Annotated in this window: 116 protein-coding genes, 15 pseudogenes and 1 riboswitch (1 of these 132 running past the window's edge); of the genes and pseudogenes, 26 read left to right on the forward strand and 105 right to left on the reverse strand. The window is 33.2% G+C overall.

Annotation, left to right across the window (positions count from 1 at the left end):
* From AC3WVA_RS24600 to AC3WVA_RS24610, 3 genes are all read right to left on the reverse strand, one after another.
* Positions 1-465, reverse strand: a 465-nt coding sequence (locus tag AC3WVA_RS24600) for an NAD(P)/FAD-dependent oxidoreductase (RefSeq protein ID WP_492322247.1), incomplete at its 3' end; no start/stop codon positions are given.
* A gap of 733 nt (positions 466-1198) precedes the next feature.
* Complete coding sequence (locus tag AC3WVA_RS24605; RefSeq protein WP_492322248.1) at positions 1199-2869, reverse strand: M4 family metallopeptidase; 1671 nt, start codon at positions 2867-2869, stop codon at positions 1199-1201.
* A 539-nt stretch (positions 2870-3408) separates the two neighbouring features.
* Complete coding sequence (locus AC3WVA_RS24610; protein WP_492322256.1) at positions 3409-5391, reverse strand: serine hydrolase domain-containing protein; 1983 nt, start codon at positions 5389-5391, stop codon at positions 3409-3411.
* A 462-nt stretch (positions 5392-5853) separates the two neighbouring features.
* Here AC3WVA_RS24610 and AC3WVA_RS24615 point away from each other — a divergent pair, with 462 nt between their 5' ends.
* Together AC3WVA_RS24615 and AC3WVA_RS24620 are read left to right on the forward strand one after the other, a co-directional pair.
* Complete coding sequence (locus tag AC3WVA_RS24615) at positions 5854-5964, forward strand: hypothetical protein (protein WP_492322249.1); 111 nt, start codon at positions 5854-5856, stop codon at positions 5962-5964.
* Positions 5965-6026: 62 nt separating this feature from the next.
* Positions 6027-6479: an SMI1/KNR4 family protein gene (locus AC3WVA_RS24620; protein ID WP_098345160.1), complete on the forward strand. Its 453-nt coding sequence runs from the start codon at positions 6027-6029 to the stop codon at positions 6477-6479.
* Between the two features lie 228 nt (positions 6480-6707).
* Here the strand turns inward: AC3WVA_RS24620 and AC3WVA_RS24625 are convergent, their stop codons facing one another.
* The 8 genes from AC3WVA_RS24625 to AC3WVA_RS24660 all read right to left on the reverse strand — a co-directional run bounded on the left by AC3WVA_RS24625 (position 6708) and on the right by AC3WVA_RS24660 (position 15214).
* The gene (locus AC3WVA_RS24625) at positions 6708-8138 is read right to left on the reverse strand and encodes an IS4 family transposase (RefSeq protein WP_098345161.1); all 1431 of its coding nucleotides are present in this window, start codon (positions 8136-8138) and stop codon (positions 6708-6710) included.
* Positions 8116-8283, reverse strand: a complete 168-nt coding sequence (locus AC3WVA_RS24630) for a hypothetical protein (RefSeq protein WP_157405722.1) — start codon at positions 8281-8283, stop codon at positions 8116-8118. Before AC3WVA_RS24630 ends, AC3WVA_RS24625 begins: the two co-directional genes overlap by 23 nt.
* Before the next feature lie 364 nt (positions 8284-8647).
* Positions 8648-9841 (reverse strand): alpha/beta hydrolase fold domain-containing protein, encoded by a 1194-nt coding sequence (locus tag AC3WVA_RS24635; protein ID WP_000683331.1) that lies wholly within the window; start codon positions 9839-9841, stop codon positions 8648-8650.
* A gap of 343 nt (positions 9842-10184) precedes the next feature.
* Positions 10185-10400, reverse strand: coding sequence for a DUF2164 family protein (locus AC3WVA_RS24640; RefSeq protein WP_000403244.1), 216 nt, complete (start codon positions 10398-10400; stop codon positions 10185-10187).
* A 297-nt stretch (positions 10401-10697) separates the two neighbouring features.
* Entirely contained in the window at positions 10698-11900 is a 1203-nt protein-coding gene (locus AC3WVA_RS24645) for an MFS transporter (RefSeq protein WP_098347650.1), read from the reverse strand.
* Positions 11901-11974: 74 nt separating this feature from the next.
* On the reverse strand, positions 11975-13024 hold the full coding sequence (locus AC3WVA_RS24650) for a Gfo/Idh/MocA family protein (RefSeq protein ID WP_001020529.1): 1050 nt from the start codon (positions 13022-13024) through the stop codon (positions 11975-11977).
* A 17-nt stretch (positions 13025-13041) separates the two neighbouring features.
* Positions 13042-13902 carry an HAD-IIB family hydrolase gene (locus tag AC3WVA_RS24655; RefSeq protein WP_000028139.1) on the reverse strand — a complete coding sequence of 287 codons (861 nt, stop codon included), beginning with the start codon at positions 13900-13902 and terminating at the stop codon, positions 13042-13044.
* A complete protein-coding gene (locus AC3WVA_RS24660; protein WP_000855151.1) occupies positions 13889-15214 on the reverse strand; it encodes a DegT/DnrJ/EryC1/StrS family aminotransferase in 1326 nt (441 codons plus the stop codon). The genes AC3WVA_RS24655 and AC3WVA_RS24660 overlap by 14 nt, the downstream gene beginning before the upstream one ends.
* A gap of 98 nt (positions 15215-15312) precedes the next feature.
* Between AC3WVA_RS24660 and AC3WVA_RS24665 the strand changes: the two genes are divergently transcribed.
* From AC3WVA_RS24665 to AC3WVA_RS24680, 4 genes are all read left to right on the forward strand, one after another.
* Positions 15313-16302, forward strand: a complete 990-nt coding sequence (locus tag AC3WVA_RS24665) for a LacI family DNA-binding transcriptional regulator (protein ID WP_000256373.1) — start codon at positions 15313-15315, stop codon at positions 16300-16302.
* A 244-nt stretch (positions 16303-16546) separates the two neighbouring features.
* On the forward strand, positions 16547-17662 hold the full coding sequence (locus tag AC3WVA_RS24670; protein ID WP_071759494.1) for a response regulator aspartate phosphatase: 1116 nt from the start codon (positions 16547-16549) through the stop codon (positions 17660-17662).
* Positions 17662-17817 (forward strand): histidine kinase, encoded by a 156-nt coding sequence (locus AC3WVA_RS24675; RefSeq protein WP_048525301.1) that lies wholly within the window; start codon positions 17662-17664, stop codon positions 17815-17817. Before AC3WVA_RS24670 ends, AC3WVA_RS24675 begins: the two co-directional genes overlap by 1 nt.
* 696 nt (positions 17818-18513) lie before the next feature.
* Positions 18514-18888, forward strand: coding sequence for a hypothetical protein (locus AC3WVA_RS24680; RefSeq protein ID WP_000620455.1), 375 nt, complete (start codon positions 18514-18516; stop codon positions 18886-18888).
* A gap of 485 nt (positions 18889-19373) precedes the next feature.
* Here the strand turns inward: AC3WVA_RS24680 and AC3WVA_RS24685 are convergent, their stop codons facing one another.
* From AC3WVA_RS24685 to AC3WVA_RS24695, 3 genes are all read right to left on the reverse strand, one after another.
* Complete coding sequence (locus AC3WVA_RS24685; RefSeq protein WP_000512932.1) at positions 19374-19709, reverse strand: hypothetical protein; 336 nt, start codon at positions 19707-19709, stop codon at positions 19374-19376.
* A 1492-nt stretch (positions 19710-21201) separates the two neighbouring features.
* Positions 21202-21750 carry a fascin domain-containing protein gene (locus tag AC3WVA_RS24690; RefSeq protein WP_000819414.1) on the reverse strand — a complete coding sequence of 183 codons (549 nt, stop codon included), beginning with the start codon at positions 21748-21750 and terminating at the stop codon, positions 21202-21204.
* Positions 21751-22075: 325 nt separating this feature from the next.
* Positions 22076-22303 carry a hypothetical protein gene (locus tag AC3WVA_RS24695; protein ID WP_000438639.1) on the reverse strand — a complete coding sequence of 76 codons (228 nt, stop codon included), beginning with the start codon at positions 22301-22303 and terminating at the stop codon, positions 22076-22078.
* Between the two features lie 339 nt (positions 22304-22642).
* Here AC3WVA_RS24695 and AC3WVA_RS24700 point away from each other — a divergent pair, with 339 nt between their 5' ends.
* The 3 genes from AC3WVA_RS24700 to AC3WVA_RS24710 are packed head-to-tail and all read left to right on the forward strand — an operon-like array spanning position 22643 to position 24664.
* A complete protein-coding gene (locus AC3WVA_RS24700; protein ID WP_492322250.1) occupies positions 22643-23908 on the forward strand; it encodes a Y-family DNA polymerase in 1266 nt (421 codons plus the stop codon).
* Entirely contained in the window at positions 23905-24246 is a 342-nt protein-coding gene (locus AC3WVA_RS24705) for a YolD-like family protein (protein ID WP_341013448.1), read from the forward strand. The genes AC3WVA_RS24700 and AC3WVA_RS24705 overlap by 4 nt, the downstream gene beginning before the upstream one ends.
* Positions 24247-24289: 43 nt before the next feature.
* Positions 24290-24664, forward strand: a complete 375-nt coding sequence (locus AC3WVA_RS24710; RefSeq protein WP_033692766.1) for a hypothetical protein — start codon at positions 24290-24292, stop codon at positions 24662-24664.
* A 95-nt stretch (positions 24665-24759) separates the two neighbouring features.
* Here AC3WVA_RS24710 and AC3WVA_RS24715 read toward each other — a convergent pair whose 3' ends face one another.
* A complete protein-coding gene (locus AC3WVA_RS24715; RefSeq protein WP_492322251.1) occupies positions 24760-26742 on the reverse strand; it encodes a methyl-accepting chemotaxis protein in 1983 nt (660 codons plus the stop codon).
* 877 nt (positions 26743-27619) lie between these two features.
* On the opposite strand from AC3WVA_RS24715, the pseudogene AC3WVA_RS24720 reads away from it, so the two are divergent.
* A pseudogene (locus AC3WVA_RS24720) lies at positions 27620-27977 on the forward strand (hypothetical protein); the annotation flags it as partial.
* 84 nt (positions 27978-28061) lie between these two features.
* Here the strand turns inward: AC3WVA_RS24720 and AC3WVA_RS24725 are convergent.
* From AC3WVA_RS24725 to AC3WVA_RS24765, 9 genes are all read right to left on the reverse strand, one after another.
* Positions 28062-29381, reverse strand: coding sequence for an aromatic amino acid transport family protein (locus tag AC3WVA_RS24725; protein ID WP_097841756.1), 1320 nt, complete (start codon positions 29379-29381; stop codon positions 28062-28064).
* A 292-nt stretch (positions 29382-29673) separates the two neighbouring features.
* On the reverse strand, positions 29674-30564 hold the full coding sequence (gene sdaAA, locus AC3WVA_RS24730) for an L-serine ammonia-lyase, iron-sulfur-dependent, subunit alpha (RefSeq protein ID WP_000281945.1): 891 nt from the start codon (positions 30562-30564) through the stop codon (positions 29674-29676).
* Between the two features lie 22 nt (positions 30565-30586).
* Complete coding sequence (gene sdaAB / locus AC3WVA_RS24735) at positions 30587-31285, reverse strand: L-serine ammonia-lyase, iron-sulfur-dependent subunit beta (RefSeq protein ID WP_087959014.1); 699 nt, start codon at positions 31283-31285, stop codon at positions 30587-30589.
* 835 nt (positions 31286-32120) lie between these two features.
* On the reverse strand, positions 32121-32723 hold the full coding sequence (gene fic / locus AC3WVA_RS24740; protein ID WP_048525267.1) for a protein adenylyltransferase Fic: 603 nt from the start codon (positions 32721-32723) through the stop codon (positions 32121-32123).
* A 107-nt stretch (positions 32724-32830) separates the two neighbouring features.
* Positions 32831-34096, reverse strand: a complete 1266-nt coding sequence (ectB, locus tag AC3WVA_RS24745) for a diaminobutyrate--2-oxoglutarate transaminase (RefSeq protein WP_000261666.1) — start codon at positions 34094-34096, stop codon at positions 32831-32833.
* Positions 34097-34175: 79 nt separating this feature from the next.
* Entirely contained in the window at positions 34176-36506 is a 2331-nt protein-coding gene (hypF, locus tag AC3WVA_RS24750) for a carbamoyltransferase HypF (protein ID WP_098346219.1), read from the reverse strand.
* Between the two features lie 10 nt (positions 36507-36516).
* Entirely contained in the window at positions 36517-37545 is a 1029-nt protein-coding gene (hypE, locus tag AC3WVA_RS24755) for a hydrogenase expression/formation protein HypE (protein WP_087967751.1), read from the reverse strand.
* 82 nt (positions 37546-37627) lie between these two features.
* Positions 37628-38209, reverse strand: a complete 582-nt coding sequence (locus AC3WVA_RS24760) for a cysteine hydrolase family protein (protein ID WP_000872528.1) — start codon at positions 38207-38209, stop codon at positions 37628-37630.
* 203 nt (positions 38210-38412) lie between these two features.
* Complete coding sequence (locus AC3WVA_RS24765) at positions 38413-38853, reverse strand: Lrp/AsnC family transcriptional regulator (RefSeq protein ID WP_000344587.1); 441 nt, start codon at positions 38851-38853, stop codon at positions 38413-38415.
* Between the two features lie 150 nt (positions 38854-39003).
* On the opposite strand from AC3WVA_RS24765, the gene AC3WVA_RS24770 reads away from it, so the two are divergent.
* Complete coding sequence (locus tag AC3WVA_RS24770; RefSeq protein ID WP_000193977.1) at positions 39004-40299, forward strand: APC family permease; 1296 nt, start codon at positions 39004-39006, stop codon at positions 40297-40299.
* 672 nt (positions 40300-40971) lie between these two features.
* Here AC3WVA_RS24770 and AC3WVA_RS24775 read toward each other — a convergent pair.
* From AC3WVA_RS24775 to AC3WVA_RS24815, 9 genes and pseudogenes are all read right to left on the reverse strand, one after another.
* A pseudogene (locus AC3WVA_RS24775) lies at positions 40972-41091 on the reverse strand (enoyl-CoA hydratase); the annotation flags it as partial.
* 72 nt (positions 41092-41163) lie between these two features.
* Entirely contained in the window at positions 41164-41673 is a 510-nt protein-coding gene (locus AC3WVA_RS24780; protein WP_098521291.1) for a DUF4303 domain-containing protein, read from the reverse strand.
* 143 nt (positions 41674-41816) lie between these two features.
* On the reverse strand, positions 41817-43064 hold the full coding sequence (locus AC3WVA_RS24785; protein ID WP_098881227.1) for a DUF1015 domain-containing protein: 1248 nt from the start codon (positions 43062-43064) through the stop codon (positions 41817-41819).
* A gap of 13 nt (positions 43065-43077) precedes the next feature.
* Positions 43078-44250 (reverse strand): 3-phosphoglycerate dehydrogenase family protein, encoded by a 1173-nt coding sequence (locus AC3WVA_RS24790; protein WP_098346222.1) that lies wholly within the window; start codon positions 44248-44250, stop codon positions 43078-43080.
* 12 nt (positions 44251-44262) lie between these two features.
* Positions 44263-45345 (reverse strand): 3-phosphoserine/phosphohydroxythreonine transaminase, encoded by a 1083-nt coding sequence (gene serC, locus AC3WVA_RS24795; protein WP_098521321.1) that lies wholly within the window; start codon positions 45343-45345, stop codon positions 44263-44265.
* 210 nt (positions 45346-45555) lie between these two features.
* Entirely contained in the window at positions 45556-45747 is a 192-nt protein-coding gene (locus AC3WVA_RS24800; RefSeq protein ID WP_000670803.1) for a DUF378 domain-containing protein, read from the reverse strand.
* A gap of 89 nt (positions 45748-45836) precedes the next feature.
* Positions 45837-46904, reverse strand: coding sequence for a glycoside hydrolase family 113 (locus tag AC3WVA_RS24805; RefSeq protein ID WP_341013444.1), 1068 nt, complete (start codon positions 46902-46904; stop codon positions 45837-45839).
* A 201-nt stretch (positions 46905-47105) separates the two neighbouring features.
* The gene (locus tag AC3WVA_RS24810; RefSeq protein WP_000997182.1) at positions 47106-47345 is read right to left on the reverse strand and encodes a cupin domain-containing protein; all 240 of its coding nucleotides are present in this window, start codon (positions 47343-47345) and stop codon (positions 47106-47108) included.
* A gap of 293 nt (positions 47346-47638) precedes the next feature.
* Complete coding sequence (locus tag AC3WVA_RS24815) at positions 47639-48466, reverse strand: helix-turn-helix transcriptional regulator (protein ID WP_098320631.1); 828 nt, start codon at positions 48464-48466, stop codon at positions 47639-47641.
* 313 nt (positions 48467-48779) lie between these two features.
* On the opposite strand from AC3WVA_RS24815, the gene AC3WVA_RS24820 reads away from it, so the two are divergent.
* Entirely contained in the window at positions 48780-49139 is a 360-nt protein-coding gene (locus tag AC3WVA_RS24820; protein WP_098346225.1) for a DUF4878 domain-containing protein, read from the forward strand.
* Between the two features lie 289 nt (positions 49140-49428).
* Here the strand turns inward: AC3WVA_RS24820 and AC3WVA_RS24825 are convergent, their stop codons facing one another.
* The 3 genes from AC3WVA_RS24825 to AC3WVA_RS24835 form a co-directional block, all read right to left on the reverse strand.
* A complete protein-coding gene (locus AC3WVA_RS24825) occupies positions 49429-51819 on the reverse strand; it encodes a penicillin acylase family protein (protein WP_098881224.1) in 2391 nt (796 codons plus the stop codon).
* An 81-nt stretch (positions 51820-51900) separates the two neighbouring features.
* Positions 51901-52653 (reverse strand): DnaD domain-containing protein, encoded by a 753-nt coding sequence (locus tag AC3WVA_RS24830; RefSeq protein WP_429603989.1) that lies wholly within the window; start codon positions 52651-52653, stop codon positions 51901-51903.
* A gap of 332 nt (positions 52654-52985) precedes the next feature.
* Positions 52986-54761 (reverse strand): S-layer homology domain-containing protein, encoded by a 1776-nt coding sequence (locus tag AC3WVA_RS24835; RefSeq protein ID WP_429603990.1) that lies wholly within the window; start codon positions 54759-54761, stop codon positions 52986-52988.
* A 525-nt stretch (positions 54762-55286) separates the two neighbouring features.
* Here AC3WVA_RS24835 and AC3WVA_RS24840 point away from each other — a divergent pair.
* Positions 55287-55730, forward strand: a complete 444-nt coding sequence (locus AC3WVA_RS24840) for a DUF7832 domain-containing protein (RefSeq protein WP_098521295.1) — start codon at positions 55287-55289, stop codon at positions 55728-55730.
* Positions 55731-55806: 76 nt separating this feature from the next.
* Here AC3WVA_RS24840 and AC3WVA_RS24845 read toward each other — a convergent pair whose 3' ends face one another.
* The 3 genes from AC3WVA_RS24845 to AC3WVA_RS24855 all read right to left on the reverse strand — a co-directional run bounded on the left by AC3WVA_RS24845 (position 55807) and on the right by AC3WVA_RS24855 (position 57361).
* Positions 55807-56265 carry a hypothetical protein gene (locus tag AC3WVA_RS24845; protein ID WP_098346229.1) on the reverse strand — a complete coding sequence of 153 codons (459 nt, stop codon included), beginning with the start codon at positions 56263-56265 and terminating at the stop codon, positions 55807-55809.
* A gap of 129 nt (positions 56266-56394) precedes the next feature.
* On the reverse strand, positions 56395-56769 hold the full coding sequence (locus AC3WVA_RS24850; RefSeq protein WP_098521296.1) for an immunity 22 family protein: 375 nt from the start codon (positions 56767-56769) through the stop codon (positions 56395-56397).
* A gap of 103 nt (positions 56770-56872) precedes the next feature.
* Positions 56873-57361 (reverse strand): antitoxin YezG family protein, encoded by a 489-nt coding sequence (locus AC3WVA_RS24855; RefSeq protein ID WP_098521297.1) that lies wholly within the window; start codon positions 57359-57361, stop codon positions 56873-56875.
* Positions 57362-57585: 224 nt separating this feature from the next.
* Here AC3WVA_RS24855 and AC3WVA_RS24860 point away from each other — a divergent pair, with 224 nt between their 5' ends.
* Entirely contained in the window at positions 57586-58293 is a 708-nt protein-coding gene (locus AC3WVA_RS24860) for a DNA alkylation repair protein (RefSeq protein ID WP_098521298.1), read from the forward strand.
* 88 nt (positions 58294-58381) lie between these two features.
* Here AC3WVA_RS24860 and AC3WVA_RS24865 read toward each other — a convergent pair whose 3' ends face one another.
* From AC3WVA_RS24865 to AC3WVA_RS24915, 11 genes and pseudogenes are all read right to left on the reverse strand, one after another.
* Positions 58382-58849 carry a DUF6985 domain-containing protein gene (locus AC3WVA_RS24865; RefSeq protein ID WP_044584641.1) on the reverse strand — a complete coding sequence of 156 codons (468 nt, stop codon included), beginning with the start codon at positions 58847-58849 and terminating at the stop codon, positions 58382-58384.
* Positions 58850-58915: 66 nt separating this feature from the next.
* Entirely contained in the window at positions 58916-59344 is a 429-nt protein-coding gene (locus AC3WVA_RS24870; protein WP_044584642.1) for an SMI1/KNR4 family protein, read from the reverse strand.
* Between the two features lie 65 nt (positions 59345-59409).
* Positions 59410-59799, reverse strand: coding sequence for an immunity 22 family protein (locus AC3WVA_RS24875; RefSeq protein ID WP_098521299.1), 390 nt, complete (start codon positions 59797-59799; stop codon positions 59410-59412).
* A gap of 53 nt (positions 59800-59852) precedes the next feature.
* Positions 59853-60010, reverse strand: a pseudogene (locus AC3WVA_RS24880) (SecY-interacting protein Syd); the annotation flags it as partial.
* 4 nt (positions 60011-60014) lie between these two features.
* Positions 60015-60500: a hypothetical protein gene (locus AC3WVA_RS24885; RefSeq protein WP_086423278.1), complete on the reverse strand. Its 486-nt coding sequence runs from the start codon at positions 60498-60500 to the stop codon at positions 60015-60017.
* Between the two features lie 165 nt (positions 60501-60665).
* On the reverse strand, positions 60666-60926 hold the full coding sequence (locus tag AC3WVA_RS24890) for a hypothetical protein (RefSeq protein ID WP_001016547.1): 261 nt from the start codon (positions 60924-60926) through the stop codon (positions 60666-60668).
* A 70-nt stretch (positions 60927-60996) separates the two neighbouring features.
* On the reverse strand, positions 60997-61548 hold the full coding sequence (locus tag AC3WVA_RS24895; RefSeq protein ID WP_098521300.1) for an SUKH-4 family immunity protein: 552 nt from the start codon (positions 61546-61548) through the stop codon (positions 60997-60999).
* Between the two features lie 160 nt (positions 61549-61708).
* On the reverse strand, positions 61709-62497 hold the full coding sequence (gene imm47 / locus AC3WVA_RS24900; RefSeq protein ID WP_141539667.1) for an Imm47 family immunity protein: 789 nt from the start codon (positions 62495-62497) through the stop codon (positions 61709-61711).
* A gap of 61 nt (positions 62498-62558) precedes the next feature.
* Positions 62559-63050, reverse strand: a complete 492-nt coding sequence (locus AC3WVA_RS24905; protein WP_429603993.1) for an SMI1/KNR4 family protein — start codon at positions 63048-63050, stop codon at positions 62559-62561.
* A 50-nt stretch (positions 63051-63100) separates the two neighbouring features.
* Positions 63101-63340 (reverse strand): annotated as a pseudogene (locus AC3WVA_RS24910) (DUF7021 domain-containing protein); the annotation flags it as partial.
* A 78-nt stretch (positions 63341-63418) separates the two neighbouring features.
* Positions 63419-63722, reverse strand: a pseudogene (locus AC3WVA_RS24915) (hypothetical protein).
* Positions 63723-64385: 663 nt separating this feature from the next.
* Between AC3WVA_RS24915 and AC3WVA_RS24920 the strand changes: the two are divergent.
* A complete protein-coding gene (locus tag AC3WVA_RS24920; RefSeq protein ID WP_429603994.1) occupies positions 64386-65003 on the forward strand; it encodes a DUF4241 domain-containing protein in 618 nt (205 codons plus the stop codon).
* A 223-nt stretch (positions 65004-65226) separates the two neighbouring features.
* Here AC3WVA_RS24920 and AC3WVA_RS24925 read toward each other — a convergent pair.
* The 6 genes and pseudogenes from AC3WVA_RS24925 to AC3WVA_RS24950 all read right to left on the reverse strand — a co-directional run.
* Positions 65227-65460, reverse strand: a pseudogene (locus AC3WVA_RS24925) (hypothetical protein); the annotation flags it as partial.
* A pseudogene (locus AC3WVA_RS24930) lies at positions 65444-65785 on the reverse strand (toxin-antitoxin system YwqK family antitoxin); the annotation flags it as partial. The pseudogenes AC3WVA_RS24925 and AC3WVA_RS24930, both read right to left, overlap by 17 nt.
* A gap of 395 nt (positions 65786-66180) precedes the next feature.
* On the reverse strand, positions 66181-66636 hold the full coding sequence (locus tag AC3WVA_RS24935) for a DUF6630 family protein (RefSeq protein ID WP_001133582.1): 456 nt from the start codon (positions 66634-66636) through the stop codon (positions 66181-66183).
* A gap of 16 nt (positions 66637-66652) precedes the next feature.
* A complete protein-coding gene (locus AC3WVA_RS24940) occupies positions 66653-67624 on the reverse strand; it encodes a hypothetical protein (RefSeq protein WP_070171727.1) in 972 nt (323 codons plus the stop codon).
* A 226-nt stretch (positions 67625-67850) separates the two neighbouring features.
* Positions 67851-68234: a hypothetical protein gene (locus AC3WVA_RS24945; protein ID WP_086408871.1), complete on the reverse strand. Its 384-nt coding sequence runs from the start codon at positions 68232-68234 to the stop codon at positions 67851-67853.
* A gap of 12 nt (positions 68235-68246) precedes the next feature.
* Positions 68247-69428 (reverse strand): cytoplasmic protein, encoded by a 1182-nt coding sequence (locus AC3WVA_RS24950; RefSeq protein WP_429603995.1) that lies wholly within the window; start codon positions 69426-69428, stop codon positions 68247-68249.
* 58 nt (positions 69429-69486) lie between these two features.
* On the opposite strand from AC3WVA_RS24950, the gene AC3WVA_RS24955 reads away from it, so the two are divergent.
* Entirely contained in the window at positions 69487-69867 is a 381-nt protein-coding gene (locus AC3WVA_RS24955) for a DUF1433 domain-containing protein (RefSeq protein ID WP_088070371.1), read from the forward strand.
* An 83-nt stretch (positions 69868-69950) separates the two neighbouring features.
* Entirely contained in the window at positions 69951-70334 is a 384-nt protein-coding gene (locus tag AC3WVA_RS24960; RefSeq protein ID WP_098347186.1) for a DUF1433 domain-containing protein, read from the forward strand.
* 257 nt (positions 70335-70591) lie between these two features.
* Here the strand turns inward: AC3WVA_RS24960 and AC3WVA_RS24965 are convergent, their stop codons facing one another.
* The gene (locus AC3WVA_RS24965) at positions 70592-70948 is read right to left on the reverse strand and encodes an Imm3 family immunity protein (RefSeq protein WP_098347185.1); all 357 of its coding nucleotides are present in this window, start codon (positions 70946-70948) and stop codon (positions 70592-70594) included.
* 96 nt (positions 70949-71044) lie between these two features.
* On the reverse strand, positions 71045-71377 hold the full coding sequence (locus AC3WVA_RS24970) for a DUF3895 domain-containing protein (RefSeq protein ID WP_044584658.1): 333 nt from the start codon (positions 71375-71377) through the stop codon (positions 71045-71047).
* 304 nt (positions 71378-71681) lie between these two features.
* Between AC3WVA_RS24970 and AC3WVA_RS24975 the strand changes: the two genes are divergently transcribed.
* Positions 71682-71936 carry a SunI/YnzG family protein gene (locus AC3WVA_RS24975; RefSeq protein WP_000900619.1) on the forward strand — a complete coding sequence of 85 codons (255 nt, stop codon included), beginning with the start codon at positions 71682-71684 and terminating at the stop codon, positions 71934-71936.
* 184 nt (positions 71937-72120) lie between these two features.
* Here AC3WVA_RS24975 and AC3WVA_RS24980 read toward each other — a convergent pair whose 3' ends face one another.
* From AC3WVA_RS24980 to AC3WVA_RS25125, 30 genes and pseudogenes are all read right to left on the reverse strand, one after another.
* On the reverse strand, positions 72121-72594 hold the full coding sequence (locus AC3WVA_RS24980; RefSeq protein WP_429603997.1) for an Imm30 family immunity protein: 474 nt from the start codon (positions 72592-72594) through the stop codon (positions 72121-72123).
* A 263-nt stretch (positions 72595-72857) separates the two neighbouring features.
* Complete coding sequence (locus tag AC3WVA_RS24985) at positions 72858-73133, reverse strand: hypothetical protein (protein WP_429603998.1); 276 nt, start codon at positions 73131-73133, stop codon at positions 72858-72860.
* Between the two features lie 238 nt (positions 73134-73371).
* A pseudogene (locus tag AC3WVA_RS24990) lies at positions 73372-75048 on the reverse strand (VaFE repeat-containing surface-anchored protein); the annotation flags it as partial.
* 718 nt (positions 75049-75766) lie between these two features.
* Entirely contained in the window at positions 75767-76216 is a 450-nt protein-coding gene (locus AC3WVA_RS24995; protein WP_016118280.1) for a hypothetical protein, read from the reverse strand.
* A 202-nt stretch (positions 76217-76418) separates the two neighbouring features.
* Complete coding sequence (locus tag AC3WVA_RS25000) at positions 76419-76784, reverse strand: immunity 22 family protein (RefSeq protein WP_098347176.1); 366 nt, start codon at positions 76782-76784, stop codon at positions 76419-76421.
* Between the two features lie 157 nt (positions 76785-76941).
* Complete coding sequence (locus AC3WVA_RS25005) at positions 76942-77091, reverse strand: hypothetical protein (protein ID WP_002203548.1); 150 nt, start codon at positions 77089-77091, stop codon at positions 76942-76944.
* 17 nt (positions 77092-77108) lie between these two features.
* Positions 77109-77243, reverse strand: a pseudogene (locus tag AC3WVA_RS25010) (DNA/RNA non-specific endonuclease); the annotation flags it as partial.
* Positions 77244-77317: 74 nt separating this feature from the next.
* Positions 77318-77788, reverse strand: coding sequence for a DUF6985 domain-containing protein (locus AC3WVA_RS25015; protein WP_492322252.1), 471 nt, complete (start codon positions 77786-77788; stop codon positions 77318-77320).
* A 312-nt stretch (positions 77789-78100) separates the two neighbouring features.
* Positions 78101-78646, reverse strand: a complete 546-nt coding sequence (locus AC3WVA_RS25020) for a T6SS immunity protein Tdi1 domain-containing protein (protein WP_070168960.1) — start codon at positions 78644-78646, stop codon at positions 78101-78103.
* Between the two features lie 358 nt (positions 78647-79004).
* Complete coding sequence (locus AC3WVA_RS25025) at positions 79005-79541, reverse strand: SecY-interacting protein Syd (RefSeq protein WP_000665917.1); 537 nt, start codon at positions 79539-79541, stop codon at positions 79005-79007.
* 26 nt (positions 79542-79567) lie between these two features.
* On the reverse strand, positions 79568-79885 hold the full coding sequence (locus AC3WVA_RS25030; protein WP_000268266.1) for a DUF6572 domain-containing protein: 318 nt from the start codon (positions 79883-79885) through the stop codon (positions 79568-79570).
* A 409-nt stretch (positions 79886-80294) separates the two neighbouring features.
* A complete protein-coding gene (locus AC3WVA_RS25035; RefSeq protein WP_429604005.1) occupies positions 80295-80810 on the reverse strand; it encodes a SecY-interacting protein Syd in 516 nt (171 codons plus the stop codon).
* A gap of 45 nt (positions 80811-80855) precedes the next feature.
* Positions 80856-81044 (reverse strand): hypothetical protein, encoded by a 189-nt coding sequence (locus tag AC3WVA_RS25040; RefSeq protein ID WP_225989072.1) that lies wholly within the window; start codon positions 81042-81044, stop codon positions 80856-80858.
* Between the two features lie 43 nt (positions 81045-81087).
* Positions 81088-81789, reverse strand: a complete 702-nt coding sequence (locus AC3WVA_RS25045; RefSeq protein ID WP_000095662.1) for a hypothetical protein — start codon at positions 81787-81789, stop codon at positions 81088-81090.
* Between the two features lie 55 nt (positions 81790-81844).
* Positions 81845-82090: a hypothetical protein gene (locus AC3WVA_RS25050; protein WP_098347193.1), complete on the reverse strand. Its 246-nt coding sequence runs from the start codon at positions 82088-82090 to the stop codon at positions 81845-81847.
* A gap of 410 nt (positions 82091-82500) precedes the next feature.
* On the reverse strand, positions 82501-82968 hold the full coding sequence (locus tag AC3WVA_RS25055) for a DUF6985 domain-containing protein (RefSeq protein ID WP_002096450.1): 468 nt from the start codon (positions 82966-82968) through the stop codon (positions 82501-82503).
* 55 nt (positions 82969-83023) lie between these two features.
* A pseudogene (locus AC3WVA_RS25060) lies at positions 83024-83212 on the reverse strand (HNH endonuclease); the annotation flags it as partial.
* A 187-nt stretch (positions 83213-83399) separates the two neighbouring features.
* Positions 83400-83840, reverse strand: a complete 441-nt coding sequence (locus tag AC3WVA_RS25065; protein ID WP_044584677.1) for a hypothetical protein — start codon at positions 83838-83840, stop codon at positions 83400-83402.
* A 597-nt stretch (positions 83841-84437) separates the two neighbouring features.
* Positions 84438-85136 carry an SMI1/KNR4 family protein gene (locus AC3WVA_RS25070; protein WP_098521519.1) on the reverse strand — a complete coding sequence of 233 codons (699 nt, stop codon included), beginning with the start codon at positions 85134-85136 and terminating at the stop codon, positions 84438-84440.
* Positions 85137-85196: 60 nt separating this feature from the next.
* Positions 85197-85795 (reverse strand): annotated as a pseudogene (locus AC3WVA_RS25075) (hypothetical protein).
* A 363-nt stretch (positions 85796-86158) separates the two neighbouring features.
* Positions 86159-86626, reverse strand: a complete 468-nt coding sequence (locus tag AC3WVA_RS25080) for a DUF6985 domain-containing protein (protein ID WP_000154325.1) — start codon at positions 86624-86626, stop codon at positions 86159-86161.
* Positions 86627-86641: 15 nt separating this feature from the next.
* Positions 86642-87226: pseudogene (locus tag AC3WVA_RS25085) on the reverse strand (HNH endonuclease); the annotation flags it as partial.
* 54 nt (positions 87227-87280) lie between these two features.
* Positions 87281-88516, reverse strand: a complete 1236-nt coding sequence (locus AC3WVA_RS25090; protein WP_417902628.1) for an IS110 family RNA-guided transposase — start codon at positions 88514-88516, stop codon at positions 87281-87283.
* 155 nt (positions 88517-88671) lie between these two features.
* Positions 88672-89457 (reverse strand): recombinase family protein, encoded by a 786-nt coding sequence (locus AC3WVA_RS25095; protein ID WP_000391698.1) that lies wholly within the window; start codon positions 89455-89457, stop codon positions 88672-88674.
* A 571-nt stretch (positions 89458-90028) separates the two neighbouring features.
* Positions 90029-90385 carry an Imm3 family immunity protein gene (locus tag AC3WVA_RS25100; protein WP_000656075.1) on the reverse strand — a complete coding sequence of 119 codons (357 nt, stop codon included), beginning with the start codon at positions 90383-90385 and terminating at the stop codon, positions 90029-90031.
* Positions 90386-90411: 26 nt separating this feature from the next.
* Positions 90412-92127, reverse strand: a complete 1716-nt coding sequence (locus AC3WVA_RS25105; RefSeq protein ID WP_492322253.1) for a deaminase domain-containing protein — start codon at positions 92125-92127, stop codon at positions 90412-90414.
* 33 nt (positions 92128-92160) lie between these two features.
* Entirely contained in the window at positions 92161-92487 is a 327-nt protein-coding gene (locus AC3WVA_RS25110; RefSeq protein WP_001198193.1) for a hypothetical protein, read from the reverse strand.
* Complete coding sequence (locus tag AC3WVA_RS25115) at positions 92487-93206, reverse strand: DUF5081 family protein (RefSeq protein ID WP_341013419.1); 720 nt, start codon at positions 93204-93206, stop codon at positions 92487-92489. The genes AC3WVA_RS25110 and AC3WVA_RS25115 overlap by 1 nt, the downstream gene beginning before the upstream one ends.
* Before the next feature lie 22 nt (positions 93207-93228).
* Entirely contained in the window at positions 93229-93534 is a 306-nt protein-coding gene (locus AC3WVA_RS25120) for a WXG100 family type VII secretion target (protein WP_000014540.1), read from the reverse strand.
* Positions 93535-93560: 26 nt separating this feature from the next.
* Positions 93561-93983, reverse strand: a complete 423-nt coding sequence (locus tag AC3WVA_RS25125; protein ID WP_000883453.1) for a hypothetical protein — start codon at positions 93981-93983, stop codon at positions 93561-93563.
* A gap of 366 nt (positions 93984-94349) precedes the next feature.
* Here AC3WVA_RS25125 and AC3WVA_RS25130 point away from each other — a divergent pair, with 366 nt between their 5' ends.
* Positions 94350-95432 (forward strand): S-layer homology domain-containing protein, encoded by a 1083-nt coding sequence (locus tag AC3WVA_RS25130; protein ID WP_098881590.1) that lies wholly within the window; start codon positions 94350-94352, stop codon positions 95430-95432.
* Between the two features lie 130 nt (positions 95433-95562).
* Here the strand turns inward: AC3WVA_RS25130 and AC3WVA_RS25135 are convergent, their stop codons facing one another.
* Positions 95563-96021, reverse strand: a complete 459-nt coding sequence (locus AC3WVA_RS25135) for a VOC family protein (protein ID WP_098881589.1) — start codon at positions 96019-96021, stop codon at positions 95563-95565.
* A 341-nt stretch (positions 96022-96362) separates the two neighbouring features.
* Here AC3WVA_RS25135 and AC3WVA_RS25140 point away from each other — a divergent pair.
* Positions 96363-96773, forward strand: a pseudogene (locus AC3WVA_RS25140) (DUF4279 domain-containing protein).
* A 101-nt stretch (positions 96774-96874) separates the two neighbouring features.
* Here the strand turns inward: AC3WVA_RS25140 and AC3WVA_RS25145 are convergent.
* From AC3WVA_RS25145 to phaZ, 3 genes are all read right to left on the reverse strand, one after another.
* Complete coding sequence (locus tag AC3WVA_RS25145) at positions 96875-97075, reverse strand: NETI motif-containing protein (protein WP_000166305.1); 201 nt, start codon at positions 97073-97075, stop codon at positions 96875-96877.
* The gene (locus AC3WVA_RS25150; RefSeq protein ID WP_098345578.1) at positions 97059-98255 is read right to left on the reverse strand and encodes an MFS transporter; all 1197 of its coding nucleotides are present in this window, start codon (positions 98253-98255) and stop codon (positions 97059-97061) included. The genes AC3WVA_RS25145 and AC3WVA_RS25150 overlap by 17 nt, the downstream gene beginning before the upstream one ends.
* Before the next feature lie 136 nt (positions 98256-98391).
* Positions 98392-99309, reverse strand: a complete 918-nt coding sequence (gene phaZ, locus AC3WVA_RS25155) for an intracellular short-chain-length polyhydroxyalkanoate depolymerase (RefSeq protein WP_492322254.1) — start codon at positions 99307-99309, stop codon at positions 98392-98394.
* A 174-nt stretch (positions 99310-99483) separates the two neighbouring features.
* Here phaZ and AC3WVA_RS25160 point away from each other — a divergent pair, with 174 nt between their 5' ends.
* The 3 genes from AC3WVA_RS25160 (at position 99484) to AC3WVA_RS25170 (ending at position 102477) form a co-directional block, all read left to right on the forward strand.
* A complete protein-coding gene (locus AC3WVA_RS25160; RefSeq protein ID WP_141539692.1) occupies positions 99484-99900 on the forward strand; it encodes a MarR family winged helix-turn-helix transcriptional regulator in 417 nt (138 codons plus the stop codon).
* A 15-nt stretch (positions 99901-99915) separates the two neighbouring features.
* A complete protein-coding gene (locus AC3WVA_RS25165) occupies positions 99916-101115 on the forward strand; it encodes an MFS transporter (RefSeq protein ID WP_048525207.1) in 1200 nt (399 codons plus the stop codon).
* Positions 101116-101217: 102 nt separating this feature from the next.
* Positions 101218-102477 (forward strand): serine hydrolase domain-containing protein, encoded by a 1260-nt coding sequence (locus tag AC3WVA_RS25170; protein WP_098881588.1) that lies wholly within the window; start codon positions 101218-101220, stop codon positions 102475-102477.
* A gap of 54 nt (positions 102478-102531) precedes the next feature.
* Here AC3WVA_RS25170 and AC3WVA_RS25175 read toward each other — a convergent pair whose 3' ends face one another.
* Genes AC3WVA_RS25175 through AC3WVA_RS25185 form a run of 3 tightly spaced genes read right to left on the reverse strand, consistent with a single transcriptional unit; the run spans position 102532 to position 104458 of the window.
* Positions 102532-103320 carry an ABC transporter permease gene (locus AC3WVA_RS25175; RefSeq protein WP_098345574.1) on the reverse strand — a complete coding sequence of 263 codons (789 nt, stop codon included), beginning with the start codon at positions 103318-103320 and terminating at the stop codon, positions 102532-102534.
* On the reverse strand, positions 103317-104222 hold the full coding sequence (locus AC3WVA_RS25180; RefSeq protein WP_098345573.1) for an ABC transporter ATP-binding protein: 906 nt from the start codon (positions 104220-104222) through the stop codon (positions 103317-103319). Before AC3WVA_RS25180 ends, AC3WVA_RS25175 begins: the two co-directional genes overlap by 4 nt.
* On the reverse strand, positions 104219-104458 hold the full coding sequence (locus AC3WVA_RS25185; RefSeq protein WP_098345572.1) for a PLD nuclease N-terminal domain-containing protein: 240 nt from the start codon (positions 104456-104458) through the stop codon (positions 104219-104221). Before AC3WVA_RS25185 ends, AC3WVA_RS25180 begins: the two co-directional genes overlap by 4 nt.
* Before the next feature lie 125 nt (positions 104459-104583).
* On the opposite strand from AC3WVA_RS25185, the gene AC3WVA_RS25190 reads away from it, so the two are divergent.
* Positions 104584-105129 (forward strand): transcriptional regulator, encoded by a 546-nt coding sequence (locus AC3WVA_RS25190; RefSeq protein ID WP_000066848.1) that lies wholly within the window; start codon positions 104584-104586, stop codon positions 105127-105129.
* Between the two features lie 153 nt (positions 105130-105282).
* Here the strand turns inward: AC3WVA_RS25190 and AC3WVA_RS25195 are convergent.
* The 4 genes and pseudogenes from AC3WVA_RS25195 to alo form a co-directional block, all read right to left on the reverse strand.
* Positions 105283-105495: pseudogene (locus tag AC3WVA_RS25195) on the reverse strand (DUF5360 family protein); the annotation flags it as partial.
* A gap of 57 nt (positions 105496-105552) precedes the next feature.
* Positions 105553-106311 (reverse strand): annotated as a pseudogene (locus AC3WVA_RS25200) (DUF7225 domain-containing protein).
* A 744-nt stretch (positions 106312-107055) separates the two neighbouring features.
* On the reverse strand, positions 107056-108285 hold the full coding sequence (locus AC3WVA_RS25205) for a serine hydrolase domain-containing protein (RefSeq protein WP_098881586.1): 1230 nt from the start codon (positions 108283-108285) through the stop codon (positions 107056-107058).
* 322 nt (positions 108286-108607) lie between these two features.
* Complete coding sequence (alo, locus tag AC3WVA_RS25210; protein ID WP_098881585.1) at positions 108608-110146, reverse strand: anthrolysin O/cereolysin O family cholesterol-dependent cytolysin Alo; 1539 nt, start codon at positions 110144-110146, stop codon at positions 108608-108610.
* A 406-nt stretch (positions 110147-110552) separates the two neighbouring features.
* Here alo and AC3WVA_RS25215 point away from each other — a divergent pair, with 406 nt between their 5' ends.
* Positions 110553-111899, forward strand: coding sequence for a short-chain fatty acid transporter (locus AC3WVA_RS25215; protein ID WP_098521491.1), 1347 nt, complete (start codon positions 110553-110555; stop codon positions 111897-111899).
* A 40-nt stretch (positions 111900-111939) separates the two neighbouring features.
* Here the strand turns inward: AC3WVA_RS25215 and AC3WVA_RS25220 are convergent, their stop codons facing one another.
* From AC3WVA_RS25220 to AC3WVA_RS25235, 4 genes are all read right to left on the reverse strand, one after another.
* Positions 111940-112293: a group-specific protein gene (locus AC3WVA_RS25220; RefSeq protein WP_098345564.1), complete on the reverse strand. Its 354-nt coding sequence runs from the start codon at positions 112291-112293 to the stop codon at positions 111940-111942.
* On the reverse strand, positions 112290-112865 hold the full coding sequence (locus AC3WVA_RS25225; RefSeq protein ID WP_071758736.1) for an NAD(P)H-dependent oxidoreductase: 576 nt from the start codon (positions 112863-112865) through the stop codon (positions 112290-112292). The genes AC3WVA_RS25220 and AC3WVA_RS25225 overlap by 4 nt, the downstream gene beginning before the upstream one ends.
* A 23-nt stretch (positions 112866-112888) precedes the next feature.
* Positions 112889-113278: an SWIM zinc finger family protein gene (locus AC3WVA_RS25230; RefSeq protein WP_098881584.1), complete on the reverse strand. Its 390-nt coding sequence runs from the start codon at positions 113276-113278 to the stop codon at positions 112889-112891.
* A gap of 253 nt (positions 113279-113531) precedes the next feature.
* A complete protein-coding gene (locus AC3WVA_RS25235) occupies positions 113532-113789 on the reverse strand; it encodes a hypothetical protein (RefSeq protein WP_000171477.1) in 258 nt (85 codons plus the stop codon).
* Positions 113790-113890: 101 nt separating this feature from the next.
* Positions 113891-113989: riboswitch (SAM riboswitch) on the reverse strand.
* A gap of 122 nt (positions 113990-114111) precedes the next feature.
* On the opposite strand from AC3WVA_RS25235, the gene AC3WVA_RS25240 reads away from it, so the two are divergent.
* Positions 114112-114303 carry a hypothetical protein gene (locus AC3WVA_RS25240; protein WP_000544998.1) on the forward strand — a complete coding sequence of 64 codons (192 nt, stop codon included), beginning with the start codon at positions 114112-114114 and terminating at the stop codon, positions 114301-114303.
* A 32-nt stretch (positions 114304-114335) separates the two neighbouring features.
* On the opposite strand, the gene AC3WVA_RS25245 is transcribed toward AC3WVA_RS25240, so the two are convergent.
* Positions 114336-115058 carry a YwiC-like family protein gene (locus AC3WVA_RS25245; RefSeq protein WP_098881583.1) on the reverse strand — a complete coding sequence of 241 codons (723 nt, stop codon included), beginning with the start codon at positions 115056-115058 and terminating at the stop codon, positions 114336-114338.
* 184 nt (positions 115059-115242) lie between these two features.
* A protein-coding gene (locus AC3WVA_RS25250) for an ECF transporter S component (protein ID WP_098668464.1) crosses the window boundary here: on the reverse strand, positions 115243-115343 show its 3' end. The gene runs 601 nt beyond the window's last position; the window shows 101 of its 702 coding nt (coding positions 602-702); its start codon lies beyond the right edge, outside the window; the stop codon is at positions 115243-115245.

The following is a 115343-nucleotide window of genomic DNA, read 5'->3' on the forward strand; positions in this document are numbered from 1 at the left end:
CGCATTTCCTCCTTTAAATTTTTCAATTTCTCTCCAAGTAGAATCAACATATTTATAAGAGTAATTGCTACAAACCCCATTAGTCCCAATAGACTCCTTCAAGCCTTTAATACCATCCCAATTTATTTGTATACCGGCTGCTACAATAAGAATTTCATACTCAAGCAGCAGTCCATCATCTAAAAGTAGCTTATTTTCTTCCGGAAACAACTTAACAACCCTTTTAGGAATCCAAGTTGCCCCTTTTGGAATAAGCACTTCTTGATCACGCATCGTACTTTCCTTTGAAACAATTCCTCCCCCCACTAAACTCCATAGTGGTTGAAAATAATGTTTTTTTGATGGATCAATAATTGCTATATTTTCTTTCAATAAGGGTATATTTCGTAACAAATGTGCAGTAGAAGATATTCCTGCAGTCCCAGCACCAATTACAATAATTTTATAACTATCTCTGGTCTTCATTATCCTCTTCCCATCTAAATTTAATTTTTAAAATAACTAATTCATAACCTTATTTTCATTGTAGTAACATTATTATAAGTTAAAAACACCATCATTTTATCTGACTTAAATGAATTTTTTGTTAATTTTACCATCAATTTTACTTTATGCGTAAATCTCCTATGCTACTTCCATCTTTTATATTTTTCAATACTAGTCTTTATCCAATCTTACTTTTATGCCAGTTTCTCTCTACTCTCAAAGCTATCTTTCTCTTCTTTTTCAAAGAAAACTTCCTTACTTGTAATTGGAATTTAAGAGTTCAAATAGTTTTTCTTAAATGTACAAATTTATTTAATTGGATAGAGGAATTATTATTTAAATACGGGAGGTTTTTATAACGCGCTAGGTATTCATGTAAAAAAATTACTAATTACATGGAAATTAGCTCCGACTCATATTCAATTGAGTGAAATTATTGAGGTTACCGAAGATAATATATGCTGATGTTGAAAAAGGAGAAGTAAACCTTATTATTAAAGTAGAATTATCTATTATTTTCAATGAAATAGCCCTTTTAAATATAATAAATGCATAAGTATTACTGTATTGATTAATTTTAAAAATAACCAGATTTGGATTCTAGTTCTTAAACAATACAAAAAACAACGAAAAAGAACACACTTTATTGTTATACAAGTGTGTTCTTTTTTTCGGTTTTAATAGCTATAATTACTAGCCTATAGTAACTAAATTATTTTACACCGACCTGATTCCAAGCATTTTCTATGGCTTTATACGTTACACTATCATAACCATCATAATCGGCCGCAGATTGTAATAAAGCAGTACGAGCTTGTTTAAAATCGCTAGTTGGAGTCAAATATGTTGTTAACGCACGATAATAGATTTTTTCTGCCTTTTCTTTACCAATAGAATTAATTGTCAAATATGCAGCCTTATTCGGAATACCACTATTTATATGCACTCCACCATTATCTCCCTCTTCAGTTTCCGGAAGATATTGGTAGTTTCTCATATGAGCAGGTTGTCCATATTTCTCAGGATTAGATAAGCTTCGCAATGCGTCTCCAGAAACACCAGGTGTAAATACAGCATCCCCTACATCCCAATTGGTAGGATCAACAAAATAGCCAAACACATCAGAGAAAGATTCATTTAATGCACCTGATTGATTTACGTAACGAAGATCAGCAGAATACTCTGTAACAGCATGAGTTAATTCATGTGCCACAACATCAAGAGAACCAGAAAGCGGAATAAATCTGCGACCATCTCCATCTCCATATATCATTTGCTGACCATTCCAAAATGCGTTATTTACGTTAACCCCATAATTCACAGCAGAGCGAATTGTTTTACCTTTCCCATCAATACTGTTACGATTATGGACATTTTTATAATAATCATAGACTTTTCCTGCATAGTAATGGGCATCAACTGCTGGCCTCTGATCTTTATTTATCCAAGCATTATCCTCATCAAACAAACGATAATTTATTGGATAATCTTCATCACTATGATTTACTGTAAATGTTTCAATGTAGCCGCCATTCATAGGTTTTGTTGTGTCTTTTAAGTAGTATTTTCCCTTTACACTACTAAAAGTTGTATTCAATTCTTTTTTATCACCTAATACCCCATATCCGTAGCCTTTATGAGCACTATCTGCATCTGTAACTGCATTATATGAATCTACAATTGTCCCATCTTCCGCATTAACATAGATGTGCCAGTTAGCACCATAGGGTTTAATAAATTGTAGTTTCACTTTAAACGTTAAATAGTATGTTCCATCTTTTTCGTATACAACTAAATCTGCTGTTTCATTAGTAGACTCTAGGTTTTCTTTTATCTGATCTAATGCATTTCCGTCCATTTTTACTAGCGTATCACTTTTTGTAAGTTTAATATGTTTCCAAGCATTTGAAAGTGCTGTTTCCTTTGTAATTTTTGCTTTTGTATTACCCTTTAAACTCTCCTCTGCAGCTGGATGGACATCTCCATTGACTGTAGTTACTTTACCCTCTTTATCTGTATGTACAATAAATTGTGCACCGTCAACAGGTATTTTATTTATAGATCGTGTATAAACATAATGTTTCATACCTAAATCATCTGATTTCACTTCTTTAAGTGTTAAATCTTTTTGTGGATTTATTTTAAATAATTCTTTATTTTCTTCAAGAAACTCTTTTACCGCTTTTTGAGTCTCTACCTTTTTATCAGATAAATCACCTGAAAGAAATGATGGACTTCCCTGTTCCTCATTCCAATTTTTTTGTAGTACCTCCATTTTATCCATTGCTTCTTGTTGATAGGCTTGTTCTTCTGCAAACGCAGTTGAAAAAGGAGCACATAACATTGTTCCTGCAGCAAGCAATGTAATAACCGTTTTTTTCATTCGTTTTCCCCCTTCAATATGAGTAATTTAAAAGAAATAATTGCAAAATTTAATATACAATTATTTTCGAATTTTTTGTATAAATATGAACAATTGCATATTATTTGTTTATATAATTATCGATATATAAATTCCTTATAGGGGTACCAATCCATTGCAATCAAGCTAAGCTCATACAATGCCAAATTGAACTGTTTTGCAAACAACCATATCAATTAACATTATTTTCCTTAATCCAAAAAAGATGAACACAATTTTCTATACATCATATTTGTTGGTAACTAATGTATTACTGTGACCTAGTTTGACCTAACCTTGACTGAATCCCCTTGTTGTAGTTTTTTATTTTATTATTAATAATTACGGTACATGAAATTATTAATAATAAAATAAAAAAAGCTCCCTTGAAAGGAGCTCCTTACATTACAAAACACTTATGAAATCCTTCTAATAACACTTCTACTTAAGATTTGGAGTATGCTTATAACTCAGCAAGCTCTTTAGATCCTCTCTCTTTGTGGAATTTATCTCAAAACAAATTAACTAGATAATAAAACGTAAAATAATAATGCAGCTGCCTCTTGTCGTTTCATACTTTGTTTTGATAGATAATCTGCTGATCCATCTTCATTATATATAACCTCAGGCCCTACTAAACGATGACCTACAATGTTTTTCACGGATTCTATTGCCCAATCATCAGTTTCTCCCTTTAATGTTGCATCTGCAGATGGCGCACCTAACATTTTTAAATACTGCCAGGTAATCCATGCTGCTTCTTGTCTAGCAATTGCACGGTCTGGATGGAATTGTTCCCCTTCTTTTTCATATAAAATACCAATTTCATATAACTTTTGAATATGTGGTGCATATGGATGATTTTTCACATCAGAAAACACTGGTTCTTTTTTTGAAGGTGGCGTAAAGTAAGCAATTTGAGATAACCAATATGCAAATTCTGCTCGTGTAAGAGAAGATTCTGGAGTGAAATTCCCCTCCTTATTTCCTTGTAATACCTCGTATTGATGTAAAGGATTTATAAACTTAGCATATGGATGATTTTCATCTACGTCTTTAAATCTCTCAGGCTCACTTAGCTTCACCGCTGAACTACCAGAGTTCCAATGTATCATTTCTTTCACGGTACCATCTTTGTGAAGTTTAAACGCCATATAATTCCCTTTTTCATCCTCAAATAGTAAAGGGTCTATTTGTTTTAGCTCCTGTTTACCATATGCTTTATCACTTACATATAATTTTCCTTCACTTATGTTTACATGTGACATTAGGTTTTTTAATCTCAAATCACGGTAAACCCCTTCAAATTTCTTTAATTCTTCTTCATTAGGGTTTAAATATTCAGGCTTTGTTTTATCTGGGAAATAATGATTCATAAAATCATCAAATACTTCAACAGGTAGTGCTGAACTATCTTTATTTGTAACAACAAAAACTCCAATTTTATGCTCTGGAATTAACCACATTAAAGATGAAAAACCTGGGATATTTCCACCTTTACCAAACACATATTGCCCATTATGGCTTTGCGGTGAAAAGAATTCAAACCCATATGTCATATTAGGGTATTTGGGATGTAAAGCAAATTTTGTTTTTTGCATATCTTCTACAGTTTCTTTTTGTAGTATTTGGTTATTTTTAAATTTACCATCATTCAATTGAGCAATCATGAAATTGGCTACATCACTCCCTGTAGAAAACATACTCCCTTGTGGCATATCTGTTGGTCTAGTTTGATAAAATGGGATAACATTACCTTTAGCATCATATCCTGTTGCTAACTTTTCTTTAATAAAATTTGTCATAACAAAACTACTATTATGCATTTCTAAAGGGTAAAAAACATTTTTGGCCATATATTTGTAAAAAGGTGTGTTTGTCAGATTTTGAACAATATACCCTTGAAGCATAGAAGCAAAATTATCATATGTATATGTATCTCCTGGCTTTCTCACTACTGTGGGCATATTATCTTCTACATAATCTTTAAGCATTGTATAATGATTATCTTGATAATGGATGTCCTCTGGTCTAGGATCTACGTAATCAAACCCTGTTGTATGGGTAAGTAAATGCTCCATTGTAACTGGTTCACCCATGTTATTTTGGTACTTTAATCCCCCCATATAATTTACTATATCTTTATTTAAATCAATTTTTCCTTGTTCAACTAACTGCATGACAGCACTAGCAGTAAAAACTTTTGATATTGACGCTAATCGAAAAACTGTTTTTTTAGGATCGATGGGGGTATTCTTTTCTTTATCGGAAAATCCTAACCCCTTTTGAAATAGAATTTGATTATCCTTTACAACGATAAGAGCTACACCAGCTGCATTTTCTTTTTTCATTTTCTCTGGAATTACTTTATTGGTGAATGCTTCTACCTCTTTAGGATTTAATGTTATAGGTGCAACAGTTTCGGCTTTTGAATAATTGCTCCCCAGAAAAAATAACAAAAAACAAACACTTACAGCTACTAACCTTTGAAAACAAATTTTCATTCTTTTATTCCTATTCCCCAAATTAATTCCCCCTTTAATACTAGATTTATTGATTAATCAGCTACCGGTCAATCAACCATATTCTACCATTATGTAGTGATTTTTTCTAATTTTTCTTCTATTCCGTCTTTTTAACTGTTCGTCTGAGGAATTAGTCTATAGTTACCAATAGACAGAAATTTACCAACACGAAGATATATTTATCTTGGTTAGATAAGTTTGGTGATTAATATATATGCAGCACATGAAGTGACAGGTACTGTTAAAGTGGCTGGGCAAACTAAAGATATTAGTAGAAGGGTTTACCGTATGAAAAATATAGATTGGGATTACATCGCTCCACCATCCGTTGATAAAAGCGGAAATTCGAATCTTCAACTAGCTTTAGATGTCGGGGTACCTTTTACAAAAGATAACCACAAAATTGAGTTACATCATTGAACGCAAAAAGAACCTGGAGCAATGGTTGAAATACCAGCCAATAAACATGATGAATTTACTAAAGCATTACATGGTTTAGTAGAATCAGGAGAAAGTTTTAGAAACGACAAATATCTATATAAAACAGTATAATAATTTTAGAAATAACTATAGGAAAATGAGAGCGCGAGAACATTTAGAAGGGAAATAAAAAGATGAATCACAAGATTATTTCAATCATTACCACATATGAAAAAGATGGTGATTTTATGGGAGGGGTAAATGAATGTACAATTCGAGAGGCAGCACAAATGCTAAACATTAAATTCCCAAACAGTTATCATTGGTTTTTAAAACAGTATGGTAGCGGCGGACTGGATGGTATGGATATTCATGGTTGTGAGACAACAGCTGCGGATTTTTCCGTTGTTTACCACACCAAGTTATATAGAGAAACATTTAACCTTCCTGAACAATACATTGTTTTAAATGATATCGATGGTACTGTGACATGTTTAGATACCAATCAAATGAAAGATGGCGAGTGCCCTGTTGTCTTTTTGAGTCGTTTTTCAAAGGAACTGTATGCCATTACTTATGAAAACTTCAACGACTATCTATTAGATTGTTTACAAGAATCTGTAGATAATTTGTATGATGAGGATTAATTAATTATAGAATACTAAGAATCATACTTTATGTAATAATATATATTTATAGGTTTCATATGATTTTATTGTTTTGATTACAAAGAAAAAGCCGATTATCTACCTTAGAGGAAACGGCTTTTTTTCTATGAAAATTTGCTTAGCGTACGAAATGAGCCTTGTTTCAAAACTAGCAAGTGATAAAAAAGTAGGCATGCTAAAGAAGCCTATTAAAACGCGATTTTTTCGCTAGGCAGCTTGTCTATGCTTCACCGTCGTTTTATACACAATCCCTAGAATATCAAAGACGGTCATCTTCTTATATCTATGACATTTACGACCGTTCTTTTTGAGCAGTTGATAAAGGCGATGCAGAATTTTTAAAATTTCTTCTGTGCCAACGGATATCGCTTGAAACAGTAACGGAAAATAATCTTTAATCATATAAATCGCTTTGTATTCACTCAGCTCCTGCTTTTTCTTTTCAAGCAGAAACTGTCGCATTTGAAACATCGTAGAAGAACAGAGGAGAATTCCGATGAGTTGTCCATATAAATGGTACTCTAGGCGTTCTCTTTTTATATTTTTACATTCATCAATTTCAAAGAATGACTTCCACGTTTTAAACAAAATTTCAATCTGCCAACGAAGTGAATATAATGAATGCACGTAGTTCGTCGGTACTTCTTCTAGCGACGTGTTCGTGATATATACATTCATGCCCATTAAACGTTTACTTTTATCCTTCATGACAATGCCTTTCTTCTTTTCACGTATCACTTGGTTTTTCAGACGTGTTTGCGTTTGATTCTCGGTTAAACGATGGATAATGACACGTGCTGGAAGCTTCTGATTTTGGCCAATGTATGCCTCGGAAATTTCCATCGTTTCACCAGGGATTAGACCAGACATCATTTGTGTCATATCAAGCTGGATGTATTCTGTTTGCTTTTTTAACGTACCATTGTTGAAGTATTCTGGTTCAGGGTTCTTGATATAAATGCGTGTATTCAACTTCAACCGCGAGATATAGTAAGCCTCTTTATCATGAATGGTTTGTAAGTCTCCTAAATCGAAGTAACCAAGATCACGTAAACACAAATCGCCCGCCTCTACGGTTTCAAGGCAGATGGTACCGTATGTTTTATCATTATTTTTTCCTGGTCCAAGCTGCACGTTAAGAAATTGACCACTAAGTAAATCATATTCGAATTGGATTTTCACGCCTGCCGTATTACTACCCCCACCTGAACCTTGATAGTCAGTGGCGAAATGGTCAGGCAGTTGAAACACTGTTGCATCTAAAATACGGATACGATTGAAAGTAGAGATCACGTGTGCAGAAAGTGAGTGATTTGAACAGAGTTTTTGTGTGAGAAGAGAAGTAAAGACTTCTCGAAGAAATGCGACAGCTGCTGGATTAAAGCGTTGATTCAGTCCTTCTGGACTCATGAGTGTAGCTGTATTTGCAAAAAGCTGACTACATAATCGAGTAAGAGAATCGCTTGCTACGTGTTGACTAATCCAAATACATAAAGCGGCCAAATCTCGTGCGCCATACTTACTTTTACGTTTTACGAAACCCGTCTCCTGTGCGAGCTGTTGAAGGATACTTGGAGATAGATACCGCTGTAGTTCTTCAGCGAATAAATGAAACTCATCTTGAATCGATAGAGTCATACAAAACGCCATCCTTTCTGTATTTTTCTACAAAAAGAATAGCGTTTTTTTGATTATATGGATACAAATTTATCTTAGCTTGATAGCGATGTGGCGAAACCCCTTCCTGTTCCAGATAAAAAGAAAATCGTTCTACTATATTCACATCCTCACTCCTTTCTATAAATTGTGTTGCGTTAGAATCATAGATTCATAGTTATTATAGCGCCCAATACAACACAATTAATATTGTGGTGTATTAGGTACTAGTTGCATTTTAAAGATTTCATTAATATAAGATATGATGTAGATTTTAATCATTTAATGGAGGAGAAGTTATGGAACGAATCGATGTATACAAAAAGACATGAAAATGGGTAGTAATGCTACTTGGTTGTAAATCACTTCATGATAGATATTTAAAAACAAAGATAGATAATATAGTTTCTTTGAAAGTCCCTATTCTAAACAATTAGGCAGACTAAAAATTTTAGTCTGCCTAATTGTTTTTAAATGGATAATTTATATGTTTATTTATTATATCTTTGAAGAAATGCCGTAACCTTCTCTTTTGCAAACTGAGTACTCAAACTACCTGGGTTTATATCGAATCCATGGTCAACGTCTGGAAGAAGGTAGAATTCATGAGCTACATTTTTTACAGTCAGTTCTTTGTCTAACATTTCACCTTGTTCTACTGGAACTATACGGTCACCTGTTCCTAATAATGTAATGGTCGGTGGTGTGTTGTCTTCAATATAATTGATCGGTGAAAGTAATTTATATCGTTCGGGAAATTGTGAAACAGTGCCTCCAATGTACTCTTTCATAACACCGTGTACATAATTAGTGCTCGGATTATCATTATAAAACATTGTCATATCTGCTGGCCCATACATGTTAATGACAGAGTTAACATGTACTTCTGGAACATTAGTTGAGGCTGGTAACTGTTCTTCCCCCATACTATAAGCAGCCAACATAGCGAGATTTCCTCCTGCCGATTCCCCCATTACATTTATTTTATTCGGATCAATCTGATAGGTATCTGCATTCTGTAATACCCATCCTAGTGCTGATTTGATATCTGCTACTTCATCTTTCCATCCTGCTTGTGGGGGCATACGATATTGTACGTCAAAAACGGTGTATCCTAGGTCATTTAGCCATTGTTTCCAGTGTGGCGCTTCCCCTTTATCACCCGATACCCATCCTCCTCCATGCACTAGTACAACAGCAGGCTTTAATTTGTTTTTTGAAGTCTCTTTGGCTGGCCACACATCCATCTTTAATTCAATACCATCCGTAGTTTTTCCATACACTACATTCTCCATGGGTTTTGTTGATATAGTTTGGCTGTTGAAAAAGTGGGAACTAAGAGAAACAGTGGCGTCTTTACTGTTAGCATAGCTCAACATACTAGTAATTGGCTGTACAGTTAGAAAGATTAATAGTAGTGACAATGGTACTAAAATCACCTGTGCAATTTTGGCTTTTTTCCAAAAAGCTAGTATTAAAAGAACTATTATAAACAATGTTACAATTAATAGAGACACTGGAAATAACGCTGTGGCCCAAGCGAGTGAACTCATTAATTTATCCATATCACTTGGATTCATAATATAGTACGATATTATGCCAATGATAGGGAATGCTACTAATGTTAGGATGGTCAAAATCCATTGTATAATGCCTCTAGGTCTCCAAGATGTTGTATGTTTCATTTTTATTTAACCTCCATATTATTTAGATTTTAAGTATAAAGTATTTTCATCACATTTGCTATTTAAGGGGGTCTCGCCGCATCGCTATCAAGCTAAGAAAAGCAAACACCCCAAAACGAGAAAATTGACATCTTCAGGTGAAAATGCGCAATTTTTATTGTTTTTGGGGCATTATAAAATTCTTAAGTTGATGGGCATGTGGTGCTACCCCTATAATGAAAACACCCATCCTTTATCATTAATAAAATTGGATGGGTGTCTTGTGACGCTTTAATTATTCTATTCTTACTAGGTATTAAGATATCTAAAATGATACCTTAGTTTTTCAATTGCCATTTAAAGTCTATTGACTGTATATATCTTTCTCTATATTCTTTAACAACATTTCCAACCTATCCCTAGTAACTTGATTAAAATGTGGATTTAATTCCTTTATTATGAATTCAAGTAACTCATAGCTTATGTATTCACCCAATTCCAGTGAATATTGTTCAGCCAAAAAAGACTTTAATTTTTTAGAGATATCAATCTTATCCTTTTTACTAATCTTTATCTCCATTCGATAACAAACTCCTCTTAGATTAATCTTAAAAGCTAATTAAAATAACTTTTTATTATTTATGAAAATCTGTTATTTACTACCTTATTTTATATACAATAAGGCATTCTTTTCATAACATTTAATTACCTGAGAACTGGTCAATGTTGCATATCATTTTTATTTTTGAAGTATCTCTGTTTTATATATTACACAGCACAATATATAAAACAAAGCCCAAATACTGAATTTTTAACTTTATCAACCTTTTTAGGGATTGCAATTAAAATTAACTTTTGCACATTATAAAAATTTTTTCTATAAATTTTTCATACTTTCTACCTTTTTGGCACTTTCATTACCGTAAGTTGCAATTTTCCTCATTTTTAAAATAATACACCCTAGACTCAATGCAAAAAGTGAAAATATCCCAAAGGTAACAGTTATAGTATTTAATGATAGACTCCAGCTAATTAAGAAAGATACTAGTGCCCCCCCTAAACTGGCCGATGCGATAAATAAACTAGTCACTTGATCAATATTATTTTCCATAATACGGGAAGCTAAGATTAATGTTATTGGGAATACACCCGCGATGACTAAACCAATAATGAAGATGACAAACAAATACATACCTGTACCTCTAACAAAGGGGAATAGAAATAATAGAATCACTAATGAAAAACAGCTAGATGTAATGTATGTCCAATAATTAAATTTATGAGCTAACTTACCTACAAGTATTCTTCCTATAACTATTGCTAGCCAAAAACAAGATATACTTACTGAACTGATTAATTCATTATTGGTAACAATCATGATTGTAGATAAAAAATTTGCAAGATTAGTTTCTATGCCTGCATATAAGAATGCAAAAAGTGAAATAAAGAATATAACTTTAATCTTTTCACTTTTAAATTTAAGAGTGAATGAGGAAAGGGATGCTCCTCCCTTTTCATTTTTTTGAGGAGAAAAATTTAAAAATTTTGTACGTCCAAACATGTACCAAACAAATAGTGTAAAAATAAAGAATAGTAATATTCCATAAAGAATAAAATACCATTCATAAAATTTTATTATATAATTAACTAGTAACGGAAACCCTAGCGCCCCAACCCCAAACCATACTTCGAGAATGCTAAATTTAGCAGCACTATTCCTTTCTGCTGAAATAATAAAGGAACCCACCGTAGTTTCTAACAAACCTGCTCCATAGCCTAATACAAAGCAAATAACGGCTAAATATGACCATTCTTTAATATATATAAAACCTCCTAGGACGATAGACATAACTAAAACACCTAATGTTATTGTTTTAAAATAATCATACTTTCTTACTAGTATAGGTGAGCTTAGAACACCAAATAAAAAACCCGTAAATTGAAAAAATATTAAAACACCTAATTGATCAGGGGTTCTTCCGTAATATTGTATTAATGAAGGAATTAAACTACCGATACAAACATGTATGATCCCTACAATAAAATAAAACAAGCAACCATAATAAAACATTAACCGCATCTTTCCTCAACTCCAATCCAAAATAAAAACAGGGATTTAAGTAAAAGTTCTAAACCCCTGTTTTTACCATAAAACTAAATAGTTGCTACAGATCGCTCTTTATTACTACTGCTTTTATCAAAAAACATATCCAAAATAACTTGTGAACGAAATCCATCTTCAAATGTTGCTACAGACTTTTTAAGACCACCTTCCGCAGCCTTTGCCCATTCTAAAATTTCACTTCTAAAAGAATCAGACCATTCAAAAATCTCATTTTCTGGATCGACTAGTAAAGGTAATGGTAATGCGATTTCATGTTTTTCCAATCCATCAAAGAGTATATATTTATTTGGCTCTTTAGAAGAATACTTATATTCTTTTTTCGTACCTATTACCTCTATACTAAAACCACAATCATCAGGAAATGAACTTTTAGATGTTGTAATATTAACAAAAACCTTATTTTCCAATTGGCCATAAACCTCAGCATAGTCATCAACAAAAACTGGTTTGCTTTCTTTTTCCTTAACATTTGTTTTGATTTTAGTTCGAACGGTATCCTCTCTAAAATCACTCTCAAATAAAAACCATAGTAAATCTATTAGATGAATTCCCAAATCTCCCAAGGCTCCACTAGTTCTATTACTTTGAAAATCATCTCGCCAAGTAAACGAAGTTCTCCTAAAAGCGCTATTCTTTTTAAAATGCAATCTTATCACTACTATTTCCCCTAATTCTTCATTTTGAATGAGTTGCTTTAAAGCCTTAACATAGGATAAGTAGCGATAGTTAAACCCCATTGAAGCGACTAAATTAGTATTTTTCGCTATTGTCATCATGTACTTTGCTTCTTCACAAGAAATTGCCATAGGCTTTTCACATAACACATGTTTGTTTTTTAATAACGCTTGAACTGCTTGAGATTTATGACAAAAATTCGGGGAAGATATTATTACCCCATCAACTACTTCTAGTAACTCTTCATAGCTATTAAAAACCTTCCCACCAAAATCCCCTACCAATTTATCGGCATTCTCAGAATTAACATCATACACTCCAACTAATTTACAATTATCAATAGTTGATAATGCTCTAGAATGAGCTCTTGCAATACTTCCTGCACCTATAATCCCAATATTCATTATATGAACATCCCCTTTTAATTAATAATGTGCTTTAGAGTATTTAAAATTCCAATCGAGTATTCACCTTGAGCTAGCATTGAGTGTGTTTTTTTGGCCTCTTCTGTTGCATTTTCTACTAAATAGCCATGCCTTACAGCTTGTAGCATCCTTAAATCATTCCCACTATCTCCAAAAGCAATTGCATTTGTTTTATCTAGTTCGTACTTGTCTAAAATAAATTTCACTATCTCATCTTTACCTGTTCCAAGTGGAATAAAATCTACATCATAGCAATTTTCTGGATCACCAGCTAATGGATTACATTTGTTAATATTAACTCCAACTTGGAATATCTCTCCGATTTCTTCTATCTTTTCTAAATTCTTTGCATCAATAAATTCATTTTGCTCTTCATAATAAAAATTAAATTTGTACTTAGAACTTCCTAATTGTGTCTGAGGTCTTAAAAAAATTTCATATTTTGATTCTAGCAATTTAATAATTCTTTCAATCTTCGAAGAATCAAAACCACCCTCTATAATTCTCTCTTCCCAAATTTGATCATCTATAGTAGTCCTATTACTACCAAAGTACGTTATTTCTGTACCTAATCCACTCGCCACAAAATGAGGGAAATACTGTATACCACCCTTTTTCATTTTTTCAACAATTGATTCTAAACTACTTCCCGTTACCCAACCAATTACTAAATCCCCTTTACTTCCTTGTTCATACAAATACTTTTCTAACAATTTCATATTGCTTCTTTTAGAATCATCCATGTTATGAGGATAATAAGTTTCATCAAAATCACAGAACACTACATATTTCGGGTTTTTAACCTGTGGTAGTCTTTCAAAATTTAAAGACTGTAAAACTTCATTACTTATTGACATTGAATAATCCCTCCAGAACGAAATTTTGCTCTTCTAACATCATATTTGGATGTAAAGGTAAATGTAATATTTCTTTATGAACTTGCTCTGTATTGAACATATTGTTTTGCAAATCATTTTCCTTTATCCACTTAGTATTTTGTTTATGAGATAATACCGGATAATAAATATCTGTCTCAATGTTATACAATTGGTACAATTTATTTTTCAACTCGTCTCTTCTCCCATTTTCAACTCTAATCGGAAAAAGGTGCCAGACATTATCTTCTGTCATCATAGGTAGCTTTATTAATCCTCTATCCTCTAAATCCTTTAACTCACGAATATATCGTTGAGCTAAATACACTCTTTTTAAATTGTTGTATGATAAATACTTAATTCTTTCCAAACCAATAGCTGCTTGCAAATTATCAATTTTAGAATTGAATCCAAAGTCTAATACCTTTTTATTTTTTTTATCAATTTCAAATCCATGATAACTATATTGATTGCAACGTATTGCAAGAGTTTCATTATCGGTAACTATTGCACCTGCCTTACCACATACACCAAAATTCTTATATGGATTAAAACTAAGGACAATAATATCTCCATATTCTCCAAGATTTGAAGAACCAATAGCTTGACATGCATCTTCAATAACTCTTAATTGATATATATCCGCGATTTCACGAATTTTTTTCATTTCACATTGTTTACCATACAAATGTACAGGTAAAATGCATTTAGTTTTTGGGGTTATAGCTTCTTCTATTTTAGATGGATCAATACAATAACTCTTCTGGTCTATATCTACAAATATAGGTTTTGCTCCGACCGCTAACACAGCATTTTCAGTAGCAGCAAAACTATTAGCTGGCATAATTACTTCATCTCCAGGCTGAATACCAATAGATAACAATGACACCATAAGGGCATCTGTACCACTACTTGTTGCAATTACAAACTTTTTATTTAAATAACTTCCAATTACTTCTTCTAGCTTTTTTGAGAATGGTCCACTTGTAAATTGACCTGTCGGTAAAACATCTTTTAAAACTCCAATAATTTTTTCAACCTCATCTTGAGAAATCAACCGATTAACTGGCATAAATTCTATTTTCTGTATATTTTTTCTGCTATAATTGAAAATATCTTTTTCTATATCAATATCTATTTTCAATTTGTTTTCCCGAAATAATTTCTCTTTCATCTTGTGATTCGGTAATATATTACTAATTTCAAATTCTTTTTCTTTTGTTTCCCCCTGTAGGCACTTTAATAAAGCTAAATTGTCTTTACTATGTCCAGAAATTGTAGTAAGAGTTTTCACGTTAAATCACCTCTAAGAAATTATTTTGAAAATCATGAGTAGACTATATTTTATGTTATCGATTACATGTCAACATATTTTTTACGGAGGGTTTCTCTATGGTAACAATTAATGAAATAGCTAAATTATGTAATGTATCAAATGCTACGGTTTCAAGAGTTCTAAATAATCATCCTTATGTAAATTCAGAAAAACGTGAGAAAATAATAAAAGTAATGCAAGAATTCAACTATACTCCTAGTGCTATTGCTAGGAATCTTAGGATAAATAAGACACAAACCATTGCTCTATCAATTCCAAATATAGATCATCCCTTTTTCGGAAAATTAGCTAGAGAAATTTCTAAAGAATTATTAAAACACAATTACAAATTACTAATTTATCAGACTTTTTATGAGAAAAAAATAGAACTGGAATTACTTTCATTACTAAAGAATAAAGCTGTAGATGGTGTAATTCTCGCATCCCTAGAAAATAGTTGGGAAAATATAGAACATTATTTAGCATATGGGCCCATAATACTTTGTAATGAGTATGAGGAAAATGCACCTATTCCGATAATTTGTTACGATGAATTTGAAGCTGGATACAAAGCTGTTAAACATTTAATAAGCAAAGGTCATAAAAAAATTGGCTTTTGTTTTGACTCTCTTAATAGTCAAGCACAATTAAAACGCCAACAAGGTTATCTGCATGCCTTAAAAGAAAAACAATTACCATTCAATAAAAATTGGCTATTTGGAGATGCAATTACTATTAATGATGGATTTAAAATTTTTGAGAAGCTAGATAAATTAAAAGATAAACCTACTGCATTATTTACTGGAAATGATCAAGTTGCTGCTGGAGTCATTAAAGGAGCTACTATTAAAGGGTATTCTATTCCAACTGACTTAGCTGTTTGTGGTTATGATAATCAATTAATTTGTACAGTTACAACCCCAACAATTAGTACTATTGATATTCCAATTGTTGAACTGAGTAAACGTACCGTTAACGAGATACTACTATATATAAATACAGATGAATCTATTAAACGAAAAATTATTGAATATCCTACTAACTTAATTATTCGTGAATCTACATAATTAAAATAAAAGTTTCTGCTTAAACTTATATAATAAATATAAATAAAAAGAGGACGTAAATAATAATGTGTCCTCTTTTTATCATTTTAGGCATTAAATTCTAGGTACATTCGACACAAATTGATTATTTTTTATGAATTTTATTGAAAAACATTGTAAAATACCTCCATTTTTCCTTCTATTTTGCTATGATAGTTACAATTTAATAGGACTATGATAATTCTATAGGATGGGGGAATATATAGTGAGTGTTTCAGTAAAGGGCAATGAGCAATTAACCTCTCTATTGAACGACTGGTATCGATCTATGCTATCTCAACAAGTTGTAAAAGCTACTAATCTAAAAAAGAAAATTGATGAAAAAATTAATAAGTTAAGCATTGAGTCAAATCAAGAACGTCAGGATCAAAATTTGTTACTATATTACTCATTACTTGAATTTCGTTACACAGTCTTAACAGATAGTCTCGGTATTCAACAAAATAGTTTTGATGCTATTAGTGATTACGATATGCCTACAGACCATTTTCTACGCTTCTATTATCACTTTTTCAAATCCATTCATTCCACTTTTATATCAAGTTTTACTGAGGCAGAGGAACATTATAAACTGGCAGAAAAGATACTAGTAAACATTCCAGATGAAATTGAACATGCTGAATTTTACTATAGAATTGCTACTTTTTATCATCATACCTATAACATGCTCGCTGCTATCGAATACGCAAATAAATCGAGAGCAATCTTTTCGAAGTATGAAGGTTATGAAGTAAAAACAGCCTTTTGTAATAGTTTGTTAGGGGGTTGCTGTATCTATTTAAAGCAGTACGAACAAGCTGAAGAATATCTGCATTGTGCGATTGAATTACTGCAGAAGAATAGGGAAGAAGATTCCTTGTTATACGTAAAAAGTACTATGGGGTGGCTGTATTCTGATCAAAGTATGTCTACGTTAGCTATTCGTCACCTTTCAGAAGTAACAGAAAAAATCCCTACACACTTCAAAGCTATCTTCCTACAGGCTAAGGAACATTATAAATTAGGAGGACAATTAGCAGCTAGCAAACTCATTGATAAGGGATTACAGATCTGCAGAGGAATTCATAACGAAGAATACACACACCACTTCTCTATTTTAAAAAGATTAAATGAAAATATTCCACTGGAAGAATTAGAAAAAATCATTCAAGAAGGAATCTTATACTTTGAGCAAGAAGAATTATGGGAATATGTTGTCGAATACGCCGAAATATTTGCCGCAAAATGCAGACAATTAGAGAACCACCAAAAGGTAAGTGATTATTTCCATATTTGTTACCAAGCAAGACGAAAATCAATCGAAAAAGGAGTGTTAAAATAATGAAAAAAATCAGCCTATTATTATCGGGTATTGCTTTTATTGGGGTTCTAACGGTGGGAATTTCTCAATTTTCTAAAGCGAATCAGTTTGCTACTCATGGACATTACCCTGCTCCTACATATAGTGTTGGCGATCATGGTGGTGCACCACAATAAACTTAATGTAAGTGTATGTAAAGCCCCTCCATTCGGAGGGGCTTTACATATCAAAATTTATCTCTCACTTATCACTCTGTACACGCTTAAGGAAGGCGAATCTGTTAGGAAAATCTGTTAAATAATAATAGAAATACGCTAACTATTATAACTATCGACTCTTCATATGCAATATTACATGCGAATAGTCTTAAATATTTTGTTATACTATTCATGTGGATTTTTCATCCAAAAATCCTCTTAAACGCATATTTATGTATATGCCACCCTAATTGATGAAAGTGAGAAGAATGTTTATCATTTTTCTCACTTTTTTTATTTAAATTATGTACTTGTACTTATTCTTTAGTTATTTTAAGTAATAAAAGCTCAAAAAGAGAATTCACTTTTCAAATCCAACCTATCGAATCAATTATTGTCTAATAATACCACACCATTTTTATCAACTCATTTTAGAATATTTGAACAATAATTTTATATACAAGCTCTGCATAAATTATTCATTTTCATTTATATAAGGCCTACATTTTTACTTCTTATAAATTATCAAGTATTGAATTATTATACACAAACAAAAAAACACGAAGTATTTTGTAGAATTTTGTCTATCAATATGTATGTACACCCTTATGTAGTGGATATAGACTGTGAGGTGTAAGGAGGTACCTTACAAAATAATGAAAAGGAGATTATAAAATGATTAGATTAACGAAAGTCTCAAAGTTAGCATTTACAACATTAATTGTGGGAAGTAGTTTAAGCGTCTTTGTGTCGTCACACAGTGTACAGGCTGACACCTTAGATCATAATTACCAAGACACTTTAAGATTTATACCACCTTCTAGTGCTAGGCAAACATTGGAACAAAAAAACAATATTGTTCCAGAATCAAGAGTTATTAAAAACCATTATGTAAAATACTCTAAAGCACATTTCCAAACTAAAGAAAGTATACCAAAAGAGATTTATTATTCTTCAGAAGGCTTTAAGGGCTATATACAAGCAAGTACCGTTTGGGATATGGGAGATCATTTCGCAACGCTATATTCCGGAACCGTTATTCGATGTTAGACTTTTAATCCCTTCTCTCCTAATGCTTATAATGATCAATAGCTCACTGCCAATAATATAATATCTATTGTTCAAAAAATAAACCACAAAATCTTTTGATTTCATGGCTTATCAAATATAAAGATAATGCTAAATATATACTCTAACATTACCTTCCCCAAAGTTAATTATAGAGTATTTTCTCAAAAAAGACACTCTTGTAGTGTCTTTTTTATATTATTTTAATTTACTCCCATCTTACTTTTGTTAAACTCATATATGTAATAATACATATTTTTTAGATTGTATATTATGATATACTCTCATTGTGAGCTGATACATAATTTCTTTAGATTGGAAAACTAAAACCTCATTTACCCAATTTGGGGGCGCCTTATGGCGTCTTTTTTTTGCTATTGAAGTAAAAAACAGGACCGTAATATCATTGTTTAAAAAAATTGTATACATTAACAAGAATTCCGCCTACTAACTCTTATTTTTTGTGGCTATTTATTTGTTTCAGCATAATAATTTTTCATCTCGTATATGCAATAGACAATGATAGCTAAACTCCAACTGACACCATAGTAATCATGTGTGTAGAAATCATAACCTGCCTTAATACCTTTTTCCATTACAACTAACGTAAATCCTAACGCCACCCACTTGTTAATTTTCATCTTAATATACGTTATCGCTATTATTATTAAAAATAAAATATTTGTAAGGTAGTTTATCATTAGCTCATATTTTTGAATGTATACTGCCATTATACAAGCAACGATATTAGTCGCAATGCCCAAGGCAACCACGGCTCCCCAAATCCTGTCCGAAATTCCCACTCCCGATTCAGTCCCTTCCTTAATCACATTCTTTTCCTTAATTCGTTCCTACACCCTATTCAAGGTATGCTGTATTATCCTTGTCTGATGAATATCTAATTATCTTTTCATATAGTGCAAACAAAATTTCCTCTCATAATTTTCTCTTTATTAGGCAAACTAGGTTTAAGCCGTTTGAACTAGCGGCTTCACTCTTCTGGTAATGGGGTAGTAAATTTATAGTAATTGACTAACTCATTCAGTCCATTGGCACTGGCAGACGACAAAATTGTTGTCTGCCATTTTCATGTATACTTTTTCTAAATTCATTCCAAACCATATGTTTACCGTACTGATTTTGAAAGGAATGGAATTTAATTTTTAAACAAGTAATAAAGATATAGCTCAGTCCACTTTTGGTATAGGACTTTTTCTTTTTACATATACTATTTTTGAGCCTTTTTACCAATACGTGTTCTATTGGTGTCTTGAATTCCTCCTAAAAAGGGGCGGCAGATACGACTGCATGCCCTTTTTATTTATACTGCTTTTTTAAATCCAATACAGCAATTGAAAACTAAAAATGCACTATTACATATTCTTTTCAGCCCATATTATGTTAAACTTTCTTAAGTTGTTTATTTCATAGTTGAATTATGGTTTCGTATCAAATTCAGCAATATGTGAGCTGTACCCCAAAAGAAAAGACACTCAAAAGGTGTCTTTTCTTCTTTTAATTGAAAAACATTTTTCTTTTTCAAAAAGATCCAATTACCTCAATAACCTAAACTCCTTATTTAAAGAAAATTTGATCACGGTGCTCCAAAGTTTTCATCTATATCAACAGATAAACAATTCACTTCCAAATCATATCTCCACCAATATAATTTCTTAAAAATTTTCTGTCTTGTTCTTAATTTTGTCAAAATCCTCATATAACTATACAAAAAATATATGCTATTATGTTTTTAAGAAACTATGCGTTCCCTTAACCCTATATCCGACCCTGTATTTTTACAGGGTCTTTGTTTATTTTATTTGGCTTATAAGAATCATTACGCACCAAATTTCAATAAAAAGTGTTTAAATGTTAGTTAGAATTTCTAAATATATACTACACTAAACATCAGTTAACAGTATACACATAGTGTTAACTATCTTAATTGAATATTAGTAATAGTAAGTATAAAGATTATCAATTTACTATATCTTACATTTATGTAAAAATAGATGTATGTTAAGCTTTTTCAAAATCTTTCCCCTAATAAAGATTTGAAGTAGCATTTCATGATTCTCCTTACTGTTAATATGCCTTGAAAAAGAACCCGATAGGGTTCTTTTTCTTCTCATTACATCCTCAGTAATTACTTATTTAACATACAAAAAGGACTGACAATTACTTGCAATCCTTTTTACACCTTAATATACACTTGTATTAAGTACTTAACTCTTTATTTAGCATGCATTTAAACTAAACCAGTCATTATTATTTATATATAAAACACTTCAAAATTTAGAAATACACAATAACAAATCTTTCCCAGCTTCCAGCTACATAACTATTAGCTGTTAATTCTCTACCACCATTTGCCGATATAAATCTACCATTACTTAACGCTTGTAATACATATATCCTATTATCTCCACCATTATACAAGATAAATTTTTCCCATGCCCCAATTGATGTACGATCTGCTACTACTCTACCATTTGGCTCAAACGAAACATACTTTCCATTACTTTTCGTTTTTAAAGCAAACGTATATAATTCTCCAGTCGGAATTAATTCGAATTTCTCCCATTCATTAACTGCACTACGATTTGCTACCACATTTCCCGATGGCTCAGCAGAAACATATTGTAAATTTGCAGCTTGTATAGCAACAGTCCAACTTCCATTAAATAGACTCACACCTTTTAGTGAATCGGTATTTGATTGGTCGGCTGCCAATGCACCATTCGATGGGGTTATCATCATTATCATTAGAACCATTGGCAAAACCATTAAAACTAACTTTTTAAAGATTTTATTACCATTTGCATGAGTTATGAACCTCTTCATTCCCATTCCTCCCTTAATATATATAGCACTCATATACACTATACTAAATATGTAAAATTTTGTAATAAAAGAGGGTCTTTATCAACAAATACCTTATTATTCTGTTTCTTTTTTCTCAAATTTATCATTTTCTAAAAACAAAAAAAGAATCCTTTACGGATTCTTTTTTGCCTTGCACTCTTTTTCAAATAGTGCATTTTTGCACCTACTTTTAGTATAACTTATAATTCCTATAAAATAAATGAGATTAAATAAAATTCACTTCTTTATTTTCATAAAACATCATACATACTCCTTCATAATTTTACAGATAAAATAGGGTATTTTAAAACTCATCTCTTGAACATTCCTTTAGTTGCTCCATAGCAATCTTTCGCGCATGTTCCTCACTATCTATCAAAGTCAATCCTTGTGATATATAACTCCAAAATTCATATCCACAATCCTCCATCCATCTATAAGCTTCTGTTGTGTATAGCCCATCTTTTCTTTTAATGATTTGAACCTTATAGTTTTTACTTGGAGAAAAAAACTCTTGTATAACCTGCTCCATTTATGAAACGTCCTCCTAAAATCTATTTGAAATTATATTTTCACATAAACTCGTAATCGCAACCTCTTTTACGATAAATTACTGTAACTTTTTGAAAAAATAATATACCTTACATCCTCCCAGCATTTTCTTCCTGCACTACCCAAAATAAATAATACAGTTTATATCCTACAAATTTCAATAACATTAAGCTGTTACTTCTCTCTGTCGTTCAACATATTTCTACTACATATAATTAAATATTTTTTTCAAAAACCACTTCATGAAAGAACATAAGTTCGTGTATAATAAGAACAGAAATAAGAACAAATGTTCTTGTTATTATTAGGAGGAGTTATAGTGTATGACTATTCAATTTTACCGGATAGAATCATTTTATGTGTTGATCTTCGTAGCTTTTATGCTTCTGTTAGTTGCATCAAAATGGGATTAGACCCACTTCATACAAAATTAGCTGTAGTTGGTGATGTGAATCGAAATGGGTCCATTGTTTTAGCCGCAACTCCACCTTTAAAAGCAATGGGAGTAAAGAAGTTGGCAAGGCTATATGAGATTCCTCGACAAAAAGATATTCTTATTGTGAATCCAATTATGGGAACCTATATTAAGTGCTCCAATTACATAACGAAGTTAGCTCTACAATATGTTCCTATTGAAGACTTTCATCAATACAGCATCGATGAATTTTTTATGGATATTACCGATAGCATTCATCTATTTGCCCGGAATCCAAATGAATTTGCATTACAGTTTAAACGTGAAATATATGAACATACACGAATTGAATGCACAATCGGGATTGCACCTAACCTATTGATGAGTAAGGTGGCCTTAGATATTGAAGCAAAGAAAAAGAAAGACGGAATCGCTTATTGGAAATACGAAGATATACCTACAAAATTATGGAGCATACGACCACTTAGTAAGTTTTGGGGGATTTCGCATAAAACAGAAACAAAATTAAATCAAAAAGGGATACATTCAATTGGAGATTTAGCTAATTATCCTCTTAAATATTTAAAACAAAGCTTCGGCGTGATTGGCGAAGAATTACACTTACATAGTAATGGGATTGATTTTAGTCGAATTTCAGAGAAATATGTTCCGGTTACAACTTCTATAGGAAAAAGCCAAATTTTAATGCGTGATTATACAATAGAAGAATTTCCGATTATCCTACTGGAACATACCGAAGAAGTTTGCTATCGGTTAAGACAACAAAACAAACTTGCTCAAACTGTTCAATTTTCAATTGGATATAGTAAAAGTTATTCGGGTGGCTTTAGCAAAACACATACCTTAAGCCGTCCCACTAACTTAACCATGGACATTTATCAAGTTTGTCTATATTTTCTACATCAACAATATACTGGAGAACCAATTAGAAGTATTACTATTTCTCTAACAAAACTAATTGGTGAAGGAGAAGAACAAATTTCCCTTTTTGATAACATCATACAACGAGAAAAAGAAATAAAGCTAACGAAAGTAATGGATGAAATACGCACAAAGTTTGGAAAAAATAGCATATTAAGAGGAATTTCCTATACAAATAATGCAACAGCAAGATACAGAAACACACTGTTAGGGGGACACAAAGCATGAACAACGCTAATATGCCAAAAGGCAGAGGAATGATAAAATGGACGCCGTTTGCAGCAATGCCAGAACAATTCGTCGGAATACATGAAATGATCAAAGAGAAAAATAAAGTAGCGCGTCCCATTTTAACCTCTGAAAAGAAAGAACTGATTGAGAACATGTTACTATGTTCGTTGCTATCTGAAGAAGAGATATTAATTACATATTATGAAGATGGTTATTTACTCACCAACTATATGACCGTTATCGATATAAATCCATTACATAGCTCTATCATATGTACTGATGCTTTCTATAATAAGATGACAATACAATTTCCGAATATAATAGACGTAAAATAGATTTAGGTGATTATCTTTGGAGTATTATAAAGGAGCATATAAAATGCAAGGGAATCAGATAAGAAAGAATACAGCGAGAACCATTATTCATAATGATATAAATAACTATCCCTATTTAAATATACCTATGATTATCAATGAGAAAGATGGAATAACTTACGAGATTTTAAGCGCTGGTTTTCATAATAATGATGCAGTAGCGATGATAACGACAGATGGTTTCGCTACAACTAGGGTAAATACACCGATTGTAACAGTAAAAAACAATGATGGTAGTATCCAAGCATTCCGCTTACCTTTAGAATTGGAATATTGGGTACTTTCATGTATGTGTGCTGCTTCAACAGGGAGAAATCCGTTCCCATGTAAAGTTGCTTTTGGAATCATTGATACTAAATTTCATGTCGAATTCAAGTAAAAAAGGAGCAAATTAATTTGCTCCTTTTATCGTTATAAGATTTTTAACTTCTATCCTTAAACACACTATCTAGGATTCTATCCTAGATTCTGAACTTATATCTTAAATCCACCAATTAATTCTTGAAGTTCTTCGGCCATCTGTGCTAATTGTATTGCTGAAGAATTTATCTCTTCCATAGAAGCATGTTGTTCTTCAGATGAACCGGCTATCGTTTGCATACTTGAAGAATTCTCTTTCACAGCCATAGATATTTGATTAATTGATGTATCAACTTCCATTACATCACTTGTCATTTTATTTGATAATTCCACCATACCATATACTTTTGACACGATATCATTTGCAGATTTTGAAATTTCATAAAAACTTTGTTTTGTATCATTCGCAACCTGAATCCCTGACTGCACTTCAACTACTACTTCATTCATAGCTTTTACAGTCTCATGTACATCTGCTTGTATTTCATTAATTAAACTTCCAATTTCCATTGAAGATTCGGATGATTGCTCCGCTAACTTCCTGACTTCATCGGCAACAATTGCAAAGCCACGCCCCTGTTCTCCTGCCCTTGCCGCTTCAATCGCTGCATTCAATGCTAATAAATTTGTTTGTGCTGCAATATTTTGAATTACTTCTAATATACTTCCGATTTGCTGCGATTTCTTATCTAATAATTTAATTACATTATCAGATTGAGAAACAGAATAATGGATTGACTGCATTTGCGTTACAGTTTGTTCTACTAATTGTTCACCCTCATTGGCTTTTTGTTTTGTGTATACGGATGAAGCCGATACTTCAGAAGCATTATCAGCTACGCATTGAATGTTTCGTGTTACCTCACCAATTAAATTCGCTCCAGACGCCACTTCATTATTTTGAACTTCTGCACTATTCGATATTTCTTCCATTTCTTTTGTAATTTGTTCTGTCGCAACACTGGCTTGCTCTACGCTAGCGGTTAGTTCCTCAGATGAAGCAGCCACATGTCCTGCAGATGTGTTAATTTGAGAAATTATATTACGTAACGACTCTGCCATTGTATTGAAACTACCACCTAATTGACCAAGTTCATCCTTTGAACGAATATTTATTTTCTCAGTTAAATCTCCATGACTAATTCTTTGAGCTGAAATAACTAATTGTCTTAATGGATTAATAATAGATTTAAGAATGAAGAAAATTACAATTCCACCTAACAACAATGAAGCCCCTATTATAGTGAGTGTTTTATAAAAAATAGGATTGGTAGCTTCTTCAATTTCTTTAATAGGCATTACACCAGCTATTTTCCAACCTGTTTTTTTGTTTGTTTTAAAGCTTATGTTTCGATCCTCACCATTAAGGCTATAAGTAATTACTCCATCTTCTTTCTTGTATAGTTCATCTGCTAATGATTTCTCTAATTTCTCACCTGGCTTAAGTGTAGGATGAACAACTATAGTCTTATCTTGACTTACTATAGATACAAATCCTTGTTTTCCTATTTTTATCATTTTAGAAGTTTTTACGATATCATTAATATTCAAGTCCACACCAATGACACCACTTTTATCAGCATTTTGCTTTGCAATTGCTATTACCATATTGCCTGTAGCCTTTGATTTATAGGGAGACGAAACAATAATCTCTCCATTAGCTTTTACTGCATCCTTATACCAACTACTTTCTAATGGGTTAAATCCTTCAGGTATTTTTCCAACGGGCGCATGAATAAATTGATTATTACTAGATGTAGTATAAATTGTTTCTATCTCTGGATGTAACTGTATATATTGATCAAATTTACCTTGCACATTTTGCAATTGGTTAGCGTTATAATCACCTTGTGTAAGTATCTTTGCAAAATGAGTTACATCTACATGTTTATTTTCTAATTCATCATCAACTATCTTATTTAAAATACTCACATTATCTTTCGCAGATTGTAGAATTGTATCATTAAGATCTGTTTTCGCCTCATCATAAGATGCTATTCCCACGATAAGACTAGGTATAATTAATATTGCAATAAATGCCATAGACAACTTCGTTTTAAGCTTCATTTGTTCCAATCTTTCTTTTATTTTAAACACTCTCTACTTCTCCCTTTCATTCTTACAACTGATATAGTTTATTTAATTGTTTGCTCCTTTATTTTTTCTACATTCATTTATGGTATCATTCGAAATGAAATTACCGTTATATCCTTTTACATATATCTTCTTATATAACAATTTGGTTTTTACAAGCGGAGTTTTATCTATCCACCTTTCGAATATGTTATTTTGCTATATTAAGCAATGTTAAGGCTACGAATTATTCTAAATTAACTGGATGAAACATAGACTTCATTTAAAAGATTATTTTTGACTTTAATTGGATCAAAAGTTTAATCTAGAACTATTCAAATTTGATGAAATCCTTACCATAATAAACCCCTAAAACTTAACTAAGTGAATTTATTTTTTGGATAATTATGCTTAACAGCCTTTTAACCACTCTAACCGCTTCACTTCATTCATTTATCTATTTACTACAGCCACTTTTGTATTATTGGAAACTAAACCATAAATTCTAAATAGAAGAATAAAATAAATTGGAGGACTTCATTGTAACACGTATACATAAGTTTTAAATATTAAAATGAAAAAATATTTTTTCATTATCTTATCTTTATGAATTACTAATAATAGATTGCGAACTTTTTTGGGCTAGCATTTAGATCATGATTCAAATGAATAACAGCACCAATTCATATGTATTTTGCGAAATAAACTGTTTTGAACTACCTCACTGCTGAATTACACTTGGATGAACCTTTATAGATTTTGCACGTCTCTTCGCTCCATCATTTCCATCTAAACACCTTCTTACTACCATTACTTTTTCCTCTCGCGAAAATTTAACCATAAAAAAGTACACCCCAATTGTTGTTCTTGTCTAACATTTTGGGTGTACATTAATTAAGGACGACTTGAATGTCATTTGTATGGACGATTAATTAGCACCTTTCTTTGTTCTCCCACCATGTTTCAAATGCGCCAACTACTCTCAGCAAGAAGGAACGAGAACTAAGCGAATATAAAGCGATTTATATCATAAAAGATTATTTTTCACTTCTTTATCAATCTTTACAGAAGACACCTAAGAATTAACAAAGATATTGTTTCGTCTGTTTAATCTCTTACAGAAAAACGGACGAAAATCCCATAGGCATAAGAAGAAAACAATCATTGATATCTTAGGCATAGAAGTTATGCATATAATCAAAAAAGGACAAACTATCCAAGGTGAAAAGTTTGTCCAAAACCATAATCTCTCTGGGTAAACAATATATACTTCAGTTCCGCTAAAAGTCTTTTATTCTCTTTTCATATCCTACTATTTTTGCATTAGAACTAACAATAGTGAATTAGAATAATGACTTAATACTTGCTAGAACAGTAAGTATCCCTATAATAATTACAAATACATTGCTCATTTTCCCTCTGTATTTTGCTAGTACTGGTACTTTACGAATCGCATACATCGGTAGTAGACATAAGATAGCAGCGACTAACGGACCGCTAAGGGCATCAATGATTCCAAGAATACTTGGATTTGTATAAGCAACATACCAGCATGTTAGTACAACAAAAGTAAGAATCATTGTCTTAACTGTTTTTTCTCCTATATCTTTCCCACGTTTTTTACCGGACTTGATAATCATGTCACGCATTACCTCATACGCTCCTATATAATGGCCAAGGAAAGACTTTGTAATAGCCACAAACGCAATGATAGGAGCTGCAATCGTGATTACAGGCGAATTAAGCTCATTAGCAAGATATGATAGAATTGACAAATTCTGTTCTTTCGCCACCTTAAGATCATCTGGAGTCAAACTTAAAGTACTGCTCCACACAAAGAACATAACAACAGCGAATGTCATGATATAACAAACTTTTTGTATTTGAGCACACTTAGCATCAGTAGCGTCTATTCCATACGTAGCTCTCTGTTTCATAACAAATGACGAAATCATAGGAGAATGATTAAACGAGAATACGATGATTGGTAGAATCATCCAAATCATTCCGAAATATCCTGTTCCAGTTGAAGCAGTAGAAACACTTGAAAAACTTAGCATTGAAGTATTCCATTGTGGAATTAATGATATTGCAATAAAAAGTAGAGAAGCAATGAAAGGATATACTAGCATGCTCATTATCTTTACAGTAATATCTTGACCAAAATTTAGTATAGTGATAAGACCGAGTACTAATACAAGTGATAAAATAGCCCTTGGAGGCTCCGGCATGTGCAATTGATGCACAATAAAACTACTTGCAGTATTTGTAAGTGCAACCGAATACATCAGCACGATCGTATAAATTGAGACGAAATATACGATGTTAAAAATGATACTTGCTTTATTACCGAAATACTCTCTTATTGTTCCTGTAATCCCCTCGTCGGCAGAATTCGAAGCGTATATCATTTTAGCAAGCGCCCTATGTGAGTAATACATAACAGGATATGCAAGTATAGTAATTATCAGCAACGATAATAAACCACCTGAACCTGCATTAATCGGTAAGAAGAGTACTCCTGCTCCAATTGCTGTTCCAAATAGACTCAATGCCCAGGTAGTATCCTGTTTATGCCACTTTTTAGGGTCTAGATATTTCTTATTTTTTCCTGTAGTATTATCAGCTTGAAATTCTATGTTTTTTGCAGTATTCCCATTCATATAATAATTCCTCCTAGTGTCCTATTCTTACTTCTCTATTTAAGGCATCGAAATATAGACCGTTCTTTAAAAATGAATTGTTTATAAAGTGCGCCACATCGTATATCCTTCTTTTAAGTTGATCAACATTAAAAAATTTACGAGGCATCAACCTGACGAGTTTGTTACCACTTACAAAATGTTTCAATTATATAGTAGGATATATTATTGATAATTCCCCAATATCTAGAAATCCTTAAGCGAACAATAGAGAATAGATTGTTAACTATTTCACAATATAGACGTTAACTGTTCATTGATTTGATTGTTTCTCCCCAAATATTTTATTTTTAATGGCAATCCCTGTAGGTGTAGCCGCAATTCCACCTAAACCTGTCTCTCTTAATTCGCGAGGCATCTGTCTTCCAACTCTATACATCGCTTCAATAACTTCGTCAGCATTGATGATATTGTTTACACCGGCTAATGCGATGTCCCCTGCTGCTAAAGCATTTGCCGTCCCAATGGCGTTTCTCTTTACACAAGGAATTTCTACCAAACCAGCGACTGGATCACAAACTAAACCGAGTAAATTTTGTAACGCAATTGAAAAAGCTTCAGAAGATTGCTGTGGCGTTCCACCCGCAGCTTCTACTGCAGCTGCAGCCGCCATCGCTGAGGCACTTCCTATTTCAGCTTGACATCCTCCGTACGCTCCTGATATACAAGCATTGTTTGCGACTATTGTTCCAAATAACGCTGAAGTGAATAGAAAATGAATCATATCTTCATGACTTAAATCTAACGTATCTTTAATACTAAATAGAACTCCCGGAATCGTTCCACTCGCACCTGCTGTTGGAGTTGCACAAATAGCTCCTAATGCAGCATTTACTTCATTAACACCAATAGCACTTTGGATCCCTAACACCATCAAATCTCCAGAAAGAGTTTTCCTATTTTCTCGATAATTTTTAATTTTAACAGCATCCCCTCCAGTTAAACCAGTCGGAGAAAATACCCCGTCGCCCTCAATACTTTTATTTATAGCATTTTTCATAGTCGCTAAATTTCGTTCCATTTTATTCAAAACTTCTTCATAAGTAGATTTAGTTTGTTCCATTTCCTGTTCAATTGCTAATTCATAAATTGGCTTTTGGCTTTTATTAGCTGCATCCACAATTTCTTTTATGGACATATACATATTTTTTCACTCCTTAATGTAACTAAAGAATAATGAGATTAGCTATATTGCTTAAATTTCTTAACTCCTCCTGAATATTAACAGGCAATATTGAATCTAATGCGAATACAAATAAAAATTTTCTATTTTCTTCCAAACTATAAAAATTATTAATTTCCACATCATATTGTTTAAAGATCCTGCGTAAGATAAATTCAAAGTCAGCTCTTTCTGAAATCGCAATAACAACTGGCAATGGCCCCTGCAGTTCTAAGCTAAATCCGTCAATTTCAACATGTTTAATTTCAATTAATCCACCACCAACCGAAATACCCATCGTTCTAATACTTCGACTGTCATCCTCTAAATATACATCTGCCGTATTTGGATGACCGGCAGGACTATCACCTGATTTTTCAATAAAAGTAATATCAATCCCTTTAGATTTTGCTATTTTAATAGCATCTGGCACTTTGCTGTCATCGGCTGCAAATCCTAATATCCCAGCAATAATCGCAAAATCAGTTCCATGTCCTTTATGGGTTTCAGCAAATGATTCATAATACCTAACCACGACTTTTTTTGGAAGATCTTGAAATAATTTATTTGCAACTGCTCCAATAGCCAAAGCCCCTGCAGTATGTGAACTCGAAGGACCTATCATTACCGGACCAATCACGTCAAAACAGCTTTTGTATTTAACAACCTTTTTTTCTTTAATAGATGCTACATTTATGTTCATATAAGCACCCCCATAGTTTATTATTTTTAATTGCTGTTGAATCTAAGTTATTAGACTGATCAATTGAAAATAAGATCTGTTTGATAGCGCTTTCTTTGTTGAGTTGAATAAACTTTCCTTTTGATCCACAACCCTTCATATAGTAATCATATCAGTATGTCCAATTTTAGAAACTTACTGGCAAGTTCTTTAGAATTTTCGAACCAAAACGAGGTTTGATATTTTCTCTAGAGGTTATAAATTATCTCTCGACGCCCTCATTATAACTTGTATATTTATGAGTTCAATCTTTTTTTATTTTTAGAAAGATTGAATAGACAGAATTTTGAATGGTTAATAAATTACACTTAGTATGTAACAATTATGTCCTTTGTTTGAAGCTGTATTAGTTAATAGAAAAGCAAAAATAACACAGAGTTACTTTCATTAACACATTGATTATATTGGAAAATCATTATAAGAATACTTATATTGTCCTTGGTTGGAACATCTTATTTTGGACATGAAAGCTGTTACAATAAATGATTCATGTAGATGGAAAGGAATACACGAATCAAACATAAAACAATTAATGTATATTAATTATAAATTAAGCATGAATATTTATTATCAGAAAAGAGGGACTTCTTTTGCGAATCTTAACATAAAGTAATACTTTAGCAGTATTCACTCGTTTAAATTAAATATATTCTTTTTATAAAGGTACAGCATTATGTCGGTTTTAGCGCAAATGAAAGATAAGTCCCATATAACAATATGGACTTTTTATACTATTTTCATATGAAAATCCTCTTCATAACGCAAATAAAAAAGGGCTATTTCAGCCCTTTTTTATTTATAAATCCTCTATATCATATTCAGTATATCCCTCATAATAGTAACTAATATCAATGCCTCTCATGAATACTTCACGGCTATTAATTTTATCTACTAGTGCATTTTGGAGTAAATGCTTAATTTCAATATCTTTAATTGGGCTGCGTTCCATTGCCAGTAAATAATCTTCTTTATCAATTCTAGTCCAGTCAACCACCTGTTGAATTTCATTCTTAAAAATTAAATCTAACCATATTCTAGTCGCTCTACCATTTCCTTCTCTAAAAGGGTGAGCAATATTCATTTCAACATACTTCTCAACGATTTCATCAAAAGTTGTTTGTGGCATAGTGTTTATATGTTCTAGTGAATGACTTAGATACATAACAGGAGCAAATCGAAAGTTCCCCTTCGCAAGATTAACCTTGCGAACCTTTCCAGCAAAGAAATAAATATCCTCAAATAGATAATTATGAATGTGAGAAAGACCCTTAAATGTGCCAACTTCTATGTGGTTTATTTCTCCTGAATCATATATATCTTTGGCTTTCATTTTTGATAAACGTTCTTCCACTCGGTTCAATTCCAATTGATTTTTGATACCTAATTCATTTTCTAGCACAGTCACTCTCCTCTTTTTCTACCATTAATTCTTTTACCATATCCAAATCTTCTTGTGTGACTAAATTCTTGATGAAACTTCTAGCCATAGTTTTATTTATTACCCAGTTACTCTTTTATAATATTAGAAATACTTTCTTCTAACAATTCAAATCCATTACTTAAGCCTTCTATATCAATTGTTAAAGAAGGTAACAACTTAATTACTTCATCATTAGGCCCAGACGTTTCAATAATTAAACCACTTTCAAATGCAACTGAGCAGATTTTTTTAGCTATTCCAAAAGTATTACACGCTATTCCTTGCATAAAGCCTCTCCCTCGTACTTCTCCTTGAAGTTGGGGATATTTTAAACAAATCCCATTAAGAAAACTAGTTATTTTTTCACTTTTCCATTTTAAAGCATTAATAAACTCTATATCTTGCCAATAACTCAATGCTTCTGTAGCTGCTAAAAATGCTAGATTATTCCCTCGAAACGTTCCATTATGTTCTCCTGGTTCCCACTTATCATATTCTGGTTTAATTAGTGTAATAGCCATCGGAAGGCCAATGCCACTTATAGATTTTGACAAACAAATTATGTCTGGTTTAATGTTCGCAGGTTCAAAACTAAAAAATGTACCCGTACGTCCGCACCCTGCTTGAATATCATCAACAATCAATAATATATTATATTTTTTACACAGTCTGTCAATTCCCTTTAACCATTGGGAGCTAGCGGTATTTAAACCACCTTCACCTTGAACTGTTTCTAGAATAATTGCAGCAGGTAAATCCACTCCACTTCCGCTATCACCTAATACTTTTTCTAAATATGATAAAGAATTAAGAGAATCTAAATAATTTTCATACGGCATGATAATACTATTATTTAGTGGTACTCCAGCACCCTTTCTCTTAAAATGATTACTCGTTATTGAAAGTGATCCTAAACTCATTCCATGAAAAGCATTAGAAAAACTTATGATATTTGTACGCCCGGTCACTTTTCGAGCAATTTTCAGTGCACTTTCAACAGAATTTGTACCTGTTGGACCAGGAAACATAATTTTATAGTCTAAATCACGTGGTTCCAAAATAATTTTGTTAAAGTGCTTTAAAAAGTTCACTTTAGCACTTGTTCCCATATCAAGACTATGAATAATACCATCTTCTAAAAGATAATCTATTAATACCTGTTTCATTTTTTCATCATTATGTCCATAATTAAGAGCACCAGCACCTGAGAAAAAGTCAATATACTCTTTTCCATCTACATCCCATAATTTATACCCTTTAGACTTAGTAAAAATCGTTGGAAAGCTTCTACTATAACTTCGAACCTGGGATTCCAGTTCATTAAATATATCCATTTTTGAACTAACTACCATAAAAGAGCACCTCCTAATTTTTCTTTTTTGCTATACTCACAAAGAATAATGAAAAGTTATATAATTTCTATCCTAAATTTTATACTGAATGCGTATCTTTATAGCGATGAGCTGCTATTGCTGCTTGACCAAGAGAGATTCCCCCATCATTGGTAGGTACTTGTTTGTGCATGTAAACCTCGAATTTACAAGCCTTAAGTGACTTATAGGTTTCTACAAGTAAAAACTTATTTAAAAATACTCCCCCACTAAGAACTAGTTTATTAATCCCTGTTTCTTGACGAATTTGTTTACAGGTTTCTGTAATCATCTGAACCATTGTATAATGAAAACGATAGCTTAATTCACCCTTGGTATACTTATTTTTAAGTATCAAAGATACCAACTCTTTAAACATAGGTTTTATATCAATTTTTCTAATTCCATTCGAAGCAACTATTTCATAAGATAATAAAGGATTGGAAGAATTATTGATATCAATTGCTTGCTCCAACTCAATAGCAGCCTGTCCTTCATATTGGACTGTTTCACGGACACCCAATAGTGCTGAAACAGCATCAAAAAGCCTTCCCATACTTGAAGTAAGAGGAGAATTAATTCCTTTTTGAATCATTTTTATAAGTACATCTAGTTCAAAATTATTTCGCTCTGAAATTATCTTTATTGGTAATTCTTTGACTTGTTCACCATATATTTGCGTCAATATTCCTAAAGCAATTCTATACGGTTCTTTAACGGCTTTATCACCGCCTGGTAGCTGAAAGTAATCGATATATGCCGCTCTTTGATAATTAAGAAAATCACCGATTAAAAACTCTCCGCCCCAAATATTCCCATCATCACCATAACCCGTTCCATCTAAAATAACTCCTAAAACAGGACCATCTAATTGATTATCCACCATACAAGAAGCCATGTGGGCATGATGATGCTGAACCTGTACAACTGGTAAAGTTTTTTGATCAAATGCATATTTTGTACTATAAAAATCAGGATGAAGATCACTTGCTATTACGGAAGGACTGATTTCAAAGATTTTTTGTAAATGAGCTATAGTATTTTTAAATGATTCATAAATTTTATAGTTTTTTAAATCGCCAATATGATGACTAATAAAAGCTTTTTCACCTTTAGTTAAGCAAATCGTATTCTTTAATTCTGCTCCTAAAGCTAGTACATTAGTTGATCCTTCTTTAAAATCAATTGGGTTTGGTACATACCCTCTAGCGCGACGAATTATTTGTAGTTTTGTTATTTCATCATCTAAATCAATACCCCTAACAATAGAGTCATCTACTCTAGTGAATATCTCCCTATTGTGTACTAAATAATAATCTGCAATTTCTTTTAGCTGCTCAATTGCATCTCCATCTTTATATACAATTGGTTCATCAGAAACATTGGCGCTCGTAGCTATTAATGCAAGAAAATTCCCTCTTAAAATGAGATGATGAAGTGGTGTATAGGCTAACATTACCCCATAGGTATTATTATTAGGTGCAACATCTGAAGAAATATACTCATTTTCCTTTTTGTTCAATAGCACAATTGGCCGTTCTTTAGATACTAATAAAGCTTCTTCATTTTTTGTTATTTCAGCAAAATTTTTCACATCATCTAATTGAGATGACATTAAAGCAAAAGGTTTTTCATCCCGTTTTTTTCTTTTTCTTAATTCTTTTACAGCTTCATGATTCATTGGATCTACAACTAAGTGATATCCACCTAACCCTTTAATAGCTAGGATTTTCCCCTTTTTTAACAAATCAATAGTTTTCTCTATTGGATTATCAGTGGGGACATTTGTACCATCTGCTGTTTTCAATTGAACTTGTGGTCCACATTTCCAGCAAGCATTTGGTTGTGCATGAAATCTCCGATCCAATATGTCTTTGTATTCTTTATCACACTCTTTGCACATAGGAAATTTTACCATTGTAGTATACGGTCTATCATAAGGAATATCTTTTATTATTGAATATCTAGGTCCACAATTTGTACAATTAATAAATGGATAACGAAACCTTCTATTCGTTGGATCAAATAATTCTTCTAAACATTCATTACATACATAAGTATCAGGAGATATTAAAGTTTGCCTACTGCTATGTTTTTGGCTACTCAAAATATCAAAAGAGCTATAACGATTATTGGATTCTTGTTCCTCTATCAATTTAACCTCTTGCACATAAGCCAATTCTGGGGAATTAAATTCTATATCATGAATAAAAAGTGTAATATTATTTTGTTCCCCTTCTACTTCTATCAGCACTCCATTTGAATCATTTAACACCCATCCGTTTAGATCATATTTTTTTGCTATTCTATATACAAAAGGTCTAAAACCAACACCTTGCACAATGCCTTTAACTTGATACTTTTTTATAAACATATTTATTACTTTTTTCATAAATTGTCTCCTAACATAATCGAGGTAATTCTGCCCCATATAATAACTCAATGAGTTTCAATTCACCTGATTTTGCTTCCATGAGCACTTGTCTTTCTTTTGTTTGAGTAACTTTACCAATTACCGCAGCTTCTTTACCATATTTAGTATTTTTTAATACCCTCACGACTTCCTCACTTACCTCTGGAGACACAAACATACAAACATTGCCCTCATTAGCTAGATACATTGGATTAACACCTAACATGTCGGCAGCCATAATAGTTTCTGCTAACATAGGAATATCTCTTTCTTGTATTTTTATTCCAGTATTAATTGTTTCTGAGACTTCATTTAAAACTGTACCTAACCCGCCTCTTGTAATATCTCGCATACAATGTATAGAATCACCAAAATGATTTTTTAACTCTGATATCATATGATTTAATGGTGCACAATCACTATTTATTCTCTGTTCAAACCCTAATCCTTCTCTGATAGAAAGGATATGTATACTATGGTTTCCTAGTTGTCCTGTTATAATGATATCGTCACCTTCTTGAATAGAATTTACCGAAAATGGTGATACATCTCCTTCAAAAACTCCTATTCCAGTTGTATTAATAAAAATTTTGTCTACTTCACCTTTTTTAACAACTTTTGTATCCCCAGCAACAATATACACGCCAGCTTCTTTCGCGGTCTCTCTTATAGAATCTAATATTTCTTCCAAATCTTTAATTGGAAAACCCTCTTCTAGTACTAATGCCAATGATAGATAAAGTGGTTTTGCACCACTAACCGCTAAATCATTAACCGTTCCACAAACTGCTACTTTACCTATATTTCCCTCACCAAAAAAGATAGGATCAATAACAAAAGAGTCTGTTGTCATCGCCAATCTTCTACTACTTACCTCAAGAATGGCACTATCCTCCATTTTTCCAAGGTGAACATCTTCTAGTTTTGCAGTAATAATTGAACTAATTAAATCCTGACTCAATAGTCCTCCTGTTCCATGATCTAAAATTATATTTTCTAAATCTTTAGTTAATTTCATTTATTAAAACTCCTTTTCATTTTTATTTTTGAAAAATAATATCACTTGCTACATAGAACAAGTGATATTACAACGTATTTACTTACGGTATTGCAACTCCATCAAAAGAAATATCTTCATTTTTAGAAATCGAATTACAGATTTCCTCGATACTCATAATCTTTGCACAATATGAACCTAACCACTTTAAAGCCCGTTCTTTATCTTCAGCCTTCGCTGAAACAACCGCGTCTTCTGGTACGATTACATTATAACCACGGAAAAATCCATCTGCTGCAGTTGTTTGTACGCAAATTTGAGTTTGCATACCCGTAATAATAATTGTATCTACTCCTAATTTTTTTAAGGTTTCATCTAGATTTGTCTCAAAAAAACCACTATCCTTATTTTTCTCCATAATAATATCTTTTTCATGAAGAAACTCAGGTAAGATTTCTGCACCTTTAGATCCCTTTGTGACTGGTAAAAAATCACCATATCGTTCAGCTTTCGGATCATCTTCTAAGTTAATTAACTGCAGGTGAATAATAGAAACATCATTTTCTCTCATAGTATTTAAGAAAGACACCATTTTAGGCGTAAACGCCTCCACAGCTGCAATTCTATCCTCATTTTTATTAACCAAATCGTACTGTAAGTCATTTGTAAGCACTGCATATTTCATAATAATCCTACCTCCAATTAACTAAGAATTTAATTTTTCTAAAATACAATGTTCATTATTCCACCAGTAGTAAGAATATGTCAAATATTATTTTTTATCTAAATTTTCTAAAAAATTTTCTGAAAATTAATGCCTAATAGGACTCTATTTCCCATTAGGCATTAATTTTACGCTTTTTATTTAGAATAATCTCTCATATGTAATTAAAGTTTTTCACTCTCTGTAAAAAATGATTTATGTTCTACTGGAGAAGAAAGCACTATTAAGGTTGTAGGCTTTCCATACTCTAAACACAAATTAATATAGTCTTCGAGTGTATGTACAGATTCCGTCACTACCTTTGTTAGATAACTATACATACCGGCAATACGGTGACATTCGACTACATCTGAATGTTCCATTGCGAATTTTTTATATTTGTTGCAATCCTTTGGTTCCATCAAAACAAACGCAGTAATATGTTTTTTTAATTCTTTCGGATTAACAATCGTGCGATAACTTGTAATAACCTCCTGTTCTTCTAGTCTTCTAACTCGCTCTGTAACAGAAGGGGAACTCAAACCTACCAGTTTTCCTATTTCAACCATACTTAAACGTGCATTTTCTTGAAGATGAGAAAGAATCTTTAAATCTGTTTCATCCATTGCTGGGCCTCCCCTTGATTAATTAAGAAAACATTTAATAATTCTTAAATTTTTTAAGAAAATTATAATTAATACATAAATTATAGCATGTTATCCTTTTTTAAAACTTTATATAATTAATATCAATTAATGAAAGAGAGGCTGAGTATCTTGACACAACAATCATTGAAACGCTCAATTACTTGGGTACAGGGGACCGCATTAACCATAGGAGCTGTGTTAGGGTGTGGAATCCTTATTTTACCTTCAATTACTGCAAATAGCGCTGGACCAGCTTCAATTTTATCTTGGGTTATCATGTCTATATTAGCTTTTCCTATTGTAGCGACTCTAGCGCGTCTCGCTAAAATGATTCCTAGTGCTGGAGGAATTACAGCTTATGTTCAAATGGCATTTAATGCAAATACAAGTGCCATTCTAGGCTGGATTATGTTAGGATCTATTCCTATTGGAGTTCCTATTATTGCTTTAACAGGTGCCCATTATATTGGATATGTTTTTCCAATAAGCAATCTTAGTGTTATAGGAATTGCAGCATTAATTTTAATTACCTCTTTACTCTTACATATAAAAGGAATCGAGCTATCATCAAAAGTTAGTGTGTTTGTAATTTGTATTATTTCACTTTTAATAGTTGTCGCTGTTATCGTTTCTATACCATATGTAAAATTAAGTTCTTTTACACCATTTGTACCAAACGGGTGGTCTTCCGTTGGCGCTTCTTCTGTAATTATCTTTTTCTCCTTTGTAGGGTGGGAAATGATAACCCCATTAGCTGAAGAATTTAAAAGGCCCGCTAAAGATATTTCGATTAGTTTATTTTTAGGAGCAATTTGTATCTCCATTATGTACATTGCAATATCTTTTGTAACAATAGGGACCCACTCATATGGTGATAAAGATCAGATAGCTTCCCTTAGTATTCTAATATCAAAAGGATTAGGACCGATAGGTACCTATATAACAACTATCTTAGCAATTTTCATATCGTTTAGTGCTGTACATGCTAACATTGCAGGTTTTTCAAGAATGATTTATGCTCAAGCTAGAGAAGGACATTTCCCTTCCTTCTTTGCTAAGTTACACTCTCAATTTCAAACTCCAACTAGGGTATTACTAGTTCTAGGAGGCATTTTTAGTTGTATTTTAATTTTTTATGGTATGGCACGACCAAATTTAGAAATGCTTCTTAAAGGTCCTAGTGTAATATTTATTACTTCATATATTTTTACAATGCTTGCTGCTCTTAAATTATTAAAAGTGCGTGATATAGGTTGGTGGATGGCCTTCCTATCTCTAATTATATGTATTATTGTATACTCATTTAGTGGTTGGGCTATTTTCTATCCAGTTATCTTATCAGTTATTGGTTGGATTTATATAGTTATGAATAAGAAGTATAGTACTATAACCAATCATCAAATAAATACATCAAATGAAAATTAGTTTCTACTCCTATAAACTAATACCACAGATTATATACTGTTATTAGCACTATCCAGGTTGGAATAAGTACAGTTTCAACTGACTTATAATTAGATCAATGTAATTTCATAAAATATGAATGATTAATAGAAGTTATTTTTCATCTTTCAATTAACAACCCTTTTTTATAACGTACCTCTGCAAAGAAACGTTATAAAAAAGGGTGATTGATTATGTGCAGACCCTCTTTCACCTTACTTCACATATACATAAGTTTCATTTGCAATTACAAAGTAGGTTTTATCCTTATTGTTGTGTATTTTAACAGTATAAATATAGGTTCTCGTGCAGCTTTTTTAAACTATAATAAACTCCGAAAAACCAACTAAGGAGCATAATAAATGAGATATGTTAAAGAAAAGTGGTTTGAGAAAGATAATATGTCTGAAATTCTAAAGGAACGTGGTATTCCGATTTATCCAACAATCATTATGCACTAAGTTCGTGAATACGAAAATTTTATCCGTTATTTTTGAAAAACAACAAAGCAAAAATACCTTTTTATCTTTATACTCAACATATTCTTTCCCCTCCACTACCGCTACCACTGCAAATTCATCATTTAAAACCAATGAACCCACATGTTTGCATTAACCACTCCGCATATAGTGATATATTTTATGCTACCTAGCCTTATCTCCCCTTCATAACTTCTTTTTCAAGTTGATTCCTACATGTAAACATCGCAATAATCTTTGTGCGATTTTTTTCATCAGGCTCAAATTGTTCGACGGTTACGTCACAACGAATTGTTACTATTAATTTGTGACTTTTGATTAAATGAAAATCGCCTCTTATAGAGCGCAGTTTTACTTATATTCATTCTTATGCAAATTCTGAGGCATATTCTTCGTATGTCTTTAATGTATTAAGCAATCGAGCTGATTCAATCATGATTTCGTTCGATGAATCAGTTACACAAATGACAATAAATCGATTATCATCTCCGTCTCCAAACAAGCCTTCTGATTCAAGTTCCATTAACACATTTAACGTTTCTTTCAACAGTGTATTTACTCGTATGTTAAAGTCCTCTTCGACGATATCATGATATTTGTTAATAAATTTGTTCACTTCATCAAACATTCCAAAATCGTCCCATTCGCTCCACTCAACAGCTCCGTATCTATAATAATTGTATAAAGGGTCCGACTTATTAACTTTGATTAGTCTTTCTTTATTAGCCACTGGTCCAATGCTACTGACACAATCGTCTGTTAATATGGCGTACCCATATATTGTGTCAACACCGCACCTAGTTATAAGTTCGTTATAATGACAACGAATTGCATTTTTCAACTCAACATAAAAACGTTCTTGCAGTTGCATTTTCATCGTATTTCCTCCGTTTTTTGTAGCGATCTGTCGTTACATATTTCAATCTTAACATGAAAATCAACATGAAACGTTAACTGAGCCAAAATAAGAAAAACCGAAACTAAAATCATTTCGGTTTTTCAAACTAATGAAGTCTATATTTATTTTAAAGAATGTACAAACAACCCACTGCGCAGTTTCGGTTCAAACCACGTTGACTTTGGCGGCATAACTTCTCCAGCGTCTGCGATTGCTAATAAGGATTCCATTGATGTCGGATATAACGAGAACGCCGCTTTATATTCACCGCTATTTACAAGGCGTTCTAGTTCTTCTAACCCGCGGATTCCTCCGACAAAATCAACGCGTGAATCAGATCGCGGATCGTGTATTTCAAGTACTTGGCTTAATAAATGATCTTGCAGAATAGATACATCCAAACCTTTCACGAGATCATTCGCATCAAACGTTTCCTCTTTCACTGTGAGCTTATACCACTTCTCATTTACATACATTCCAAATGTTTTTGGCTCATTTGGTTTATACGGAGAAACAGCCGCTTCTTCTACATAAAAGTATTGCGTGATTTGTTTTAAAAACTGTTCTTCTGATAAGCCGTTTAAGTCTTTTACAACTCGGTTATAGTCCCAAATAGATAACTCATCATGAGGGAATAAAACAGATAGGAAGAAATTAAACTCTTCTTCTCCTGTGTAATTCGGATATTGTTCTCTTCGCATGAGTCCTACTTTTGCTGCTGATGCGGAGCGGTGATGCCCATCTGCAATATAAAGATTAGGAATATCTTCAAATAAGTTTACTAAACTTGTAATTACTTCTTCATCAGCTATTTTCCAGGCAACATGCTTAACGCCGTCTTCTGCTGTAAATGTATAGATTGGCGCATGTTCTTCTTTCCAGCTGGCAATGAAACGCTTTATCTCTTCTTTTGTACGATACGTTAAAAAGATAGGACCTGTATTTGCATCACACACATCTACGTGGCGAATACGATCTAATTCTTTTTCATGACGCGTTCTTTCATGTTTTTTAATTGTATCATCTTCATACTCATCAATAGATGTACAAACGACAAGGCCTGACTGCGCTCTTCCTTGCATCGTCAATTCATAAATGTATAACGCTGGCTCTTCGTCTTGAATGAACACTTCTTCTCGTATAAATCGGCTTAAATTTTCACCCGCTTTTTCATATACGCGATCATCGTACGGTGAAAGTGCCGGGTCTAAATCAATTTCTGCTTTATCAACGTGTAAGAAAGAATAAGGATTCCCTTTTACAACCTCTCTTGCTTCTTCACTATTTAATACGTCATACGGTAAAGCTGCCACTTCCGCTGCTTTTTCTTCTACTGGACGAATGGCCCGAAACGGTCGGATTTTTGCCAAGTTCCTCTCTCCTTTACACAATCATTCGAACGGCTACAACACCTGTAATTTTGCTTATATTTTCCACAATATTCTCTTTTATTATATCATCAATTCCGTTATCAATATCAATCATTGTGTACGCCCAAGAATGTTTACTACGATTAATCATATCAGCAATATTAATATGATGCTCTGCTAAACATCCTGTAATTTGTCCTACCATGTTCGGAACGTTTTGATGCATGATTGTAATTCGTTTCTTTCCGATATACGGAAGTTCTACGTTTGGATAGTTTACTGAATTACGGATATTTCCTGTCTCTAAATATTCACGTAATTGACGCGCTGCCATTACTGCACAATTTTCTTCCGATTCAGACGTAGATGCACCGAGGTGAGGCGTCGCTGTTACGTTTTTCATTTTAATCACGTTTTCATTCGGGAAGTCAGTTACGTAATGCGCAATAACCTCTTCTTCTAACGCTTTTTGAAGAACTTTTTCATCTACAAGTTCTCCTCTAGAGAAATTGAATAAACGCATACCTTTTTTCATCTTTTCTACAGCGTGTTCACCAATAATCCCCTTCGTTTGATTCGTAAGAGGAATATGAAGTGTAATATAATCACACGTTGCGAAAATTTCATCTAAGCTAAATGCTCTTTGTACATGTGTAGAAAGACGCCATGCAGTTTCAACTGAAATGTAAGGATCATATCCGACGACGTCCATTCCTAAAGCTAACGCATCGTTCGCAACTAAAGCACCAATTGCGCCAAGTCCGATAACCCCTAGACGTTTCCCTGCAATCTCTGATCCAACGAATTGTTTTTTCCCTGATTCAACAAGCTGTGGTACTTCTTCACCCTCTAAATTTTTCGTCCAGCTTACTCCGTTAATAATATTACGTGAAGACATAATAAGGCTGGCGATAATAAGTTCCTTCACTGCATTTGCATTCGCTCCTGGTGTATTAAATACGACAATCCCTTTTTCTGTACAGCGCTCGACAGGAATATTATTTACACCAGCACCAGCTCTTGCAATCGCCTTTAAGTCTTTTGAAAAATCTTCTTGATGTAAAGAATAGCTGCGAAGTAAAATACCATCTGGGTGATCCATTCTCTCCCCTACTTCATAACGCTCTCCGCTAAGAACTTGTAAACCTTTTTCCGCAATTTGATTTAACGTTTGAACACGAAACATATCCCCATCTCCCTATCTATTCTCAAGCTCAAATTCCTTCATATAATTTACTAATTGCTGTACGCCTTGTACTGGCATCGCATTGTAAATACTAGCTCGCATACCACCGACTGAGCGATGTCCTTTTAGCGTAACAAGACCGCGTTCTTTCGCTTTTTGTAAAAACTCATTGTTCAGATCTTCTGACGGTGTTGTAAACGGAATGTTCATAAGTGATCGATACGTAGGATCAACCGGTGAAGTAAACAATGTTGATTCATCTAAGAAATTGTAAAGAAGTGAAGATTTCATTCTATTCTGTTCTTCAATCGCAGATACCCCGCCCTGTTCTTTCAGCCACTCTAGTACAAGTTTCGTTACGTAAATACTAAAGGACGGCGGTGTATTATATAAGGAGTTATTTTTACTGTAAGTTTCATAGTTTAACATCGTAGGACAAGAGCGATCTGCTCCTCCAATTAAATCTCTTTTTATAATAGCAATCGTTAAGCCCGCTGGCCCTAAATTCTTTTGCGCTCCCGCATATATAAGGCCAAACTTCGTAACATCATATTGTTCTGATAAAATATTTGAGGACATATCCGCAACGAGCGGGACTTTATCTAAATGTGGAACTTCTACATATTTCGTCCCCTCAATTGTATTATTCGTTGTAATATGTACATAATCTAGTTTTTCATCGCTCAGTAAACCGTCCAATTTAGGAATTGTAGTAAACTTCGCTTGTTCAGACGAAGCAATCACTTGTACTTCCCCTACTTTTTCAGCTTCTTGCATCGCCTTTTTAGACCATGAGCCAGTCAATACGTACCCTGCTTTTTTATACGTATTCATTACATTTAACGGTATCATAGAGAATTGTAATGACGCACCGCCTTGTAAAAACAATACATCATATTCATTAGGAATGTTCATTAATTCACGAAGCAGGTTACTCGCTTCATCTATAATACTTTGAAAATATGAAGATCGATGACTCATTTCCATAATAGACATGCCTGTCCCGTTATAATTTACAAGCTCCTTTTGCACTTTCTCTAAAACTGGCAAAGGGAGTATTGATGGTCCAGCTGAAAAATTATACACTCTCTCCATCACCCTGAAAACCTCCCTATTTCTCATTTTTATTAATTTTTAAACTTTCTGAATTATAACCCGAAATATAATACGTGGTCAATTTGTTTTCCACTATTACGGCGCAAGACGCAATGGAATCGCTTGCAAGTGTAAACTACTTTTTATAACCACACAAAAAAGTGTTAAGTACATAATCGTACTTAACACTCTAGTAATAAAATATAATTGCTAATTGTCCGTGAAGAACCGATCAAAAATTTGATAAATTGCAGAAAGACCAATGAGCCAATAAATAGTGTCCACAAGCGCCGGCATAGAACCAAACCATTTCTCAACTACATTGTAATCTAACGCTACAAATAACCAATTCAAACCGCCAAGAATCACCAAAATTACTGTAAGGTAAGACAAAAATTTCATTATGATTGCCCCCTAGGTGATAAGATGGTGAAAGGCCTTTCACTAGAAATATATGTGGTAAAATTCAAAACTTACCTATTTCATAAAATTTATTTTCGGTACCAGCCGTTAATAACTGCCTCTGCTTCTTTACTATGTATTTGATACGCATGCGTACTATCATTAGATCCAATAAACCAAATTGAAAAACCTTTAAAATATGGTTTCGGTTCTAATACATCACGGTAAGCGCGCCATCCGTTTAATTGTATGTCTTTTGAAAACACATTAGAAACATCTGGATTCCACGGATTTTGCAAGCCTAGTTCACGCGCCGGAACGTTAAATCCGCCAAAGTAAACTGGTTTTCCTGTTGCATTATGTAATTGTTCTAGTTGCTGAACAACATTTTGTCCACGATTATATACTGTTGTGGCAAATAAACTTTGCTTCACTTCTTCGTATGATGGATTTCTTTTTCCTGAAACTTCAAACCAACTATCAATACTAACAATATCCACCTTTTTTAAATATGGACGATTTATTTTTTCTATAAACTTCGCTTCATAAGATGGATCAAAGCTTGCAGTTAACCACCAATTCATTTGATACAAAACATTTCCTTTATATTGCTGACGGACGAAATCAATCGTATCGCTCCAATATCCTTCTGCATATTCCATATTCACGAAATTAGAGGCAATCTTGAGCCCGTACACATTGTATTTACTTGTAATCGAATTAAAAATGTCTTGTAAAATAACCGTTTTCCAATTCCAGAAGAAATCATTAATGTTACTTGGGTTCCATTCTGTCTCTCCAACATTCCCCTGCTGAATATACGGGAACGGTTCCACTATAACTTGAATATTACGCTTTAATAATTCTTGAATTAAAATAATAGCTTGTTGCTTTTGCGCTTGATTCATTACCATGTTTGTAGAAGTCACGTTCGGAATATCTACTTGAATTGGTACATTTACTGTATTTAAATTTAAACGCTCTACATCAGCTAAAACTTTCGCTACATTTCCAACTTCCCATACCGTTACGTTTCCTGATTTTATTTTTCCAGATTGAACAGTATTTACATCTGCCTGTACATTTCCTTGAAAACAAAAAGAAAATAGCATGATAAACACTCCTAAAAAACTTATTAAACTCTTATTTTTCTTCACAACTTTCCCCCTATAATTTTTGGCTTTCTTGATTATTTTATACAACGTTTCATATATATTCCACAAAAAATCCAATAAATTTTTATTGATAAAAATGCTATTCATCCTTTATTCACATTTTATTCATACTAAACTCCTAAAAATAGTAAGATAAATAAAAAAGGAACGGATTTCCGCTCCTTTTTTATCTTTTTACGATTATCAATCCATTTCCCTTTTAGGCTCTACCAACATGATGTGGGATTCCTTTTCAGTGAAAGGTTTATGCTCAACGCCTCTCGGGACAATAAACATCTCGCCCTTAGAAATTTTCACCTGTCCATCACGAAAATCGATGAACATCTCCCCTTCAAGCACGATAAATAGCTTATCCGTATTAGGATGCTCATGCCATATGAAATCCCCATTAGCTTTAAAAAGCTGAATTTGATCATCATTCATTTCACCAATCACTCGTGGATACCAATAATCGTCAATTTTAGATAATTCGTCATTTAGTTTAATAGGTTGGTAATGGATAATAATCCCTCCTCATTTTTAACTTCCACTAGATTACAGTAATCTAAGTAAAAAAGTCGTCATTAAGCTTAAAAAGAAAATGCTCAGGCCAGAACTTTTCATTCAGATAGTACAAAGGAGTAATTTCAATGAAAGTTCTTTCAATCCAATGTTTCCTTTAACTCTCCATAAGTATAGAACAGTGATTTTCAAATAAGAATGGACCCCTGTTGACATTAGTATGGATTATTGATGAACTTCTCGCGATATTTAGTAGGCGAAATGCCAACTCGCTTCTTGAAAACTCTACTAAAATAAAAAGGGTCTGGGATTCCAACAGCCTGCGCAATTTGTTGTACAGGCACATCACTTGTACATAACATTTTTTGAGCCATCTTTATACGATAGTTCAATAAATATTCTGCTGGCCCTATACCTGCATGCTTTCTAAACACGTAAGAAAGACGATTTCGATTAACATTATTTTGTTCTGTAAGCATATGTATTGTGATATCTTTATAATAGTATTTGCGAACGTAACTAGATATTCGTTCGAATAAAGTATGCGACTCATAGTTGTTTTCTCTATTAACAACACTTAATAAAGCTTCATTCAACGCTTCGCGAAACAGCATTTCGGTCTGAAACATCGAAATGCCTCCACGCTGATTATACAGATCCCAGAGACGCATAAGTAATTCGACAAGACGAGGAGATTGTCCTGTTAATAATTCAAAATGCTGATGAGTAAAGCCAGAGTCTTCTCGTTCTGAATTGCTTATCCTATATAAAACAAGAATATATTCCCAGTTTATTTCACCAAGCATTTTATGGGCTAATTTCATTTTTGCACCCCCATGTATAACTTTTCCTGGAGAAAGGGTATACGGCGTACCATTAAATTGAAATTGCGTCTTCCCTGTAAGTGGAAATACAAATCCTGGGAAAGAATCTGTAGACTCAGCACAAGGCACACCTGGATTTTTAGCATAACGATATACTCCTTCTACTCGGAAAGGATTATTGGCAAGATACTCTGCTAACTCATTCACGTCCAACTTCACAATGCAAGCCTCATTTCAATAATAGTTTTCTTGTAATTCGCGAGATTAATTTGTGTACATTCTGGGCAACACTAAACTAAAAATAGTCCATACGACTTAACAAGATCTGGTTATTAACCTATAAATATATTGTTTTTCATTTATTGACAAAAGTATCCCCCTATATTATTGATAATGATTTTCATTGTAGTTTGATAAAAAAACATTTGTCAAGTTGGATGGCCTAGAAAAATGACGAAACAAGTGGTACAGAGGGACAGTTCTGTTGCAAATAATACCTGGTCTTTGTTAACTAATTCCCCTCAAAACTGGAATGATCATGTTAATAGTTGTAATAGCTTTATTAGTTACAGCACTTGCATCATGTGGAAATAATCGTAATCCTGAAGAAGTTGCTACAGCGTATTTCGAAGATGCAAAAGAAGGAAATGTTAAAGATTTTGGCGAGTTATTCACTCCTGAAGCGAAGAAAATCGTTGCTTTTGTGGGCGGAAATGCAGACCTAATGAGATCGGTTAGCAAGGATCTTAAAAGCTATAAAATTCGAAAAGTCGAAGAGAAAAATGAAATTGCTACAGTAACTGTTGATGCTGCATATAAAGGTAATCCTAAAAAAGTAATCGTAATTGAACTTGAGAAAACGGATGATGGTTGGAAAATTAGTAAATCATAAAAAAACGGTCTAGAATTCTAGACCGTTTTTTTAGTTCCCTCAATCTTCTTCTTCAAAATCACGTAGATATCTAATTCTTGCACAATGTTAAACATCATTGGCTTTGCTTCATTTATTCCAAAACATTCTATGTAGACAACGATTTCGAATATGGAAACAGACTACTATTAAATTAAATGATAGTAGGCTGGCTGTTAAAATTATTTAAGAACTGGGTTATGTTCTAAATGATAAGCTTTCATTATCAAAAAGATTATTACTAGCCCCCTCCACAAACAAAAACACCCTATCACTTCGGCTCTAAATTTAACACCTTCCCCTCTATCCCATCCGTATTCAATGTAGTCGTATGATACGTTCCATTTACCCAATCATCGATTTGATCATGATACCAATCACTTCTAAAATGTCCTGATTGTCCTGGCCCTACGATATGATAACCATTTGACATATCTTTCGTATCAATCACGAATCGCCAAGACGCTCCGTGATTGACAATACCATTTTCTCCGTAACTCGCTGCTTGAACGGTAACTTGGCTGCCGCCAATTGGAACTGGTTTTTCGCGATTAAATGCAAGTAACGCTAACATACTAGATGATTTTGAAATTGGATGTGTAAAAGCAAGTTGATGGTAATCGCCCCACTTCCACTCCGCAACATTCGGTCCATATTCCTTCTGCAATTTCTTCATTACATTTTCATACGATGTATGCACAACTTTTGTGAAGCCTCCGTACTTCGTAAACCAAGCGCTATTTTCTCCCGCTACTTCTTTTCGAATCAATTCATCAACAACTTGTGACTTCCCTTCAAATAACTCCATCACATCTTTCGGTATTTCTTTTAAAAATAACGTATTCGAAATCTCTTTCATTAACAAATGGAATAGTAATGGTGCTGCTTCATCTTTACTATCGTAAAAATTCCACTTCGTTAATTGCTTTACGCCTTCTTTCTCTACTTCATTTAAGGATGCTTTATTTAACTCTTTTAACAATATAGGAGCAAACTCTTTCCCATATAAGTTTTTTTGGTCCATCTGTAACTCTTCTAAATCTTTCACCGTATACTTTTCCTTCTCTTGTAAAAACTCTTGAATACGCATTTGTCTATATGGTTGTGCCCACGTATTACTAATATGGTACGGATAATGATCATCCACAATTTTATTATTCGCAGTTGAAATAAACCCTTGTTTTGGATTGATTACTTTTGGTAGCTGATCAAACGGGATATACCCTTCCCATTCATATTCGTCAGTCCATCCTGGCACCGGCAGACTACCATCACCTTTTTTACGCACTGGTATATTTCCATTCGCTTTATAAGCAATTGTGCCGTCATTTGATGCAAATACAAAGTTTTGAGTTGGTGTATGAAAGTCTTGAAGTGCCGTTTCAAACTCATTCCAATCTTTCGCTTTATTCATATTTAATACAGCCTTTAATTCAGCAGAAGGCTCCAAAGCAGTCCATTTCAAAGCGAATACTGTTTTCGTTTTCTCTTTCCCCTTATCCGCAAACTCTGAAATAACTGGACCATGTCTCGTAACCGTCACATTATATGGAATTGTTTTCCCGCCTTTTACTTTAATAGATTCATCAACAACTGTAGCTTTTTCCCACTTATCTTTATACAAAAATTCATTTTCATTATTAGGATTTCGCTTCTCAATATATAAATCTTGCACATCAGGACCTGTATTCGTAACGCCCCATGCTATTTTGTCATTGTGTCCTAATATAACGCCTGGTACGCCAGCGAAAATAACGCCACTCACATTCAAATCTTTCATTTCAAGTTTCGACTGATACCAAATTGAAGGCGTCGCAAGAGATAGATGAGGATCATCCGCTAAAATCGGCTTACCAGACGCACTCTTCTCACCGCTTATAACCCAGTTATTACTACCATTAAACTCTGGCGGAATAATCGTTTTTGCAAAACTTTGTGCTACGTCCACATTTGTATTTTCCAGTTCAGCTAGCAATCTAGGCGCATCTTTCGGATATGTAGGAAATAACTCATTTGCTTGCTCTTTCGGCAAATTTTTTAGCGCCCAATATCGAAATGCCTGTCCGTGCCAATGTCCGCCTAAATCAAACGCCATATACTTTCCAATTGTTAACGTATCAACAATGGACCATTCAGCAGGTTCATAGCCCAATATAGTAAACTCAACTGGCAATTTCTTTTCCTCTTTTGCCTCGCGTATAAAAGCGTTCACCCCATCGGCAAATGACTGCAGGGCATATTTCGCTTCCCCGTCATATTGACTAACAGACGCTTCGGCTGCTCGCCGTAAACCGAGCGTTCGAAACAACTTATCTCGATCAACAGCTGCTTCCCCTACAACTTCACTTAACATCCCAGAAGCTTGCCTTCTACTTAAGTCCATTTGAAACAAGCGATCTTGCGCTTGTACATACCCTTGCGAAAAATATAAATCATGTGCATTTTCCGCTTTAATATGCGGTACCCCTTTACTATCCCGCTTCACCATAACAGCACGTTGCAGGTCCTCTAGTTTTATCGTTCCATCTATCTTTGGTACAGACCTAAGCGTATATATGTTCAAAAAAATCGCTATACAAATAACTAACAAAAGGACGATACTACTAGACCAAATAAAAATTCTCTTACCTCTAGTTCGTTTCTTCTTTATGACGACTTCCATATAACCCCTCCTTTCTCAAACTATTCGCTTCTATTTAAGGAAGAACCTTTTAGAAAAGTTGAAAACCCATACTTTCTCATACTATGGATCATACAAACTACATACCTCTCTTTTATGTAAGCCTTCCTTTCCTTCAAGAAAATCTACTCGTCCTATCTTACACCAATTCCTCAAAATCCCCTTCACATAAACAAATGTTCGCTTATTCTGTTCAAACGCAATCTTAAGAGCCTCTAATACTCTTTCTCCTGAAACTTTTTGTATCCACTCTTTCAACTCCTTCACGATATAAGGAGATAGATTACTTATATGTTGTTCGTAAAACTTATACACTTCACTATGCCAAATATCCTTTTCTATCTCTTCTTCCTTCTCCTCAGCAACTACTTCTAAACTACTATTATCCTCTTCTGCCGGCATACCAAAATGCTGCAATAACAATGGAATCTTCCATTCTTCTTCCAGACATGTACGTAAAAACATATGTATGAACTCTTTATTTTTTACAGTCTTTAACTCACGTAACACACACTTCTCTATATTCGTATTTACAATAGGGTTATAGCGTAGCCAATTTAGTATGTATAACTCTTTCGTTTCCGCATCATATAAAATCTTCCCGTATGCAACAAATCTACTTAACAACTTCTCAACAGTCTCCATATTGTAGCCTGTTTCTAGTTCTGCCACACGCTTCGGTAATACGTAAATTCCACATTGCTTCGTTTTCGTACCAGTTAACAAATATATGTAAAAATAACGCTCCTCTGGCGTTAAATCTAGTATGAATTCATCTTGCCAAAAGTTCACCTGCACATTACGGTACACCGCCATATGTTCCCCTCCCCTTGTATTCATAAAAAGACAGATTTCAACCCTTCCATATACATATAGGAATGAGGGCCTGTTTTTTGCGTTTGAATTCCAAATTTTTTTAACTACTACAACGACGGTTTTATTTTTTCGCGCTTTTTTGTTCTTGTAGTTGTTTTTGTTTTGTTTTTTCTTAGTGATTTATTACTTGGTAGGTGCTTATAAGGGGCTTGGAAGGGGCTTAATAGCGGCTAATATAAAAAGGAGCTGCTCCAAATTCTCATTTTGGATAGCTCCTTTAACATCCTTATTACTTTTTCTTGCATCAGTACAAACTTTTACATACCATTCATTTACTTCTGCATAGCGTCTAACATTTTCACTAAAAAGGCAGCCGCCTCACCACGAGTTGTTGTACCTTTAGGATTAAACTTGTTATCTCCAACACCAGTTACTACCTGTAAGCTGTATAATCGCTGAACAGGCTGTTTGTATGCAATCAAATGTTGATCTGTAAATGGTAATGCGACTAAATTACCTGTAACACCTTTATACTGTAATGCCTTGTCAATCATAACTGATGCTTCTTCACGAGTGATTGGTGCATTTGGGTCAAAAATACCTTCACCACGACCGCTAATAATTCCTGCACTTGCACTACGCTTTATCCCACTATGAAGTGACGGATGCGCTTTGTTAATGTCTACAAATGTCTTATTTCCTTCTGGTAGTTTAAGAGCATTTGAAATTAATGTCGCAAACTCAGCTCTCGTTACATTACGATAAGGCGCAAATACACCATTTCCTTCCCCGTACATAATTCCTAGGCTGTTCAGCTTGCGAATATGCCCTTCAAACCATCCACCTGTAATATCATCTTTTGGTTTTTGTGCTTCTTTATTTGGTACATTATAGTTTATCTTAATCCAACTTGGATTATAGAAAATCCACTCATTATTACCTACTTTATACCAACCGTTTTTAACTGCTAACACTTTGTAACGGTCTCCATTTGAAGCTTTACGAACAGTTTGATGTTCAAGTCCTGCACCGCTACGTACATTTATACCGTCACCATTCACTACAAGCTCCATATTAGGTTCAGCTGGATTATATTCATTTGAATCAAATAGCTCGTTTCTTTCTTGTAAAGGCGAATCAATTTGTGCGTTAACACTTGCATACCATTGAATACCTTGTACGAAGCTAGTCCAATTCCCACGAGAAATTAAAATATCAGGACAGTTTTTTCCGCTCCATTGTTGATGCCTATAAATATGGTCCGCGCTAATTCCTTCTTTGTTCATTAAGTAACCTGCAAGTCTCTTTGCATTCTCTAACGCTTTATTGTAATCCCCATCTTGGTTAACTGAAATTTCAATACCGATAGACTCTCTGTTTCCTGATCCATCACCATCTCCTGCATGCCAACCGTTTTCATTTGTTGGTAAGTGCTGATAGATTTGTTTATCGTCCACTGTAAAATGCCATGATGCTGTTCGGAACGTACCTTCCGTTGCTTGTTTATACAAATATTTCGCATGATTTTCAGCATTCGCACCACGAGCTGTATTTGCTGTCTCATGAATTGTAATATAACGTGCTTTCATCGGATTAGCCGGGCGAATATCAGGGTTTCCTGCTGGAACAATCCACTCTACAAACGGGACACCTGCAAGTGTTCCATATTTCTTTGTCGTCATCGCTGCACTATATTGAACAGCTCTTGGCTTTTCAACTGGCTTCATTTCGCGAGTAGAACCATCATTTCGACCGTCTACATGTTCAAATGCCTTTTCAATATTTGAAATCGCTTCATCTTCCGCTACTTGACCTGTTTTCGCTTCTTTCATTTTATGTAACTCTTCTGTTTCATCATGTTTATGCTTATATTCTTCTAGAAGTATTTTTTCATTCTCTGATACTTCTGCTTCATTAATTTGTATGTGATCTGGAGTTTCTAGATTAAAATTCGAATAACTTAATCCGCTTGTTCCACGTTCCCCTTGTGCAATACTAAGCTGGTCAGTATGAGATTTGTTTATCTCTTCTGCTGATATTGCTAAAGGTGCGCTCCCTAACATTACTAAACTTGTTGATAGTGTGATTACTCGTTTTTTAATATTCATTACTGTATGAAATACCTACACAGTTCGTGTAAGCATCCTAACCTCCCTTTATTTTCTCATTCGTGAAAAACTATAAATCTACTATGTATGTATAAAACTATGTTTATTCCACCCTTTTATAAATACTTGCATTTTATCCCCAGCAGGCGAATGATAGTTTCTATAAAATTCCTTAACAGACATTATTTTATAACCAATTGCAATTGCCGTCAAAAGCACTTACCCTCATACACACTACTACTTCTCAAAAATAGATTAGGATACCGTTTACTGATTTTCTTCAACAAGAAGGATTTTTATAATTTTTCATAACTACTATGTATCTATTAATTGGATCCTGTTTCGGTGTACTTTTTCTATCTGAACTTCTAAAAAGGGATTATACTAATGAAGAGAAGCAAGCATACATACGATATTCAGCAAATAGGATATACTAAAAATCACACCGCTAGAATGGCTTAAAAACATTATAAAAATATAGTACGAGTTTATTAGATAATGCATTAGTTAAAGGGGATTAACTGATTGTTACACACGTTTGTTTACGATAAAGCGAAGTACCATTATGAAGGTGATTTTCCTGAGGACTTACCAATTGATCAAGCTTTTGTACATACTGGTATGTTTTTAGGATGGATAATTGAACATCATTTATGTAGTGAAGAATTTGAAGACGAGTCTCAAGACGAAATTAAACAGTTTAAACTTAGCCAAATGACTGGCACAGAAATTTATATGAACTGGGATGGCGTTTTGGCAGACGACATGTTAAATGACGAAGGCAACCAATTCGCGATGTATTACTTTAATAATGATGAGGAATGGAAATATATAAGTGATTACTCAGACGTTTTTATAGACGAAGAAACTCTCTACCACGTGAAAGATACTTGGGAAAACTATTTCAAATTAAAAGAAGTTATTGATAATAGCTATAATTTTTGGAAAGACAACTTACAAAATAAGTAATTATAACAAGTCGATTTCTTATTTTAATAAGGAATCGACTTTATTAATAGTAAAATATTTTTTATTTTAGCTTCTATTACAAATTCCCTTTAACGTTTTCAACAATTTCGTTTATCGTATTTCGATCAAACTTATCACTAATTTCGTATGGCTCACGATCTTCTACTAATTGTACGCCGACGATATCGTTGCGATTTTTACCATATTGCACTTCAATAATAGACCCACGCTCTATTTGTTTCCAAACGAGACTTGCTTCATCTTTATTATCTAAAATAATACAGTCCTCAATATTTTCATCAATCCCAATTAACTTGTTGTCATCCATATATCCAATCTCGTATTGTTGACGTTCTTTCGCTTTTCCGCTTACTACTGTACCTTTGCTACCATATGAGTAATCCGTATAATCCTTTTTCTCAGATTGTACCGCTTTCGTCTCCTGTGCTTTAGTTTTTTCAGCGTTCCCACAACCCATGATAAGACTAATTGGCATCGCCGTGGTTAGTACTACTCTAGTAAATTTCTTTATCATTTCTAAGCAACTCCTCATACTTACCTTTAAATTCCGTTTGTAAATTTATTAAAGAATAACATGCATACTAAATATTCATTGAAAAAACTATACAAATGTATTTTTTATTCTACTGCAATTTTTTTGTATCTATAGATAACTTGTAGCAGTTACAAAATTAAAACCTTCACAATTACTTACTGAATTGTTATATTGAAAATTATAAATTAAAACGATAGAATTATAGGATTTATTTAATTTAACTACTTCCTTAATTCGAGAGAGTATTTTATCATCATATGAACATCCCGTTAATAACATAGAAATGTCATCGCTCGCTTCTTCTAACACTTCCTTTTCAATAAAATCCTCATCTACATCAATCATATCTATATTAAAATCAACAAAAAATCTTGCTGGTATAGCGTCTCCTTCTTCATCATATGTAACATCGATATATGCATCTAACTGATCTTGCGTTTGCATATTACCGAACCATATTGAAACCATTCCGTGTACTTCCATTGTAGTTCTCCTTTATTTTTTATCTTGCAGAACCAATTTTATAACTTACTGATTACTTTAAAAGTCGAGATTTTTATAAAAACTATTTCTTCTTTCCTTTCAGTCAAATAGGATTATTCGGAAATTCATTATCATACTTATTAATTAGCTCTTTATCATTTTCATCAATTGGTACTTCACCTAAGTATTTATGTTTCCAAATAATCATCTGATCACTAAAACTATATTCTGTATCGAACCAATTTGTATAATCGAAATGCATGTTAAATTCCCCACTATGTTCCAGAGACATTGTAAAAGAGTACCAAAGCTCTTGCTGATTATCTTTGAAAACATTTCTTAATCCCTTACTCAATTTATATAAAAAATCTTCTTTCCTTTCAAACTCCTCTTCATCAACTTCGTATTTAAAAGGAATTTCTACACTATACTTATAATTTTCTTTATTTCTGAAGTTGTTATAGAAAAAGTAAGTTCCCCCTCCATCTTCTGATATTTGTGCATAAAAATAAAATTTCTCCCATTCTTCTGGAATCATGGCATGAACCGTTTCCGCTATCTCTCTATATAATCGATTCAATTTTATTTCCAATTGAATTCCCCCTATTTAATTTTCACCACTTATTTTTTCTATATTATACCATTCTTTTAATTAGCTCTTTCTTTACTATAAAGTGTAATGTAGTTCATCCAAAAATCAAACCAAGTTTCGATGCCTTTAGAAAGTAGACATACCTCTTGAATACAATTAGTATTAACATAAGAAATATGAAAGACTTAAAAAGGCTCTTACATGAAGGAAGGAAGTGCACAACTATGGATGTTAAAACAGTTATGCAAGAACTTGAAGATCTAGGTAAGGAACGTACGAAAAAAATATACATATCTAACGGTGCCCATGAGCCAGTTTTTGGCGTAGCTACAGGTGCTATGAAACCAATCGCCAAAAAAATAAAATTAAACCAAGAGTTAGCTGAAGAACTTTATGCGACAGGCAATTACGATGCTATGTACTTTGCAGGCATTATTGCCGATCCGAAAGCTATGAGTGAGTCTGATTTTGATCGCTGGATAGACGGAGCGTATTTCTATATGTTGTCTGATTATGTGGTGGCAGTCACTTTATCAGAATCAAATATTGCACAAGACGTTGCTGATAAATGGATTGCAAGTGGGGACGAGCTTAAAATGTCTGCCGGGTGGAGTTGCTACTGTTGGCTTTTAGGAAATCGCAAAGACAATGAATTTTCCGAAAGTAAAATTTCCGATATGCTTGAAATGGTGAAAGATACAATTCATCATTCTCCAGAACGAACAAAATCCGCTATGAATAATTTCCTAAACACCGTGGCAATTTCATATGTACCACTACATGAAAAAGCAGTCGAAACTGCAAAAGAAGTTGGTATAGTTGAAGTGAAACGTGATAATAAAAAAAGCAGTTTGCTACATGCTTCAGAGAGTATTCAGAAAGAACTTGATAGAGGAAGACTTGGTTTTAAGCGTAAATATGTAAGGTGTTAAAAAAGATTCGTATTAGGGTGTCAATCTGATAAAGATTGATCCCTTTTTCATTCAGGTTATATATCCCCTCATTTACTTTTAACTTATATTAAAAAATAATATCCTGATAACCTACTTCCATTACCTTTTCATTTAATAATCGAACTCCTACACCATTTTCTATATCCCACGTACAATTAAATGTAATTCCAACCTCTCGTCCTTCCGTAATATCTGCATACGGAACAACAATACCCTCTAAACCGATCATCTCTAGTATTTGATCAGTTGTTTCAACTAATGGATAATTTTCTTGCACTCCAATATCATATCCCAATTCACATCGCCTTTGTTTGTAATAGTCTAATATAGACTGTAGTAAACTTATTTGTACCTCTTCCCAATTTTTTATTAATGATTGATACGCTACATACTGCCCTTCATCAAACATCTCATCTTCTTCACCATCTATCATCAAATCAATCTCAGTGACATTGCCTATAAAAGTTATAGGCATACGCTTACCCCAAGCATAATTATATTCAATCTCTCCAAAAACTGAATCGTTCACTCTCATTTATCCGTCACTCCTCTCGCACTTATTACTAAGGTGTCCCTGTTTATTGTTAACTCCCATCAACACTTAACATTTGAAATATTCTTTCAAAAACATATAAAACGTTGGCCAACTCTCCTTTAATTCTCCATTTAAAAGTAATGCATCTCCACCTTCAAAATTTACTGAGTAAACTTTATCAGTTACACTATCAAGGACCAATGCAGCATTTGCTGTCATTTCCGTTAAAACTAAATACTTATTAGGAAATCCATGTTCCTTTCGCGCAATCATTGTGTAATATTCTATATTATTCTCTTCATCTATAATATCAAGTAATTCATAAGGAACGTACTCTTCCCAAAAAGGTCCTGCAAATCGATAATAAAACTCTCTAAATGTATTAGCCACTTCTACACCTAACCTATTTATTACTTTATTCACCTGATCTTTATCTTCCCGTTTATATATGTCTTCTTCCAAAACTTCTTCTAAGCAATTTGGCAAAGCATGCATTTGTATCCCTCCTTTATAAGGTTTATCCATGTATTTATGAAGTGAATTAGTAAGCTCCCTACAAACTACCTGTATGACATAGAACCAATAAATTTCACTTCTAAACCATCAAACATATCTTTTCTTTTCGCTTCATTATATTTAAAATCATAAAGAACAATAGCAAAGTTAATATCTTTCGCTAAACTATCTCCATTTATTAGCTTTTTTATTTTAGGAGTAATTCGTTCACTGTAAGAAAAATCACTTAAAATATGTTCAACGTCCCTTTTATTATTCTCATAAAAATAAAATTCAATATTATCTTCATCATAATAACCGAATTCAAAGCTCATCCCAAACTTTGAATGAACTGAATCACCATCTATCGTGTAATCTATATCGACATACTCCTCAAGATTTTGGAGTGATCTAGAAATTCCAAACCAAACTGAAGCCATTCCACTATATTCCACTTTTCCACGCCCCTCTAGCCGGTCTATAATTCATATAAACATTCTTTACTTTACTATTTTTGTAATCTCAAACTAGAAATCAACTCATTTAAACTGTTCGAAACCTCTATAAACAACCACGTTCGAAATCCTCGAATTCGTTCTTTCCACTTACATTATTTAAAACAACTAGTGAACCATTTCCTTTTATCCCTATAGGAATCTTATCTAGTCCCTTAATAACTCGTGATTAAGTCTTCATCCTCATATCTAGGGTCTTTCTCCACTTTACCATCTTTTGTTTTGATGACTTTTAGTCTACCTAACCACTCTGCTCCGTTATATGTCTCTTCACTTACCCATACATTATGCTTTTTACCGTCTACCTCAACTACTAATGTTGGGTGTGTAAATATGAATTCCTCCTCTACATGCCTACCTACAATTTCTGCATGTAATGATGTACCTTCTTCAACTAGTTTACTATTCTGATACCCTTCGATAATAGATAATCCAATAAATACAAAGAATATCAGTCCAAATACGGTCACTTTCTTCTTTGTACTCCATTTATTCTTTGCTTTTAATTCCTTTTGTCTTGCTTCTCTTTCTTCGCGTTCATCCAAACTCTCATTTAAAGCGTCTTCCCATGCCTTAATTTCTGCTTCGATTTCCGCTTCGACTCTTGCTAATTTTTCTAGTTGTTCATCGGTTGCTACCATCTCATATGAGTTCTCTTCAACTAAACGAATTTCAATACCCGTTTTTCTTATTTCTTTTAAGTCTTCTTCTGTACCATTTAACTCTCGAATGACTTCTCCTTGTTTGTTAACGAGTTTAGCGTGAATGTTTTTTTCTCCTTCTTCTTAAACATCTGAGCTCCCCCTTTATTTGTTTCCTATCATAGATAACCCTATTGCAATTAAGAGAAAGAAAACGATAATAAGGAAAGCCTTCCCTTTGCTTACTTGTGTTGTACAACCTTCCAAGACCGCCCATATAAGAATTGGGAAAAGAAGAATTCCTAGGAGAATATCAACCAACTTGTTGCTACTCTTCTTTAGTGGTTTTTCTTCTACTATCGGTTTTATCTGAACAGCTTCTTTTCTTATTTGTTTCGGCTTCTTTTTCTTGCGTCTATGATTCACCCAACATACCCCTTTTAGAATAACTTTTTACAACTATAAAAATACCGGAATATCCCCTTTTCATTTCCAATTATTCATATAAGCTCTCAATTTCCATACACCAAAAAGAACCTTTTCCCATACACTTATCATCAATTTTTTCTAATTTTTCTTTCAACCAACTTATTGTACACTCTGGTATATTATTATCGATAAAGGCATCCTCACCATTTATCTCTACTGCCCTATCGATCATTTTTGAATATACTAATAAACATGCTGCAAATTGATGTATAGAAGAATTCATAAACACTTCTTTATACGCATCACTATTATTTAGAAATACTATATTTTCTTGTTTTTCAATTATACAAATTGGATCTCCAGAACTTGTTGTTCCTAAATACCAATATTTTCGAAACTCTTCTGGCATTTGAAATACATTTATAATAGACCTTACGAAAGACTGAGATGAAGTAAATTCTAAATATGGTGGCGGTGTTTCCGGTAAGCCTCCTATAGCCAAAAATCGTTTCACTTCAGCTGAAAAGTTTTTGTTTATTAATTCTTTTTCAGGAAATGTAATGAGTGGGCCATCTTTATTAACATCCCATTTCTCTCGAAAATCCTCTGGTAGTATCATTTTTTCACCTTCTTGATGTATTTATAACTTTTTACATTTAGTTGAGCTACTAGTTGTTTTTTTATTTTCTCCCATAAAACATCTATTAAAGCTTTCCGTTATAATAAAAATCACTCCTTAACAGAGTGTCATAGAATGATTCATCACATATATCGTTTTCTTATACGACTACATGTCCATAAAAATACTTTTTACCAATCTTCCATTCTTTCTTTGTTAAAACATCGATATATGACATCAACTCTCTATTTTTTTCATTTGTTATTATCGTATCGTATTGAATAGGACATTTGATTCCACTCCAAATTGATAAAACGGAAGGTATAGTAACAACATTATAAGTAGTTCTATCTCTTAAAGAACTCATAACTTCCGAAACTAACTCCTTTGCCAAATCTCCAGGAAAAGATAGTCTATTACGATAATAGTATTCTTGCGTATCGTTATTTTCGATAAATTTAGAATAAGCTTCATTAAATTCTTCTAACGATACTTCATAATACTCGTCCTCAATTCCAAGCATCCATGAAAGTTCATTTCTTATAGCTTTTTCAACAAAGGTATCTTCCCACTCTTCTAGTAATGCTAAAAGATATGGTACTACATGATATGAAAGAGTTTCATCAGCACTTACTACAAAATTATGAACTCCATCCTCTGAAGCACTTGAAAGGAATTTCAAATTATTCGTTTCTAATAAATCATCGTGAGTAGCTGCTGAACAAAATAGTCTAGTGCATAAATTCAAAACAAGCTCATCTCGAGTACTATTCATAAGTTCGATTAGTAACCTCTTTACAGAGAAATCACCAAGCTTTAACAATTCATTAATTAAAATAAAGGATTCTTTCTCTGTTGCACTATCCCTTAAGTTAGACTTAAGAGTTTCAATTGTATGATTAGAAACTTCTCCATACCAAATATCTTTTTTTAAATGCTCTAAGTCCATCATTCTCTCTCCTTTTATTGCTGCTTACATTTATACGAACCATTTCATATGAATAATATTATTAATCATGTAACTTATTTAAAAACTCCGTAAAATTATTAGCAATATGGAATACATTTTCTCTTGCTCTTTCCTCTGCTTCCTCAGCCGTAATCCCTTCACTTTCCATCAATGTTTCCTTTTCCCATGCTCCCTCATGTTCCCAAAAGACGACAATTGGATCTTCTTTATGATTTTTATAATCAAAGCAAATTAAATTTCCTGCTGAATCAAATGCGAATGGCACCAATTCATTTGGCAGAGTAGAAATATACTGGTTATATACTTTAACGATATATTCACTACTATCTACATCATAAGAAAGTAAAGTTCCAAATACCTTTGTTATCGTATCTATTTCAAATTTACAAGGTAATACAGCTGAACCATTATTATTTGTAGCACATTCTACATAGTCACTTGGAAATATATACCCTATCTCTTTTCCCACATTGTTTATATATTCTGCTGAAACTAGCTCATCCGGTACTGGCCATGTTAAGTCATTTCTCATTTAACTTCACCTCCTAACAAATCACATCACGTTTATCCGAAATAACTAATTGCATCATCAACCAACCATGCCAGTCGTATGTCTTCTTTCGTAATCGTTTCATTGTTATGTAAGTCTTCCCACGCAATTAAATCAATTGACGCAGTCCACAAAATGTTGTCACTGCCTTTTGATGCACCGATTCCTAATGCCCCTGTGACATCTGCTATTTCAATTACATTTTCTGAGAATCTATTTTCAAATCTACTTATTTCACTTGATTTACTCAATTTCGAATACATTCCTTTCATCACCCACAGGCATAAGTACTTTGTGAGTTTTCCTGTTTTATTATAATTGGTCATGGTAAAGCCTATATAGAATTATAGCTATAATTCTATATAGGCTTTTTTTCACCTGGAATTTTAAATTTATTTACATCATATTCTTTAATTATATATACTTTTATAGCTTCAAAATCTTTACCAAATGCAAGAGATGGATTTTTAAGAAATATATTATTTCTTCCTCATCATAAATTCGGGCTTTAATTATTTCTTTGTCCGAGTGAAACGATAAATTGACTCCTTTGTAAAAATATTCGTAGTATCCCTCTTCATCCTGCTCACTCTTATCTTCAAAAGGAACAGATTCAATATGATATATATTCCCATTTATATTTATTGATTTCATATAGCATCACTCCCTTTTCAAGAATATTCATAAGAAATTAAATAGTCTCTGTCAATCATACCAAAAATAAGGGATTTACTTTTAGAATTTATAAAAAATATATAGGATTAAATTACAATCTTTATATTTTTTTTCATATTACTTCATTATCTCTGTACAATTGTGTAATGTGTCACAGAAGTAGACATATTGCAATGAGTCGCAGTGAAGTGGAATATCCCTTGAGAATATAAAATAAGAAGATCAATTTAGAAAGACTATCTAGTTCGATCTTCTTTTATTGAATTTTTAATTAATGCAATTTTACCCTTAAAATAATATAATCAACGGGTGGATTATTATTTACATCCTCAAAACTGGGTCTAATTTTAAAATCAAATTCATTTGTTATATTTTTCAATGAATAAAGGTTTGTTCTATCTACACTTGTACGGGGGAGCAATATATCCGAAAACGTAAAACGCATGAAGAATATGTTGCGGAACTATTAGAAAACGCGGGTATGATATGCCGCAGAGGTTTTAGAAGTTCATGGCGATAATATCGAAGTTATAGGAACATACAAAGGCGCTAGAAATACCACAGAACACAAATGTAACTCATGTAAAAATATATGGGAGGCAGCACCAACAAATATTTTAAAAGGAAAGGGAGAGAAACATTATGTCAAAGTTATTACGTGAATTATCTAAACCGGATAGTGAGGCCCTGCGTTCCGAAGCACTAGAACAGTTGAAAGTTACTTCAGGTAAAATTGTTATTTGTGATCCTCTTATTTTTAATAAAAATCACTTCGAACAAACAATTCAGCCAGGTACATATCCAATTGTTGCTTGGTGGCATAAGGAAGATGGAGTCATTGCTGGTGCCGAATTGAAATTGTCGGAGTCAAAAGCGGTAAGATGGAAGATGGCAACAAAACCAGGACAAAATGTCAGTGAACTGGAAGACGGATATATTTTTGGTTACCCAGTTGATACAGGCTTAGGGTGCTTTGCAGATGTTGAGGCAATTGATAAGTTAGAAGAAATAGAAGATAGGTTACAACAAGAACTAGGAGAAGAATTTACTAGTTTGTATGATGATCTTATAGATGACATACTAACAGAACATAATGAAGATTGGGGAAATTGCGTGGTGTGTGAGGAAACAGGAAGTAATATTATTATATTCCGTTCAGGTTATGGAGATGGATTTTACCCTTCCTATTGGGGAATCGATGAAGCAGGAAAAATCGTTTCACTTGTTACTGATTTTCAAGTGCTACATGAGGAAAATTGAGGACAACATCAATAATGATATAAGAATCAATATTTTTTCTTTTACAGCGTCAAATATTCCTCGTCTAATATTTGCAAATAACCCGTGGGATAATCTCCTTATATACTACTGGTTCTAATAAATAGGGTTATATTCTTAAGTGAATATAACCCGTCATTAATTCTAGTTGTTTATTAACAGTTTTTTATTTAAATAATTTATTAACTCTACTGATGTAGAGTTAATAGTGCACTGTTTTATCACGATACAGGTGAACTTCAGATACTCTACGCTCCGAAATTACTTTTTCTATGATTTCTTGGCGATTATATTCTACCTACATCGTTTCACAGTTTCCCCAATGAGTAGGAGCGGATTTTTCGTTTGACCCAAATACATCTAGAAGACGATTCAATATCTCTTCCTCGGTAAATGCTACAGTCGGATACATTGCGATTGTAAAATAATTCGGTTTCATTTTTTTGTTCTACAATATTCCCTTGTTCATCATATTTTTTAAAAGTCATTTCACGTCCCGCAATACATTCAGACTCATGCTTCTTCATTCCGTTTTGAAAAAATTCAACATGGTAGCCTTCAACCGTGCTTCTATTCATATTGCTGATTCTTTTTATATTTCCATTCTCATAAACATCATAAGCTAAACCAGTAAACAATTTTTCTTTACCATCATCTGCACACTCTACTATTCCTAGCCCATAAGGTCCCCCATATTCTAAACACTCTTCAAACTCAAGGCCATTCTGTATTATATACTCCTTCGTTAACACACCATTTAACATTTTCAATCCTCCTTTACGATATTAGCTAATGGTTAAGTCTGTTATGTAAAAGTAAGTTTTTATCGTAATACACTTCTATTTTTATTATGTAATTTCTATATACAATGAGGGGGATTTTCTAATATTTTTTTATAACGTATATATCCATCAATATATAATTTTAACTTTTAAATACATATTTTTTCTGATTTTTAAATTCACTCCTCAATCGCCTAATGAACTAATAAATCCCCTTAGTTATTTTTCATTTTGCACAGTATGTATTAATTACGCACAAATAAAAAAACTACAGTCTAAAAGTATATCATTGTAGATTCTTACATTTACTCTTCTTGATAATGCACTATATCATAGGGATAATGTGGTGTCTCTTTCAAAACTGCATTATCTTAAGTCTATTTATAGTACTTAATGCATCTTTCTTGGAAAGGGATTCTATCATCAAACAGCACTTCTTCTTGCAGAAACTTTATTATATCCTCTATTTTCGCAATGAATAATGCGAAAAAATCGCCCGAATTAGGATATGAAAATAGTCCATACCCCTTTGGTGACAGTATTTTGTTGACCTCCTGGATCTTTTCCGGTAAAAATTCATAATTAAATGCTTCTAATTTTTCGAGTTCTTCTTGTGTCGCTAATTCAATTTGGTGGGCAAATTCATAATCAAGAATAAAATTTACAATTTCTTGGTATTGCTCACCTTTATAGTCAACGTATAAAAACTGTTTCGTCGTCAATCCATATTTTAATAGGTCTTCATGTAAGTCATAACTTCCTTGCTCCTTCAAAAACGTTTCCAAATCCTTGCTATCAGGAAATATAATCTGCGCTATTTCTTGATTAGGCATATTAGCTTCCTCCCTTTTATTGAAATAATTCTCCATGCTTGTTAGGAATATATTCCGGGTAGTTTTTACGATAAAATTGATCAATCATCTGAAGCACAGGGTCCCACTCAGGGTATGGCTCACGTTCTCCAAATACCATTTTCGCTTCTGGAGTATTCATCAGAAAATTATCGAATTGAGTAGGTACTGGCAATCCTAGTTTTTTTCTTACATGGATCAAGAACAAGATTTCATAAGGATAAAATCCGAATCCAAAATCACCAAATTCACCTAGCTGTCCGATTTCAGAAGCTAATGCAGAATGATACTGAGACATTATCGAAATTAGATGTTCTATTTCTTCTAAATCACCAGTCGACCAACGTTCCAGCACTTCATCATAAATGTTTAGGTCTTCAGGGATTAAGTCACATCGCAGTTCAGCTTCCTTAAACTTATTTATCACGGCTAGATGCAATTTTTCATTCGTTCCCATGATGGTTTTATTTTTATACTGCAAGTACAGCTCTAGCAAAAACCAAATATGTCTATCCTCTTCATTGGCATCTATTAAATGTCCACCGAAGTGATGAGCCATAAAATCATATAATATATTTTCTTCTTTCTCCCATCCATACATTGCAAAATGAACTAATGTGAGGACGACTTCGCTAAACGAATATCCCAAGATCATTCTTGGATACCTTATTGTATAGAGATCCTGTCCCATGCATTGGTAAAATAAGACCTTCTGCATGTTTTTTAATCCTTCTGCATTGTTTCCACCGTTGATCAATACATCGTTTTTCCATAGTGACAAGTGATATGAAGAAATTTTGCTTAGATTTATTAATAGTATGTGATCTTTCTCTGTTTCATTTTGCTCAATAATCTTCTCAATCTTTCTTCTACTGACATTATATTTATCTTTAACATCTTCAAATTTGATTCCATCCACAAAATTTTTGCTATATCTTTTAAAAGCCATTTCTAACTTTTTTTGATTCATAACTGCATCCCTCCTATGAATACATCTATTTTCTTCTTTAGCCTTTCCCCTTAATTCACTCTCACCTTCAACGAGCTCATATATTTCTATACAATTTGTATTATCTATTCATTCATATAACTTATCACCAGACACACTTTTCTGTTCAATCCAAACCTCGCATTTACACAGTGCATCTCTTTCAGTAAATTAAAGCAATAGAAACTATCTTTAGTTTTTTCTTCTCTTATTTTTTACCACAACTGTTTGCTAAGTGAACATGTTCATTAAAAATATTGTTGTTAATTTGTTTTTCATATTTCTTTAATTCTTCATTGATTTTACTGCCAGTTTTACTTTCAAAACTTTTCTCTAATTCTGCTGCTATATCTCTTAGACTTGTTTGTAATTCATGAAATGCCCCTATGTTTTTTTGAAGAGCATATGTATCTTCTTTTATAATGTCTATCGATTTAAACCCTACTTCTGTTTTTAACATCACACGCTGCATTTCTCTTTCAATCTGTTTTTTAGCAGCTTGTAACTCCTCAACAACCTGATCCGCTAAATCTCCTGTAACACTTTCGATTTGCTTTTCTATCTTTTTAATTTCCCCCATAAAATCCATCATATAATTATCTCCTTATCTAAACTGAAAATTCCCTGCTAATTGATTATCTTTATCCCTAAGTGAATTTGCTGCATCACTAATTTCGTTCCCAAATCTACTTAAACTTTTTTGTTCTTTTCTTAAAAGATGAATTAATTCTTCTGCTATGTGTACATCGTGAAAATAGTCATTTCCACCTTCTTTCGTTTTGGCAATTCGTGAGATGGCTTCATCTATTTCGTATGCTTCTAATAGATGATATTTCCCACCTGGCCCTGTTTCATATTTTAATTGACTCTTCAACTTTTTAACCGCTTCAGCTTCTCTTCTTTGAAACTCTTCTATATTTTTTGCGATATCTGATAATCGATTACTGAGCAATTGAATTTTTTGTGCTTGTCTTATAATATCTTCAGGCTCTAATTTTAATAGGGGACTTCCATTTGAATGAAATGTTCCTCTAAATGTATCTCTGCCGTGTCCTTCCATAGTTAAACGTGTAAAAAAATCTTCTTTTTTATCGTTCTGTCTCACTGTAAATTGCTTACCAATTAGAGGCGCACCGAATTGAGTATGGTTACCAATTGGATCATTCTCATGTGTATAATCCGTAGCTTTGTTTTCCATTTCCCCTCTATCTACTCGTTTTTTTGCTTCAGGACTTAGCAAACGATAAGGATTTGGTGCAGCCCATGTAGTTGCATAACAATCTAATTCTGCAGCGATAAGGTCCGCTTCTGCACCACCTTTACTATGTCCAGTAGTATGAAGATAATAAGGGGTATATTTTGCTACGATGTCATTTTTTGCCCATTTTAATCCAGTATCAAATGATGTTGCAGAATCCGGTTTTATTGTTTGACTATTACTTGGAGTAATTACTTTAGAATGTGTTTTAATTCCAAACGTAATTTGATCGATATCTGTTTCGAAATCTGCTAATTGCGTAGGCTCTGTTCCACGAAATGCTAGGATTATCTCATCATAATGTGTTGCATTTTCATCATATTTGTCTGCTGGTACTACTGCGATAGCTTCTAATCCATTTTTTACTTTTTGACAATCTGCATCAATTGATTCTATAACTCTCCATTCTTTTCCGTTACTTCCTTTTATTTTTGCTCCTTTGTGTAAATAACTGTCTTCATAAACATGGTCTGATAGTTTAAAATAATCTTCATCTGTCGCAATTGGATTCTTTTTAAATTCACTCATATGTTTCAACTCATTTCATGGTATATTTTAACTATATTTAAATATAAGGGGATTTTTTATGAAGAAAAAATTGGTAATTATTTTATCCATTATTTGTATTATAGCAGGAGGGTATTTTACAATGGAATACTTAAAACAGAAAGAAAAAAAAGAAATTTTTTGGAAAGCACAAGAGGCAAGAGTAACAAAGTATATTCATTATAATGTTAAAAATGTAAAATCTATTACATTTACAAAACAAGATGTAAGTCCAATGGGTGTTCCTAAATTAAAAGGGTATATAAATAAAGATGAAAATTTATGGTTTGTAGCTCATATTAGTACGACAGAGAATTTTGAAGATGATTTTGGATGTTCTGGAGAACTATATGATAACTATGTTAAAAAACCTGAAAAATCAATATCCCAAATTGAAAGGGAAGAGAAGGAAAAGAAATAAGAATAGTCTCTGCACTACTCTTGTCTTCCCTATCCCATTTTAAGAAGAATGTAATGGTAAGTTTTTTATAAGGGGAATTTCTAATGAAGAAAGTAGTTATTTTGATTGTATCTGCTTTGGTGCTCATAGCAGGAGGATTTTTTTCTTTGGAATACTTAAAAGATAAAGAAATAGAAGAAAAGTTTTGGAAAGTACAAGAAGCACGTGTAGAAAAGTATATTCGTTATAATATTCAGGACGTAAAATCTATTACGTTTACAGAACGTGAAACTAGTCCTATGGGAATTCCTAGATTAAAAGGGTATATAAATAATAACCAACAATTAGATTTTGTAGCTCGTATTAGTACTACAGAAAATTTCGAAGATAAATTTGACTGTTCCGCGGAATTAGGAAAACTTATAAAAGCCCCTGAAAAATCCGTATCCGAAATTGAAAAGGAAGAAAAGAAAAAAATCCAAGAGTAGTCTTTACGATTACTCTTTTGTTTTCCTATAAAAAATAAACCAAAAGTTGGTTATTTGTAATATAGTAATAACCATTTAACTATCTATAAGATAATTTTTTTATTTTTGATAACCATATGACTATTAATTTCTTTATTTTAGTCTTATTCTTTTTCCAACCTTTATTATCTCTCATCCATCTTACGTTTTATGTATGCAGCGATTTCTATTCTCTTGTTTAGCTATAGCTATGTCTCTTACATTTGCAGAAACATGAATTATTCAACCGAAGATTTATAATCACTCTTTACATTTTTTAACCCTTCTATTACATTATTTATTCTTATTGATAAATCTTTTATTTCCTCTACTGTCAATTCACCTTCTGCCTCTTGAAGATTAAACATACTTAGCCTCTTTGTTATACCTTTAATACGCCCAACAAAGACCATATGATGATCGACTGCTATTTCTCCTATGGCAGTATCAACGATAACATCTTCAAACTTTCCTAAATTATCAAATTCATCCGCTAGTTTTGCTATAGCATATCGATACCCTCTCTCTTCATCTAATAACTCTTCATACGCCTCCCGAATTGCATGAAATAATTCATTATACTCCCAATCTTTCATACATCCTCCCTCAAAAAAATCCCCACGCTTATGTGAAAATACCCTTTCAACACAAATATGAGGACTTCCTTATTTCATTACTATACTTTATACATTTTATTCGTTAGAATCTTCGTCTTTCAATTTATATACTCTATCTCTTTTCTCATCACTTTTGACAAAAATAAGCTTTTCTTCTTTAACAAACCCTTCTAATAGTAAGCATACTTGCCCATATGCTTTAGGCTTATTCGTTGTGAATCTCTCATCTGATATTTTACCAGCTCGTATTAATTGTTCACATAACTCAAGTGCACTTATTTCTTCACAATTAATTAATTCTAAAATATCCTTTTGTAAGGGCGATAAAGGTACGGGGATCTCAGCTACCTCCACCTTTTCTCGTTTGTTTTCTTCTTCAAATAAATCTTCGAATGAAATTTGATTCATACTTCTTTTCCTTTCTAACGATTGATTTGTATAACATGAACTGAATCCTATAGCGTATGTATTATTATGTATTACTTACCTTTTTTCAAAAATCTCAAACTCATGTACATCGTTTCATATAGTATATTTCGATTATACCAAATATACGTTCTGTTTTCTATTGTAGAATTCGTTATAATAAGGATGAAAGTAATAATGAACATTTTCTCGTTGTTAATTGTATACTATCTGTAAAAAAATAGAAATAAAATTTGTATAATAAAATAGTACGAGTAAAATTTTATTATAGAAAGGTTCTGGTAATATGTTAGGTATTCATGTTGAAAAAACAAAAGATGAACTAATTATTTCATGGCAATTCTCTAAAATTCATATTCCATTATGTGAAATCACTGAGGTAACGGAAGATAATACATATGCTGGTGTTGAAGAAAAAAGCGCAATCCGAATTGGAACAGCATATGGTACAACTGATCGTATTTTAATTAAGACAGTAAAGCAAAATTATTTACTATTCACTACTAATAGAGTATCCATTTTAAATAAAATAAAAGCTTAATTGTTTTTCTTCCTATATTTAAACGTTAAACACTTTCATTCTATTATAGGAAACGCTACAAAAGGTTCGTTGATTACTCCTGCTCCTAATTCGGAAGCATATGGTGAAACTATATAACACAAACACCCTAGCTCTTCGCTAGGGTATTCTTAGTTTTATCTATAATACAGTAGTTCTACAATTCTTATTTATTTTTATGAACTCCTTGTAATTGACTAAGAACCTCATTGGCAGTCCTCTCAAATCTTTTAGGGTTATCAGCAATAATTTCATTAAGTAAATTAATTATCGTTAGTTGTATATCATGATTCATTCCTACAAGTACTTTAGCATACTCACTTCTATATAAATCATTATTTAAAATTCTTATGTTTAGTAGCATTGCCCACTCTTTTGCACTCTCAACCATTTTTGGTAAAGCTTTAGGCATCTCTGTTAGATATTTTCCCATTTCAAAATCTTCAATAAAATGAACTAGACCAAACATAACTTCTTCCTCTTGTGTTTCATCCTCAAATACTATACACAACTCTTTAATAAGCTTCTCATCATCACAATCTGCTAAGTTTTCTAATACACTGTCAAACTCTTCACATTCCGATTGATTTTTTAAAAATCTACAACTATATAATCTCTTAACCTCAGAATGATAGTCCATATAAATTTCTCCTTTTAAATGAATTGGATAATTAAATTAATATGATCATTAGTTTTCAACTTTTCTATTACATCAATTAAATCCATCTTCAAATACTTCTTGTCCATTTTTATTACACGTAGTTAATTCATCATTGCCTAATAAATTTGTAAGTTGCCATATATTCATAATAGCTCTCCTTATTCTCAAGCATTACAAGAATTATATTTTGCTTTTTATAAAACTTCTCCCTTATTTTATCACTTCTTGTTTTTCCTCTATCACTATCTGTTAGTTAATTCTTTGGCGATTGTTTCAGCTTTATGTAATTCTTCTAATAATGTATGTGGATAATCATTGTGACTGTCCATATATGCACGTACGCCACCCACAATGGTTATTCCCTTAATATTCTCGTTATTTTCTAATATTTCTAACGCTTTCTTATATCTTTTATATATTAATTGTAAAATACCACTATTAATATCTTTCACATAGTCTTTCTCCAACTTATGTATCACGACTTTTACTTGTTGAATTAACTGCCTTTTCTTGTTCACTATGTCCTCCTATTTAATTATCATAAATTTTCTTTCTATTTTTCACCACTCCAACAATGGCCTTTCCTCAACTATTACTTGTATCTAGTTCTATACATATATTCCTTAATAACATTTCGTTTACCAACCAGCATGTTACTAAGAAAAGACCCTCTTTTGAAAAGTCGAATCAAAAGAGAGCCTTTCTTTATGACTATATTTCCTATCCATATCTTCTGTCTAAAAGACTATTTAATTATTATGCATTTCTACGTTTCATAAATAATATTGCTCCAAGAGTTAATAACAAAAGACCGGCTCCGACTGAGAACCACGTAAAGTACATATTTCCACCTGTAGCTGGTAATGTTCCTGCTTTTGATGTTTTTCCTGTTTTAGGTTGCTCCGATTGCGGTTTTTCTGACTGTGGCTTTTCTGGCTGTGGTTTTCCTAATTTTTTCTCTTTAAACTTCACCGTATGGCCTGCATCTTCAATGTCAACATTGATTGCTACTAAAATATCATCTTGATATAGCTCTTCAAATACTACTACTTCTTTACCTTGTAGCTTAGAAGCATTAAATGTGAAATCAAGTGTGATAGAACCATTTTTCTCTTTTGCAGTAAACTTAGATTCTACTGCTACTTCTTTACCATCAACTAGTAAAGGCTTCTTTCTTGCTTTATCCATTAGTTTACCTTTTGCAACATATTCTTTTCCTACGATTAAGTCTTTGTATTCCACTTTATCTTGGATTGTGACAGATTCGTTTGCATACATCTCTTTTCCACCATCTGCTTTGTTTGTTGCTGCTGTTTTTATTGTTGGTTCTACGAATCGAACTGTTTGCCCTACATCGTTAATATCAGATTGAATTGCCGCTAAAACGCCATCTTGATATACCTCTTCAAAAACTACTACTTCTCTTCCTTGTTGTTCTGCACCTACGAAAGGAAAGTCTAATGTTACAAAACCATTCTTTTCTTTTGCTGTAAACTTTGTCTCAGCTTTTACTTCCTTTCCATCTATTAATAATGGTTTGTTCATTACTTTGTTCATTAATTTACCTTTTACAACATATTCTTTTCCTACGATCAAGTCCTTATATTCCACTTTATTTTGGATCGTGATGGAATCTTTTGCATGCATCTCTTTTCCACCATCTGCTTTGTTTGTCGCTGTTGTCTTGATTGTTGGTTCTACAAATCGAACCGTTTGCCCCACATCGTTAATGTCAGATTGAATTGCCACTAAAACACCGTCTTGATATACCTCTTCAAACACTACCACTTCTCTTCCTTGCTGCTCTGCACCAACGAAAGGAAAGTCTAATGTTACAAAACCGTTCTTTTCTTTTGCTGTAAACTTAGTCTCTGCTGTTACTTCTTTTCCATCTATTAATAATGGCTTATTTATAACTTTGTTCATTAGTTTACCTTTTACAACATATTCTTTTCCTACGATCAAATCTTTATATTCCACTTTATCTTGGATTGTGATGGAATCTTTTGCATGCATCTCTTTTCCACCATCCGCTTTATTTGTTGCTGTCGTTTTGATTGTTGGTTCTACAAATCGAACCGTTTGCCCTACATCATTAATATCAGCATGAGTTGCCACTAAAATACCATCTTCATATAGTTCTTCAAACACTACCACTTCTCTTCCTTGCTGTTCTGCACCAACGAAAGGAAAGTCTAATGTTACAAAACCATTCTTTTCTTTTGCAGTAAACTTAGTCTCTGCTGTTACTTCTTTTCCATCAATTAATAATGGCTTATTTATAACTTTGTTCATTAGTTTACCTTTTACAGTGTACTCTTTACCAACAACTAAGTTAGTGTACTCTACTTTGTCTTGGATCGTGATAGACTCCTTTGCATGCATCTCTTTTCCGCCATCAGCTTTGTTTGTAGCTGTTGTTTTCAATGATGGAATCTTTTCAATTTCTGCGCTAGCCTTTGGTAACATTAAGTTAAAGAAAAGAGATATGACAGAGAGTAAAGCTAGAATCCTAATTACATATTTCCTCCCCATATTTACAACCTCCTGTTTGATTTAGATTACAAACATTTCAATATATAAAATAGTCTTACCAAACAACAATTCCATTATAAAACAAATAATTACATACTTTAACATTTTATTTCAATTTTCCGAATTTTAATTATAGGGATTTACCAATGACTTATTATGAAATGAAGCGTATTTCCTGAAACAAACTAGGAATTACGTGCTCGATTTAATTTATACATGAAAGATGATTCGGTGAGAATCATTGAGGAAAATAGGTTGTTGGCAAGAATAAACGATGAGTTGTGTGTAACCATATATAATAAGTATAAAAACGTATGAGATGAGATATTCGATACAGTAAAAAATGAGACACCCACCCTATGATAGCACAGCTATCATAGGATATCTATTTTCAAACACCTTATATCTATAACCCTAGTAGAGATTATTTTTGTGTATGAATATATTCTTTAATTAGTTTCAGATCACTTTCTTTTCATCAGGAGAAAAAAAACTAACTTTTTATACTTCCAATTCTTTTTTTCTGTAAAGATGCCGATAATTTTTTTATAGCATTATTCAAATTAACTCATGATGGTACTACATTTTAAGGGTCATTGCGTCCAAACCCAAAACACTATTCTTTATGTTGCTTTTTTAGCAATTCCATTCCGTACATGAATCTCTTAATAGAATCCTCGTTCTTCAATAATTCACTTAAGTATAGCAACACATCAAACTCTTCAGGATCTGCATCATAATAGATCATTCCTGGATCAATAAAAGGCTCATAAACTATATGGCAGATATCTTGTCCTGCTATTGTGACACTAAAACATCTTTCAAATTTGGAAATATACCTATTTACACAAATGAAATTGCCTAAGGATGTTTCAAATGAAAGGCCATTATAGAAAAAATATAGTTTGTTATTTTTAACATATACACCAACTACCTGTCCATCCTCACTAAATCCTCCAACACCTTGCCTAACCAACTGTACCTTGTTCTTTTCAACTATTGAATATCCGCTAGTTTCTAACATGATATATGTTCCTACCTCGGGGTAATTATTCATTATTATCATAAATCCCCCCTCCTAATTCTTTAATTCTAATAGTATATATATTACATAATCTTTTTACATTGATTATTAAACTAATTAGATTTAAGTATGAGATTAAATTGTATATTCCCACATTGTCATTCATACAAATTCACCTCTGAAAGATACTCATAATTATACCCAACTTTACAATTACCATCTATCATCAATAGATATTCTATATTTATTGATACACTCCAACAAATTCTAATTCATTACTTTTAAATTTAACCTTTCTTTCCTTAGCATTGTATTCCAAATTGTAAATTAAAATGGCTGCGTTAAATTTCTTTTCACAGTTTGTATACTTAAATCGTTGAATAAATTGATCAACGTAAGAAAAACCTTTCAATAAATCCTTTATATTATTTTTTGATCGACTAACCCATTCCTTTTCAACTAAATCACGATCATAATAAATCAAATTAAAGTCCTTTTCGAAATTAGAAGATATACTATCTCCATCTTCTGTATATTCATTATTTGTATAATTCAAAAATTCATCCTTACTCTCAAAATTCCCAACCCATATGGATACTTTCTCTTTCATAATTCTACTACCTTTCTATTCACACATTCTTTTATACATAAATCTACAAACTATTTATTAAACTTTCTTCTCATCATTATTAGTAATAGGATCGTCATTTAATACATACTTTTTGCCTATAGTTAAAAATTCAGTTCTATCATTTGAATCCTCCTAGTTATTTTGTATTAATATTACTAGCTCCTATGTTGGTAACTTCACATGAAGCGTAAATATATACTTTATCAGCTCTATCTTTAACATATTCCATACATATGGATACCATATCAGCTTGCAATTCACTAAATCTATCTTCAAACTCTTTCATACTACATTTCCCTCCTTTTATAAAATTTTTAATTTTGCATTACCTGGCTTACCATCTATATTGTAAGTAACTATAAATTTGTATGGACTCATATCATTCCCAAAGTATATTACATCAACCTTAACTGTTACTTCTTTTGGTGGTTTTTCTTTTAAAGCTGCAGCTCATATATTACGAATGAATAATAAAACAATATTATTGTCTCTATAAATATAGGCTTCAAAATTTAAAGTACAACATCCTGATAACCTACCTCTGTTACTTCACCTTTCATAAGACAAAGGCCTAATCCATTTTCCATATCCCACGTACAGTCAAATGTAAGTCCAATATCAAGAAAATCGATAAGATCATTATCCGGAATAAAAATTCCAACTAAGGTTATTTTTCCAAGAACTTGAGTAGCTGTTTCTATTAAAGGATAACTTTCGTTAGGCTCAACATCGTAACCAAGTTCATATCTTTTTTGTTTATAATAATCTAATATAGACTCTAAAATACTTTGTTGTAATTGTAGCCATCTATCTATTAAAAAGTTATATGCCGTATATTGTTCTTTCTCAAAATGACCATCATCTTCTCCCCTAACTATTAACATCACCTTAACTTCGTTCCCAAAAAAATCAATGTTTTTATATCCAATCCAATCATAATTATTAAACTCAAGTTCGCCAAAATCCGCATCATTTATTTTCATTACATATCTCCTTTATTGTTTACTCTTTCTACCGAAGTTCGTTCCACCCTATTTACGTGCACTTCCATTAAGTAATGTTTCTTGATTTTTTATGAAGAATGGGGTATTGTCCATTTCTTTTGCTAATATATTTTCAATTATATAATATTAGCAAATTTTGTTAACTTGAATTCATATAAAATAATTTTATAGCATTGCATGCACTAATAAAAAAAGCACTTGGTTGCCTTAAGTAGACAACCAAGCGCTTTAATTTCATATGTACTTGTAAAATAGAAAATAAATAGTAAGTCTAATTCATTAGAACGAACCTTATACCTCTACTGGCCCCATAAAAGCAGTAATAATAAGAATATGTTCCTTCAATTTGACCTTTTTTAAGTTCTCTACTTTTTCTGCTCCACCTAACCCTAATAGAGGTGTATAACCAAAACACTCATCATACTCTAACTCATTGTATTGTTTAAGTGCTTTGGGATAAGGCTGCCAAGATAAATCTTCATCCCTGAATTCTAAATCAGCAATATTTTGAAAGAAAAATTTAAATGTAAACATAATGGTCTTTACTATACCATACCTGTAATTAAGTAATCTAACATATCCATCTGACCAAATAACCAAGTCTCCCATACCTGTAGCAAACAATACTATTGAATCCTTATATCTTTGACTACTCTCCTCCAAAATCTCTTTAAATTCCTCTGGATTTACACTTTTAAAATATCCTTGCATAAATGTACCAAATCCATAATTACTCCAAAAATTTATTATTTCATTTGGTACTACGTGTTTATACTTTTCAATGAGTTCACTCGGTACTTTATTATGTAACTTAAAATCTTTTAAATATTGCTCCATTTAAACTCCTCCTTTAATGTATTAACTTTACATTCAAATAAGTATTTTTTAGTTGTTCTTCATTCATGCTCGAAGATATTTTTCAAAGAAAGCAATGAAGTTAAGTGGGGGATCAACTGCCCGTAAAAGCCCAATTTGTGAGGGATGATAATCAGTGGGGATGAACAAAACCCCCAATTTCACTTTATTCAATACCTTGATTAAGAACATAAATACTAAATCTCCCCAGCAACTTGATCTAAATTATGTATGACTGTTTGAGTTTTCATTCGCTTCTTTAAGTGTTAACCCTTGTTCAAATAGCTTATCAATTTTATCTCTTAATGCTCTTTTTCTTGCTGCCTATTGGTATGCATTTCTATTTTTCACACCTAAATTTAAATTGTGAAATGAGGTTTTCTAAGCTGTTTGTAATTTGTTTATACTCATTTAATTCAAAATCCTCAACTAAAATTTCACCTGTATTGTTGTCTAGCACTATTAACATCCCATTTGATTCATAACCAATTGGGATATACTTAAAAATATCATTTTTAGATTCCGCATAGTCTTTGACAAGTGAAATAAAATAATCTGGTTCAATCCCTGGAATAACAGGATGCAAATTAATATTATAAGAAGAAATCCATCCTGTTAATTCTAAAAACCAATACGAAGTGAAATACTGCTTCACCGAATCATGTAACTGAACGTTGTATTGACTTTCAATTTCATCAAAGGAAAATTCCACTCCCTTCTCCATTGGTTTCCAACAAATATATCCATTTTCATCTTCTTCACCCAAATATATAAATTCATCTACATCTTCATTCCATGCTATTTGCGGTAATGAGTTGTTGTACTCCATCCATTTATCTATAAATCTTCCGAAATAGTCTTTCATAACCTCTTTCATATTAGAAATCACTCCTCAATAAAGAATTATTCTTCTGGTAAGTGAATATCGATGAAAATGTCAGTATTACTTAGCTGACTGGAAACTACATCCAGAAATTTCAATCCATTTTCCGAAACACTATGTTGGAAATGTATATCAATTATTTTTTTCTCAAAGTTGTCTCCGTAATCTTTAAAGTACTGCTTATCTTCAATATATATTAAGTAATTATTAATTTTTTCTTGTAGTACGTCTAGATGCATGTCTTCATATTCCCAGTCTAGATAGTCTATTATTAACAACTTTAGGTTTTTACCTTCTACTCCAATTGCATCTATCTGGTCCAAATCTATAACTGCCATATTTTCTCCTATCCTATATATGTCTATTGCAATAATCTACAATGTACTCATATATATTTTTTCTTCATTAGGATCATAAAGATCTGTCTGTTGAGATTAGTTAGTTTCTACATTTTCAAATCCTGCTATGATGTTATCTATCGTTTCTATTAATTGAATTTAAATTATTTATATAGTCTAAATAATCTCCTAATAAAATTATAACATGCCTATGTATAAAAAAAGCACTTGTTGCCTTTCGTAGACAATCAAGTGCATTAATTTCATATGTTTTTTAAATAGCATAAATTTTGTAGGTCTTAGCTTGATCTTAATCATATCTTTCTATAAAATACTGCAGTCCAATTGTATCTAACACTCGGTCTACACTTCATATCAGACATTTTTTCATATAAATGTTCTTAGTATATTATTTTTGTAACTTTAAATTAGAAATTAACTCATCTAGACTATCCGAAAGCGCTTCAAACGAACCTCGTTCAAAACCCTCCAATTCAACCTTACCACTTACATTATCTAACACAACTATCAAACCGTTCCCTTCTACACCTATTGGAGTCTTATCAACCTTATTATGATTGTTTTTATACCCTTCTAAATTACTTTCGAAGGAATCCAATTCAATATTTGGTAATACAGGTTCTAACCTAATATAATGATTATCAACAAATCCATCTAAATCAGCAAACCAATAAGAATTAAAATAATAATCAATTGAAGTGTGCAATTTAATTTCAAATTTTTCCTCAATCGTCGTTAAATCATTCTTATTATTTTTTTCAATAGGTTTCCATGAAATTTCTTCTTCATCATCCATTTCACCTATATATATAAATGAACCCACTTCTTCGTTATATGGCGTTTTAAATAAAAAATCTAACCCTTTATCAAAATATTCTTTTCTTAAATTAAAATATTTGCTCATAGCATCCTTCATTACCAAAATAATCACCCTTACTTTTCTAATAGTTCAGCATATTTTGGTCATTTCCCCAAATTCCTGCGCTTTTCTCAGCATTATGAATCCCCCTAAACCTGGATGTAGCTTTGAGGGTACATCAACAGTTTGACCTCCACCACCAATGTGATGATGTAATAAAGTGTCATTATATAATTCTTTTAAATCATATTGGGGGAAATGTTTTCTAAACCTAAAAATCTCTTTAAGTTTATAGACTTTGTATCAAAATTTTAAAACCCTTTTATTCAAAACCGATAACAATCCATTCATCTACAAAATTCCAAAAGTGAACATTATATTTAGGCTGACTTTTAGCTGACCAAAAAATAGCATTGTTATTCTTACAATTTTCATAATCTATAGCTATGTAGCTCCCCATACCATTACTAAAGAATCCAAAAGATGTTTTTAAATTAATCTTTATAGGTTCTTCCAATTCATCTATAATCCCCCACTCTAAGTCTTCATCCCCAAAGTAAGTTATAGCTTCTAATGGCATCAATCCCATCGATTCACTTGTGTAATCATAAAATCCATTATGAACATTTTCGTAAAAGTCCCTAATAGATTCAGGAATTTCTCTCCATGAAGATTCTAATTCCTCATTATTAAAACTATCTTTAGGATTTCTTCCTTCATAATATAAATCTTCTCCACCTTGATTTTTTATTGTATACAAGATTGAATAGGTGTCCTCACTTATCATCAGTTCAATATCCTCAAGGTATTCTGATAAGTAAGCAATAGTATTAGATAAATTATTATCTACATATTTTTTCCATATACTTAAAATTTTCTTGATTCTCTTTTCTCTATTATATTCACTAAATACTTCCACCCATAAATCAGGAATTAAAGATGCATTTATATTCTTAAATTCATTTGCATTAATCAATTGAATATCTTCATTATACTCTCTTAATATATCTAACTTAGAACTCATTTTTCCCCATCCTTTTTAATATTATTTTATATTATTCTTTGTTAAAATCATCAATTTATTTTTGCAATATTCTTTCAAGCTGTTTTTCTCTTGTAATCATCTTACTCCTAAAGTCAGGACTAACTTCTATTTCATCTGGTGTCCCCTTTTTATAATGTGTCCATTCTTCATACGATTTAGATTGCTTTGAAGTGTTTGCAGATTTACTTAATCCTGTAAAGTTTTCTGGGTTATTTAATACTTCTAACTGTTGTTTTTCTGTTAAATTACCAAAACCATCCATATTTGTGATTCTGTCTATAGACACAATATGATCTGCTTCTAGTGAACCTATAAAAGTTTTTCCAGGAAGAGCTTGATCTTCCGTTTCTATCTTTTTATTGTGGCCTTTATTTACTTGTTTTCTTATTTTTGCTGTCGGTGTTTTTTTCTTAATGCTTTATATTCTTCATCTGTAATCTTTCTCTCACCGCACCTAGGAGGAATTCCACTTTCACCCGTACCCTTACCAGATGGATTTACAAATCCAATATCTTTAGTAAAAGACCTCAATGGTATGTAAGATAGGAATAACCTTAAAAATTAATTTTTCCATTTGCATAAAAAAACAGCAGAGATTTCTAGTACCTATCTCTACTGTTTTGCTATTCACTTCCAAAACAAACTAATTTTTCATACTCTGTTATGTGTATTTCTAACAAATAGTAATGCTTAAATTGCAACATCTTGGTATCCTACCCTAGCTACTTCTTCATTTATTAGACGAATACCTACCCCATTTTCCATGTCCCATGTACAGTCAAATGTTAGTCCAATATATCTGCCTTCAAAGCGTCTAGCAGATGGGACATAAATCCCCACTAGCCTGATCCTTTCAAGAAGCTGATTAATCGTTTCAAGTAAAGGATAATTTTCATTATATGAAACATCATACCCAAGCTCATGTCGTTTTTGCTTGTAATAATCTAAAATTGGTTGCAAAATACTTTGTTGAAGATGCCCCAAATTTTGTATTAAAGAATTATACGAAGCATACTGTTTTTCACTAAATTCACCATCTTCTTCACCGTCTATTATCAAAGCAATATCGGCTTCTTTTCCGCAAAACTCAATGGTAGTCTCTCTACTCCAGACATAATCATATTCAAGCTCCCCAAAAACTGCATCATTTATTTTCATTTTAAACCCTCCCTTTCCATTTATCGGAAATTCACTCTTACTTGAAGGCTGGTGGAATATCAACATCTCTATCACCCGTACCCTTAACCCCATCACCCTCCAAATTCGAGATCCTACTCTGAATACTCGTTTTTTAGGCATCATGGGATTCTTGGAATTTCCCGCTATAGTTCGTTCCAGTTCTAGCGACACTTCCATCTGGCAGTATTTCTACACCTTTAACGAATAGGGATACGGAGTCCATGTGCAGTGATAATCAAGTTGTTTAATTTTGTGTCTAGAAATGCAATAACCTTCTGCCTGTTAATTTGGTACGAGGTTATTAAAGTTGTTTAAAAATAAGTTTTATTTGTTGCACTTTTTCATTTAAGTGAATAATAAAAGTGTTTAATTTCTGGATAGCTAATAATTAATAATCACCCCTTTAATATTCAATCCCAAACATTAAAAATTACTTCACCGATATTTTCTGGTCGCCAATATTTAGCATCTTTTAATTCTTCTTCTGTTAAGTTGTGTTCCCTAGGTATAAAAGGCTTTTCTAAATAAGCTTTCGACAAAACTTGATAGTACGCTTCAAATTCACTTTCTAATATGGGCATATCAATAAAACTAAAAATAATTTTTCCTTCTACATTTTTATCCGCAAAAGCTAAGAAAGGATAAAACTCATGCAATAAAATAATAAATTCCTTATCGTCTATTATCACTATCACTTCAAAAAAATTTTTTGGATAGTGTGGTTGTATCCATTCTACTATTTTGAATTTACATGTCCTCAATACATCATAAAATATTCTCTTTGTTTCATTTTCATTATGGGAATTTAAATGTATTGCTTTCAAACCTGTAATATGTGGCGGTATTTTCACTCCCAAAACCTCATTCCCTTTTATTAACTAACCACAGATATCGAAACATTATTCCTTTTATTATACGAGAAACTCAAAAGATGGTATTAAATTTCAATTCTGTACGATTTTTTAAACAACTTTATTATTCGTGGTCAGTCCACACCTTTGGCTAATATATTTTCAATTATATAATAATAGTAATTTTCATTAGCCTGAATTCATAAAAAATATTTTCTAAAAATTTATAGCATGCCTATCTAATAAAAAAGCACTTGTTGCCTTTCGTAGACAATCAAGTGCTTTAAGTTCATATGTTTTAAGTAGCATAGATTTGTAAGATTTATAAGATCTGTAAGTTTTGTATTAACATTACGACACATTTTACATGCCATGACAACTACTAAGTTAAAATTGACGAGTTTGTACGGGTTCTTAGTTTAATATACTTTCCATGTGATTATATTCATCACCCAGTAAAATGTCATCTCACCTAAGCTCGTACTTTGTTTTTTCGACGTACAATGAATTAGAGAAACTATTCAAAGTTGCATAAACTCTACCTACTAAATTAGGATTTTTTTGTTTATATAAAAACTTTGCAACAGAACCTTTAAACTAAACTTCAAATCCAATTACTATCCATTCATCAACAATGTCCCAAAAATTCATATTATATCTAGGCTCTTTATTCGTCCACCATAAAGTCGCATTATCATTATTAGAATTCTTATAATCTACTGCAACATAACCACCCATACCACTTTTAAAGAAACCAAAAGTAGTTTTTAAATCAATTTGTAAAGGTTCTTCTAACTCCTCAATAATACCCCATTCATCATCATCAAAAAAAGTTACATTTTCTAAAGGAACTAAACCCATAGATTGACTCGCATAAAAATAGAAACCATTATGAACAGTTCGATAAAAATTTCGTATTGTTGAAGGAATCTTATCCCAAGATTTTTCTAATTCTTCATTATTAAACTCATCTTTGGGATTTCCCCCTTCATAATATAGAATTTCCCCATTATCTGTTTTAATAGTGTATAAAATTGAATATTTACTATTTATATCCATAAACTCTACTTCCTCAAGGTGCCTAGACAAATAAGAAATAGTGTTTCTTAATTCCACTCCTACTTGCTCTTTCCATATCGATAAAATACTCTCAACTCTCTTGTCTACATTTTCTTCTTGAAACAATTCATACCATGAATTTGGTATTTTCCCACTATCAAGTTTATTAATCTCATGGCATGATATAAGTTGTGCATTTCTTTTATATTTTCTTAAAAAACCAAGTTTTTGTTCCATAATTCTATCTCCTTTATTTATCTATATACTTTTTTATTTCCTTTCAACAAAATCATCAATTTATTTTTGTAATTTCATTTCTAATTCTTTTCCTTCTTTATCATCTCTTCTCTAAACTTAGGATCAACTTCAATTTTTTCTTTCTTATAAATTGTCCAATCAGAATAAGATTTAGACCCCTTAGATTTATTGGCTGCTTCACTTAAACCTAAAAAATTCTCTTCATTATTTAAAACCTTAAGTTGTTGTTCCTTTATTATTTTATAAAAATTTTCCATATCCGCTATATTTTTCATTGATACAATATGATCAGCTTGAAGTCTATCTGTAATATACTTACCAGGTAAAGCAGGGTCAGGCGTTCCTATTTTATCCTCAATGCCCTCATTAACTTTTTCCCGTGGCTTTGCAGTAGACGTTCCATCTCTTAATTCATCATATAATTCCTTTGAGATTCTTCTTTCCCCGTATCGAGGCGGTGCTCCAATATCACCCGTGCCCTTAGTTTCACTCTTAGCAACAGAAAATAACGCTCCAAGTGTTTTTCTTTCTCCTACATTCCCAACACCAGTTGCCAAAGGTTCAGGGAATACATTCGGGATATGAATATTATTAATCTTCTTTCTGACATTCTTCATACTATTCGGCAACTTATTCATGAATGCCGTTACTTCTTCCAACTTACCAACTATTTATAAAGTCAAAGCATATCAATCAATTAAAAAAGCACTTGTTGCCTATCATAGACAATTAAGTGCTTTAAGTTCATGTGTTTTTAAGTAGCATAAATTTATAAGTATTTTAGTAAAAGTATGACACCTTATATGCATCGTGACAAGTACATTAAAACTTACGAGCTCGTACGAGTTCATTAGTTTCAGGTTCATTTTAAGTGGTATATATTCGTAGCCAAATAAAACCTCATCTCACCTACGCTCTAAGCTCGTACTTTGTTTTCTGTTCTTTCATTGCACTCCATGATGATACAACCATCATTAGTCTGTACTTTTTAACAGCCTATTTTAAATAGCAACATCTTGATAACCTACTTCATCTACCCTTTCATTTATAAGACGAATTCCTAAACCATTTTCCTCATCCCATGAACAATCAAACGAGATCCCTACATCACGTCCATCGCGAAGGAAATCATACGGAACAGAAATACCTACTAATGTTATATGTTCTATTAATTGATCAACTGTTTCAATTAATGGATAATCTTCATTAAATGCAACATCATAACCAAGCTCATGCCTTTTTTGTTTATAATAATTTAAAATTGGTTGTAATATATTATGTTGGATTTTCTCCCAATTATCCATTAATGAATTGTATGCCACATATTGACCTTCATCAAATTTACCATCATCTTCTCCTCCAATTAATAATGCTATCTCCGTGTCCTTTCCTAAAAACTTTATGGTTCTGTATCCTACCCATGTATACTGATAATCAAGTTCTCCAAAAACTTTATCATTTATTGTCATTTTATAATCTCCTTATTATTTATTTGCAAATCCTCCAGGTTCAAAAGCTCCTGCGTTTATTTCACCAACTCCACCAAGGTGTCCAAATTTGGCGTTGATTTCTGTTGGCACAAGTTGTATAGTAACTCCATCATTTAACTCATGCCATGTTAATTTATTTTTCACTCGGTATTTTTCTATATCTTTTGCCGTAATTCCACCAGCTTCCATTCCAAATTGGTTTGCCAATTCTGGTGAATTATTAAGCTGATCTGCTAACCTTTCATTTGCTTGCTTAAAATTATAATCTCTAGCAGTATTTCCTTTAGCCCCTTTTCCACCTAGCATATAATCGATTTCCAACTGTGCCTTTGCTACTGGTGAAAAATCAGGAACTCCATTTTTATACTCAATTCCATTAATACCAGCTTCATTTAAGATTTTCTGTAACGTAGGATCTGGTGGTGGTTTTAGGGTACATAAAGACTCACCTCTAACCCCTTCAAAAACGACATTTGAATTCGTTTCTGCGGGTGTTTGCTTGAATCTTGATTCATATGTACTGGCAAATTCCTCTTGCTTGAAGGCTGGTGGAACTTCAGCCTCTCTATTACCCGTACCCTATGTTGTAATCTTAAACTCTCACAATAAAAAAGCAAACCATGTAAAACCTTATTAAACTACTTCTTTTTCTTCCACTACCGGCAATTCATAAGCTGTTTTATATTTCATCATGCCATATACAATGTTTACAAGCCTTCTCATAATACATACCAATGCTTGTCCTTTTGTTTTTCCCTCTTTAAGTTTCTTTTGATAATATGCATGAAACACTGGGTTTCTGGGTAACTTACTTCCTTTTGCTACTTGCACTTGCTGTACAGCTAAATTATAAAATAAAGCATGTAGCGCCCTGTTTCCTTGTTTGCTTTTGTGTGTCTTACCTTTCCCACCAGAACCAAAGTAAACAGGCGCAATCCCCGCGAATCGTGCTAATTTGTTGGCATTTGGAAATCGCCTTACATCCCCAATTTCTGCAATTAATGCTGATGCCGTCACAAGTTCTATTCCCGGCATCGTCTCTAATTGATAATCTAGTAGATTTAATAACCGTTTTAATTCTCTTTCGATGTATTTCATTTCCCTCTTTTTAAACTCAATATCCCGTACAATACTTCTTACTAAAAAATCTCGCGTTTCTTGATACTCTTTCATTGTTTGTCCATCTTCTTTTACAAGTTTTAATATGTCGCTTGCTTTCTTTACTGAACATGTATTGTTGCTAACATCTAATAAAAAAGCTGTTAATTGCTTTATATTTACCCCCTCTAAACAAGAGGGTGACGGATATTGCTGCCAAAATGCTAATGCTGTTTTTCCATCTAACTCTGAGAAAAACTTTTTATAGCTTGGATAATGATGGTTTAATTGAATATGTAGTTGGTTCTTTAATGCACTTTGTGCTTTTACTAATGCATTCCTTCTTGAAACTAGTTGTTGTATCGACCAAAATAAATCGTTTGGCTTTGCATCTGGCAGTTGATTAAATTTGTTTATCAGTATGCGTGCTACACATTCCGCATCCCAACTATCATTTTTTTGTATCATCACTTGGCTCTTTCGCTCTAAAAATGATAAAGCTGGATTTACTTCTTTCACAACTCGTTCATGGTCTACTAAATATTTCGCTAACGCTCTTCCATAACCACCAACATCTTCTAAACCAAATACAACAGTTATCCCATCACACACATATGTCTCTACTTCTAATAAGAACTTCGAAAATGCAGATGGTTTATTCTCAAATTGTATTTCTCCTAGTTTCTCTTGCCAACAATTAATAATAACAGCCGTATGCTGCTCTTTATGTAAATCTACTCCTACATACAAATAGTTCTGCCTATGATGCATAACTCATCCCTCTATTCAATGATTTAGTCATATATAAAAATGTCGGCAACCTTAGTTCGAGCGTTCATCTTCCGATGCGCATAGGTACGCAAGCCTAGCCATTTTCATCACTCTAGTAGTATGTATAGTAAAATGAGCTAATTTTTTAAGTGAGTTTATAAAATAATTGCTGAATGTTTCCCATTTGTCTGTATTTGACCATATGTGTATATCCCTCGATAAAAGCTCTCCCGGTCTAACATGCGTTTCACTTGTACTTTCGTAAACCGTTTCCCTTTCTCTGTACGATAGCCTTCTGCATTCAGTCGTTCTGCCAATTGAGTCAGCGACCACTGCCTAAAAAAGTGTCGTAACTCAAATAGTCTACGTACAACCACTGCTTTTTCTGCATCTACTTCTAACACTTTTTGTCCTTTCTTGACTGTGTACCCAAACATCACACCGCCACCCGCATATCCACCTTGTTCCGCTTTCTTCTTTCTGCCTCTACTCAGCTTCAATGCAATCTCGAGACGTTGATATTGATCTAGTAGTTCTAACATGCCATTTACTAAAAAATCATTTGGGTCATGCGTGTATATACTATAATTGGGTTGTTCAATCGCTTTCACATCAACCTTATGTTTCTTTAGCTCTCGTTGTATTAATACTTTTGCCATATCAGAGCGCCATAACCGAGATGTATTTAATACAATCACGCGCCTCACTTGTTGATATGCCATATCTGACAATAGTTCTTGTAAGCCTTCACGTTCAACTGTTAATCCATTTTCATCAACAGTTGCGCCACTTAGTCCTCTATCTTCATATACATGAAGCAATTGTAAGTTATTTTCCATACAATAACGTTCGATTTCTTCTACTTGATACGTTAAGCTATAACCTTCACGCACTTGTCCTTCTGTTGAAACTCGTACATAACCAACTACTTTCTCTTCCATATTGATTCCTCTCCCGTTACAGCAATTAAAGTTCCTGTAACGTTTACCCGTTTTTTGCGGATAACGTGTGCATAACGTCCATCCGTTAAAACGTACTTTACGATGAATTCAAAAAATAACACAACCCTTTATTTTTTCTTCTACTATCGTCATACCCTGTACACAGCCATTACAATCTATAAAAATTAACAATTAATGCACTTATAAAATTATACGTTTACCAACTTATTTCTACGCTAAAATGCAAAAAAGCACTTGTTGCCATAATTGACAATCAAGTGCTTTAAGTTCATCTATTTTTAAGTAGCATTAAATTTGTAAGTTTTGTAGTAACAGTATGACACCTTTTATACGTCATGACAACTACTACGTTAAAACTTACGAGTTTGTACGAGTTCGTTAGTTTAATATACATTCCATGTGTTTATATTCATCGCCCAGTAAAATGTCATCTCGCCTAAGCTCGTACTTCTTTTCCTATTCTATCATTGCACATAATACTCTATGATGGTACAACCATCATGAAGTACTTACTTTCAAACACTTATTTCTTTTTCTAAAACACTAACCTTTATTCTGCTGAAGGATTATAATCAACCTCTACATTTTTTAGTCCTTCTATTACTTTATTTATTCTTCTCGATAAGTCTTTTATTTCTTCTAATGTTAATTCATCTCCTGCTTCTTGTGGATTAAACTTGCTTAATCTCCTTGTTATACCTTCAATAAGCCCAATAAAAACTTTATCATGTCCAATTGCAATCTCACCAATAGCAGTATCAACAATAACATCTTCTATCTTACCTAAGTTATCAAACTCATCTGATAGTTTTGCTATAGCATACTTATATCCCCTAGCTTCATCTAACAACTCTTTATATGTCTCCTGAATTGCTTCAAATAATTCATTATACTCCCAATCTTTCATAATTACTTTCCTCCAAAGAATTTAGTTTAAGGAATAATTCTATTACCATTGTTGTGTACGACTTCTAATTCAATATTTTTATATTTAGCTGCAAACTCTGCTATAACTTTATTACAACTGTCGCAAGTATCCAATTCTGTAAATAACTTAATTCTACCACTAGCTTGTGTATTATCCCCAAGCCTAGAAGCTATATCATTTAGTATTTTATACTCAGTATCTGTATTCCTTAAATAATTAAATCCATTTTTACCAACTGCTTCTGTAGCCTTAAACATTGGATTTTCAGGTTGTAAAGAAATATCAGGCACCTTATGCTCAAGACTTCCCTTAAGTTCATTTATGCTACTTTGAGCATAAAATTCCGATTTGCTTATCCCACTGACATCCACTTCGGCAACAGCAAAATTACCAGATTTCTTATATTTACTCGATAAATTTCCTCTTAGTTCCTTCACTCTATCAATTATATGCGCTTCTGTTACTGAATCTATTTGTCTAGTTGGATATACTTTACCCGTACCCTTAACCCCACCACTCTCCAAATTCGAGATCCTACTCTGAATACTCGCCTTTGAGGCATCATGGGCTTCTTGGAATTTCCCGCTATAGTTCGTTCCAGATTTAACGACACTTCCATCTGGCTTTATTTCTACACCTTTAACGAATGGGGTTACGGAGTCCACACCTTTTGCTACTAGACCTTTAATGAAGTAGTCCGCATCATTAATCTTATCTACGGTTTTCCAGCCTTGTATTTTTAAATTTTTTAATAGATTATTTTCCTTAAGCGATTGTACCACATTTTTACCCAAATTTGGATTAAAACCAGGCATTCCTTCTTTGAATTTTAATAATTTCGCTAAATCAGCTAATTCACTCGTGTCTTTGAATGCTTTTACTCCTTTTCCTACTGCTCCAACAACTGGGATTGCGTCTAATCCGCCAAAAATGATGTTTCCTACCCGCTCTTCTTGGCTCAATTTCCGGTGTGTTCCCCAGTCTTCTCCGTCGATACCACTTTTGATTTGTACAGCGCCGTATACAACTGCCGCAGCGGTTCCGAGTGGTGGGCAAAGGATTGTTGTGATGATGATTCCTAGGCCTATTCCTATGTCTCGCACCATTTCTAGTTTTTTCTGTTCATCTTCTATCGATTTATATTCAAATCCTCGTGTGGATGGGACTACTTTCTTGTATTCTTCATAATTTAATTTTGCATCTGGGTTTTGTTTTTTTAGTTCTTTGTATTCCTCTCTCAGTACGTTATCAAATGCAGGTGAATCTCTAAAAATATCTTCTACTGTTATTTTATCTTTTTTTGTTTTTATTGTTTGTGGTACACTTCCGTACCCTGCGTGCGCATCTGGTAATACTGTCGTTGTTGTGGAGCCAATTCGGTTATCTGTTTCGAAACTGAGAATAGATGTATCTCTCATTTTTTGAGCGAATTTATCCATTTCTACTAAAAAAGGTTTATCTATATGTTCAGAGACCAATCGCCCTGCTTCTCCGCAATATCTTTGTAATGTCGAATAGCTATCAAGTAATTCCCCAATTTTTTGCGATTGATCTTTTGGGTTAAAATGTATACTGCCATCTGAGTCTAAATCTCGTATTCTTCCATCAATTTTTTTCAATAATTCATTTGCGCGCTGTAATTTTATGAGTGCATCTTTTGTAATTCGATTCATACCATCCCCCATGTTTTGCCATGGTTCAGGTCTATATTTCACATCCATTTCGTTTTCATCCCCCCAGCCGTATGGTGATTTCTACAACTTACTTAATATTTCACGTAATTGTTCGTCCTTTTCAAGCATTTCTACACATGCGACCCTTACAAGTCTCGCCGACCTAGAATAGTGTTCAGCAAATTCAAGTGTTTTGTGTAATATATCAGGATATTTTTCAATTACTCTCATCGCTTCACCTTTTTGATAAAAATCACTGCTTAATAAACTCTCAATATTCGTTCCAATAACGTCTACATGGATTTTATATATATCTTCTAATTTCATTACTATATCAAGTAGTTCTTGAAAATTAACTAATACTTCTTCTCCACCACCAGAACCACCGTCTCCCATTGATACTTGCATTATTCAATACCTCCTAACGAAAATTGTCTCGGATCAACTAATTTTTTATACGGCATTTTTAACACGTCATACAATTTCTTATTCACCGCATAGAGGCTCACCCAGTCATATCGATTACGTTCTACATCTATTTGAACGTAATCTTCTCCTTCAGTGAAATATAAGAAACATTCCCATTTTCCTCCTCTATTACTACGAGGCCTCTTATACGTTTCTATCGCTATAACATCTTTATTTGATAAATCTTTTTCCTCAAATGTTTGTTGTTCTGTTTCTGTCATTCTCTTTGAGAAAAATGTATCTTCTATGTCCCTCGGTTCTCTCAATAAGAAAGGGATGCGTGTTAATAAGGAAAAATATACGTCTGGCTTTGGTATGTAGTCGATCTCGTATTTTTTATTTGGTTCTATTTCTGTTAATACAGCCACTCGGTCTTTATCCTCTTTCAAAAAGCCAATTAATACATTATTCATTCTCGTGTATTCATGACAATTTTCATATTCCTTTAATAGTTCAATTATTTGAAAAGCGGCATGGGTAATCCCATTTTCACTTGTAAGTAAGCCCTTTTCTTTTAAACTCGCAGTTGCTTTTGTGACACATTCTTCATCAAGTAAAATAATTACGTCACGGTTTGGCAATCCAAATATATCCGTAACCCCAGCTGCACCTGCGAGAACATATAATTCAGCAGGTGCAAAAATCATTTCTTTCCCCATTCTTTTATTCCTCATTTCTCCATCACAATTTTTTTATCGCCCTTACTTCCGATATATCGCCATACGTTTGAATACTTTTCTCTAACTCTTTCAAAGCTTTCGTATGTCCTTCAAATGCCTCTACCATTTCTGAGTTATATTGAATGATTAAATCCAGATAACTTAAAAAGGCATCTCTCGTTTTTCCATTCCATTTCGCACATGTAACGTACGCTTTTAAATTTTTCGCTTGATTTAAAGAATCTTTCATGCCGTTCTCTATGTTTTGTGCGTAAGAAATGGCACTTGCAGTATTACTTCCTATAATTTCAACCTCTTTACCACTCATGTTTGTTCCCTCCATTCTTTGTATACTTAATGGATAAGTTTTTCAATTTCCTTTTTCTTTTCTTCAAAAGCTCTGGTCGCTGCAGCGTATGCTGACGCTTTCTCCGCTTCCGCTTTCGCTTTATATTCCAAATACTTTGCATAAGCTGTACCTATCGCAGATCCAACATTGCTTAATTCACTTTTAAAATAGGATAGTACTGTATTTAAGTCTTCATCCTTTTCATGACGTTTTTGTTCAAATTCCACTGCTGGAATTTTATTTGCTTCTAAGCCATTACTTTTACTCTCATAATCTCTCTTCGCTGATTCAGCCTCTTGAATGTATTGCTTTAACTCTCTTTCTTGATCTTTTAAATAATCATGTAATGTATCATACTGATCTCGTTTTCTCGCGCTTTCTGTAAAACCCGATGCATTTAAAAAAGCATTATACAATTCATCTAACATCTTTCTCCCCCTTTATTACAATAACTATGTAGTTAAATTCGTATATTTAAACATGAATATTCATTACATTGAGAATTTATAAATAATTATTTTTGCATATTGCTATTTTATCAAAGGGGTTTTAACATTTCCATATTTTATAAAAAGCTTTCGCATTTTTCTTCAATTAAATAGCAATGAATATTTATCATCTAAAAATTGTAGTTTCATATAGATTATTGAAATTTTATCCACATTAAGGAAATCAATGAAAAATGATCATCATTAACATGTTATAATTGCGATGTATACATTTAATTGTATTAAATGTATATGTGTAATACGTATATTTAATAAAGTTAAATTAAACTGGGGAGGCTTTCTCAAATGGGCAAGAAAACAAGCAAAGCTAAAAAAATTATGGGATTCTTAATCACCACAGCACTAACAACTACAATGATGGTAGGCACAGCAAACGCACAAACAACTACGAATAACTATAAGGTAGCTAGCAATGCGAACACTGTATTTACAGATGTACCAAAGGATCACTGGTCAAAAGATGCTATTGATTACTTAGCGTCAGCAGGACTTTTTAACGGATATGGAAACGGAAAATTTGGTTTTGGGGATAATATTACTAGAGGCCAGGTAACTTCTTTAATCGCTCGTCATTTAGGTTTAACAGCAAACAATGAACAGAGCAATATGTTTAACGATATTAAAAATCATATGTTTGAAAAGGATATTAAAGCGATTGTACAGGCCGGAATTATGACAGGTGATGGAACAGGTGCTTTTCGTCCAGATGATGCATTAACTCGGTATGAAATGGCAGTAGTATTAAAAAAAGCATTTCAATTACAATCAAAAGGACAAAGTAACTTTAAAGATGTACCTCAAGATCATTGGGCCTATGAATTTGTAAATACGCTACGTAGTAACCGAATATCCTACGGTGATGCGGCAGGTAATTACAATGGCAACATGCTTGTGAAACGTGAGGAATATGCACAATTTTTATATAATACAATAGCAAAAAACAGAGATTATAATTTCAACATCAATTCAAAAGAAGAATTGAAACAAATGTTAACAACAGCTTTACAGAACGGAACGTTTGGTCCATTTAAATTAGATGTATTAGGTAAAGATCTATCTGACGTAAAAAAAGAATTTGGAGTGCCTGATGTTTGGAAGAAAGCACCATGTACAGAATGTGATGCACCTAATATAGCGGGATACGGCGATTATAATATTGACATGTACCCTTCGGACGCTAGATATATATGGGTGAAAATGGATATCTCTATCAACGAATTAAAAGAGTGGTTTGGTGAACCAGATGGAATCGGAGAGGATATGACTAGTGAAGGCTTTATATATAAGCGAGGAAGCTATTCTCTTTATTTCAGCTTCTCTGATGGTTATATTCAACGCGCTGAAATCTCTAAAAATAAATTCAATTAATAAGTTACAAGCAATATAAAATATATAAAGCATAAAAAATCCTTCAAGAACATGCTTTTTCTTGAGGGATTTTATTTTTCTCTATCTATTTAATATAATCCAAAACTATATAACTCCTACTGATTAAACTTTATTTTTCTTCATGCTCCGCATCCCATTCACTTAAATATGTTGCATATTCTAGTTCATCTGGATCATCATTTAGCATAGAAAGAAACTCTAATTTATTTCCATCACAATCTAGAAAATATACGCTTGCAGCTGGCATCCACCTTTGGACAATTGGTTCTCGATTTCCTTTCCCTTGACTCCCTACTACCTCTATTCCACGCTCCTCTAACCACAATTTAGAGGTCTTTAAAAACTCTAAATCTACACGAAAAGCGAAGTGTTTCATCTCAAACTCTTCATTACTATGTACTTCCCATAACCCGAGCATTTGCTCTTTATTTTCTCCTACCCAAAAGAACGCAACTCGTCTATTCGATAATTTTTTCGCTAATGCTAAACCTAACTTATTTTGATAGAAATCTATCGCCTTTTCTAAATTTCTTACATGTAAATGAGTTTCATATATGTTTTGTATCATATTATATTTTCCCTCCTCTACCTTCTGATTTTTAAAATATAAGTATTTGTTTTTATCATACAAATACTTATATTTTTAAGCATCCTACTTTTGTATCATTGTTCTTTCCTTCAAATGTATAGGTATCCAGCTTTAACTAATATCCCAACGCTGGAATTCAATACAATGAAACTAGTGAGCTTTTATGAAAAATTGGCTCTCACCTACTTTTCTCCCATTACAAGCTTTACTGCCCACAAATAGCAGGATAAAAACACTATTTACATTCATAAATTTTTATAATGTAATAATATTAACATCTTAATAATAGAGGAGGAACCTTTCTGGATAAAACCAAAGTTATGGCTTATTTTAGTACAACTGGTGATATATTCCCTGTTGAAGCAATTACTGACGCCCTAAGTATGGAGCCTACAAGAAGTTATACAAAAGGTGATGTTGTTGCAAGACATGATAATCCGAATCCTGTATCCACCAAAACCCTATATAGAGAAGAAACTGCTTAGACTTTAAGCACTGGATACCAACAATCATACGATATAAATAATCAGTTGCATGTTATTCTGAAATCCCTTGAAGGAAAAACAGAACAATTAAAACATCTCAAGCAGAAATATAGTTTAGAGTTTCTTCTTATGGTAGTGATTCAAGTGGAGAATAACGAATCACCCGCGATGTATTTACAAAAAGAGATTATTAATTTTGCTAGCTCCATTCAAGCAGAAATTCATTTTGACCTATATATTTGTTAAAAATAAAAACGCTATTGATATTGAAATCAACAGCGTTTTCTTATGTGATTCTATGTTTTATCTTGCTTGTACCCAAAAGCAAATTCTTTTTATATAACGTATTACTTCAATTTCCCCTCAAAGACAATCTTTCTACCGCACGGTTCAACTTCTGTTTTACCGTTTTTCTTCACTTCATGAAAGATTGGTTCTTCCATACGACGAGACGGTGCATAGCCTTCTTGTTCCATACGCGCTAAGCAGTCTGTAATTGTTTCGTTTTCGAGTACTTCAAATTTCTTTTTATTAGGTTGTTTTGTCATGCCCTAACCTACTTTCTATTTTTCTTGATGCGAATTGATTCTTCATGTAGACGATATATAACATTGCGAGAATTCCTATTATAATCATAACCGCAATAAAAAAGCTTGTATACTGTATTTTTTCTATAAATACGCCTCCTAATACAGGTCCCAGTATACTTCCTAAACTAAAGGCGATTCCAGACAATATATTACCTGCTGGCAATAAGTGTCTCGGTAATAAATCTGTCATAAATCCAAGGCCTAATGAGAAGCACGATCCAATGACCATACCCGCTAATAGCATACAGGCAAAGACAATCCAATAATATTGGTCAAATACAGCTGCCAGTAGGAAAATACCCGTACTTATACTGAACGTCCACGTTAAAATACGGTCTCTTCCGTATTTATCACTTAATATACCGAGCGGAATTTGTGTAATAATGCCCCCAACTGCAAATGCCGGTAATAAAAAGGATACTTCTGAAACAGACCATCCTTTACGCAGTGCGTATACTGGTAAGTTACTATTTAACATTGCTTCCAGTACGCCGTATGCAAGTGGTCCTAGTAATGCAATCCACCCTAATCCAACAACTTGTTTATAACGAGAAAATGATGATTCACTCTTCACTTCTCTTTCATCTTGCGCCGGGAATGCATTTTTTGTTGGTAATAGTAACAGCCAACCTATTAGACAAAGTACAGTAGATATAATAAATGGCGTTGCAAGACCGTACTGAACAGTGCTTGCTAAATACGGACCGACGGCAAAACCAATTCCGAAGAATACACCGTATATCGATACTTGTCTCCCTATTTTACTTGGGTCTGATGTTGTCGTAATCCATGTTTGTGTTCCGACATGGAGCATATGATCTCCGACTCCAACTAGAAATCTAAGAATAAACCATACCCAAAATGAAAAAGTTTGTGTAAAAAAGAATAATGAAATAATAACGAGAAACCCACCAATAACGATAATTGGCTTCATCCCAAACTTTTGCATCGGTTTTTCAAGAAACGGTGAAATAACTAATATCCCAATGTATAATGCCGTCGCATGAATACCGTTAATACTTGAACTAACCCCTTCTTGTTCAAAAATCATTGCAATGGCCGGTAAAAGCATCCCTTGTGACAAACCCGAGATTGCTACAATTCCAACCATAATCCAAAACGTAAAACGCATTGACATTCCTAATCTCTCCCTTTTGTAATCCACCACACTCATTATATATTGTTTGCTATGTAATAAGAAAGAACTAGTGGATGAAATAATTTTTTCCCACAAAAAAGAAGCTAGACACATTTCATCTAACTTCTTCCTCACCCTACTTATCTTCTAACCAATCCTCTACATGTTTTATAAATACATCTAAACAATCTATAAACGGTGAGTGTCCGCAATCCTCTAACACTTTCAACTCTGCATTCGGTAAATGTTTTGCTAATTCCTCACCGACTACTTGCGGTACGACATAATCTCTGTCACCTTGTATGACGAGTGTTGGAGCTTTAATATGATGAATTTTCTTATTTCCCTCTATAACCCCGTTATGTTCATCTGAAATATTAAATGTAATGAGCGCATAATTTACATCTACGAAATTACGCTGCGTTAACATATCATCTAAATACTTTTCATAACGATCCGGTTCCGGTTGATTATGTGTATATATTAATAAATTCCATACTGTACGGTAATATAATTTATTCATATTTTTTATCGCGTCTAGCACTGGAGCAATTTGTACTGGATCTTGTGCAACCTCTTCCTTCGTCTTTACTAAACTTGATACGATCGTCTGCCCGTTTATATCTTTTTTAAAAATTGGATATCCCTTCATGCCCACTGATTCTACTAAAATTAACTTTTCTACAAATGTTGGATGATTCGCTGTAAATTGCATCGCAACACCACCGCCCATTGACCAGCCCATTAATGAAAATTTCTCTAGCTTCAATTGATCGACAAATAGTTTTACATCTATTGCAAAGTCTTGTAATGAATCTATCGATTGATTATATGTTGATTGGCCAAATCCTCTTAAATCAAGAGCGTAAATATGGTATTGATTTTGCAGCTTTTCAATAACTAAATCCCAATGTTGTGACGACGTCATGTTCCCGTGAATGAGTACAAGAATTTCTGTATTTTGCCTTCCAACTTCCTGATACGCAATCGTTTCTCCGTTCGATAGTGAAACAAACTCCATTGTTGCAGGCTTAATCATCACAAGTTCCCCCATTCTTTTTAATAGAAAGAAAATTTTTTACTTAATTAAAGAATAGCATGCAGAATGTACGTTCGCAACATAAAACCTATGCGAAATTTTTACATAAATCAACATGTCTGTTACTAGACAATTATAATAAAAAAGTATATAGTTAGCTAGGTAACTAATTTGAAAGGATTAAAATACATGGACGAAAAACAACATTTTTTTCACATTGTCAGCCAGACTTCTCGCAAGTTTACGAAGAAATTTAATGAACGCGTATCTCCCACTGGGTTATTTAGTGCGCAATGGGCTGTAATTTTCCGCATCAATCAAACTGGTTCTTGTACACAAACAGAGTTATGCCAGTATTTAAATGTTGAATCACCAACGATGACTCGTACGTTAACACGTATGGAAACGATGGGATGGATTATTCGTACAGAAGGAAAAGATCGCCGTGAGAAGCTTATTTCTTTATCAGAAACAGCGATAAAAATGATTCCGGTATGGCAAGAAGAAGTTGATACTTTCGAAGAAAAGACGCTAGAAGGTATTAACGAAGAGGAGTTACATCAAGCATTTCAAGTGTTACAACAAATTATTAAAAATCTAGATTAAATTGGAGGGATGACGATGCAAAGTGAGAAACTTTGGACGAAGGATTTCCTCGGAACTTGTTTTAGTAGTCTATTTCTCTTTTTAACATTTTATATGCTTATGACTACTTTGCCTGTCTATGTAATAGACGGGCTAAAAGGAAAACCTGAGGAAATTGGTTTAGTTGCAACTGTTTTTCTTATTTCATCTGTTTTATGTCGACCATTTACAGGAAAATGGCTCGATGATTTAGGAAGAAAGAAAATATTATTTATTTCACTTTCTTTATTTTTAGCCGCTACTGTTATGTATTTCGGTGCGCAAAGTTTATTTTTATTACTTGCCCTTCGCTTCTTACACGGCATTGGCTTTGGTATGGCAACAACTGCAACGGGTACGATTGTCACAGATGTTGCGCCAGCTCATAGACGCGGCGAAGCACTTGCCTATTTCGGCGTATTCATGAGTCTGCCGATGGTAATTGGTCCTTTTTTAGGTTTAACAATTATTTCTCATTTTTCATTTACAGTATTATTTATCGTTTGTTCCGTATTTTCATTGCTTGCATTTTTATTAGGACTACTTGTAAATATTCCGCATGAAGCACCAGTAAAGAAACAAAAACAAGAAAAAATGAAATGGAAAGACTTACTTGAACCATCTTCTATTCCGATCGCTCTTACAGGATTTGTTTTAGCCTTTTCTTATAGTGGCATTTTATCCTTTATTCCTATTTATGCAAAAGAGCTCGGTTTAGCTGACATTGCAAGTTACTTCTTTATTTTATACGCACTTGTTGTTGTAATTTCTCGTCCATTTACAGGTAAGATTTTTGATCGCTTCGGTGAAAATGTACTTGTTTACCCTGCTATCATTATTTTCACAATTGGGATGTTCATTTTAAGCCAAGCACAAACTTCATTTTGGTTCCTTGGTGCAGGTATGTTAATCGGTTTAGGCTATGGAACATTAATTCCTAGTTTCCAAACGATTGCGATTTCTGCCGCTCCAAATCACCGACGTGGTTCTGCGACAGCTACATACTTCTCATTCTTTGATAGTGGTATTGGCTTTGGTTCTTTCATTTTAGGTATCGTCGCAGCGAAATCAAGTTACCATAATATGTATTTCATCGCAGCTATTATCGTTGCGTTCACTTTACTTCTCTATTATGGATTACACGGACGAAAACAAAAATTCAAGAAACAACATACAGACGGAAAAGTTTCCGCTTAACATGAATAAGGAAAGTAAACTTCCCCGTTTACTTTCCTTATTTTGTATTTCTTTCAATAGAAGCGTATACTTATAATAGAAATAAAAAAAGGAGGGACCCCTATGAATCTTAAAAAATCTCCCCTACTCTTACTCATAATCACATTTATATTTGTAATTACAGGGCTCGGTTTTACATACTTCAAGCATAATAAAACAATCCCATCGAAAAATAACGTGACGAAGAAAAATTGGTTAGATGATCCGTACTTACGCTGGTCGTATACACATATGAAAGAATTCACTTTAATTAACGAGGTGAAAAATAACCCGGATCAAGTTTTCCACTTCTCTACCGCATCGCAAAACTTAGACGATTTTGCTGTGGCGCGTAGATTTGGAAATACAACTCCTCTAAAAAACCTTTTAGACGATAACAAAACGGATGCTTTTGTCGTTGTACACAATGGACAACTTGTATATGAACGATATTTCAATGGCTATAACGAGAGCGAACCGCATGGCATGGCGTCATTAGCAAAGGTATTTACCGGAGCAATAATACAATCTCTCGCTGAAGAAAACCGTATTGACTTAGAAAAAACGGCTGACACATATATAAAAGAATTAAAAAATACACCGTTCGGAAAAGCGACACTGCAGCAATTAATGGACATGCAAGTTTCTGCACAGTACCCCACTCACGGATATGAACATCCAGCGTTAGAAAATCAAGATGCACAACTATATTTAGCGAGCAATATTTTACCTAGAGGTAAAAACTACGACGGGCCGATGAAAATTTATGATATGTTACGAGAAGCAGAAGAAACTGCACCGCCTGGTTCCGATTTTTCTTACGATAACGGATCAGCGGAAACACTCGCTTGGGTGATTCGAACGATCACAGGTAAATCATTAGCGGAAAATGTTAGCGAGCGCATATGGTCTCAAATTGGTATGGAAGAAAACGCGTATTACGTTACAGATGAAACGAAAGTAGAACAAGCAAGTGCTGGCTTAAATGCAACCGCTAGAGACATGGCTAGATTCGGGCAATTACTATTAAACAACGGGGACTATAACGGAAAACAAATTCTCCCTTCTTCTATTACTGAAGATATAAAAAATGTCCAAGAAGGTGAACTTGCAGTTGGCCCTGGCGCTTCCATTTCTTATCATAATCAATGGTGGATCCCGCACAATGAACAAGGTGCTTTTGAAGTGTTAGGTAGTTACGGACAAACACTTTACATCGATCCGAAAGCAAATATGGTCATTGTCCACTTCTCTTCTAACGCTACGCCAAGTAATGAAATACATTCTGTTTACTCCAATATGTATATTGATATTGCCCATCATTTAGAGAAGCTTCCACAGTAGTGGAAGCTTTTTCTTGCCAAGGTGTTTTATTTGAATCCATTCCCCCCATCATGGTTATTCATCCTTAAACTTTTTATTCGTAATCCAATAATACGTTACGAAGAGTGTCAATAAAATCCAAACTATAGCTAGTAATCCATTAATTATTGCATTTGAATTTACTGCCCCCGTGACTAACGTTTCCATTGCATGTTTACTCATACTGGCTGGATTAACCTGATCTACTATTGGAATCAAACCGACGATTATTCTACAACCTAAAAGAAAAGCAATTGAAATGAGTGCAATAATACCTTGACTGTGAAAAATAGCACTTATCATAGTTGTGAAAGATACGATAAAAAGAACCCAAATTAAATAAAATAGTAATCCAGTAATCATGTACGAAAACGGAACAACAGTAAAAAGATAGTTTGTATATAGATAAGAGGTAAAGTATCCAATCATTACACTAAGCGCTACTATTACATAATTTGATACTATTTTCCCAGCTATATACGAAGTAACCGTAACAGGTCTTGTTAAAATAAAGGCTAACATACCATTGGCTTTATCTGTTTGAATGGCACCCATCATAGAGATTACTAGAATCATAAGTCCGAGCTGATCAAACTGAGACCCCAAAGTACTCGCTAGTACTTCGCCTCCTTTTTGTGCTGTCATACTTGGATCAATGGTAATTCCCTGCCCTCCACCTAATGCTCCTAAAATGGATGGTAAGTAATGCGTTACTATTGGCTGTGTCGCTCCTAAAAATATAAAAACAATTGGTAGCCAAATGATCTTAAAATCACGTAACATTTGAACACATTCTTTTTTTATCAATATCATTGATTTATTCATTTTTGCACCACCAATTTCAAGAAAATTTCTTCTAACGTATCGTTGCTCATTTCAAATTTAACGATGTCCACTTTATGTTCGAGTGCATTTTGCAGTAACATATTTTTATTTATTTCAATACTCTCAACCTTCACTTTGACTTTAAGTCCTATCACCTCTACGTCCTTCACATAGGGCAAATTTTTTACAACGTCAATCCACTCTCGATCTTTAGCTGTAATTTCAATGATTAATTTATTTTCACTATTGCGGTGTAAAAGCTCAGTAATTGTTGTATCTTCTATCTTTGTTCCATCTTTAATCATGACAAATCGCTCACAGATCTCTTCTGCATCACTCAATATATGGGTTGATAATAAAATAGTCGTATCTTTTTTTATTTCTTCAATTAGATTTAATACTTCCCTTCTGCCTATTGGATCTAATGCAGATACCGGTTCATCCATGACAATAAGCGCTGGTTTATGCAATAATGCTTGTGCAATACCAAGTCTTTGTTTCATTCCCCCAGAAAAGGTACTCACCTTTGAACCTTCTTCTCCACTTAATCCAACTTTCTCCAAAATTTCTGGTATCGACTTTGACAACACTTCTTTTTTCATCCCTGAAAGTTGCCCCATAAACATAAGGGTTTCTCGCGCCGTCATCCAATGAAAAAAATTAGGGTATTGCGGTAAGTAGCCAATTTCCCTTTTCATTTTTGATATTTTTATCCCATTCAATAAGACTTCGCCAACATCTGGATTCATAATATCCGAAATTACTTTTATTAATGTGGATTTCCCTGCTCCATTTGGTCCGATTAACCCTACACATTCCCCTGATTGCAGTTCCATCGAGAAAGTATTGACAGCAATTTTTCCTTTAAATGATTTTGTTACATTTTTAATCTCTAATTTCATAATTTCTCACCGTCCTTTCTCCCTATAACAAAGTACAGAATAGGTCCCAATACGTTAACAAAAAGAATAATTAGCGTCCATACAAGGACATTTTTTCTTGTATTTCTATGTCGGTATAAATCAATTAACGCAATAGAAACTAAAAGTGCTCCCACTGCAATAACCGGCAATATGATTGGGAGAAACGCCATAATATCCATGTCTTTAAGATCATTCCATCCATAATGTAGTTGCATTTTTATCATTCCTTCCTAAACTCATTATCATTATTGATAATAATAATGATAAATCAAGAGCAGATGTATTGCAAACATTATTCTCATTATTTATAATGAGAATAAATAATGAATAAGGTGATATAGTGAGTAATAAAGTTGAAATCTTAATGCATCCAGTAAGAATGAAGATTTGCCAAGTATTAATGAGAAATAAGGAAGATGGACTAACACCATTAGAAATGGTAAAAATCATTAAAAATGTGCCACAAGCAACACTATATAGACAGCTACAAACTATGGTTGATTCTGGTATCGTCCATGTAATTAAAGAAAAAAAGGTGAAATCTGTTTCTGAAAAATATTACGCAATCAATGAAGAAGATGCAAAAATTGAAGGAAGTGAGTGGAAAGGATTGTCTGATGATGAAAAGTTAAACTACATTTCTTATTATCAGTTATCACTTATGACACAATATCAAAGTTACCTTAAGAAATTAGAGGAACAAAACAATCAAGAAGATAGTGCTACTTTTTCTGTTGTGGACTTAAAGCTCGATGAAGAACACTTTATGAGCTTTCAAAACGAACTTAACGAATTAATGAATAAATACTACCATACCCAAAATAAAGGTGACGAAAAAGAGACCCCTGTTCGGACCGTCGCTATTACAATTATTCCAGAAACGTGAACTAACTCAATATACATAATACAAGCCGATGCTTCCTTACCATAGGAATCATCGGCTGTCTTCATTTCAGAAATTGTTTTGACTTCTAATCTATGGCTAGCGAAAAACTGAGTTAGAAATTCGAATGCGCTTAAAGATCCTGTCTTTCTTATATTAAATGAACTCTTTTCTTTCTTTTCTCATATTCGTCTCATACCATCCACACTCCCTCCAAACACTTTTTAAAAAGAAGCATGGGTAAACTAATAAATATAAATTAGGAATCCACCAAGAAATATCGAAATCTAAACGGATTGTCCAAAATGCTAGAGCTTGTAATCCTGAACAAAAAGTTAAAATTAATGATAAGAACGCAAAGTGGCTCCAAATTACAAAGCTGAATAATCATCGTTGGAGCTGCTTACTTCTGCTAAAAAGACACCCTTATACGAGTGTCTTTTCTACTCTCTTTAAAGAATTTATATCAACCTCATAAGTATTCCCATATGGTCTAAGTGATGGAATCTCTTCCTTTGGCCCATAAAATAATAGTTTCAAATCATCATCTTTATACTGAACTACGAAGAAGTCATCAAATTGGTCAAATGTGTTTTGATTTATCGTGATAAACCCTTTTTCTTGGGCAGTTGTTTTAACACTTATTCTTCTCCCTTCTTTGATAACATCATATCCATGCTGATTCGTCACTTTGGATAGCTCACCATTCGTGTAAAGGACACAAAAAAATTCACCTAGACGACCTATAAGATGCCTTAATTCAGTCGCCTTTCAACCAAGAACATTCATTTCAAATCGTAACATTTCAAAGTATGCCTCATATAACTTTTTGATTTGTGAGATTCCTATTTTATCCTTATCCTTATCCTTATAAAAAAGGAGTTTACCATTATCCCACTCACCTACAATAGATTCACAATCTGCCCCTTTAGGTTTATGAAAAACTAATCCTGTATAAGGATAATTTCCACCTACATATCTATAAGTTTTTTTATTTATATATATGAACAAATTTTTATTAAACACTCTCCCTTTGTTATAACGGTTATAGCAATAATCAGCAGGATTAATACTCCCAGGTTTCGTATTAAATTTTGTTATTAATCTGTCCTTTATCTCTGCAAACGTTACAGTATCGCCTATTCTCTCTTTAAGAGCCTCTATAAATTGCTCATAAATAGTCAATGTAATCCTCTCCTCATGCTTATCAATATTTTTAGCCATAGTACAACCTTTACTCTATAATTTGACTCGATTGTAGAATAACGTAATCGATGTTTTTATTTTTATATAACCATCTATATAAATTTTACATTTAATCACTTAAATTTCATAGCCTAATAGAGTAAAATATAAATTGGAGAATTTTATTAAAGGCTCAAAATAAAGATATTACTCCATTAAGAGCTCTTTTTATTTAGGAAACGCGTCTTTTTTGTATTAGCTTTTTAAATAAGGTAAACGTGAAGAAGCTTTATAAAAAAACAGGACAATAATATTATCGAAGGAGTTTAAGCTTTGCATGTATGACTATTTGGTTAAGCAATCGATATGTTGTGCTGAAACGTCAATATATAAAAAAGGATCTCTCTTGATAAAGAGAGATCCTTTTTTTTACTTCTTCTTCTTTTCTGTCGGTTGGCTTTGTTTAGCGAAATTAGATGAATCATCGAAATTCGGTTGTTTTTTACCAGCATTATTACTTCTACCTTTTCCCATATGTAATGCACCTCCTCTCGTCCTTACTATTCCCAATAAAAAAATCCTCTTGCATTCAAGAGGATTTTTTGTTGTGCTATTATTAATAATGCCCAACTGTTACCGCAGTACTTCCAACACGGTCCTATCCTAACTTTTAACCATGGTGTTGATCGTGGCCATCAAGCCTATGATTATCTATCCGTCTTGGCGTTTTCCTTTAAACATACCCTAGTCTTCGATTGCTTGATAGGCCGTAGTCCAGAAGTCTTGGATAAGATGCGATGGGGCCGGAGTGGACATCCCAACCTGGGTGAACAGAATTCCAATAAACTGTTTATCTGGATCAGCGTAAGCTGAAGTACCGGTTCCCCCATCCCAGCCGAATTGACCAATAGACGCGTAGTCTCCAAGATAGGTACGCACCGCCATCCCAAAGCCCCAGCCACCTTGGATCCCTTGTCCGAACGACAAATGGACGTTATTTTTGGCCAAATCGTCTCGGTATACTTGTTGTTCCGGAGTAAGACGGTTGGTGGTCATCAGCTGGACTGCGGGCCTAGACAGGATCCGTTTAGTACCGTGCATCCCTTTATTCAAAAGCATCTGCAAATACGCGTGATAATCGTCGACGGTTCCAAGCAGTCCACCACCGCCTGCTTGGAATGCTGGAGGTTTGCTATAACGTCCACCCGCCCCCTCATCCCACACGATGAATTCACCTGTCTGCGGATTGGGGTTGAAGGCTGGTGGAAGCCGATCAATCTTGAGCTGAGGTACGTAGAATCCAGTGTCCTTCATTCCTAGCGGATCGAATATGTGTTCGTGCAAGAACGACTCGAACGTCTGACCCGTGACCCTGGCAACAAGAACGCCGATTACTTCTATACTGATATGATACTGCCACCGCTCTCCGGGCTGATAGCTTAGCGGAAGTCCACCTAGGCGACGCATAAACTCATCTGGATCGGGCATATCCTGCCCTGGCGTGTCGAATATCCCACTCTCGAAGAACGCGTTCATGATTGGAGAGCCCATCAACGTGAGATCCACTCCGAGCCCGAATGTGGAGGTCAACAAGTCTCGTACAGTGATAGGACGCCGGGCTGGGACGGTCTCTTCTAGCGGGCCATCGGGCTGTTTCAATACTTGCCGGTCGGCGAGTTCCGGTAGCCATTTGTCTACTGGGTCGTCTAAATGCAGTTTGCACTCATCGAGCAGAACCATTACTGGTGAAACTGCGATTGGCTTGCTAGTGGACGCCAATCGAAAAATCGTGTCCCGACGCATTGGTGCACCACCATCATGCCTCATTGTTCCAAGCGCTTCGACATGCGTCTCGCCGTTTCGGCTGACTAAGGCGACGAGCCCAGGAATCTTTCCAGAATCGACATGCCGCGCCAATATATTGCGCATTTTGCGCAATCCTGTTTCAGAAAAGCCCTTATTGTTTTGTCCCATTTTGTTCTCCTTTAGTTTAGATTGAGATTTCTAATACATATTGACAATCAATTATTAGTTCTTCAAATAGAAAAATTCCCCTTTTTAATAATTTCGACAAAATGCTTTTATATACATGGAGACACCATGCATCACTATCAACCTAAGATAGGCTACATTTATGGGGATTTAATACAGGGGAATGCAATCATTAATAACATTGATACAGCCATAAAAAAATACGATTACAAGATTTGCGAATTGATTATGATACATCTAAAAACACCGATATTCTTTCAAACAAATAAAAAAGCGCCCTATAAACAGGGCGCTTTACTCCAACCTAATGACTAATAGTAGCAGTTGGGTATAATGTTGTTCCTCCAATTGAAACCTTTATTTCATTTGTTAATGGAACATTTTGTTCATTAATAATTGTTCTCCACCATTCCCATGCAAGACCTGTACATTCTCTTGCTACAATTTTTATATTTTTTGAATTTGGTGGAAGAGGGATAACTGTAGAGTAATGAGCCGTTTTGTCTTTGCCACTACCTTCCCATGTTTTATGTGTTAGTACTTCTTTCCCATTTTGATCAAATGTGAATTCATCCCAAGATACATCAAATTGAGCAACGTAAGCACCGTAATGATCAAGTGTCATTTTAGCACTTGAATATTCTGTAGTTGTCGTCTCGATATAATCTGTATTGTTATGAACAGCAGCTGTTGCATTATCTTTTAAGAAAGTGCTTGTATATGAAATTGGGTATGCTGGATTTTTAAAACTTAATTCAGCATTATCTTTAATGATGTTTCGGATTTCATTGAAATCTTTTGTAACAACCTTGTTATGCTCTTTCGCATCTCCGCCTAATACGACAGCCGTAAAGGTACTTTCTTCAAAAATATCTTTGTACTGTCCACTCGTTTCGACGCTGTTATTCTTAAGTAACGCTTTAAAAGCAGCTTGTACATCTTTACTCTTAGATGTTGTTTCTAATTTTACATAAACCGTTCTACCATAAGCTACATTTGAAACCATAACAGGTGGAGCTGAATTACTTACTCCTTTACGAGTTAACTCATCAAAAGTAACACTATTATCAAACAGATCGGATGGATTGTTAGGTAGCTCAGCACTTACGGTATAGAATATTTGCTTATATGCCGCTACCATCACTTTTTTCTCTCCATTTGCAACCGCATTAAAATCAATGTTTAGACTGTTATCAAGATATTTAGCATTAACATTAAGAGCACTTGCGATTTGTGATTTACTATAAACCATAGATTCTGTATACTGCATTCTTGCGGGTAACGTATGTGTTGTGGAATACTTTTCATTCCAAGTAGATACTAAATCGTCTACTGCTCCAGCCACATTACCATATGTCGGATTTTGGACAGTGATTGTATTTTCTTTTCTCATGCCAGGTAAGTCTATACTAATATTTAAAGGCTTTCTCTTAGCCACTAATAAACTCGGTTGATTGTCTGCAAATGCTTTATTGGCAAGTTGTACAGCTCCTGGATACGTGCGATTCACTACAGAATCAATAATCGAAATATCGACTGGTGACGTTGTAAGTGATTTTTTCTCGCGTTCCACTACTACAAATTTACCATTTGAATTGATACTTTCTTTCGGAACAAAACTCTCTACTTTATCACCATTTACAGCTAAAACCTCTTGATTATTATATTTAAGATTTGCTATGCCAGTATCAATGCTACTAGCATTTTTGCTTACATCGGTTGCATTACCGATTTGTGTTTCTGCAAAAGAAATAGATGAATAATTAAGAGTGCATAGACTAACTAATAAACATGCAAGGAACTTTCTTTTTCTATTTTTTTTCTTAATGTTCAGAAAAATCACCCCGTTCTTTTTTAGTAAGATATAATAATGATTGATACATGATAGCTAACTAATAAACTTACATAAACGCTTTTAAAAGTTCTTGAACTAACGGAATTACTCCACCTAAAAATTTTAAAAATGCCATTGCGATTTCCATATTACTTCCTCCTCTTTGCTGTATTAAGATGTGTTGTATATTTATGCTTTCATTATAATAAGCTTTTACATTTGCAGCAATTCATTTTTATATGCAATATTTCATATTGAGGAAAAGCAACTTTTTCTGTCAGGGTGATGGTGGTACTATTCTTATTGACAATATTTCAATCTCTATAAAAATATCAGAATTTTCTAATTATAAAAGGTTATGAACGAAACAACCTCGAATAATTGTAATAAATATACATAAGGAGGTTGATCTATTTTGTTTCGTTCTTTTACAAATGGTTGCGTCGCCTTAGTGCAACGTTTCTTGCCAGAGCCGTTTATTTTATCATGTTTATTAACTGTTTTTGTAATCTTCTTCGGCATGTTTGCAACTCATCAAACACCGGTGGAAATGATCACTCATTGGGGTGATGGAATTTGGGGGCTGCTCGCCTTTTCTATGCAAATGGCACTTGTACTCGTGACAGGATCTGCTTTAGCAAACGCACCTCTTATTAAAAAAGGATTAACAAAAGCGGCAAAACTACCAAAAACGAATGGACAAGGTATTATTGCCATTTCAATCGTAAGTTTACTAGGGGCATACATAAACTGGGGATTTGGTATTGTTGTATCTGTTTTATATGCAAAAGAAGTTGCACGGCAGCTGGAAGGATTAGATTATAGACTAGCCATTGCCTCTTCTTACTCTGGATTTCTCATTTGGCATGCGGGGCTTTCTGCTTCTATTCCTCTTACGTTAGCAACAGGCGGCGAAACGTTAATTAAAACGACAGCTGGCAGTATTAAAGAAGCGATCCCAATAACAGAAACGTTATTCTCACCATACGCACTTGTACCAGTTATTATTTTTCTCGTTACAATGCCTCTCATTAATAAAGCGATGCATCCGGATGAAAAACATACAATTACGGTAGACCCTAGCGTATTCCATGAAGAAGCTGCTGCCCAAGAAGTAGGAAACAATACGTTCGCTGAAAAAATGGAAAATAGCATCATTATTACACTTTGCGTTGGATTGTTAGGTCTCATTTATATTTTCAATTACTTTTATACGAAAGGCTTTAATCTTACACTCGATATCGTGATTTTTATGTTATTAATTGCTGGACTTATTTTCCATCGCACTCCGATTCAATATATTCGCGCCTTTTCAGATTCTACGAAAAGTGCTTCTGGCATTTTACTTCAATTTCCGTTTTATGCTGGAATTATGGGAATGATGATTGGAGCAAATAGTGAAGGACTTTCACTTGGAGGGGCTATTTCGAATTTCTTTATTAGTATTTCAAACGAAACGACTTTCCCGCTCTTTACTTTTTTAAGTGCTGGCATCGTTAATATTTTCGTTCCATCTGGTGGCGGTCAATGGGCTGTGCAAGCACCAATTATGATTCCAGCTGGCGCTGAACTTGGTGTACCTGCTGCAAAAACAGCAATGGCAATTGCGTGGGGCGATGCTTGGACGAATTTAATTCAACCTTTCTGGGCATTACCGGCATTAGCAATAGCTGGTTTAGGTGCTCGTGATATTATGGGATTTTGCGTTGTTAACTTACTATATGCAGGTTTTATCATTAGTCTATGTTTCTTATTTATCTAAACGAAAAGCTAGTTTTATACTAGCTTTTTTACATAATAAATTATTTATTTCCCATGCAATTTATCACGATCTTCCACTCTATCTCCGTAAGATGTAGTGCCTCAAATGCAAAAAAGTCTTCACATACTTTTTCGATTAGATGTGGATTTTTCTTAAGGAAATTCCACTGTAACGCTTTAGGACGAAAATGTATTTCATATTCCTTACTTCCCCGTACTACTTCATCAACTTCTCTTTCACAAATTCCCCTTATTAAATAATCATTTCTTAACTCTATTTGAATTTGCTGAAATGTTTTGCTACATTCCTTCAATTGAAGTAGACATGTAATATACTTTCGCAAAAGTTCGTTATCGTACCCACAACATTTTATAATACGATTGATTTCATTCATAATGTACGAGCCTTTTCTTCAATTTGTAATAACCACTTTTCCCGCTTCTCTCGTTTACTCGTTTTCACAGATTGAAAAACTGACCGTTTTATATCGCGAATTCCGCAAAAACGTAAAACACCTCTCTTCATCATAATCCAATCTGCTGATCGATATAATAGTGCGACGTACCATAACGGTGAGTCTAATGTATTAATTACCCACGCCTTCTTACCTTTCAATAATCCTTTCGGCAGGGCACCTTCATATTTATAAGCAAATCCAGCAACGAAAATACGATCAATAAATCCTTTTAAAATTGCAGGCATCCCCCACCACCATACTGGATATATAAAGAGAAGCGTATCTGCTTCTTCTACTAACGTTCTGTACCGAGCTGTTTCTTCTTCATTTACTAAATCACGTCTTTTCTTCTCCTCATTAAATACAAGGACTGGATCAAATTGTTCTTTATATAAATCAAGTACCGTAACTGAATGATCTGTTTCTTGTAAACCTTTTTGCACATGCTTTAAAATCGCTGCGTTAAAACTGGAAGGACTAGGATGAGCGTATACAATCAGTACATTCACTACAAAACAACTCCCTCTATAAGTTAAAGTTTCCCCTTCTTTAACATTCTCTCTACAATTTGCACGTTTTTCGAACTTTGTAATAAACGATTTAATACGGTAAGTAACTCTTTCTTGTCTAAATCTTTCAGTTTCTCTTTTACCGTACTCTCACCAGTGCCTTGAATATCATAAACAACTGCCGCCATATGTTTACAATAGTTTTCATATGGACATTCGCAGCTACTTTCCGAAAAATCCTCCAGTTCAATCACTACTTCATAATTCCCTGCATTACCAGTTACAAACGCAAATACTCTATTATTATGTATTTCAAGATCTTCTACATGTCCTTCTTCATAATATTCATAACCTCTATCAATAATGTGTTTCGGAATATAGCTATATAACTCTTTTAATAAATAAGCGTACATAAAAACACCTCTTCCTTTAATTCCCTTTTGACTTCTAGAGCCCCTGCATGTTATTCTAATAACTGTCAAATAGCAAGTCTATATGACAAAACAACTGACACCTATTCGGCGAAGGTGTCTCTTTTCATTTGCAGCCGATATGAAGTGCCTCTTTCAGGCACATTCAATCTTTGACACTACACACTCAACACCATTCCCTGTATCAGGCTGCTTAAGCAGTCTTTTACTCTACATACTTCAAAAAAAAGAGAGCTTAGCTCCCTTTTCCCGCCTTATAAAATACCCCTTTTTCCGTATAGAGATATTCATCAGCTAATGTAATTTTCCCATCCAGTTTCAGTTCATCTAATAGTCTTGATAAATAAAATTGATGTAACATCTTTTTCGTGAATTTTCCTTCATGATGCGAAACGATATGTTCTTGAATATCTAACAATGATATTGGCTTATCTTGCTCTATCATATATTCATAAACTGTACTACGCAGTTTTACGTATTTTTCGAGTGTCACAGTACTTCGCAACCCCTTTCTTCTTAATATAAATTTTTCGTAATCGGTTTTTTTGCAATAAAAAAACCTCTCCGATAAGAAGAAGTTACGTATATATCTTCGTCTTATCTCCCAGAACAAATTTGTTCTGCTGGAATTAGCACCTGCATCGCGGTTGCTGGGTTTCATCGGGCCAGTCCCTCCACCTCTCTGGATAAGAAAATATTCACTTAATTCTTACTATACGTAATTTCATTTTAATTGTCAAACAAATATAACAAATAATATTTTCACCTTTACTGTTCATACTATACATATATGAATATGCAAGGAGGATTATGAAATGCACGAAAATGCTCGCGGATATGTACAAGATTCATTTCAATCATTACAAGAAGCAAAACATTGTTTAGAAGCAGCGCTACAAACTGTTGAAAAAGATTTTAATCGCGCACGTATTGAACAATCCCTTTATGCGATCGAACAAGCTATTCAACGCTGTGATTACACCGTTCACATTTTAGAACAAGATTGAAAAAACTTCCCATCATAAGGTGGGAAGTTTTTTCAAATGGCATACTTCATAATTATTACCGTTATAATTAAAAAATATACAGAATTAACAATTTCTAAAACCCCTACTTTTATAATAGAAATCTTTTTACCGTACAACATAATTGCTCGAATGACACTCGGTATAAAAATAAGGGAGCACCACGGATTGATAGCAAATACGATGATTGTTAATAGAATATGGTAACCCCATGATATAAGGCGATACTTCGGATTATTTTTCTCACGTATCATCGTTTTCACATAAAATGTACTTCCTAAAAAATATAAAAATGAAATAAGCGCAATAAATAATGCAGTTTTATCTATCAGTTTCATTGAAAAATAATAACTAACTAAACCACCTATACAGAAAACAATAATTGCACTAACGTCATTTAATAATGCTCTTTCATTTTTTTGACGAGCGTAATACATATTTACTATAAATAATGGGATCATTATTGCTACGAATAAAAGAATGCACCATTCATATAATAGAGAAATCATCCCAAATACGAAAGCGATCATAAAATATACTATTGCAGCGTGTAAAAACTCTTTTTTTCGTCTTTGCTTTATGTACGTAAGAAATGGATACGTAGCTAAATAGATAAAGAACCAAGCTAAAAACAACGGAATATGATACATAGTAGGTTTCCCAAGTATGACACTTAATAGAAATGGTATAACGAGCATGGCCCATGCACCGTGTTGCTTCGGAATAACTAACTTCATTAACTATACACCTCCTCTTCGAAAACATTTCTCACCTACTATTATACAAATAATCTTATATAATAAAGGAAGTATATTGGATCAATTTTTTGACAATAAAAAATGCTCCTTACAATATGTAAGAAGCATGAAAGAGGCAAACGAATATGTAAGTCGCGACCCTACCTTATATGAGTATGCTTTTCTATGCCATGTTATGCTTATCTAATATGCCATATTTCTTTTTAAATCTCGTAAGAATCGTAATCCAAGACGTACTAAATAGTAGTAAGAAAATAACATTCG

It is taken from the genome of Bacillus sp. EB106-04-02-XG92 (genome assembly GCF_058791995.1).

Bases quoted from the DNA above. Each gene is read 5' to 3' on its own strand.
- AC3WVA_RS24605 (WP_492322248.1), bottom strand. From the start codon at position 2,869: ATGAAAAAAACGGTTATTACATTGCTTGCTGCAGGAACAATGTTATGT.
- AC3WVA_RS24610 (WP_492322256.1), bottom strand. From the start codon at position 5,391: ATGAAAATTTGTTTTCAAAGGTTAGTAGCTGTAAGTGTTTGTTTTTTG.
- AC3WVA_RS24615 (WP_492322249.1), top strand. From the start codon at position 5,854: ATGGTTGAAATACCAGCCAATAAACATGATGAATTTACTAAAGCATTA.
- AC3WVA_RS24620 (WP_098345160.1), top strand. From the start codon at position 6,027: ATGAATCACAAGATTATTTCAATCATTACCACATATGAAAAAGATGGT.
- AC3WVA_RS24625 (WP_098345161.1), bottom strand. From the start codon at position 8,138: ATGACTCTATCGATTCAAGATGAGTTTCATTTATTCGCTGAAGAACTA.
- AC3WVA_RS24635 (WP_000683331.1), bottom strand. From the start codon at position 9,841: ATGAAACATACAACATCTTGGAGACCTAGAGGCATTATACAATGGATT.
- AC3WVA_RS24640 (WP_000403244.1), bottom strand. From the start codon at position 10,400: ATGGAGATAAAGATTAGTAAAAAGGATAAGATTGATATCTCTAAAAAA.
- AC3WVA_RS24645 (WP_098347650.1), bottom strand. From the start codon at position 11,900: ATGCGGTTAATGTTTTATTATGGTTGCTTGTTTTATTTTATTGTAGGG.
- AC3WVA_RS24650 (WP_001020529.1), bottom strand. From the start codon at position 13,024: ATGAATATTGGGATTATAGGTGCAGGAAGTATTGCAAGAGCTCATTCT.
- AC3WVA_RS24655 (WP_000028139.1), bottom strand. From the start codon at position 13,902: ATGTCAATAAGTAATGAAGTTTTACAGTCTTTAAATTTTGAAAGACTA.
- AC3WVA_RS24665 (WP_000256373.1), top strand. From the start codon at position 15,313: ATGGTAACAATTAATGAAATAGCTAAATTATGTAATGTATCAAATGCT.
- AC3WVA_RS24675 (WP_048525301.1), top strand. From the start codon at position 17,662: ATGAAAAAAATCAGCCTATTATTATCGGGTATTGCTTTTATTGGGGTT.
- AC3WVA_RS24680 (WP_000620455.1), top strand. From the start codon at position 18,514: ATGATTAGATTAACGAAAGTCTCAAAGTTAGCATTTACAACATTAATT.
- AC3WVA_RS24690 (WP_000819414.1), bottom strand. From the start codon at position 21,750: ATGAAGAGGTTCATAACTCATGCAAATGGTAATAAAATCTTTAAAAAG.
- AC3WVA_RS24695 (WP_000438639.1), bottom strand. From the start codon at position 22,303: ATGGAGCAGGTTATACAAGAGTTTTTTTCTCCAAGTAAAAACTATAAG.
- AC3WVA_RS24705 (WP_341013448.1), top strand. From the start codon at position 23,905: ATGAACAACGCTAATATGCCAAAAGGCAGAGGAATGATAAAATGGACG.
- AC3WVA_RS24710 (WP_033692766.1), top strand. From the start codon at position 24,290: ATGCAAGGGAATCAGATAAGAAAGAATACAGCGAGAACCATTATTCAT.
- AC3WVA_RS24725 (WP_097841756.1), bottom strand. From the start codon at position 29,381: ATGAATGGGAATACTGCAAAAAACATAGAATTTCAAGCTGATAATACT.
- sdaAA (WP_000281945.1), bottom strand. From the start codon at position 30,564: ATGTATATGTCCATAAAAGAAATTGTGGATGCAGCTAATAAAAGCCAA.
- sdaAB (WP_087959014.1), bottom strand. From the start codon at position 31,285: ATGAACATAAATGTAGCATCTATTAAAGAAAAAAAGGTTGTTAAATAC.
- ectB (WP_000261666.1), bottom strand. From the start codon at position 34,096: ATGGTAGTTAGTTCAAAAATGGATATATTTAATGAACTGGAATCCCAG.
- hypF (WP_098346219.1), bottom strand. From the start codon at position 36,506: ATGAAAAAAGTAATAAATATGTTTATAAAAAAGTATCAAGTTAAAGGC.
- hypE (WP_087967751.1), bottom strand. From the start codon at position 37,545: ATGAAATTAACTAAAGATTTAGAAAATATAATTTTAGATCATGGAACA.
- AC3WVA_RS24760 (WP_000872528.1), bottom strand. From the start codon at position 38,209: ATGAAATATGCAGTGCTTACAAATGACTTACAGTACGATTTGGTTAAT.
- AC3WVA_RS24765 (WP_000344587.1), bottom strand. From the start codon at position 38,853: ATGGATGAAACAGATTTAAAGATTCTTTCTCATCTTCAAGAAAATGCA.
- AC3WVA_RS24780 (WP_098521291.1), bottom strand. From the start codon at position 41,673: ATGAAAATGCAACTGCAAGAACGTTTTTATGTTGAGTTGAAAAATGCA.
- AC3WVA_RS24790 (WP_098346222.1), bottom strand. From the start codon at position 44,250: ATGTTTCGTGTTCAAACGTTAAATCAAATTGCGGAAAAAGGTTTACAA.
- serC (WP_098521321.1), bottom strand. From the start codon at position 45,345: ATGGAGAGAGTGTATAATTTTTCAGCTGGACCATCAATACTCCCTTTG.
- AC3WVA_RS24800 (WP_000670803.1), bottom strand. From the start codon at position 45,747: ATGAAATTTTTGTCTTACCTTACAGTAATTTTGGTGATTCTTGGCGGT.
- AC3WVA_RS24810 (WP_000997182.1), bottom strand. From the start codon at position 47,345: ATGAATGATGATCAAATTCAGCTTTTTAAAGCTAATGGGGATTTCATA.
- AC3WVA_RS24820 (WP_098346225.1), top strand. From the start codon at position 48,780: ATGATCATGTTAATAGTTGTAATAGCTTTATTAGTTACAGCACTTGCA.
- AC3WVA_RS24825 (WP_098881224.1), bottom strand. From the start codon at position 51,819: ATGGAAGTCGTCATAAAGAAGAAACGAACTAGAGGTAAGAGAATTTTT.
- AC3WVA_RS24830 (WP_429603989.1), bottom strand. From the start codon at position 52,653: ATGGCGGTGTACCGTAATGTGCAGGTGAACTTTTGGCAAGATGAATTC.
- AC3WVA_RS24835 (WP_429603990.1), bottom strand. From the start codon at position 54,761: ATGAATATTAAAAAACGAGTAATCACACTATCAACAAGTTTAGTAATG.
- AC3WVA_RS24845 (WP_098346229.1), bottom strand. From the start codon at position 56,265: ATGATAAAGAAATTTACTAGAGTAGTACTAACCACGGCGATGCCAATT.
- AC3WVA_RS24850 (WP_098521296.1), bottom strand. From the start codon at position 56,769: ATGGAAGTACACGGAATGGTTTCAATATGGTTCGGTAATATGCAAACG.
- AC3WVA_RS24860 (WP_098521298.1), top strand. From the start codon at position 57,586: ATGGATGTTAAAACAGTTATGCAAGAACTTGAAGATCTAGGTAAGGAA.
- AC3WVA_RS24865 (WP_044584641.1), bottom strand. From the start codon at position 58,849: ATGAGAGTGAACGATTCAGTTTTTGGAGAGATTGAATATAATTATGCT.
- AC3WVA_RS24870 (WP_044584642.1), bottom strand. From the start codon at position 59,344: ATGCATGCTTTGCCAAATTGCTTAGAAGAAGTTTTGGAAGAAGACATA.
- AC3WVA_RS24885 (WP_086423278.1), bottom strand. From the start codon at position 60,500: ATGGTAGCAACCGATGAACAACTAGAAAAATTAGCAAGAGTCGAAGCG.
- AC3WVA_RS24895 (WP_098521300.1), bottom strand. From the start codon at position 61,548: ATGATACTACCAGAGGATTTTCGAGAGAAATGGGATGTTAATAAAGAT.
- imm47 (WP_141539667.1), bottom strand. From the start codon at position 62,497: ATGGACTTAGAGCATTTAAAAAAAGATATTTGGTATGGAGAAGTTTCT.
- AC3WVA_RS24905 (WP_429603993.1), bottom strand. From the start codon at position 63,050: ATGAGAAATGACTTAACATGGCCAGTACCGGATGAGCTAGTTTCAGCA.
- AC3WVA_RS24920 (WP_429603994.1), top strand. From the start codon at position 64,386: ATGTCAAAGTTATTACGTGAATTATCTAAACCGGATAGTGAGGCCCTG.
- AC3WVA_RS24935 (WP_001133582.1), bottom strand. From the start codon at position 66,636: ATGCCTAATCAAGAAATAGCGCAGATTATATTTCCTGATAGCAAGGAT.
- AC3WVA_RS24940 (WP_070171727.1), bottom strand. From the start codon at position 67,624: ATGAATCAAAAAAAGTTAGAAATGGCTTTTAAAAGATATAGCAAAAAT.
- AC3WVA_RS24945 (WP_086408871.1), bottom strand. From the start codon at position 68,234: ATGATGGATTTTATGGGGGAAATTAAAAAGATAGAAAAGCAAATCGAA.
- AC3WVA_RS24950 (WP_429603995.1), bottom strand. From the start codon at position 69,428: ATGAGTGAATTTAAAAAGAATCCAATTGCGACAGATGAAGATTATTTT.
- AC3WVA_RS24955 (WP_088070371.1), top strand. From the start codon at position 69,487: ATGAAGAAAAAATTGGTAATTATTTTATCCATTATTTGTATTATAGCA.
- AC3WVA_RS24960 (WP_098347186.1), top strand. From the start codon at position 69,951: ATGAAGAAAGTAGTTATTTTGATTGTATCTGCTTTGGTGCTCATAGCA.
- AC3WVA_RS24965 (WP_098347185.1), bottom strand. From the start codon at position 70,948: ATGAAAGATTGGGAGTATAATGAATTATTTCATGCAATTCGGGAGGCG.
- AC3WVA_RS24970 (WP_044584658.1), bottom strand. From the start codon at position 71,377: ATGAATCAAATTTCATTCGAAGATTTATTTGAAGAAGAAAACAAACGA.
- AC3WVA_RS24975 (WP_000900619.1), top strand. From the start codon at position 71,682: ATGTTAGGTATTCATGTTGAAAAAACAAAAGATGAACTAATTATTTCA.
- AC3WVA_RS24980 (WP_429603997.1), bottom strand. From the start codon at position 72,594: ATGGACTATCATTCTGAGGTTAAGAGATTATATAGTTGTAGATTTTTA.
- AC3WVA_RS24995 (WP_016118280.1), bottom strand. From the start codon at position 76,216: ATGATAATAATGAATAATTACCCCGAGGTAGGAACATATATCATGTTA.
- AC3WVA_RS25000 (WP_098347176.1), bottom strand. From the start codon at position 76,784: ATGAAAGAGAAAGTATCCATATGGGTTGGGAATTTTGAGAGTAAGGAT.
- AC3WVA_RS25005 (WP_002203548.1), bottom strand. From the start codon at position 77,091: ATGAAAGAGTTTGAAGATAGATTTAGTGAATTGCAAGCTGATATGGTA.
- AC3WVA_RS25015 (WP_492322252.1), bottom strand. From the start codon at position 77,788: ATGAAAATAAATGATGCGGATTTTGGCGAACTTGAGTTTAATAATTAT.
- AC3WVA_RS25020 (WP_070168960.1), bottom strand. From the start codon at position 78,646: ATGGAGCAATATTTAAAAGATTTTAAGTTACATAATAAAGTACCGAGT.
- AC3WVA_RS25025 (WP_000665917.1), bottom strand. From the start codon at position 79,541: ATGAAAGAGGTTATGAAAGACTATTTCGGAAGATTTATAGATAAATGG.
- AC3WVA_RS25030 (WP_000268266.1), bottom strand. From the start codon at position 79,885: ATGGCAGTTATAGATTTGGACCAGATAGATGCAATTGGAGTAGAAGGT.
- AC3WVA_RS25035 (WP_429604005.1), bottom strand. From the start codon at position 80,810: ATGAGCAAATATTTTAATTTAAGAAAAGAATATTTTGATAAAGGGTTA.
- AC3WVA_RS25045 (WP_000095662.1), bottom strand. From the start codon at position 81,789: ATGAGTTCTAAGTTAGATATATTAAGAGAGTATAATGAAGATATTCAA.
- AC3WVA_RS25055 (WP_002096450.1), bottom strand. From the start codon at position 82,968: ATGAAAATAAATGATGCAGTTTTTGGGGAGCTTGAATATGATTATGTC.
- AC3WVA_RS25070 (WP_098521519.1), bottom strand. From the start codon at position 85,136: ATGGAACAAAAACTTGGTTTTTTAAGAAAATATAAAAGAAATGCACAA.
- AC3WVA_RS25080 (WP_000154325.1), bottom strand. From the start codon at position 86,626: ATGACAATAAATGATAAAGTTTTTGGAGAACTTGATTATCAGTATACA.
- AC3WVA_RS25090 (WP_417902628.1), bottom strand. From the start codon at position 88,516: ATGCATCATAGGCAGAACTATTTGTATGTAGGAGTAGATTTACATAAA.
- AC3WVA_RS25095 (WP_000391698.1), bottom strand. From the start codon at position 89,457: ATGGAAGAGAAAGTAGTTGGTTATGTACGAGTTTCAACAGAAGGACAA.
- AC3WVA_RS25100 (WP_000656075.1), bottom strand. From the start codon at position 90,385: ATGAAAGATTGGGAGTATAATGAATTATTTGAAGCAATTCAGGAGACA.
- AC3WVA_RS25105 (WP_492322253.1), bottom strand. From the start codon at position 92,127: ATGGATGTGAAATATAGACCTGAACCATGGCAAAACATGGGGGATGGT.
- AC3WVA_RS25110 (WP_001198193.1), bottom strand. From the start codon at position 92,487: ATGCAAGTATCAATGGGAGACGGTGGTTCTGGTGGTGGAGAAGAAGTA.
- AC3WVA_RS25115 (WP_341013419.1), bottom strand. From the start codon at position 93,206: ATGGGGAAAGAAATGATTTTTGCACCTGCTGAATTATATGTTCTCGCA.
- AC3WVA_RS25120 (WP_000014540.1), bottom strand. From the start codon at position 93,534: ATGAGTGGTAAAGAGGTTGAAATTATAGGAAGTAATACTGCAAGTGCC.
- AC3WVA_RS25125 (WP_000883453.1), bottom strand. From the start codon at position 93,983: ATGTTAGATGAATTGTATAATGCTTTTTTAAATGCATCGGGTTTTACA.
- AC3WVA_RS25130 (WP_098881590.1), top strand. From the start codon at position 94,350: ATGGGCAAGAAAACAAGCAAAGCTAAAAAAATTATGGGATTCTTAATC.
- AC3WVA_RS25135 (WP_098881589.1), bottom strand. From the start codon at position 96,021: ATGATACAAAACATATATGAAACTCATTTACATGTAAGAAATTTAGAA.
- AC3WVA_RS25145 (WP_000166305.1), bottom strand. From the start codon at position 97,075: ATGACAAAACAACCTAATAAAAAGAAATTTGAAGTACTCGAAAACGAA.
- AC3WVA_RS25150 (WP_098345578.1), bottom strand. From the start codon at position 98,255: ATGTCAATGCGTTTTACGTTTTGGATTATGGTTGGAATTGTAGCAATC.
- phaZ (WP_492322254.1), bottom strand. From the start codon at position 99,309: ATGGGGGAACTTGTGATGATTAAGCCTGCAACAATGGAGTTTGTTTCA.
- AC3WVA_RS25160 (WP_141539692.1), top strand. From the start codon at position 99,484: ATGGACGAAAAACAACATTTTTTTCACATTGTCAGCCAGACTTCTCGC.
- AC3WVA_RS25165 (WP_048525207.1), top strand. From the start codon at position 99,916: ATGCAAAGTGAGAAACTTTGGACGAAGGATTTCCTCGGAACTTGTTTT.
- AC3WVA_RS25170 (WP_098881588.1), top strand. From the start codon at position 101,218: ATGAATCTTAAAAAATCTCCCCTACTCTTACTCATAATCACATTTATA.
- AC3WVA_RS25175 (WP_098345574.1), bottom strand. From the start codon at position 103,320: ATGAATAAATCAATGATATTGATAAAAAAAGAATGTGTTCAAATGTTA.
- AC3WVA_RS25180 (WP_098345573.1), bottom strand. From the start codon at position 104,222: ATGAAATTAGAGATTAAAAATGTAACAAAATCATTTAAAGGAAAAATT.
- AC3WVA_RS25185 (WP_098345572.1), bottom strand. From the start codon at position 104,458: ATGCAACTACATTATGGATGGAATGATCTTAAAGACATGGATATTATG.
- AC3WVA_RS25205 (WP_098881586.1), bottom strand. From the start codon at position 108,285: ATGGGACAAAACAATAAGGGCTTTTCTGAAACAGGATTGCGCAAAATG.
- AC3WVA_RS25220 (WP_098345564.1), bottom strand. From the start codon at position 112,293: ATGAATGAAATCAATCGTATTATAAAATGTTGTGGGTACGATAACGAA.
- AC3WVA_RS25230 (WP_098881584.1), bottom strand. From the start codon at position 113,278: ATGTACGCTTATTTATTAAAAGAGTTATATAGCTATATTCCGAAACAC.
- AC3WVA_RS25240 (WP_000544998.1), top strand. From the start codon at position 114,112: ATGCACGAAAATGCTCGCGGATATGTACAAGATTCATTTCAATCATTA.
- AC3WVA_RS25245 (WP_098881583.1), bottom strand. From the start codon at position 115,058: ATGAAGTTAGTTATTCCGAAGCAACACGGTGCATGGGCCATGCTCGTT.